Raw genomic sequence first — 114,202 nt, forward strand, 5'->3', positions numbered from 1 at the left:
GGCCGCGCGCCCCCGGATTCCAGGGGTGCGCGGCCCGTTGCTCCCGAAAACGGGGGGTGTCAGTTCTTGCGGTGGCCTATCAGGCGGGGCTTGGATTCCAGGTTCTCCAGGCCGTGCCAGGCCAGGTTCACCAGGTGGGCCGCGACCTCCGCCTTCTGCGGTTTGCGGACGTCCAGCCACCACTGGCCCGTCAGCGCGACCATGCCGACCAGTGCCTGTGCGTACAGCGGGGCCAGTTTCGGTTCGAAGCCGCGGGCCTTGAACTCCAGGCCCAGGATGTCCTCGACCTGGGTGGCGATATCGCTGATCAGGGACGCGAACGTGCCCGTGGACTGCGCGACCGGGGAGTCGCGGACCAGGATGCGGAAGCCGTCCGTGTACGTCTCGATGTAGTCCAGCAGCGCGAACGCCGCCTGTTCGAGAAGTTCGCGCGGGTGGCCCGCGGTCAGCGCGCTCGTCACCATGTCAAGGAGCTGGCGCATCTCGCGGTCGACCACGACGGCGTACAGGCCCTCCTTGCCGCCGAAGTGTTCGTAGACGACCGGCTTGGAGACCCCGGCGCGGGCCGCGATCTCCTCGACGGACGTGCCTTCGAAACCCTTGTCGGCGAAGAGGGTGCGGCCGATGTCCAGCAGCTGTTCGCGGCGCTCCTTGCCGGTCATCCGGACCCGTCGGGTCCGGCGGACGGGGGAGGGCCTGCTCTTCTCGCTGCCTGTGCTGCCGTCGGTCGCCACGTCGTCAATCATGCCGCGTCGGCGGGCGCGGGGTTGCGGCGGGCGTCGATACGGGCCGCATCGGGCCAGCGGACGTCGGACGCCCAGCCCAGCTGCTCGAACCAGCGGATCAGCCTGGCACTTGAGTCGATCTGGCCCTTCATCACCCCGTGGCGTGCGCTCGTCGGGTCCGCGTGGTGCAGGTTGTGCCAGGACTCGCCGCAGGACAGGACCGCCAGCCACCACACGTTCCCGGACCGGTCACGGGACTTGAAGGGGCGCTTGCCGACCGCGTGGCAGATCGAGTTGATCGACCAGGTGACGTGGTGCAGCAGCGCGACCCGTACCAGCGAACCCCAGAAGAACGCGGTCGCCGCACCCCACCAGGACATCGTCACCAGACCGCCGACCAGCGGCGGGATCGCCAGCGAGACGATGGTGAAGGTGAGGAAGTGGCGGGAGATGCCGCGGATCGCCGGGTCCTTGATCAGATCGGGGGCGTACTTCTGCTGCGACGTCCGCTCCTCGTCGAACATCCAGCCGATGTGCGCCCACCACAGCCCCTTCATCAGGGCCGGCAGCGTCTCGCCGAAGCGCCACGGCGAGTGGGGGTCGCCCTCGGCGTCGGAGAAACGGTGGTGCCTGCGGTGGTCGGCCACCCAGCGCACCAGCGGACCTTCGACCGCCAGCGAACCCGCGACGGCCAGGGCGATACGGAGCGGACGCTTCGCCTTGAAGGAGCTGTGCGTGAAGTAGCGGTGGAAGCCGATCGTGATGCCGTGGCAACCGATGTAGTACATCGCGACCAGCAGGCCCAGATCGAGCCAGCTGACACCGCGGCCCCAGGTCAGGGGCACCGCCGCGACCAGGGCCACGAACGGCACCACGATGAACACGAGCAGTGCGATCTGCTCGACCGACCGCTTCTTGTCGCCGCCGAGCGTGGCGGGGGGAAGGACAGGATCGTCGATCACATTGGGGCTGGTGGGCATGGGGAGTCCCCTGTGGGGTGAGAAGTGCGACGGATTGTGCAGGCTACGCATCCGTAACCTACGGCTTGGTAAGTATGGCAGCGAGAAGGCCCGCAGTACGAGAGCTGCGGGGCCGTGGTCGTTTCGCGGACACCCGTAAGGGCTGCGCGGCATGCCGACGACCCGGACACCTATCCTGGGAGAGTCGGACAGCGCGGTCCGCACTCTGCATCCCGGGGTGGCGACGCACCGCTGCACCCCCGGACGCCCCTGACAGACGTGCCCACCCGTCTCCCGCCACCACCCTTCCGGGGAGACGCTTACGCGACGCACCTCCTCAATTCACTGCAAGGAGCCGCACCTGTGAGCAGTGCCGACCAGACCCCCGCCGCCAGCCCCGAGCTGCGTGCCGACATCCGCCGCCTCGGTGATCTGCTGGGCGAGACGCTCGTACGTCAGGAGGGCCAGGAGCTCCTCGACCTCGTCGAGCGGGTCCGCGCCCTGACCCGTACCGACGGAGAGGCCGCCGCCGAGCTGCTGGGCGACACGGACCTGGAGACCGCCGCGCAGCTCGTGCGCGCCTTCTCCACCTACTTCCACCTCGCCAACGTCACCGAGCAGGTCCACCGCGCCCACGAGATGCGCGACCGCCGGGCCGCCGAGGGCGGGCTCCTCGCCCGTACCGCCGACATGCTCAAGGACGCCGACCCGCAGCACCTGCGCGAGACGGTCAAGAACCTCAACGTGCGCCCCGTCTTCACCGCGCATCCCACCGAGGCCGCACGGCGCTCCGTCCTGAACAAGCTCCGCCGCATCGCGGAACTGCTCGAAACCCCCGTCATCGAGGCCGACCGGCGCCGCCTCGACCTGCGGCTCGCCGAGAACATCGACCTCATCTGGCAGACCGATGAGCTGCGCGTGGTCCGGCCCGAGCCCGCAGACGAGGCCCGCAACGCGATCTACTACCTCGACGAACTGCACGCCAACGCCGTCGGCGACGTCCTGGAGGACCTGGCCGCCGAGCTGGAGCGCGTCGGCGTCGAGCTGCCCGCCGGCACCCGCCCGCTCACCTTCGGCACCTGGATCGGCGGCGACCGCGACGGCAACCCCAACGTGACGCCCGCCGTCACCTGGGAAGTGCTGATCCTCCAGCACGAGCACGGCATCACCGACGCACTCGAACTCATCGACTATCTGCGCGGTCTGCTCTCCAACTCCATCCGCTACACCGGTGCCACCGACGAGCTGCTGGACTCGCTCCAGGCCGACCTGGAACGACTCCCCGAGATCAGCCCCCGCTACAAGCGGCTGAACGCCGAGGAGCCCTACCGCCTCAAGGCGACCTGCATCCGGCAGAAGCTCGTCAACACCCGCGAGCGCCTCGCCACCGGTACCCCGCACCGCCCCGGCTGCGACTACCTCGGCACCTCCGAGCTCATCGCCGACCTGGCCCTCATCCAGACCTCGCTGCGCGAGCACAAGGGCGGGCTCTTCGCCGACGGCCGGATGAACCGCACCATCCGTACGCTGTCCGCGTTCGGGCTGCAGCTGGCCACCATGGACGTACGCGAACACGCCGACGCCCACCACCACGCCCTCGGTCAGCTCTTCGACCGGCTCGGCGAGGAGTCCTGGCGCTACGCCGACATGCCGCGCGACTACCGGCAGAAGCTCCTCGCGAAGGAACTGCGCTCCCGGCGCCCGCTCGCCCCGACCCCGGCACCGCTGGACGCCGCGGGCGAGAAGACCCTCGGCGTCTTCCACACCATCAAGGAAGCCTTCGAGCGCTTCGGCCCCGAGGTCATCGAGTCCTACATCATCTCGATGTGCCAGGGCGCCGACGACGTCTTCGCGGCCGCCGTCCTGGCCCGCGAGGCCGGACTGCTCGACCTGCACGGCGGCTGGGCCAAGATCGGCATCGTGCCGCTCCTGGAGACGACCGACGAACTGCGCGCCGCCGACGTCATCCTCGACGAGATGCTCGCCGACCCCTCGTACCGCCGGCTCGTCTCCCTCCGCGGCGACGTGCAGGAGGTCATGCTCGGCTACAGCGACTCCTCCAAGTTCGGCGGCATCACCACCTCGCAGTGGGAGATCCACCGGGCCCAGCGCCGGCTGCGTGACGTCGCGCACCGCTACGGCGTACGCCTGCGCCTCTTCCACGGCCGCGGCGGCACCGTCGGCCGCGGTGGCGGCCCCTCGCACGACGCGATCCTCGCGCAGCCCTGGGGCACGCTGGAGGGCGAGATCAAGGTGACCGAGCAGGGCGAGGTCATCTCCGACAAGTACCTCATCCCCGCGCTCGCCCGGGAGAACCTGGAACTGACCGTCGCGGCCACCCTCCAGGCGTCTGCGCTGCACACCTCGCCCCGTCAGTCCGACGAGTCCCTGGCCCGCTGGGACGCGGCCATGGACACGGTCTCCGACGCCGCGCACGACGCGTACCGCAAGCTCGTCGAGGACCCCGACCTGCCCGCGTACTTCTTCGCGTCCACCCCCGTCGACCAGCTCGCCGAACTCCACCTCGGCTCCCGCCCCTCGCGGCGCCCCGACTCCGGTGCGGGCCTCGACGGACTGCGGGCCATTCCGTGGGTCTTCGGCTGGACCCAGTCACGGCAGATCGTGCCCGGCTGGTACGGAGTCGGCTCCGGGCTCAAGGCACTGCGCGAAGCCGGCCTGGACACGGTCCTGGAAGAGATGCACGGCCAGTGGCACTTCTTCCAGAACTTCATCTCCAACGTCGAGATGACGCTCGCCAAGACGGACCTGCGGATCGCCCGGCACTACGTCGACACGCTCGTGCCGGACGAGCTCAAGCACGTCTTCGCCGACATCGAGGCCGAGCACGCGCTGACCGTGAGCGAGGTCCTGAAGGTCACCGGCGGCACCGAACTGCTCGGCACGAGCCCGGTGCTCCAGCAGACCTTCGCCATCCGTGACGCCTACCTGGACCCGATCTCCTACCTCCAGGTCTCGCTGCTGGCCCGCCAGCGGCAGGCGGCCGAGCGCGGCGAAGAGGCCGACCCGCTGCTCGCACGGGCCCTGCTGCTCACCGTGAACGGTGTCGCCGCGGGCCTCCGTAACACCGGCTGATCCGCTCCGGTGCGGGTGCGGTCCTGTCAGAGGGCGATGAACGTCGCCACCAGCAGGGCCGCGCCCGCGGCCGCGAATCCCCAGGCGACCCGGGGCAGCCGCAGACCGCCCCCGATCAGGAGCGCGGACAGCAACAGCGCACCGCCGAACGGCACCCACGCATGCAGGAATCCAGGTGTCCCGGTGCGGATGGCCTCGCCGGTGCCGGGCTTCATGACCACCGGGAACCGGTTGCCCTTCTCCACGGCGACGGACTTCTCGATCGTCACCCGGGAACGCTGCGGTGAGACCTGATCCGGTACGTACGGCCCGGTGCACGCCGTCTCTCCGCACCTCGTGACCGTCATGGTGCCGTGCTCGCGGCCCTTGGACAGGACGATGTGGTGCGCGGTGTTCCACGACGCCCACGCGCCCGCGACGAGCATCAGCAGGACGACGCAGCCCGCGGCGGCGGTACGGCCGTGGGCCACCAGGCGGTGGGAGGAACTCCGCTTCATGGGGGCAGATCCTTGGGCAGACCCATGCTCTCGGTCAAACTGTGGCCGGAAATGATCCCGTGATCGGCGCCAATGTCAGGAGTTGTACGTGGACTGCGCCCGCTCAAGACCATCCGCGAGCAGCGACTCCACCGCGTCCGCCGCCCGGTCCACCTGGTAGGCGAGGTCCTTGCGCTCCGTGGACGAGAAATCCTTCAGTACGAAATCGGCCACCTGCATCCGGCCCGGCGGCCGGCCGATCCCGAACCTGATGCGGTGGTAGTCGGGACCCATCGACTTCGTCATCGACTTCAGCCCGTTGTGCCCGTTGTCACCGCCGCCCAGCTTCAGCCGCAGCATGCCGAAATCGATGTCCAGCTCGTCGTGCACGGCCACGATGTGATCCGTCGGCACCTTGTAGAAGTCCCGCAGCGCCGTGACGGGCCCGCCCGACAGATTCATGTACGACATCGGCTTCGCCAGGATCACCCGGCGGCTCGCGGGCCCGGGCGGCCCCAACCGGCCCTCGACGACCTGCGCCTGGGCCTTCTGCGCCCGCTTGAACTTTCCGCCGATCCGCTCGGCGAGCAGGTCGGCGACCATGAAGCCGACGTTGTGCCGGTTCGCGGCGTACTCGGGACCGGGGTTACCCAGGCCCACGATGAGCCAGGGGTCGGTGGCATCGGACATCTGCGCTCGGTCTCCTCGCGTACGTCGGCTGATGACAGGCGAACGGGGCGGCGGGCCCGGTAAGGGTCCGCCGCCCCGTCAGTGAAGCAGTGAAGCGGTGAAGCAGTGGCGCTATGGCGCGCCGGGTGGGACTCAGGCCTCGGTGGTGGTGGCCTCGGCGCCCTCGGCGGCCGGCTCCTCGGCCTGCGAGGCGACGATCTGGAGCACGACGGCGTCCTCGTCGCCGGCCAGCACGGATCCGGCGGGCAGCGGGATGTCCTTGGCGAGGATCGAGTCGCCGGCGTCCAGGCCCGCGATGGAGACCGTGACGGACTCGGGGATGTGCGTGGCCTCGGCCTCGACGAGCAGGGTGTTCTGCACGTACTCCAGGAGGTTGCCGCCCGGGGCCAGCTCGCCCTCGACGTGCACGGCGATCTCGACGTTGACCTTCTCGCCGCGCTTCACGGTCAGGAGGTCGACGTGCTCGATGTTGCCCTTGATGGCGTTGCGCTGCACGGCCTTCGGGATGACCAGGGCGTCCTTGCCTTCGATCTCGAGACCGATGAGGACGTTGGCGGTGCGGAGCGCGAGCTGCAGCTCGTGGGCCGGCAGCGTGACGTGGACGGACTCGGCACCGTGGCCGTAGATGACCGCGGGAACCAGGTTGGCACGACGGGTACGGCGGGCGGCGCCCTTGCCGAACTCGGTACGGACCTGAGCGGCGAGCTTGATCTCGGCCATGGTGCACTCCTCGTGAGATGACGAAAGTCGGACGTCACCCGGCCCGTACGACAGGCCGCCTGCTACGAAGAGCGCGTCGATAACGGATCGCCGTACCTATGGGTACGGCCTCCCTCGCCGAGCAACTCGCTGAGTCTACCCGGCGGGGAGGCCGCACCCAAAGTGGATCTTCGGTACCTCTGCGGTACCGCGCTTCCGCTAGTGGTTTTCCTGCTCCTCGAAGAGGCTCGTCACCGAGCCGTCCTCGAACACCTCACGCACCGCGCGCGCGATCGTCGGCGCGATCGACAGCACGGTGATCTTGTCGAGCTCCAGCTCGCCCGGGGTCGGCAGGGTGTCCGTGAAGACGAACTCGCTGACCTTGGAGTTCTTCAGACGGTCCGCGGCAGGACCGGACAGCACACCGTGCGTCGCGGTCACTATGACGTCCTCGGCACCGTGCGCGAACAGGGCGTCGGCGGCGGCGCAGATCGTGCCACCCGTGTCGATCATGTCGTCGACCAGGACACAGACCCGGCCCTTCACATTGCCGACGACCTCGTGGACGCTGACCTGGTTCGGCACGTCCTTGTCGCGGCGCTTGTGGACGATCGCCAGCGGGGCGTCCAGACGGTCGCACCAGCGGTCGGCGACGCGCACACGGCCGGCGTCCGGGGAGACGATCGTCAGCTTCGAGCGGTCGACCTTCGCACCGACGTAGTCGGCGAGGATCGGCAGCGCGAACAGGTGGTCCACCGGGCCGTCGAAGAAGCCCTGGATCTGGTCGGTGTGCAGATCCACGGTCAGGATGCGGTCAGCACCCGCCGTCTTCATCAGGTCGGCGACCAGGCGGGCCGAGATCGGCTCGCGGCCACGGTGCTTCTTGTCCTGGCGGGCGTAGCCGTAGAACGGCACGATCACCGTGATCGAACGGGCCGAGGCGCGCTTCAGCGCGTCCAGCATGATCAGCTGCTCCATGATCCACTTGTTGATCGGAGCCGTGTGGCTCTGGATCAGGAAGCAGTCGGCGCCGCGGGCGGATTCCTGGAAGCGCACGTAGATCTCGCCGTTGGCGAAATCGAAAGCCTTCGTCGGCACGAGACCGACACCCAACTGGTGTGCGACCTCCTCGGCCAGCTCGGGGTGGGCGCGGCCGGAGAAGAACATCAGTTTCTTCTCGCCGGTCGTCTTGATCCCGGTCACAGCACAGTCTCCTCAGACGTGTATCTGGCGCTGCACGCATAGGTCCCGATGTGCAACGAGCCAGCCGAAATGGGTGAGCATCTATCACGGTACGCCGTGTCCGGCGCACCTGTTTCCGGTCAGCTTTCGCCGTCGGTGTCCTCGGTCGCGGCCTGAGCGGCCTGGGCGGCCTGCGCGGCGGCACTTCCCGGACGCTTCCGGGCCACCCAACCCCCGATATTCCGCTGCTGGCCCCGGGCGACGGCCAGCGAACCGGCCGGTACGTCCTTGGTGATGACCGAGCCCGCCGCGGTGTAGACGCCGTCCCCGACCGTGACAGGCGCCACAAACATATTGTCGGAGCCGGTGCGGCAGTGGGAGCCGATGGTGGTGTGGTGCTTGGCCACGCCGTCGTAGTTCACGAAGACGCTGGCGGCACCGATGTTGGTGTGGTCGCCGATGGTCGCGTCACCGACGTAGCTCAGGTGCGGAACCTTCGTGCCCTCGCCGATCGTGGCGTTCTTCATCTCCACGTACGTACCGGCCTTGGCCTTCGCGCCGAGCCTCGTGCCGGGCCGCAGATACGCGAACGGGCCGACCGTCGCACCGGGGCCGACCTCCGCGCCGTCCGCGACCGTGTTGTCCACGCGCGCGCCCGCGTGGACGATCGTGTCCTTGAGCCGGGAGTTCGGGCCGACTTCGGCGTCCTCGGCCAGATGCGTCGTGCCGAACAGTTGGGTGCCTGGGTGCACGATCGCGTCCGGCTCGTACGTCACGGTGGCGTCGATCAGCGTCGAGGCCGGGTCGACGACCGTCACGCCGGCCATCATGGCGCGCTCCAGGAGCCGTTCGTTGAGCAGCCGCCGGGCCTCGGCCAGCTGGACCCGGTTGTTGATGCCGAGGATCTCGCGGTGGTCCGCGGCGACCGAGGCGCCCACGCGGTGTCCGGCCTCGCGCAGGATGGACAGCACGTCGGTGAGGTACTCCTCGCCCTGGCTGTTGTCCGTGCGGACCTTGCCGAGCGCGTCCGTGAGCAGACGCCCGTCGAAGGCGAACACCCCGGAGTTGATCTCCCGGATCGCCCGCTGGGCGGCCGTGGCGTCCTTGTGCTCGACGATCTGGGTGACGGCGCCGCTGGCCGCGTCGCGGACGATGCGGCCGTAGCCGGTGGAGTCCGGGACCTCGGCGGTCAGCACGGTGACGGCGTTGGCGTCGGCGTCGTGCGTGGCGGCGAGCGCGGCAAGGGTCTCGCCGGAGAGCAGCGGGGTGTCGCCGCAGACGACGATCACGGTGCCCTCGACGGTCCCGCCGAGCTCTTCGAGGCCCATCCGGACGGCGTGCCCGGTGCCGTTCTGCTCGGCCTGGAACGCGGTCCGTACGGGGGCGTCGCCCGAGGAGAGATGCGCGGTGACCCGCTCCGCGGCGTGGCCGACGACCACGACGAGGTGCTCGGGAGCGAGCTCACGGGAGGCGGCGACGACATGTCCGACGAGCGAGCGCCCGGAGATCTCGTGCAGGACCTTGGGGGTCTTCGACTTCATGCGGGTGCCCTCACCCGCTGCGAGGACGACGACGGCTGCCGGGCTGGTGGCGCTCACGGATGTGCCCTTCGGCTTCGGGTGGTGGACATCCGCAGGATACCGGGGGTGTGCGTACCGGAAACGAGTGCGGGCCCCGACCGTGAGTGTCGGGGCCCGCAATGTATGGCTCCCCCACCAGGACTCGAACCCGGACAAATAGCACCAAAAGCTACTGTGCTGCCAATTACACCATGGGGGAATAACTCGGACGAACCGGATATTACGTCGGCCGCCCGGATCGGCACCCAACACTATGCCGTACCGAGCGCCCTCGACGCGACGGTGTTGTCCCGCCTGTCCGAGTCACCCGAAAATGAGGTGCGCCCGCCCGTAGGCTGGAAGACATGACCGCAACGGGGGCAGACCAGGAAGCGGCGGGATCGACCACCCGCAGTTACTGGTGGTGGGGGCGGCGGCGAAGCGTCGCCCTGGATGTGGGACTGGCGCTGGTTTCGGCGCTGGAGTGTGCGCTGGAAGGGGTGGTGTTCGCCGACGACACCGGATTGCCGGTGCCGGTCGGCGTGCTGTTCGGGCTGGTGGCGGGGTCGGTGCTGCTGGTGCGCAGACGGTGGCCGATCGCCGTGGTGCTTGTGTCGATCGCGACGACACCGGCCGAGATGGGCTTCCTGATGGCCATCGTCGGCCTGTACACGCTGGCCGCGTCCGAGGTGCCGCGCAGGATCACCGTCGTACTGACGGGGATGTCGCTGGTCGGCACCTTCATCGTCACGTACGTACGGCTGCGCCAGAACGTCACCGAGGGAGCCGATTTCGGCCCGGGTGACTGGTACGTGCCGCTGGTCTCCCTCTTCATGTCACTCGGGCTGACCGCGCCGCCCCTGCTGTTCGGCCTCTATATAGGGGCGCGAAGACGGCTCATGGAGAGCCTGCGGGAGCGCGCGGACTCGCTGGAGCGTGAGCTGTCGCTGCTGGCCGACCGGGCCGAGGAGCGGGCCGAGTGGGCGCGCACGGAGGAGCGGACCCGGATCGCCCGGGAGATGCACGACGTGGTCGCGCACCGGGTGAGTCTGATGGTCGTGCATGCGGCGGCGCTTCAGGCGGTCGCCCCGAAGGACCCGGCGAAGGCCGTACGGAACGCGGCGCTGGTGGGCGACATGGGCCGCCAGGCGCTGACGGAACTGCGCGAGATGCTGGGCGTGCTGCGCAGCGGGGACGCGCTGTCCGCCCCGCCCACGGGCCGGGTCCCCCTCGCTTCGGTTCGGCGGGCGGCTGCCGCGGATGCCGCGGCGGCGGCGGCGGAGGACGGGCCCCGGCTGGACGAGGTGGAGTCGCTCGTCGCGCAGTCCCGGGAGGCGGGGATGACGGTCGAGCTGTCGGTGCAGGGTGAGCTGCGCCCGTATACGCCCGAGGTCGAGCAGACCGCGTACCGGGTGGTGCAGGAGGCCCTGACGAACGTGCACAAGCACGCGGCCGGTGCGAAGACCTGGGTGAGGCTCGCGCATCGCGGTGCGGAGGTCGCCATGCAGGTGGAGAACGGTCCCTCGGACGGTGGCGTGGCCGACGCCGGGCTGCCCAGCGGCGGGAACGGCCTGGTGGGGATGCGGGAACGGGTGCTCGGGCTGGGAGGCGTCTTCGTGTCCGGGCCGACGGACGCGGGCGGCTTCCGGGTGTCGGCGGTGCTGCCGGCCGGACCCGGCGCGTAGGTCAGCCGGAGGTCAGGCGGAGGTCAGGCGGTCCGGCTGGATGCCCGTGACCAGGGTGGCCAGCGCCTGGTCGATGTCCGCGCCGAGATACCAGTCGCCGGTGTGGTCGATGCTGTAGACGCGGCCCTCGATGTCGATCGCGAGCACCGCTTGCCCGTCGCCTTCTTCGCCCAGGGGGCTGATCTCGGTCTCCAGCGCCCGCCCCAGGTCGCCCAGCGTGCGGGCCAGATGCAGACCGCTCAGCGGGTCTATGCGTACGGTGGCGGGCGCGATCTGCCGGCCGGGAGCGGACGCGGTGATGTGCAGGGCACCGAACTCGGCCCACGCCTCGACGGCCGCCGGGAACACGGCGTGCCGGTGACCGGCCGGTGAGGCGTGGGAGCGCAGTGCGTCGGCCCACTCCTCGGCCTGCCGGATGTCCCAGCGCCCCGGCTGCCAGCCCGCCTCGCGGAGGGCGGCGTCGACGGCGACGGGGAAGCGGGTGGTGGCGTGCCGGTCGGGCGGGGCGGAGTGTCCGGTTCGGTCCTGCATCGGGGTGCCGTCAGCCCTTCTCGGCGGTGGTGGCCGCCCCGGTGGTGGTGAGGTCGACGGGACGTACGCCGAAGTGCGCGAGCATCGCCGTGCAGGAGCGGCAGGGTGGGGCGTAGCTGCCGTGGAGCGGGTCGCCGTCCTCGCGGATGCGCCGTGCGGTGATACGGGAGTGCTTCAGTGCGCGCCGGGCCTCTCCGCTGGTCAGCGGTTTGCGCTGGGCCCGTTTGGACCGGCTGTCGTCGGTGGCGGTGAGCTGCCGCGACAGCAGTATGGCTTCGGGGCAGCGGCCGGTGAAGCGTTCGCGCTGTCCGCTGGTGAGTGTGTCCAGGAAGTCCTGTACGAGCGGGTGCAGCACCGGCGGCCGGTCGCCCTTGCCCGCGGTGCAGGTCAGCGTCTCGCCGCGGACGGACAGAGCTGCGGCTACGGCCGGCAGGATGCCGTCGCGGCGGTGGTGCAGTAGCGGTGCGCGGCCGGCTTCGGTGCTGCTCCAGCTGAGCCTTGGGTCCCCGGATGTGACTGTCGGTGCTGCGTTCATGATGCTTGCATCCCTCCCGTGCCGGCAGCGGTAGCTGCAGGTGTGCACGCCCCCGAGTTGCGGTGACAGCCTGCCAAATGTGCTGGGGGCTGGGGAAGCTGGGTCGGTGAAACGTGTCTGCGTGTCGCCCGAAGTGGCTGGACCGTCGCTCGTCCGTCACCCGGCTGTGACGGTTGGTGACCGAAGTGGAGGGGCGAGCCCCCCTGTTGCCCCACCGCATAGGCTGTGGGGAATCACCGGACGCAGCAGGGGGCAACCGCCATGACGACAGGTCGGCTCGGGCAGCAAGCCGCGCCACCGAATGCGGCCTACGCCGGGCAGGTCGTGCATTTCCCGGACCCGGTCCGGGCGTCCCGCCACCCCAGAGGTGTGCGCATGGACGGGAACGGCCATCCGGAACTCACACCGTATGCGCGTGCCGCCGCAGAGATCGCCGATCCGCCCCCGGGCTTCGGTATCGACGAGCTGCGGCTCACCGACTACGTGTCGGCGAACGCCGCTCTGGCGGCGAGCGGCCATGAGCTGTGGGACACGATCCCGCCGGTGGCGACTCCGCACGGCTGGACCTGGCATCACGTGCCGGGCGGCAGGCGGATGGAGCTCGTGCCGGTCGAGGTGAAGGCGCTGCTGCGTCATCACGGCGGCATGGCGACGGCTCCGGTCGACCACAACCGGCGCGGTACGCGGCCCCTGCAGGAGACGCGGCCTCCGCATTTCCGGCTGCCCAAGGGCTCGGTGGCGGTGAGCGAGCAGCAGGTGCTGGGTGTCGAGGAGGACCTCGGTTACCGGCTGCCGGGTGCGTACCGCTCGTTCCTGAAGGCCGCGGGCGGTTCGGCCCCGGTGGGTGCGGCGCTCGACGCGGAGCTCGGTCTCCTGGTCGACCAGCCCTTCTTCACGGTGCGTGAAGAGGCCGCGGTGAACGACCTGATGTACGTCAACAAGTGTCTGCGGGACCACTTCACCAAGGACTACCTGGGCGTCGGTTTCGTCCAGGGCGGCATCCTCACGGTGAAGGTGCGGGGCCATGACACCGGCTCGGTCTGGTTCTGTGCGTACGACGATGCCCGGGACCAGGACGGCTGGAGCGTGCAGGACCGCGTCGACCGGCTGCTGCTGCCCTGCGGTGCGGACTTCGACGCCTTCCTCCAGCGCCTGGCGGGCAACCCGCCTGAGCTGGAGACCGTGGCGAACCTGATGGTGGACGGCGGGTTCGCGCGCGCCGTCCCGGTGGAGGGGTGAGCGCGATGGTGACCTTCGCGCAGGCGCAGGAGCGAGCGGACGAGTGGGTCAACGGCGATGTGCCCGCGTACCAGCACCGTGAGGTGCGGGTGCGCGAGTTCGAGCTGGGCTTCGTGGTGTGGGCCGAGGACCGGGCGGAGGGCCCGGTCTCGGACGGCGGCCGTCAGCGGCTCGTGATCGCCCGCGACAGCGGTGAGGCCACCCTGTGGCCCGGGCTGCCGGTGGGCGAGGTGATCCGGCGGTACGAGGAGGAGTACGGCGCGACCGACGGGGCGCCGGCTGCCCCGGTGCCGCCGCAGCGGATCGATCTGAACCAGACGTCGTTCCTGCTGAGTCCGCCGGGGTGGCTTCAGGAGGCCGCCGACAAGCTGGGGATTCCGGACCGGCGGGCGGAGTCGGGTGACGGTAGAGGTTCGCCTTCGGACGCTACGCCTGCTCCTTCTGTTCCGACTGCTTCTCCTTCTTCTTCCCCTGTTCCCCCTGCTTCTCCGGTGGGTGCGTCTTCTCCCGGGGGTTCGGCGACGCCGTGGCCCGCCGCGGGTGGTCAGGGCGACTACGAGCCCACGGCCGCCGACGGTGTGCCCGCGTCCTCGCCCGGTGCGCCCTCCGGGGCCACACCGTGGGCGGGTACCGATACCAACGCGGACCCCGACGCAGGCGCGGTCGGCCTGCCGGCCACGGTGTTCGCGCCGCCGCTTTCGGGCGCCGACGACGAGGAGACCCCGCCGCCGGTCGTACCGGCCGAGGCTCCCACCGCGCTGATGTCCGGCGGCAGTCAGCTGCCCCGTACCGCCGTTGCCCCGGCCCTCGGTGCGCCCGGCCGGGGTGCGCCCGGTGCCGGTGGACCCGGCCCGGCCGCTCCCGCGCGTCCTGGCGCCGGTGACATCGCGGACGCGGCCACCAGCAAGGCCGTCGTGCCCCCGCGCGGGGCGCGCGGGACGGGCTCGACGACCCCGCCGCCGCCCGGTGCCCCCGGCACCCCCGGCATGCGTCCGGGCGCCACGCCGCCGCCTTCGGGGCCGGGTACGCCCGGTGCGCCCGCGGGTGGTTACGTACCGACCCAGCTCGTCTCGCAGCTCGGCCCGCCCGGTGCGCCCGGTGCGCCTGTCGCTCCCGGTGTTCCGCAGCCTCCCGGGCCTCCTGGTGCGCCCGGTGCGCCCGGTTCGACTCCGCCTCCCGGTGGCGGGATGCATCACGCGGCGACGATGTTCGCCGACGCGAGCCTCGGCGGCCCCCGGCCCCCGGCTCCGCCCGGCCCGCCCGGCGTACCCGGTGCGCACAACGCGCCCCAGCCTCCCGGCCCGCCCGGGCCTCCTGGTGCGCCCGGTGCGCCTGGTTCGACTCCGCCGCCCGGTGGCGGTATGCACCATGCGGCGACGATGTTCGCCGATTCCAGCATCGGCGGTCCCGGCGCACCCCGGCCCCCGGGTCCTCCCGGTCCGCCGCCCGGTGCTCCGCAGCCTCCCGGTCCGCCCGGGATGCCGCAGCACGGCGCCCCCGGTCCCGTACCGCCGAATCCGCACACCCCGCCGCCTCCGGCGTACGGGTATCCGCAGCAGCCGCTCGGCGTGCCGACCGTCGGTCCCGGCTACCAGGCCGTGTTGCGCTTCCGTGCGCCCGACGGCAGCGAGCAGCAGCTGATCCGCCGCTCGGCGCCGGGCACCCCGCACCCCGAGTGGCAGATGCTGCACGAGCTGCGGGCCATGAACGTGCCGCCGCAGCAGGTCATCGAGCTGCACACGGAGCTGGAGTCGTGCGAGCTGCCCGGCGGTTACTGCGCGCGGATGATCCGTGAGACCTGGCCGCAGGTGCGGATCACCAGCGTCGCTCCGTACGGGGCCGATCACGCGAGCCGTCAGCAGGGCATGCAGCATCTGCTGACGCATCAGGGCGAGCTGCACCAGGTCGCCGACGGCCCGGCGCGGCCCGCGCCGGTGCGGGCGCCGCTGCCGCAGATGCAGCCCGCCGTGCCGGTGCCTCCGGAGGCACTCGCGGAGGAGCTGGTGCAGGTCTTCGGGCCGCAGGGCGTGCTCCGCTTCGACCAGCGGGCCGTGTCCCGTCAGGGTGTGCCCGAGATCGTGGGGCGGACGCTGGTGTGGGCGGGTCTGCCCGCCGATTTCGGGCCGTTCTTCTGGGCGCAGCCGGGTCAGCCGGTCGTGCCGACGCTGGCCGAACTGGCCGCACAGCGCCAGGTGCAGGCGGCGCCCGACGCGGGTTCGTACCTCGTGATGGGTTCCGACTTCGGCCGGGCGATCTGTGTCCAGTACGGCACCGCGAACATCGTGGCCGTGCCGGTCGAGGCGGGGCCGGGCGGTCAGTCGGTGGCGCCGCAGTTCGTGAACACCGGGCTGCCGGAGTTCGTGCGCTCGATGGCGTTGCTCGGCCGGATGTGGCGGCTGCGCTTCGGGCTCAACCCGGAGCAGGCGGGCCGCTGGACCGTCGACTTCCAGGCACAGTTGGTGGCCCTCGATCCGGCGGCGCTCGCGTCGCCGGAGAGCTGGTGGTCGGTGCTGCTGGAGCAGATGTGGGACGGACTGCTCTGACCTGTCCCGTTGTGTGAGTGGTGTGGCGGAGGCGCCCGGTACCCGGAAGGGGCCGGGCGCCTCTCCGTTTGCGCCCTGTGATGCCCGTCGCTTCCGTCCTGAATACTGCTGATCGATTCCGACTTCTGTACCAATTGCCGCATCCTTGACGTATTGCTTGGTGGTCGGAGTGTCGGAGAGAGGGCTTCAGGGATGAGTGCTGCACCGGTGTCTGCGCATGGCTTTGTCGGCGTACGGGGGCGTGGCTACCGTCCGGAGCAGGTGGACCGGGCTGTGGCCGAGCTGTCCGCCGAGCGCGACGCGGCGTGGGAGCGGCTCTCCCGGCTGACGGATCTCGCGAAGGAGCTGGCGGCGGAGTCGGCCCGGCTGGCCGAGGCCGTCGCCTCGCTGGCTCCGCAGACGTACGCCTCGCTCGGCGAGCGGGCCCAGCAGATCCTGTCGCTCGCGCAGAGCGAGGCCGACGCCGCGCGCGGGGCCGCCCAGGAGGACGGGCAGGCGCTGCGGGACGCGGCGGACGCGGCGGGGCGGGCGGCCCGGGAGGCGGCCCGTGAGCACTCCGAGACGGTGCGGGCGGCCGGCGAGGCGCACGCCCTGGCGGTGCTGACCGTGGCGCAGGGGTCCGCCGACGAGGCCGTCGCCTCGGCTCGTAAGGAGGCCGCCGAGGTGCGTGGGGCCGCGGACGAGGCGATGGCGGAGACCCGGCGGCGTACGGCGAGTGTGCTGGCCCATCAGGAGCAGGAGCATGCCGAACGGTCGAAGGCGACGGCGGCCGAACTGGCGGCGGACGAGGCCGCGGCGGTCGGGCGCGAGACGGAGCTGGCGGAGCGGACGGAGGCCGTCCTCGCGGAGGCGAGGCGCGCGCTCGCGGAGACCGAGGAGGCCGCCCGGCACGGCCAGGAGGACGCCGAGGCGCGGGCGGGCGAGCTGCTCGCGGAGGCCCGGGTGCGCGAGGAGCGGGTGGTGCGGGAGACGGAGCGGATTCTGCGGGAGCACGAGGAGGGCCGCGAGGAGGTGCAGGCGCACATGGCGCATGTACGCAACTCACTCGCGACGCTCACGGGGCGGGCGGTGTCCGGGCCGGAGGAGGACTAGGGCCTGTCCGGCGGATCAGGGCCGGGGCCACGGCGTCTGGCACTTCCCCGAGCTCTCGGCTTCTTCCCCGAGCTCTCAACTTCGTTCGAGCAGGGGAGACCCCATTGAGCAGGGGAGGCCCCATCCCTCGCGGCGTTGCCCGTGTGAGGTCCTTGGCCCAGATGATCGAGGCGCGGAGGTGGAGGCCGCCGAGGTAGCTCTCAGGGGTCTTGTCATAGCGGGTGGCGATGCCGCGCCACGCCTTCAATTTGTTGATCAGGCGCTCGACCCCTTGTTCGTGTCGGTGAGCTCGCGGCGGACGTCAGCTCCGGTCGGCACGGCTCCGGCGGCCGGTCCCATGCGCCGGAGACCGGGTGTGAGGGCGAGGGTGACCGCAGCAGAAGCGGCGGCCATCACGGTCATGGCGGTCGCGGGTGAGGTGAGTTGCGCGATGCCGCCTGCGGCCGCTGCGGCGACGCCCTGCATGGTGAACATCCCTGAGTGGTGCAGTCCGAAGGCGTGACCCCTTAGTTCGCTCGGGGTCAGGGACATCAGGCGTTCCTGGAGCAGCAGGTTGGCGGAGAAGCCGATCGACCCCAGGGTCACGGCGGCGAGTGCGACGGGCAGTGCCGGGTGCAGGACGAAGATCAGATACGGGGCGGCGAGCAGCAGCAGCAGTGGCGGCGCGCCGAATCTGTCGCGCCAGTGCCGGGGCAGGAAGCGGCCGGTCAGGGTGTCTCCCGCCAGCATGCCCACCGCGGCGGAGGCGAACAGAAGCCCTGCATGGTGTGGTGCGTAGGAGACGAAGAGGGACTCGCAGCCGACGACGAGTCCGTTGGGCACCCACAGGGCGAGGTAGACGCGGCGTCGCGGTTTCGCTGCCCACAGGCGCGCGTTGGTCCGCCAGGTCTCGCTTGCGGACGGACGGCCTTGTGCGCGCGGCGGCCGTCTCGTGAGACCGATGCGGGCGACGGCCGCGGAGACGGCGAAAAGGGCGGCGCCGGTGAGCAGGGCCCCCCGCGGCGCCAGGACGTTGACGAGTACGCCGCCGACGGCGTAACCGCAGATCTGCAGGCTTCCCGCGCACATGTTGAGCACCGAACGGCCGAGCAGATAACCCTCTGCGGGGAGGATCTCGGTGAGCAGTCCGTAGCGCACTCCGCCGCCGACCGAGCCGAGCATGCCCTGCACCGACAGGATTGCGAAGAACGCCCCCATGGACAGGCCGGGCAGGGCCAGGGTAGTGGTGGCCACGGCGAAGAAGAGCGCCAGGCCGACGGTCGCGGCGCGCGGCGGCAGGCGGTCCGTCGCCGACAGCAGGACACTCGCGCCGATCATCTGCGCCAGCAACGGGCCGAACATGCTGAGAGCGGCGAGGAGCGGCGAGCCGGTCGCATCGTAGACGAGCGTCCCCACGGCCATTCTGCTCACCGTCTGGGCCGCCACGTGTGAGGCAAAGGCCGCGAACAGCGGGGTGAACTCCGGGGCCTTGAAAAGCTCTTGGTACGTGCGCATGGTCGCAGTGTCGGCAGGCGGTCGGACGCAGAGGTAATGTTTCGCGAGGAGGCGAAACCATTGGGCTGGTGGGAAGTCAACGCGGATACGCTCGCGAGCAGCCGGTTCGTCGTGTCGCCCCTCTGCGAGACAACAGCGAGCCTGATGGCCCTGGAGAAGGACTCGCCCGCGCATCCGGCCGAGCGCCGCTGGCTGGACAGTCACGGGCCCGCCTACCGGGAGCGGCTGGCCGCCGATCCGGTCACCGCCCTGCTGGTGCCCGTCGCGCTGGGCAGGCACCGGTGGATCGCCGACTTCCTGACGCCGGTGCCTTCCCGCGAGGGCGAGGCACCGGGCGGTGCGGAGTTCTACGACGAGCTCGCACGGATCCGCGAGATGCCGGCCGATACCGCCCGCACCGACCTCGAGATCGCTCACCGCGGACCGCTGCCGGGCCCTTTGCTGCGCCCCGATCTGCCGGAGCGCATCGCCGACCTGCTGGAGTGGGTGTGGCGGGAGATTGTCGCGCCCGACTGGCTGCGGCGGCGACGCGTCATCGAGGCCGATGTGGTCGCGCGTACAGGCCAGTTGAGCAGGGCGGGCTGGGCAGCGGCACTGGACGACATACATCCGGAGATGCAGTGGCTGGGCGGCAACCGGCTGCAGATCAACACCCGCGCCTTCCCGCCCCGGCAACTGCTGGGATCACAGCTGCTGCTCGTGCCGGTCACGCCGCGCAGGGGATGGATCGCCATGGACCGGCCGGACTCCCACGGCGCGGTGCACCGCAACGCCGTGGTGTACCCGTGCTCGGGCACGCTGGCGGAGCCGGAGCGGGCCGCCGCTCCGGAGGCGCTGGCCAGGCTGCTCGGTGCCGGGCGGGCGAGCGTGCTGGTGCTCCTGGACAGCCCGATGAGCACGACGCATCTGGTGGCGATGACGGGCCAGGGTCTTGGCTCGGTGGGCCGCCACCTCAAGGTGCTCCTGGATGCCGGGCTGGTCGGCCGCCGCCGTGCGGGACGGTCCGTGCTCTACTACCGCATGGCTGTCGGCGACGTGCTGGTGCGGGCGCAGGACTCCTAGGGCGCGTACGGTGGCTGGATCAATCTGCGGAAAGCTCACCCTCTGGTGAATTGTGGATCAAGTCTTAGAAGGGGTGCCGGGGTCGTCCGGTTGCCGGATTGTCCTCAAACGCAGGACGGGCTGGGAGCGCCGGGGGCGCTCCCGCCAGAATCCACGGCTCCACCGCCTCGTACTGTCTGCGTTCCTCCGCAGCCGTACGCCGGCCGAGCACCGTCCCCAGCCAGCCCGCCAGGAAGCCGAACGGGATGGAGATGAGCCCGGTCGTGGTGAACGGGAACCAGTTGACGTCGCGGTCGGGGAAGACCGCGCCGGGGGAGCCGGACACCAGGTTGGTGCCGGTCATCAGCACCAGCACGCAGAGGGTGCCGCCGATGAGGGTGCAGAGCAGTCCGGTACGGGTGAAGCGCCGCCAGAACAGGCTGTAGACCAGCGCCGGGGCCAGGGCCGAGGCGCCGATGCAGAACGAGAGCGTCACCATCGCCTGGACGTTCCAGTGCCGGGCGAGCACGGCGAGGACGACGGCGGTGGTGCCCACCCCGACCGCGGCGAGCTGCGCCGCGCCCATTTCGATGCGGCCGGGCACCGGCTCCCCGCTCCGGCCGCGTAGTCCGTGGGCGAACAGGTCGTGGGCAAGGGAGTTCGCGCAGGCCAGGATCATTCCGGCCACCGAGGCGAGCAGCGTCAGGAAGATCGCTGTGGTCATGGTCGTGACGACCAGTGCCCCGATCTCGCCGCCGCCCGCGACGACTCCACTGACCTGGAGGATCGCGCTGTTGCCCTGCGCTCCGGCGGCGGTGATGCGCGTATGGCCGACCAGTGCGGCGGCGCCGAAGCCGATGACGGTGAGCAGCAGGCAGAGGCCGACGACGACGCAGACCGCCCAGGACAGTGACCGGCGGACGGCCTGGGCGCTGCGGACGCTCGCCATCCGCATGGTGATGTGCGGCAGGCACGCGGCGCCGAGCACGACGGTGAGTTCGGAGCTGATCATGTCGAGGTCGTTGCCGCCGAACTGGAGCCCGGAGTGCAGATAGGCGGTTCCCGCGCCGCTGCCCTGCTGGGCGGCGCGGAGCAGGGCGCCGGCGTCCCAGTCGAAGCGGTTCATGATCAGTACGGAGACCAGCAGGCCGGCGCCGAGCAGCACCACGGTCTTGATCATCTGGATGAGGGCGGTTCCCTTCATCCCGCCGATCGCCGCGTAACCGATCATCACGGCGCCGAGCACGATGATGGAGCCGGTGCGGAATCCGGAGCTGTCGAAGCCGAGGATGAAGGCGAGCAGACTGCCGCTGCCCGCGAGCTGCACGACCATCAGGGGCAACAGCGCCGCGAGGGTGACGGCGCAGGCGGCGATGCGGACGGCCCGGCCGGGGGAGCGGCGGGTGAGGACGTCGCCCATGGTGAACCGGCCCGCGTTGCGCAGGGGTTCGGCGAGCAGGAACATCAGCAGGACGAGAGAGAGGGCCGTGCTCAGGGCGAGTACGAGCCCGTCGTGGCCGGTGAGGGCGATGACGCCGGTGGTGCCGAGGACGGTGGCCGCGGAGAGGTAGTCACCTGCGATGGCGAGGCCGTTGCGTACCGGCGAGAGCGAGCGGTAGCCGGTGTAGAACGCGTCGAGGTCGTCGCGGTCGGGGCCGGTCATCACGCAGAGCAGCAGGGTCACGGTGGCCACGGCGATGAACGCCATCAGCGACATCGTCTGCGCGGACTCGTCGAAGCCGTTCATCGGCCCGTTCCTGTTCCGCGGCGCTCGGTGGCCGCTCGGCCGTCCGTACCGCGGGCCCGGTCGCGGAGTCCGGCGCAGAGCGGGTCCACCGTGCGCCGGGCCGTCCACTCGTACACGGCGATGGCGGCCAGCGTCACCGGGAGCTGGCAGAGGCCGAGCAGGAGCCCGGTGGTGAGGCCGCCGTCGCCGACGGGACGGGTCATCAGGGCCGGGGCGAAGCCGGAGAGCAGCAGGAAGAGGGTGAAGTAGCCGAGTGCGGTGAGTGTGGAGGCGCGGCGCAGGACGCGGTACGCGCCGCGCAGCCGGCGCAGATCGCTGTGGTGGCCGGGAGCGGGGACGGGTGCGGCGGGCGGGGTGGGCCACCGGGGCGGCGTGGGTGTCGACGAACTCTGCCAGGGGAGGAGGTACTCGCCGCCCGGGGAGCGGGGCGGCGGCGGGGGACGGCGGTGCGGCCGGAATGGCGCGTACGGGGGGTGCGGCGGACGCTGCGGCGGGTGCTCGTGAGGCATCAGGGTGCTGCTCCTCGCGTGGCTCGGGTCCGGGGAAGGACCGCAAGGCAGGAGCGCGGGTGCGCTGTTGAAGCGCGTACGTTACTCGCGAGTACGGCGGGTGGGCAGGGTTGCGACCGAACTACTCACGGTAACCCTGGAGTTGTCTACTTCTTGAGTGCCGGGGAAGCGCTTTCGGTACCTTCGTCGAGGACCGGGAAGCGGCGTGGGGCCACGAAGACGAGGACGAGCAGGGCGAGTGCCGCGGCACCCGCGGCACCGAGGTAGACGTAGTCGACGGCGGCATCAACCGCCCGTCGCAGATAGTCCGTTGCCGCGGCGGAGAGCGAGCCCGGATCGCCCAGGGCGTGCGAGATCGCGTCCAGGTCGCCGGGCAGCCCGGTGACCGGGGCGTCGGCCAGCCGGGAGGCGAGCACCCCGTTGGCGACGGCGCCGAAGAGCGCGGCGCCCAGGCTCTGGCCGACCTGGCGGCAGAACAGTACGGAGGCCGTCGTCGTACCGCGCTCGGACCAGCCGACCGTGGACTGGACGCCGACGATCAGCGGGAGCTGGAACAGCCCGAGCGCCGCGCCCAGCAGCAGCATGATCAGGGCGGGCTGCCAGGCCGAACCGGGATACGGCAGCAGGGGGAAGGCGAGCAGGATCAGCAGGGTGGCACTCATGCCGATGATCGCGGTGAAGCGAAAGCCGATGCGGTTGTAGACCCGGTTGGAGAAGGCCGCCGAGACCGGCCAGCTCAGCGTCATGACGGAGAGCACGAAACCGGCGGCGATCGGGCCGAGGCCCAGGACCGACTGGGCGTACGTCGGCAGGAAGACGGTGGGCGCCACCATCAGCAGACCCATCGCGCCCAGGGCCAGGTTGACGGAGGCGATGGTGCGCCGCTTCCAGACCCAGCCGGGGATGATCGGGTCGGCGGCGCGCCGCTCGATGACGACGGTCAGCGCCGCGAGGGCGGCGCTCGCGCCCAGCAGCCCGAGCGAGGGTGCGGAGAGCCACGGCCAGGCCACGCCGCCCTGGACGAGCGCGGTCAGCAGGAGAGCGCCGGTCGTGAAGACGGCGAGGGCGCCCGCCCAGTCGATACGGAGACGGGTGCCGGTGCGGGGGCGGGCCGGTTCGTGGAAGTGACGCACGACCAGCCAGAGCGCGACGGCGCCGACCGGCAGGTTGATCAGGAAGATCCAGCGCCAGTCCGCGTACGCCGCGAGCAGCCCGCCGACCGCCGGTCCCGCGACCGCCGATGTGGCCCACACCGTCGACAACTTGGCCTGGATCTTGGGGCGTTCCTTGAGCGGGTACAGGTCGGCCGCGACGGTCTGGACGGTGCCCTGGAGCGCGCCGCCGCCGAGACCCTGGATGACGCGGAAGGCGATCAGGGCCGCCATGTTCCAGGCCAGGGCACAGAGCACCGAGCCGATCAGGAACAGGATGATGCCGGCGACCAGGACCGGCTTGCGGCCGAAGGTGTCGGAGAGCTTCCCGTAGACGGGGAGGGTGACGGTCACGGCCAGCAGATAGCCGGAGAACAGCCAGGAGAAAACGGCGAACCCGCCGAGATCGCCGACGATCTGGGGGACAGCGGTCGAGACGATCGTGCCGTCGATGGCGGCGAGTGCCATGCCGAGCATCAGCGCGGCGACGACGGGCCGCCGGCCGCGGGGCGTGGCGTTATCCGCGCCTGCGTTATCCGCGCCTGCGGTATCCGCGCCGCCCTTGTCCGTGCCGACGCCTATGCCTACGTCCCCGCCTTCCGTGCCGGCCACAGGTTTTCCTTTCCCTATGCATGTATTTCCCGTGACACTGTCTCACCCGCCGCCCACACAGCGGGAGGGGGCGGCCGGGCCGGTTCCGGTTCTGGTCGGCCCCTACCTGGGTCTCATCCCCAGGACGGAAACCCTTAGGGGTAGCTCCGTACTTGTGGCCAGGGGTCGTTCCTCCCGCCGGAGGACGTGGCAGCGGCAGCTCGTTCTTTACCGTGGTCATACACCGCAAGGGCGGCTGACCGCAGAGGACGGGGTGGGGAAAACCCCACCCGAAGACTGCGCTGGGCACCAGCGCGCCGGACCCCCTCCTCCCGCAAGACTCAGAACGTACACAGAGACGACCAGGCATCCACCGGCATAGGAGAAATACCGTGACAACGGCTGTGACCATTACCAGGCACGGGGGCACTGGAGGGCGTACGGCCGTCGCTGCGCGAGCGCGACAGGTCGTCAAGGCGTACGGGGCCGGGGAAACCCGGGTCGTCGCGCTCGACCATGTCGATGTCGACATCGCTCGCGGGCAGTTCACGGCGATCATGGGCCCGTCCGGCTCCGGTAAGTCGACGCTGATGCACTGCCTCGCGGGCCTCGACACAGTGACCTCGGGCGAGATCTACCTCGACGAAACCGAGATCACGAAGCTCAAGGACAAGAAGCTCACTCAGCTCCGCCGGGACCGGATCGGCTTCATCTTCCAGGCGTTCAACCTGCTCCCGACGCTCAATGCGCTGGAGAACATCACGCTGCCGATGGACATCGCGGGCCGCAAGCCCGACGCCGCCTGGCTGCGCCAGGTCGTGGAGACCGTCGGTCTCTCCGACCGGCTGAAGCACCGGCCGACCGAGCTCTCCGGTGGCCAGCAGCAGCGTGTCGCGGTGGCCCGCGCCCTCGCCTCCCAGCCGGACATCATCTTCGGTGACGAGCCGACCGGAAACCTGGACTCGCGGGCCGGCGCCGAGGTGCTGTCCTTCCTGCGCAGGTCCGTCGACGACCTGGGCCAGACCATCGTCATGGTCACCCACGACCCGGTGGCGGCCTCCTACGCGGACCGGGTGCTGTATCTCGCGGACGGTTCCATCGTCGACGAGATGCTGAACCCGACCGCCGACCAGGTCCTCGACCGCATGAAGCACTTCGATGCACGGGGGCGTACGTCGTGACTGTCCTCAAGACCTCGATGCGCAACTTCCTCGCGCACAAGGGACGCATGGCGCTCTCCGCCGTCGCGGTCCTCCTGTCGGTGGCGTTCGTGTGCGGCACGCTCGTCTTCACCGACACCATGAACACCACGTTCGACAAGCTCTTCGCGGCGACCGCCGCCGATGTCACCGTCAGCCCCAAGTCCGCCGCGGACGTCGACGACACCCCGGAGACGGGCAAGCCCGAGTCGCTGCCCGCCTCCGTCGTCGGGCAGGTGGAGAAGGCCGACGGCGTGAAGTCCGCCGAGGGCGTCGTCTCCAGCATGGCCGTCACCGTCGTCGACAGCCACAACAAGAACATGGGCTCCGAGACCGGCGCCCCGACGTTCGCCGGCAACTGGACGCGCAACGACCTGCGTTCCATGGAGATCACCTCCGGTCACGCCCCGCGCGGCCCCACCGAGGTGATGGTCGACGCCGACACCGCGGAGAAGCACCACCTGAAGCTCGGTGACGAGCTGCGCACCATCGCCGTCACCGGCGACATCAAGGCGAAGATCAGCGGCATCGCGTCCTTCACCGTGACCAACCCGGGCGCGGCCGTCGTCTACCTCGACACCGCCACCGCGCAGCAGAAGCTGCTCGGCGGACCCGACCTTTTCACCCACATCGCCATCACCGCCGAACCGGGGGTGAACGACACGGAGTTGAAGAGCGGCGTCGCCACCGCGCTCGGTGACCCGGCCACGTACAAGCTCCAGACCCAGGACGAGGCCGCGGCGGCCAGCAAGGACTCCATGGGCTCCTTCCTCGACGTGATGAAGTACGCGATGCTCGGCTTCGCCGGGATCGCCTTCCTCGTCGGGATCTTCCTGATCGTCAACACCTTCTCGATGCTGGTCGCCCAGCGCACCCGCGAGATCGGTCTGATGCGGGCCATCGGCTCCAGCCGCAAGCAGGTCAACCGGTCGGTGCTCGTCGAAGCGGTGCTCCTCGGGGTCGTCGGTTCGATCCTCGGTGTCGGCGCCGGTATCGGGCTCGCCGTCGGTCTGATGAAGCTCATGGGCGCCATGGGCATGGAGCTGTCCACCAAGGACCTCACCATCGCCTGGACGACCCCGGTGATCGGGCTCGTGCTCGGTGTCGTCGTCACCGTCCTCGCCGCCTACGTCCCCGCCCGCCGGGCCGGCAAGGTCTCGCCGATGGCGGCCCTGCGCGACGCCGGAACCCCGGCGGACGCCAAGTCCGGCTGGATCAGGGCCGGTATCGGTCTGGTCCTCACCGTCGGCGGTGGCGCGGCCCTGTGGGCGACCACGCAGGCCGAGAAGGCGAGCGAGGGTTCGCTGTTCCTGGGGCTCGGTGTGGTCCTGACCCTCATCGGCTTCATCGTGATCGGCCCGCTGCTCGCCGGGATCGTGGTGCGGGCGCTCAGCGTGGTCGTGCTGCGGATGTTCGGCCCGGTCGGCCGGCTCGCGGAGCGCAACGCGCTGCGCAACCCGAGGCGTACCGGAGCGACCGGCGCGGCCCTGATGATCGGCCTGGCCCTGGTGGCCTGCCTCTCGGTCGTCGGTTCGTCCATGGTCGCCTCGGCCACCGACGAGCTCGACAAGTCGGTCGGCGCGGACTTCATCGTCCAGTCGTCCACCCCCGGCCAGCTGATCGTCCCCCAGGCCGCGAAGGCCCTGGAGAGCGCACCCGGTATCGAGCACATCACCCACTACAAGGTCGTCAGCGCGAAGCTGACCGCCCCCGACGGTTCGACGGAGGACGAGGGAGTCGTCGCCGCCGACCCGACGTACAAGGACGACCTGCGGCGCACGACAGTCTCCGGTGATCTGGCCGACGCGTACGGCGAGGACGCCATGTCGGTCGGTGACGCGTACGCCACCCGGCACAAGATCAAGGTCGGGGACGAGATGACGGTCGCGTTCAAGGGCGGTGAGACGGCGAAGCTGAAGGTCGCCGCGATCACCTCGGACGAGACCAACGTCGACAAGGGGGCGATGTACACCCACACCAGGACCGCCGAGAAGTACGTCCCCGCCGACAAGATGCCACAGAACATGATCATGTTCGGCAAGGCGCAGGACGGCAAGGAGAAGGAGGCGTACGCCGCCCTCAAGTCCTCACTCGCCGAGTACCCGCAGTACAAGGTGCAGAACCAGGCGGACTTCAAGCAGGACCTGAAGGACCAGATCGGCCAGCTGCTCAACATCGTGTACGGCCTGCTGGCCCTGGCGATCATCGTCGCGGTGCTCGGTGTGGTGAACACGCTCGCCCTGTCGGTGGTCGAGCGGACCCGTGAGATCGGTCTGATGCGGGCCATCGGCCTCTCGCGCCGTCAGCTGCGCCGCATGATCCGGCTGGAGTCCGTGGTCATCGCCCTCTTCGGCGCCCTGCTCGGCCTCGGCCTGGGCATGGGATGGGGCACCTCGGCCCAGAAGCTGCTGGCCCTGGAGGGTCTCGGCGTCCTGGAGATCCCGTGGCCGACGATCCTCACGGTCTTCGTCGCCTCGGCCTTCGTCGGACTGTTCGCCGCACTGGTTCCCGCTTTCCGGGCGGGCCGGATGAACGTCCTCAACGCGATCGCCACCGACGGGTGACGGTGGCCGTCATAGGATGACGGAGCCGGCCCCGGGACGTTCCTCCAAACGTCCCGGGGCCGGCTCCGTCGTAATGCCCGCGTCCGCCAGTACGCAGCGGTACGCGTCCGGGTGCCCGGGACGGCCCGGCCCCGGCATTCGGCTGACCGGTGACCGCTCCCGGCCACGGCGTGACGCGGTTGCGGGCGCGGCTGTCGTAGGGGAGTCGTAGTCTGGAACCCCGGCCCGTCCTACGTGTCGGGCCATTCGTGTTGCCCCCTGCCGGGGACGGCGCGTCGCCCCTGGCAGCAGCCGGCTGTCAGTACACCCCCGTACCCCGGACGGAAGCCCTTCATGAGCCTGCACGGTCTGCTGGATGTCGTCGTACGTGACCCGGCGCTCTCCGAAGCGGTGAAGGCCGCCACCGACGGCCACCGGATGCATGTCGACCTGGTGGGTCCGTCGGCCGCCCGGCCCTTCGCCGTGGCCGCACTGGCCCGCGAGACCGGCCGGACCGTGCTGGCCGTCACCGCGACCGGCCGCGAGGCGGAGGACCTGGCGGCGGCGCTGCGCACGCTGCTGCCGCCGGACACCATCGCCGAATACCCGTCCTGGGAGACTCTGCCCCACGAACGGCTCTCGCCGCGCTCGGACACCGTGGGCCGCCGCCTCGCCGTGCTGCGCAGGCTGGCGCACCCCAGGCAGGACGACCCGGAGACCGGCCCGGTCAGCGTCATCGTCGCGCCCGTGCGCTCCGTGCTCCAGCCGCAGGTCAAGGGGCTCGGCGACCTGGAGCCTGTGGCGCTGAGCAGCGGACAGACCGCCGATCTGGGCGAGGTCGTCGAGGCGCTCGCGGCCGCCGCGTACTCCCGGGTCGAACTGGTCGAGAAGCGCGGCGAGTTCGCCGTACGCGGTGGAATTCTGGACGTCTTCCCGCCGACCGAGGAGCACCCCCTGCGGGTGGAGTTCTGGGGCGACGACGTCGAGGAGATCCGCTACTTCAAGATCGCTGACCAGCGCTCGCTGGAGGTCGCCGCGCACGGGCTGTGGGCGCCGCCCTGCCGCGAGCTGCTGCTCACGGACGAGGTCCGCAGCCGGGCCGCCGCCCTCGCCGAGGCCCACCCGGAGCTGGGCGAGCTGCTGGGCAGGATCGCCGAGGGGATCGCCGTCGAGGGCATGGAGTCCCTCGCCCCGGTGCTGGTGGACGAGATGGAGCTGCTGATCGACGTCCTGCCGAAGGGCTCGATGGCGGTGGTCTGCGACCCGGAGCGGGTGCGTACGCGGGCGACCGACCTGGTCGCCACCAGCCAGGAGTTCCTCCAGGCGTCCTGGGCGGCCACGGCGGGCGGCGGCGAGGCCCCGATCGATGTCGGCGCGGCCTCGCTCCGGGGCATCGCGGACGTCCGCGACCGGGCCCGCGAGCTCAACATGATGTGGTGGTCGGTCTCCCCGTTCGCCGCCGACGACGAGCTGGACGAGGACACCCTCAAGCTCCGGATGCACGCCCCCGAGGCGTACCGGGGCGACACCGCCCGCGCGCTCGCCGACACCAAGGGCTGGCTCGCGGACGGCTGGCGCACGGTGTACGTCACCGAGGGCCAGGGCCCGGCCTCCCGCACCGTCGAGGTCCTCGGCGGCGAGGGCATCCCCGCCCGCCTCGACCAGGACCTGGCCGAGATCTCGCCGTCCCTCGTCCATGTGTCGTGCGGCGCCATCGACCAGGGCTTCGTCGACCCGGCGCTCAAGCTCGCCGTGCTGACCGAGACCGATCTGACCGGTCAGCGCACGGCCACCAAGGACCTCGGCCGGATGCCGGCCCGCCGCCGCAAGACCATCGACCCGCTGACGCTGGAGACGGGCGACTACATCGTCCACGAGCAGCACGGCGTGGGCCGCTACATCGAGATGGTGCAGCGCACGGTGCAGGCCGCCACCCGCGAGTACCTCCTCGTCGAGTACGCCCCGGCCAAGCGCGGCCAGCCCGGCGACCGGCTGTACATCCCCACCGACCAGCTGGAGCAGGTCACCAAGTACGTGGGCGGCGAGGCCCCGACCCTGCACCGGCTCGGCGGCGCCGACTGGACCAAGACCAAGCAGCGCGCCAAGAAGGCGGTCAAGGAGATCGCCGCCGACCTCATCAAGCTGTACTCGGCGCGGATGGCGGCCCCCGGGCACGCCTTCGGCCCGGACACCCCGTGGCAGCGCGAGCTGGAGGACGCCTTCCCGTACGCGGAGACGCCCGACCAGCTGTCCACGATCGCCGAGGTCAAGGAGGACATGGAGAAGACGGTCCCCATGGACCGGCTGGTCTGCGGCGACGTCGGTTACGGCAAGACGGAGATCGCCGTGCGCGCGGCGTTCAAGGCGGTCCAGGACGGAAAGCAGGTCGCCGTCCTCGTACCGACCACGCTCCTCGTCCAGCAGCACTTCGGTACGTTCACCGAGCGGTACGCCCAGTTCCCGGTCAACGTACGGGCGTTGAGCCGCTTCCAGTCCGACACGGAGTCGAAGTCCACGCTGGAGGGCCTGCGGGAGGGCTCGGTCGACCTCGTCATCGGCACGCACCGCCTCTTCTCCGCCGAGACGAGGTTCAAGGACCTCGGCCTGGTCATCGTGGACGAGGAGCAGCGCTTCGGCGTCGAGCACAAGGAGCAGCTGAAGAAGCTCCGTGCCAACGTCGACGTACTGACCATGTCCGCGACGCCCATCCCCCGTACGCTCGAAATGGCCGTCACCGGCATCCGTGAGATGTCGACGATCACGACGCCGCCGGAGGAGCGCCACCCCGTTCTCACCTTCGTCGGGCCGTACGACGAGAAGCAGATCGGCGCCGCCGTCCGCCGTGAACTGCTGCGCGAGGGCCAGGTCTTCTACATCCACAACCGGGTCGAGTCCATCGACCGTGCCGCGGCACGGCTCCGCGAGATCGTGCCGGAGGCCCGTATCGCCACGGCGCACGGACAGATGGGCGAGAGCGCCCTGGAGCAGGTCGTCGTGGACTTCTGGGAGAAGAAGTTCGACGTACTCGTCTCGACGACGATCGTCGAGTCCGGCATCGACATCTCCAACGCCAACACCCTGATCGTGGAGCGCGGCGACAACTTCGGCCTCTCGCAACTGCACCAGCTCCGCGGACGCGTCGGCCGTGGCAGGGACCGGGGCTACTCCTACTTCCTGTACCCCCCGGAGAAGCCCCTCACGGAGACCGCCCACGAGCGCCTGGCGACCATCGCCCAGCACACCGAAATGGGCGCGGGCATGTACGTGGCCATGAAGGACCTCGAAATCCGCGGCGCCGGAAATCTGCTCGGCGGCGAACAGTCCGGCCATATCGCGGGCGTCGGCTTCGACCTCTACATCCGGATGGTCGGCGAGGCGGTGGCCGACTACCGGGCCGCGGTCGACGGAGGCGTCGAGGAGGAGCCCCCGCTTGAGGTCAAGATCGAGCTCCCGGTAGACGCCCACGTACCGCACGACTACGCCCCCGGCGAGCGGCTCCGCCTCCAGGCGTACCGCTCGATCGCCTCCGCCAACACGGAGGACGACATCAGGGCGGTACGCGAGGAGCTCACCGACCGCTACGGCAAGCTCCCGGAGCCGGTAGAGAACCTGCTCCTGGTCGCCGGCCTGCGCATGCTGGCCCGCGCCTGCGGGGTCGGCGAGATCGTCCTCCAGGGCTCGAACATCCGCTTCGCCCCGGTGGAGCTGCGCGAGTCCCAGGAGCTGCGCCTGAAGCGGCTCCACCCGAAGACGGTCATCAAGCCGACCGCCCACCAGATCCTGGTCCCCCGCCCCACGGCAGGCAGAATCGGCGGCAAGCCGGTGGTCGGCCGCGAACTCCTGGCGTGGACCGGGGAGTTCCTTACGACGATCCTGGGGTCCTGACTCCGTCGGCGAACAGCAGCCCCGCGAGTGAGCGGAAGACCTCCTCGGGGTCACGGGTGCCCAGGGGGCCGGACAGGTTGCCGCTGAGGAGCAGGGTGGCGAAGCCGTGGGCCAGGGACCAGGCGGCGATGCCCGCGTCGGCCCGGCCCTCGGCGGGGAGTGCGCTGACGCCTGCGCGCAGGGAGTCGGCGGCGCGGGCCTTCGCCGCGAGCAGGTCCGGGTCGTCGGGCCGGTGGAGCTCCGGGCGGAACATCACCTGGAAGTGGGCGGGGTGTTCCCTGGCGAACCGTACGTACCGCACGCCCCGCTCGTTCAGAGTCGGCGCCTCGTCCAGGGCGTCCGCGAAGAGTGTGTAGCCCTCGGCGGCGATCGCGGTGAGCAGGCCGGTCCTGTCCTTGAAGTGATGGGCCGGGGCGGCGTGCGAGACGCCCGCCCGGCGGGCCAGGTCGCGCAGGCTCAGGGCGCCGGGGCCGTCCGTCGCGACGACGTCGAGGGCGGCGGTCAGAACGGCCCGCCGCAGGTCGCCGTGGTGGTAGGTGCGCTCGCTGCTCATGGTCAGCACAGTACGCCGAATCTAGTCATTGACAAGTTGGTGGGCGAGGCGCACTCTGGGAATCCGAGGGAATCTAGTCACTGGCAAGATTTCTTGTTCCGTGGAGTTCTGTGGAGTTCTGGGAAGGCGGAGACATGTCCGAAGAGCTGGGCAGTGTGCGTCAGATGTGGCACCTGCTGGAACCCCTGCATGCCGTCCTCTACTACGCACCCGAGGCCCGCGAGGAGGCCGCCGCGCTCGGCTACGCCGTCGACGAGCGCTGGCCGGGCTACTTCGCCTGGCGTGCCGCGCCGCTCGGCGCGGCGGGGGAGCGCCACGTCGTCGGCACCTTCCACAGTTTCAGCCCGGTGATGGTCCGCGAGTACGTCCCGGCCGTCTGGTCCGTCGCCACACCGGAAGCCGTGCTCGCGGCCCGGACGAGGGCGGTCGACCGTACGTACAGAGCACTGCTCGCGGAGTGGATCGACGGTCCGGAGCTCGCCGAGATCGCCGCGCTGGCCCGCCGCGCGGCCGAGGCGGCGGACGTGAAGGGCCGGCCGCTCGCCGAGGCCAACGCCGCACTGCCCTGGCCGGACGCCCCGCACCTGGTGCTGTGGCAGGCCGCGACCGTCCTGCGCGAGCACCGGGGCGACGGGCACATCGCGGCGCTCGTCGCCGCGGGCCTCGACCCGGTCGAGTCGCTGGTCTCCTTCGCGGGTGTCGGCGCGGCGCGCCCCGAGGTGTTCGAGAGCCGGGGATGGAGCGCGGACGAGTGGGCGGCTGCACGTCAACGGCTGGAGGCACGCGGGCTGTTGGGGCCGGACGGCATGGTCACGGAGGCGGGCCGCGCGCTGCGCGCGGAGGTGGAGCGGCGCACCGACGAGGAGGCGGCCGGACTGTGGGCGGCCCTCGGGGAGGAAGGCCGGGTGCGGCTGGTGGAGTTGCTGGGGCCGCTGTGGGTGGCGGTGCTCGGAGCCGGGCTGCTGCCGTCCGAGACGACGCTCGGCATCGGGAAGGTGTGAGCCCGGGGCGGGCCGTACGGGGTCTGCGTGACGTGTGATCCGGGGCCCATCCGGGCGGGTCGCCCGCCTTGAACGTTCTCTGGCGGGGAAGACGTCCGTAGGATTCCCGGGTTCGGCTTTCTCCCCGTCAGGATGGCTCCGCGTGATATCTCCCCGCATGTACCGAGTGGTGCTGCCCGCCCTGAGCGCGGCCGTCGTGCTGTCCCTGGCGGGCTGCGAACCCCAGGGGACGGGGGGCGGGAGCGCGGGTGCGAGCAGTGCGGCGAGCGGCGGCGGGCAGGCGGGCGAGGGCGTCGGAGCCAGCCCCCTGAGCAACCAGGACGGTACGAAGCCGGGGCTCGCACCCCTCACCTCCGAGGACGACAGGGCCGCGGCCCGCAAGCTCATCGGGAACGTGGCCACCAAGGGGCGCGGACCGCGCACCGGTTACGAGCGGGACGAGTTCGGTTACGCCTGGATGGACACCGCGGACGGGGTCCCCCTCGCGCGCAACGGCTGCGACACCCGTAACGACCTCCTCCACCGCGACGGCCAGGGGCTCCGCTTCCGTGGCGGTTCGGACTGTGTCGTCATCGCGATGAAGCTGTACGACCCGTACACCGGGCAGACCCTCGACTGGCGCAAGGAGCGCGCCTCCGAGGTCCAGATCGACCATGTGGTGCCGCTGTCGTACAGCTGGCAGATGGGCGCCGCGCGCTGGCCGGAGAGCAAGCGCAAGCGGCTCGCCAACGACGTACTCAATCTGCTTCCCGTCGAGGGGCGCGCCAACTCGTCCAAGGGCGACTCCGGTCCGGCCTCCTGGCTCCCGCCGAACAAGCGCATCCGCTGTGCGTACGCGGTGCGGTTCGCGCAGGTGGCGCGGAAGTACGAGTTGCCGGTGACCGTCCCGGACAAGGACATGATGCTCGCGCAGTGCGGCGGCTGAGGACTGGATGTCTGCCGGGCGCCGACCGGATCGCTCCGGTCGGCGCCCTCGGTGTGTCAGTGGTCCGGCACGGCGATGGTGAGTTCGCCGAGACGGTCCGGTTCCGCGATCACATCGATCTCCGTGATCCTGCCCTCCGCCATCGTGAAGGCGAGGACGATGCGCAGGCGTCCGTGGGGAGCCATGGCGAGGCCGACCATGCCGTTCACCAGCGCGGGGCCGGTGAAACGGGCCCGGCCCATGGCAGCCATCGCGCCCTTGGCCACGCTGAGCGCGCCGCGGACCTCGATGGGTTCGGGTGTGGGGACGACGGCCCGGTCGGCCCGGAGCACCACGTCGGGGTCGAGGAGGGCGACCAGTGCCTCGAAGTCGCCGCCCCGGGTGGCGGCCAGGAAGGCGTCGACGACCTGGCGCCGGAGGTTCAGGTCCGGTGCGGGCACCGCTGTGCCGCCCCTGACCCGGCGGCGGGCGCGGCTCGCGAGCTGGCGGGCGGCCGTCGGGGAACGGTCGAGCATGGCGCCGAGCTCGTCGAAGGGCACGGCGAACATGTCGTGCAGGACGAAGGACAGCCGCTCGGCCGGTGTCAGCGTGTCGAGGACCACCAGCATGGCCAGCCCGACCGAGTCCGCCAGCAGCGCTTCCTGTTCCGGGTCGTGCCGTGCGTCGCTCCCCTCGGCCTCGGCCGCGCCCGGGGCGTACGCCTCCAGGGGGTCCTCGCAGCGGGTCTCGCGCGAGCGCAGCATGTTGAGGCAGACCCGGGACACCACGGTGGTCAGCCAGCCGGCGAGGTTCTCCACCCCGTCCGTGTCGGCCCGGCTCGCGCGGAGCCAGGTGTCCTGGACGGCGTCATCGGCCTCGCTCGCCGAGCCGAGCATCCGGTAGGCCACCGCTCGCAGTTGAGGCCGGTGCTCCTCGAAACGCTCTGTCAGTGAGGGATTCTCATCCACCGTGTCCATTCCTTCCGCGTGGAGTTCCGGATGCAGTAGATCACCGAAGGCGGCGTCCGGTCCCGGGAAAAATCGGTGGACGCTTTCCGTCCGCTCATTAGCGTGTGGCGCATGAAGCTGATCATCACCACGCTCGCCGCACGCCCCGAACTGGCCGGTCCCATGGCCGAGATGCCGGACACCTGGCCGGAGTTCGTCCTTCAGGACCTGGTGGGCTGGGCGAACTTCCCCCGGATCGCGGTCGAGTTCCCCGAGTACGTACTCGTCGCGACGGACAGCGAGGGCGCCGTCGTCGCCCGCGCCTACAGCGTGCCGTTCGCGCTGGATGCGGCCGGGCGCCGGGAGCTGCCTCCGGGCGGGTGGGACCAGGCGTTGCTGTGGGCGTTCTCGGATCTGCGGCGCGAGCGGACGCCGGACACGGTCAGCGCGATCGAGATCACGGTCGCCAAGGGCCATCTGGGGAAGGGGATATCGGGGCGGATGGTGGCCGCGCTGCGGGAGAACACCGCGCGGCTCGGCTTCCAGGAGCTCGTTGCCCCGGTGCGGCCGAACGCCAAGCACCTGGAGGCGTCCGCCCCGATGGAGGAGTACGCCCGCCGGACGCGGGACGAGGACGGCCTGCCGTGCGACCCGTGGTTGCGCGTCCACGTGCGGGCGGGCGGGGTGATCGAGGCTGTGGCGCCGGTGTCGATGACGGTGAGCGGTTCGCTGGCGCAGTGGCGGAGCTGGACCGGGCTGCCGTTCGACGTGGAGGGGCCGGTGGAGGTGCCGGGTGCTCTGGTGCCGGTGCACTGTTCCGTCGCGCACGGGTACGCGGCGTACGCCGAGCCGAACGTGTGGGTGCGCCACCGGGTGTGAACGGACCGGGTGTGAGCGAACAGCTCGTCCCCCGTACATCGGTGTGTACGGGGGACAAGCCGTTTTGCATACGAGGTCAGAGGGTGGCGGCCCCTTCGCCGCCACCGGTTTGCCGAACTCCGAGAACTCGGCGGTGAGCGGGGTGCGTTCAACGGCCCCAGCTCTCACCCTCACCGCATAACCAGTGAAAACGAGAGCAGGACGCAGCCGGATTCATCACAGCCAGTGATGGTCACGAGCAGCAAGCCCGGGACTTCAGTCCGACTTCAGTCCCGGGTCGTTGACCTCCCACTGGCTCGCATCCCAGTCGAAGCCAGCTGCGGACGGCAGGGCGGCTCGGCGGGCTCCTGGTGCAGGGGATGTACGACGGGCTGACGGACGGCACGGTCGCCCCGAAGTGACGTGAACCACAACGGTTGTGCACAACCCGGGACCGGGTGTCCGTGTCGGTGTATACGCTCACGGCACACGTCCGACATACGCCTTCCAGGAGCGTCACATGCACGGCTACGGCTATCCGCCGGAGCAGCCACCGAAGCGCCGCCCGTCCTCGGCTGTGCTGTCGGCGCTGCGCGTGCTTTTCGTGGCGCTGACCGTGCTGAGCTGCGGACTCCTGGGCTGGGTCGCGATGCTGCGGCTTGCGATCGTGACCCGCAAGGGGCGTGACTGGGGCCTGCTCGTGCTCGTGTTCGCGCTCAACACGGGGCTGTTCGCGTTCATGATCGTCATGCCGGAGGATCCCGAGAAGACGAGCGACGCCGAGGCGTTCATCGGCGTCTCCTGGATATTCGGCGTGATGGTCGGCGTGGTCGCCTATTACCTGTACGCGGAGATACACCACTACGGCCCCGCAGGACCGTACGGCGTCCCCCGTCCGCTCCTGCCGCAGCCGCAGGGACAGTACGGCGGGTATTCCCCACAGCAGCACACCCCGCAGCAGCACACCCCGCCGCCGCCCAACCAACAGCCTCCGGCCCCCGGTTACGGCTACCCGCCCGTCGTGCCCCCGCCCGCGCACACCCCGCCGCCCGCCGCACCCCAGCGCCTCGACCAGGTCCGCGCCGAGCTCGACGAGCTGAGCGACTACCTCCGTAAGGAGGGCGAGGGACGGTGACCGGACGCGTCATCGCCGGGCGGTACGAGCTGGCGACCATCCTCGGCCAGGGCGGCATGGGCCAGGTGTGGACGGCGTACGACCAGCGGCTCGACCGCCGGGTCGCCGTGAAGCTGCTGCGTCCGGACCGGATGGCCGGGCCCACCGGCAGCGATGCCGTCGACGAGCTGCGCCGCCGCTTCGTCCGCGAGTGCCGGGTCACCGCGCAGGTCGACCACCCCGGCCTGGTCACCGTCCACGACGCGGGCAACGACGGCGAGGACCTGTTCCTGGTCATGCAGTACGTCGAGGGCGCCGACCTCGCCGACCATCTCGCCGAACACGATCCGTACCCGTGGCTCTGGGCGGTCGCGGTCGCCGCGCAGCTCTGCGCCGTGCTGTCCGCCGTGCACGCGGTGCCGATCGTCCACCGCGACCTGAAGCCCCGCAATGTGATGGTGCGGCCCGACGGCACCGTCATCGTCCTCGACCTGGGTGTCGCCTCCGTCCTGGACACCGACACGACCCGTCTCACGCACACCGGTTCACCGATCGGTTCCCCGGCCTACATGGCGCCCGAGCAGGCGATGGGCGGCGCCGTCGGCCCGTACACCGACCTCTACGCCCTCGGTGTCCTCCTCCACGAACTCCTCAGCGGGGACGTCCCGTTCGCGGGTTCCACCGCGCTCGGCGTCCTGCACCGCCACCTCTACGAGCCCCCGCTGCCGGTCCGCCACCTCAGATCCGAGGTCCCGGCGCAGCTCGAAGCGCTCGTCCTGCGGCTGCTCGCCAAGGACCCGCAGGCCAGGCCGGCCTCCGCCCAGGAGGTGTACGAGACGCTCGCGCCCCTGCTGCCCGCCCGTGGCACACCGGCCGGACCGCTCGACCCGACCCGGCCCTTCCTGCGACCGCACGCCCCGTGGCCGGACCGGGCCGCCGCCGCCCAGGCCCCCGTGCCCGTACCGCAGCCGTCCGTGCCCGCCGACCGCACCGGCTACCCGGCGCCCGCCCGCCGGGATGTCGCGCGCGCCGTCGACGAGGTGAAACAGCTCCTCGTCGAGGGCCGGATCACCCAGGCCGTGGACATCCTCGGCGGCATCCTCCCGGCCGCCGCGGCCGAACACGGGGAGCACTCACCCGTCGTCCGTATCCTGCGCAAGCAGTACGCGGCCACCCTGATGGACGACGGCCAGTACCGGCGCGCCCTGCCCGAGCTGCGCCGCCTCGCCGACGACCGCACGGCCGAGGCGGGCCCGGCCGACGTCCAGACTCTCCAGTTCCGTTACGACGCGGCGCAGTGCCTGGAGCAGCTGGGCGAGCCCGCCGCCGCACTCGCCGAGTTCCGCGCGGTCCTCCCGTACTACGAGAACACGTACGGGGCCGTCACCGCCGACCCCGGCCGTGCCTTCGACATCCGGCACCGCATCGGCCACCTCCTGCTCGCGGTGGGCGATCACGCGGCGGGGCGCGGGCAGTTGCAGACACTGCTGTACGACGCGGAGCGCGCCTATGGGCCGCACCACCCGCTCCCCGTGGAACTGCGCAGGCAACTGGAGCACCAGCAGGACGTCCGAGGCGGCTAGGGCCTGTCCGGCGGATCATGGCCGGGGCCGCGACGCCTGGCACGGCACCTCGCGGCGTTGCCGAAACGCCCGAATAGCTCCGCTATCAGGACGCTCCGGCGCCTTGCGATGCACCGCACCAGACGCCGCGTCCTATCCGGCCCTGATCCGCCGGACAGGCCCTGACGGAACAGCCCCCGGTGGTCGAACGCGTGCTCCGAAGGGCCCGCGGGCGCGCCGCATCCCCAACTCCTGGCGAATCGTTGGTCGAATCAGTGGCCCCAACCACATCCACTGCCTAACATCGATCACCGCAAGGCTTTGTGCACTGATGCACAAACTCTCCCCGGGAGGCTCCTTTGCACCGCCGCCGTCGCACCGCGCTCGCCGTCTCAGCCGCACTGCTCGTCGGGGTGCCGCTCCTCTCCGCCTGCGGGAGCGAGGCCCATCCGGGCGCCGCGGCCCTGGTCGGCGGGGACCGCATCGAGGTGTCCGCGCTCCAGGCACAGGTGGCGGACGTACGCAGCGCGCAGGAGAGCTCGGCGCAGTCCGCGCAGCTCGTGAAGAGCTCCGGGCAGCTCAGCCGGGCCAAACTGCACGGAATCATCTTCGGGCGGATTCTGGACCGGGCATCGAAGGACGCCGGAGTGACGGTCAGCCGCAAGGAGATCCAGGAGATGCGCCTGGCGGCCGCCGCACAGTCCGGCGGTGACAAGCAGCTCCAGGCGATGATGCTCCAGCAGCGCTGGGTGGCCCCCGGCCAGATCGAGAACGATCTGCGCCGCGAGGTCCAGCTGCCCAAGCTGGCACAGGCGCTCGGCACCGACCTGACCTCCCCCGAGGGCCAGAAGGTCGTCGGGCAGGCGCTTGCCAAGGCGTCGAAGGCGCTCGACATCGACGTCAATCCGCGCTTCGGCGTCTGGGACGACGAGCAGATCCAGCTCGGCAACTACAAGGCCCCGTGGATCACCCAGGTCACCGAGTTCGAGCAGCCGGCTCCCGAGGCCGGTGCCTGACCGGGGCGGGTGCGGGCCGAGGTAGGTTCGGGGGGTGAACGCTGAAGCCCCCGGCGACCCCGGCCGTATCGTCCTGCTCACCGCCAGCCACCGGGTGGCGCCCGGACTGCTGTCCTGGCCCGCATGGCAGACCCTGCACGCGGCGGACCGGGTGCTGTGCAGCGAGGCGCACCATCCGCAACTGCCGTATCTGCGTGAGGCGGGCGTCACGGTCGAGGACGGTGTGCCCTCCGCCCAGGAGCTCGTCGACGACTGCGTGGGCGGCCGGACCGTGGTGGTGCTGGTGGGCGGCGAGGGGAACCAGCCGCTGACCGACGGGCTCGCCCGGCTCGGGGGCTCGGGCCGGGTGCAGATGCCGGACCTGGAGCTGCTGCCCGGTTCGTACGATCTGCCGGGCGCCCGGCTCCTCGACCTCGTCCAGGTCATGGACCGGATCAGGCTCGCCTGCCCGTGGTCCTCGCAGCAGACGCACAAGGGCCTCGCCAAGTACGCCATCGAGGAGGCGTACGAACTCGTCGAGGCGATCGAGGACGGCGACCGGGACGAACTGCGCGAGGAGCTGGGGGACGTCCTGCTCCAGGTCGTCTTCCACGCCCGGATCGCGCAGGAGGATCCCGACGAGCCGTTCGACCTCGACGACGTCGCGGCCGGGCTCGTGGAGAAGCTGATCCACCGCCACCCGCATGTCTTCGGCGACGAGAGCGCCGAGACCCCCGAGGACGTCCACGCGCACTGGCAGCGCACCAAGGCGATCGAGAAGCAGCGCGACTCGGTCACCGAAGGCGTCCCGCTCGGCCAGCCCGGTCTGGCCCTGGCCGCCAAGCTGGCCGGCCGGGTCCGCGGCGCCGGACTCGATGTCGCGCTCCCCGCTGGCGACTCCATCGGGTACGAGCTCCTCGCCCTCGCCGTACAGGCCGAACAGGACGGAACCGACCCGGAGGCCGCCCTGCGCGCGGCGGCCCGCACCTACCGCGACGCGATCCTGGCAGCGGAGGGCAAGGCCCCTTAGTACGGTGGCTCCAGGGCCGGTCGAGGTGTGGGGGACAGGGCGTGAACGGGGAGCTCCCCGCTGCCCGCCGTGGCGCACTGGCCGAAGCTCGGCTTCGCCGACCCGATCGCGCTGGCAGCGCACGGTCGTGATCGGCACGATGGCCGACGAGGCGTACGACGCCCACCGCTTCCGCGCGCCCGCGAGTGCGCGGGTGCTCGGCGGGGTGGAGCCGGTCGAGCTGAGCCGCCATTGGACCGCCGAGGAACTGGCACGGTTCAGGAAGCACGGCGACGACCGCCGGCTGCGTGGCGCACACAGGGGTGGCGGCGGCACGAGCATCACCGAGTACCTCGCAGTCGGCCCCGAGCTCGGTCATCTGTGGCGCCGGGCTCGGCGAGCGCGGGTCCGCAGCCGCGGCCACTACCTGGTGCGTGCGGCGATCGACCTCGCCCGCTGCGGGGCTCGTGGCGGGATCCCGGTCGATGTGCTGCGCAGGGCACACGAATTGTACGTGGGTGGGTGGCCCTATACCCCGGAGGAGTCGTTCGAGGCCGGGCTCGCCTGGGCGACGGAGGTCCGGCTCGGGGTGACCGGGATGCTCGTGATGGGCGGGGCATCGGACACCTGGATGGCCTTCGGTTCGCTGGTCGCCGAGGTCGAGGACCAGGGGCCGGAGGCCGATCTCGTACCGCTGAAGATGTGGCCGTGCGCGCTGGAAGCGGTATGGGGCGACGAGGGCGGGCGGACCCGGGTCATCACCAGGGCCCGTCAGTATCGGCCGCACGAGGCGATGAAGTGGTTCCGCAAAGCCGCCGACAGGGGGTACGAGGACGTCGCCATCACCATCGGCAACCTCTTCCGCGACTGGCGGGAACCGGAAGAGGCGGAGACCTGGTACCGCAGGGCCATGGCCCACGGGGACGCCGGGGCTACGAACAATCTGGCGCTGATCCTCGAGGACCTGGGCGAGCCGACCGAGGAGATCGAGCGGCTCTTCCGGATGGCGGCGGAGGCGGGGGAGATCAGTGCACCGGTCAATCTGGGCTACTCCGCGAAGGCGCGGGGTGACTGGGACGAGGCCCGGCGCTGGTTCGAGGAAGGCCACGCACGGGGCGCTTACTCCGGCGCCTTCGCCCTTGGCCAACTGGAATGGGAACGGGGCAACGCGGCGGCGGCGGAGGAGTGGTTCGGCAAGGCTCTGGAGATGGGGAACCACGCCGCCGAGCAGGCGATCGCGATGCTGAAGTCGGAGGGCGGGGAGGCGGCGGCTAACGTCGAGGCGTGAACGACAGCCCCGCCGAAGTCCCGGCCGCCCCCCGCTCCGAGGCGCCGACGGACAGTCCCGCCGCCCGTGACAGCCCTGCCGAGGCCCCGACCGACGTCCCCGCCGGCTGCCCCGTCGGCCATTCGGCCGGAACTCCCGCGACCCCTGCCGCCCCCGAGCTCTTCACCTGGGAGTTCGCGACCGACCCGTACCCCGCCTACGCCTGGCTGCGCGAGCACAGCCCCGTGCACCGGACGACGCTGCCCAGCGGGGTCGAGGCCTGGCTCGTGACCCGGTACGCGGATGCCAGGCAGGCACTCGCCGACACCCGGCTGTCCAAGAACCCGGCCCACCACGCCGGGTCCGCGCACGCCAAGGGGAGGACTGGTATCCCGGGGGAGCGCAAGGCGGAGCTGATGACGCATCTGCTGAACATCGATCCGCCGGACCACACCCGGCTGCGCCGACTCGTCGCCAAGGCGTTCACCCCGCGCCGGGTCGCCGAGTTCGCACCACGCGTGCAGGAGCTGACGGACCGGCTCATCGACAACTTCGTGGCGGAGGGCAAGGCCGACCTCATCCACGACTTCGCGTTCCCGCTGCCCATCTACGCGATCTGCGACCTGCTCGGCGTCCCGCCGGAGGACCAGGACGACTTCCGCGACTGGGCGGGCATGATGATCCGGCACGGCGGCGGCCCGCGCGGCGGAGTGGCCAGGTCCGTGAAGAAGATGCGCGGCTACCTTGCCGAACTGATCCACCGCAAACGGGAGAATCCGGGTGACGACCTGATTTCGGGTCTGATCCGGACGAGCGACCACGGCGAACACCTCACCGAGAACGAGGCCGCCGCGATGGCGTTCATCCTTCTCTTCGCCGGCTTCGAGACAACGGTCAACCTCATCGGCAACGGCACGTACGCCCTGCTGCGCAACCCCGGCGAGCGCGAACGGCTTCAGCGTTCGCTCGCCGCGGGGGAGACGGACCTCCTCGCCACCGGCCTGGAGGAACTGCTGCGGTACGACGGTCCGGTGGAGCTCGCCACCTGGCGGTACGCGACGGAGCCCGTCACGCTCGGCGGGCAGGAAATCGCCGCCGGGGACCCCGTACTGGTCGTCCTCGCGGCCGCCGACCGGGACCCGGAGCGATTCCGCGATCCGGACACCCTGGACCTTGCGCGGAGTGACAATCAGCACGTGGGATACGGGCACGGCATCCACTACTGCCTGGGAGCACCGCTCGCCCGTCTGGAGGGACAGACCGCGCTGGCAACGCTGCTGAAGCGCCTTCCTGACCTGCGTCTTGCGGTGGAACCTGCCGATTTGCGGTGGCGTGGCGGGCTCATTATGCGCGGACTGCGCACTCTTCCGGTGGAGTTCGCCCCAGGACTGCCGACCGCGCAAGGTGACACTCCGTCAACTCTGTGACTTTCACGTGATCTCCGCTGCATCGACTTGTGACACACGTTCGAGTCCCGCTAGGTTCACCGTTCACCACAGCAGTCACTTGTCAGTCACACGGAAGGCAATCCCATGGGCTCCGCGAACGGCAGACACCGCCGCCCTCGCCAGGCACCCGCCATCGTCGTCGCCGCAGGCGTGACGGGATCGGCCATCGCCATCCCGCTGCTCGGTGCGACCGGTGCGCACGCCGCAGACGCGTCGACCTGGGACCGGGTCGCCGAGTGCGAGAGCGGCGGCATGTGGAGCGCGGACCTGGGCAACGGCTACTACGGCGGCCTGCAGTTCTCCCAGGACACCTGGTCGGCGTACGGCGGCTCGGCGTACGCGCCCCGCGCCGACCTCGCCAGCCGCTCGCAGCAGATATCCGTCGCGGAGAAGGTCCTGGAGGACCAGGGCCCGCAGGCATGGCCGAGCTGCGCGGTGATTTCCGGGCTCGCGCTGGACGGGGCCCTGCCGGGCGTCGACCCGGGCGGCGTACCCTCCGCCGACCCTTCGGACTCGCTGCTCCCGACCGACGACTCGTCCGGCACTCCGTCGGACGACGCGACGGACGGAGCGAAGGACGAAGCGAACAAGAAGGACGAGAGCGATAAGTCCGGCGAGTCGGATACCGCGGGCGAGTCCGACAAGAACGGCGCGACCGGCGACACGGCCGGGTCCGAGGGCTCCGGTGCGACGGCCCCGCCCACCGCCACGCCGTCCCCCGAGGCGTCCGAAGACCCGGCGGGCACGGACCAGGGTGGCGGCAAGCACCGCGGCACGCCGGCCCCCGAGGCGAGCCGGGACGCGGACCAGGGCGACGGGCGCGACTCCGGCCGGCACGCTTCGCGCGGTGACGACCAGGCGCGCGACACGGGTACGGCGAGCCCGGACGGTGACTACACCGTCCGGCCCGGCGACAACCTCTGGGCGATTGCTGACGCACAGAAGGTTCCCGGCGGCTGGACCGAGCTGTACGAGGCCAACAAGGGCGCGCTCGGCTCCGACCCGGACCTCATCCTTCCCGGCCAGACCCTCGATCTGGGGCTGCTGGACGGCGCGGAGGGCTCCAAGCGCAACTGATCCAATTCGGGAAAACACCCCAAAATCAGGGGTAGTTCAGGGGCCTATGTCCACTTATACGTAAGTGAGACATGGGTCTCTTTGCTGCAACTGGCGTGTCGCGTCCGGGTGGTACGTCTGCGCCCCCTCCGACCTGCGGAAACGTTCATTCGTCCAGGGTGACTAGGGCATGAATGGTCGATATGTCCCTCTTTGAATGTCGGGGTTGGCTATGTTTACGGTCAGAACCGCTCGCACCGCGGGCCCCGTCGACCGTCACGCCGAATCCTGCCGTCGGTCGAAGGGAACAGACGCGTAAAGCGCCGTAGGCAGGAGCGGGGGACCCAGGTAAGTGCCGGGCCCGATCGTCGCAAGACGACTCAGGACCGGCTTGGGGTGAAGTCGCGTGCTAGGACGTGCGACCGGGCAACTCACTTGGCCCGAACCCGACAGCTCACCTCGTAGGCGTCGGTGAGGAGAAGCTCCATGCTGTTTTCCAGCAAGGCCAAGCACCGCCGCCCGTCCAAGGCCGTCCGTGTCGCCACGCTCGCCGGTGTCGCCGGTGCCGCAGTCGTCGTCCCGCTGATGGGTGCGACCGGCGCCTCCGCCGCCTCGGTCGCCACGTGGGACGCCGTCGCCCAGTGTGAGTCCGGTGGCAACTGGTCCATCAACACCGGCAACGGCTACTACGGCGGCCTGCAGTTCTCGGAGTCCAGCTGGGCCGCCGCCGGCGGTACGCAGTACGCCTCCCGCGCCGACCTGGCCACCAAGTCGCAGCAGATCGCCGCCGCCGAGAAGCTTCTCGACATGCAGGGCCCGGGTGCCTGGGCCTGCGCCGGTGCCGGCAACCTGACCAATGACGGTGTGGACCCGGGTGTCGACACCGGCTCCACGCAGGACAGCGCCGACGAGCAGCAGGCCCAGCCGGAGCGTCAGGCCGAGCAGCCCACCACGCGCAGCGAGCAGCGCACCGCCCCGAAGACCGAGGCGCCCAAGACCGTCACCACCCCGACCGGCGAGAAGGTCAAGAAGGGTGACGGCGAGTACAAGGTCAAGGCCGGCGACACCCTCAGCAAGATCGCCGAGAAGCGCGACGTCAAGGGCGGCTGGGAGAAGCTGTTCAAGCTGAACGACGACATCGTCAAGGACGCCGACCTGATCTTCCCGGGCCAGCAGCTCCACCTGACGAAGTAGTACCTGGGACTCTCCTCCCCCGGGAGGGTGTCCGGCGGCATCCCTCCCCCTTTGCTCCCGACCCGGTGCGCTCTCCCCCGTGCGTGCCGGGTCGGGGTTTTTCCGCGCCAGTGATTTCGCGCGGTTTTTCCGCTCCGGTGACGTTGATCGTTCAAGTGTTGTAGTTACTGGTCAGTAAATTTCTGGACCTTTGCCCGTGAATGCATACCGTTGGGTCCTTTTTCGTCCCAGGGGACGGGCGCCCGGCTGGCCGATGGGGTCCGGCCGGATAGGCTCGTGTCGCAAGGCCACAGTGACCCTGCACAACCAGTGTCATATCCCAGAAGGAGATGCCTCGTGCCGTCCATCGACGTCGTCGTAGCCAGGGAAATCCTCGACTCCCGGGGCAACCCCACGGTCGAGGTCGAGGTTGGCCTCGACGACGGCAGCACGGGACGTGCTGCTGTTCCGTCCGGCGCCTCCACCGGTGCGTTCGAGGCCATTGAGCTTCGCGACGGAGACCCCAACCGTTACATGGGCAAGGGCGTCGAGAAGGCCGTCCTCGCCGTCATCGAGCAGATCGGCCCGGAGCTCGTCGGGTACGACGCCACCGAGCAGCGCCTCATCGACCAGGCGATGTTCGACCTGGACGCCACCGAGAACAAGGGCTCGCTCGGCGCCAACGCCATCCTCGGCGTCTCGCTGGCCGTGGCGCACGCCGCCTCCGAGGCGTCCGACCTGCCGCTCTTCCGCTACCTCGGCGGCCCGAACGCGCACCTGCTGCCCGTTCCGATGATGAACATCCTGAACGGCGGCTCGCACGCCGACTCCAACGTGGACATCCAGGAGTTCATGATCGCGCCGATCGGTGCGGAGTCCTTCTCCGAGGCCCTGCGCTGGGGCGCGGAGATCTACCACACGCTGAAGAAGGTCCTGAAGACCAAGGGCCTGTCGACCGGTCTCGGTGACGAGGGCGGCTTCGCCCCGAACCTGGAGTCCAACCGCGCCGCGCTGGACCTCATCGTCGAGGCCATCAAGGAGGCCGGTTACGTTCCCGGCCGCGACGTCGGCCTCGCGCTCGACGTCGCCGCGTCCGAGTTCTACAAGGACGGCAAGTACGAGTTCGAGGGCAAGTCCCGCTCGGCCGCCGAGATGACCGAGTACTACGAGGAGCTCGTCTCCGCGTACCCGCTGGTCTCCATCGAGGACCCGCTGTACGAGGACGACTGGGCCGGCTGGAAGGTCATCACCGAGAAGCTCGGCTCCAAGGTGCAGATCGTCGGTGACGACCTGTTCGTCACCAACCCGGAGCGTCTGGCCCGTGGCATCGAGGAGGGCTCCGCGAACGCCCTGCTCGTCAAGGTCAACCAGATCGGTTCGCTGACCGAGACCCTGGACGCCGTCGAGATGGCCCAGCGCAACGGCTTCAAGTGCATGATGTCGCACCGCTCCGGTGAGACCGAGGACGTCACCATCGCCGACCTCGCCGTCGCCGTGAACTGCGGTCAGATCAAGACCGGCGCCCCGGCCCGCTCGGACCGTGTCGCCAAGTACAACCAGCTGCTGCGCATCGAGGAGATCCTCGACGACGCGGCGGTGTACGCGGGCCGCTCGGCGTTCCCGCGGTTTCGCTTTGCGAACTGATAAGCACAGCAAGGGCTGATCGCCGGCTCCCAGGGCTGACCACCGGCCCCTCGCGGGCCGAAGTCACCAGCCTCCGTCCGTCCCCGCACTCGGTCCCGTACCGTGTGCGGGGACCGACGTGTGTAATGGGGAGGCGTGAGAGATGGCCGGGAAGGACCGCGACCAGTTCTCCACCGCGACCAGGCTGCGACTGCTCGGTGAGCAGACCGCGGCCCGCGTCTACCGGTCCCAGAACCGACGCCAGGCCCGCCGCTCGCGGCTCACTGGCCGCGCCGCGTTCCTCGCCCTGGTCGTCTGCTCCCTCGTGGTCGCGCTCGCGTACCCGATGCGGCAGTACGTCTCCCAGCGCGAGGCGATCGCCGACCAGGAGCGCCTGTCGCAGAAGGCACGCCAGCGGACCGAGGAGCTGCGCGACGAGAAGGCGCGGCTCAAGGACGACGCGTACATCCGGCGGCTGGCCCGCGAGCACCTTCATTACGTACGTCCGGGGGAGACCGGTTACACCGTGATCGACCCCGGCGCGGCCGAGGACCGCCGCGGGGAGCCGGGCACGACGGACCGTGCGTGGCACTCGAACCTCTGGGACGGCGTGGACACCGCCGACCGCGACTGACCGGCACCACGCGACCGACCCGCACCACGTGCACCACCCGCACCATCTGAGAAGCACCTTCGAGCAGAACCAAGGCAGGCATGGAAACCCCCCCTCCGCAGACCGAGTCCACCACGCCCACCGACGCGGACATCGCCGCGTTCCAGCAGCAGCTCGGGCGCCCGCCGCGCGGACTGCGCGCCATCGCGCACCGCTGCCCGTGCGGCAACCCGGACGTGGTCGAGACGCAGCCCCGTCTGGAGGACGGCACGCCGTTCCCGACGACCTTCTATCTGACCTGTCCGCGTGCCGCTTCCGCGATCGGCACGCTGGAGGCCAACGGGGTCATGAAGGAGATGACCGAGCGTCTGCAGACGGACCCGGAGCTCGCCGCCGCGTACCGCGCGGCGCACGAGGACTACATCGCGCGCCGCGACGCCATCGAGGTCCTGGAGGGCTTCCCGAGCGCGGGCGGCATGCCGGACCGGGTGAAGTGCCTGCACGTCCTGGTCGGCCACTCGCTGGCGGCCGGCCCCGGGGTGAACCCGCTGGGCGACGAGGCGATCGCGATGCTGCCGGAGTGGTGGGCGAAGGGGCCGTGCGTATCGCCGTGCGGCGCCGACGAGGCCTGACCTCCCGCACCCCCAGCCCCTCCGCCCCGGACCCCGGTCCTCGAACGCCGGAGGGGCTGAAAGATGTCCTCAATCGCCGGACGGGCTTGGTTGTCCGGCGGTTGAAGAGCCGGGGGCCCGGGGGCCGAGCCTCCGACACCACCACCACAGGAGCCCGTATGACCCGCGTTGCCGCCATCGACTGCGGTACCAACTCCATCCGTCTGCTCGTCGCCGACGCCGACCCCGCTACGGGCGAGCTCACCGAGCTCGACCGCCGGATGCAGATCGTGCGTCTCGGTCAGGGCGTCGACCGGACCGGGCGGCTGGACCCCGAGGCGCTGGAGCGCACCTTCGGCGCCTGCCGCGAGTACGCCGCGGTGATCAAGGAGCTGGGGGCCGAGCGGCTTCGCTTCGTCGCCACCTCGGCCTCGCGCGACGCGGAGAACAGCGACGAGTTCGTCCGGGGCGTCCTGGACATCCTGGGCGTCGAGCCCGAGGTCATCACCGGCGACCAGGAGGCGCAGCTCTCCTTCGACGGCGCCACCAAGGAGCTGGCCGGCAGCGACCACCTGGCGAAGCCGTATCTCGTCGTGGACATCGGCGGCGGCTCCACCGAGTTCGTGGTCGGCGACGACGAGGTCCGCGCGGCCAGGTCAGTGGACATGGGCTGCGTACGGATGACCGAACGTCACCTGGTCCAGGACGGCACCGTCGTGGACCCGCCCACCCCCGCCCGGGTCGCCGCGATCCGCGCGGACATCGGCGCCGCCCTGGACCTCGCCGTGGAGACCGTGCCGATCGCGGAGGCCGCCACGCTCGTCGGCCTGGCCGGCACGGTCACCACGGTGGCCGCGATCGCCCTGGAACTGACGGAGTACGACCCCGAGGCGATCCACCACTCCCGGGTCTCCTTCGAACAGGTCCAGAAGATCACCGGGCGGCTGATCGGCTCCACGCACGAGGAGCGCGCCGCGATCCCCGCGATGCACCCGGGACGGGTCGATGTGATCGCCTCGGGGGCGCTGATCCTGCTCGCCGTCATGGAGCGGACCGGAGCCCGTGAAGTCGTGGTCAGCGAGCACGACATTCTGGACGGGATCGCGCTCTCGGTGGCGTAGCCGCAGCCGCCTCTGACGCTCGCTCAAACGCACTCCGGCCTGCACCTCTGAGCCGTTCAGGGGTGCTCGCGAGGCCCCTTCGGGGACCCGCCGCGACGAACTTCGTGAACTTCTTCACAAGGAATTCGGCCCGGTTGGGTGCTGTTCGGCCCATCGGGGGCCGCAACGGCTGCCGGAGGGCCCTCGCGGCGCGGGTGCGGACGGGTTCCGCGCATGTTGCGCGTGGGTGAACCGAAGCCGTGGTTCAGCCCCTCCGAAGCCACAAGGGCCAGCTCACAAGCGGTGAACAACGTTCGCTACGGCACCGTGGTTCCCCTCAGGTGCCATGACCTGGGTCACGTGGGCGGCGGAGTGTAGCAGAGGGGAGCGGATAGCTTGTGAAGGGGCTCACGAGCAGGTGCCCCGAGGGGGGTGGATACTCGATGGCATGAGCACCACGGAGCGTCCCAGGATCCTCGTTGTAGGCGGTGGGTACGTAGGCCTGTACGCAGCTCGTCGCATTCTGAAGAAGATGCGCTACGGGGAGGCGACCGTCACGGTTGTCGACCCTCGCTCGTACATGACGTACCAGCCCTTCCTCCCCGAAGCTGCTGCCGGCAGCATCTCCCCTCGGCATGTCGTCGTCCCGCTGCGACGCGTCCTGCCGAAGGCCGAGGTGCTCACCGGTCGCGTCACCACCATTGACCAGGACCGCAAGGTCGCCACGGTCGCGCCGCTCGTCGGCGAGGCCTACGAGCTGCCCTTCGACTACCTCGTCATCGCGATGGGCGCGGTCTCCCGTACCTTCCCGATCCCCGGCCTCGCCGAGCAGGGCATCGGCATGAAGGGCATCGAGGAGTCGATCGGCCTGCGCAACCACGTCCTCGAGCAGCTGGACAAGGCTGACTCGACGACCGATGAGGACGTCCGCCGCAAGGCGCTCACGTTCGTCTTCGTGGGCGGCGGTTTCGCCGGTGCGGAGACCATCGGTGAGGTCGAGGACATGGCCCGGGACGCGGCGAAGTACTACACGAACGTGAAGCGCGAGGACATGCGCTTCATCCTCGTCGACGCCGCCGACAAGATCCTTCCCGAGGTCGGCCCGAAGCTGGGCGCGTACGGCAAGGAGCACCTCGAGGGCCGCGGTGTGGAGATCTACCTCTCCACCTCCATGGACTCGTGCGTCGACGGTCACGTCGTGCTGAAGAACGGCCTCGAGGTCGACTCCAGCACCATCGTGTGGACGGCCGGCGTGAAGCCGAACCCGGCACTGGCCCGCTTCGGTCTGCCGCTCGGCCCGCGTGGTCACGTCGACACCTCCGAGAAGCTCCAGGTGCAGGGCACCGACTACATCTGGGCCGCGGGCGACAACGCCCAGGTTCCGGACCTGGTCGGCCGCAAGGCCGGCAACCCGAACGCCTGGTGCCCGCCGAACGCCCAGCACGCGCTGCGTCAGGCCAAGGTCCTCGGCGACAACGTCATCTCCGGGATGCGCGGCTTCCCGCAGAGCGACTACAGCCACGCCAACAAGGGTGCGGTCGCCGGTCTCGGCCTGCACAAGGGCGTTGCGATGATCGTCATCGGCAAGGTGAAGATCAAGCTCAAGGGCCGTCTCGCCTGGTACATGCACCGTGGCTACCACGGCATGGCGATGCCGACCTGGAACCGTAAGATCCGGATCTTCGCGGACTGGACGCTTGCGATGTTCCTCAAGCGCGAGGTCGTCTCGCTCGGTGCCATGGAGACTCCGCGCGAGGAGTTCTACGAGGCCGCCAAGCCGGCCCCGGCTCCGGCCGCCGCCAAGTCCGAGGGTGAGAAGGCCAAGGCCTCCTGACCCGGGCCGCATGGTTCCACGCCCGAAGGGGCCGTCCGCCATCCGTGGTGCGGGCGGCCCCTTCGGCGTATCCGGGCCCGCCCGGCTCCCGGTGCCGGGGGGTGCCGGTGGCCGGTACGGCAGCGGATAGATGTGGCATGCAGGTATTTTGCCGTTCCATTGCGTGGTAGCGGGGATGGGTTGCGCTGCCGACACTGTTGACCGAGGTGTACCTCGTCACGGCTCCGAGGTGTCGTGACGTGGTTTTAGGCATGTTTGTGGAAATTTGAGCATGTTGGGAAACACCACCACGGAGGTGTGCGCCATGGCAGACGCCGCATCGCGGCTGACCGCTTTCGCCGAAGAGTTGCTGGGAGAGCCCCTACCGGTCCGCATCCGGGCCTGGGACGGCAGCGAGTCCGGGCCGCCGGGCGCCCCCGTCCTCGTGATCCGCCACCGCCGTGCCCTGCGCCGGCTGCTCTGGAAACCGGGCGAACTGGGCCTCGCCCGCGCCTGGGTGGCCGGTGAGATCGACATCGAAGGAGACCTCTACGAGGTCCTGGACCGGCTGGCCGCTCTGCTCTGGGAGCGCGGCGCCGACGCGAAGGACTCCGTCCACCCCGTCCGCGACCCGAAGGTCCGCGCCTTCGCCCGCGGTCTCGTCCAGGTGGCCGGACCCTGGCCGCCGCCCGCCCCGCCCGTCGAAGAGGTACGCCGCCGCACCGGCCCGCTGCACACCAAGCGACGTGACAAGGAGGCCATCAGCCACCACTACGACGTGGGCAATGACTTCTACGAACTGGTCCTCGGCCCGTCCATGGTCTACTCCTGCGCCTACTGGGAGAAGGGCGGCACCCTGGAGGACGCCCAGCGCGACAAGCTCGACCTGGTCTGCCGCAAGCTCGGGCTCAAGGAGGGCGACCGCCTCCTGGACGTCGGCTGCGGCTGGGGCTCGATGGCCATCCACGCCGCCCGTGAGTACGGCGCCCAGGTCACCGGAGTGACCCTCTCCACCGAACAGGCCGCCTTCGCCCGCAAGCGCATCGCCGAAGAAGGCCTCACCGACCGGATCGAGATCCGGGTCCAGGACTACCGGGACGTCAGGGACGGCCCGTACGACGCGATCTCCTCGATCGGGATGGCCGAACACGTCGGCACGGTCCGCTTCCGTGAGTACGCCGATGCCCTCTACGCGCTTCTCAGGCCCGGCGGCCGGCTGCTGAACCACCAGATCGCCCGCCGCCCCGAGAAGGACGAGTCCGCCTACCGCATCGACGAGTTCATAGACGCGTACGTCTTCCCCGACGGCGAACTGGCCCCGGTCGGCCGGACCATGGCCGCCCTGGAGGAGGCCGGATTCGAGGCCCGGGACGTCGAGGCGATCCGGGAGCACTACGCCCTGACCCTGCGCCGGTGGGTCACCAACCTGGAACGGCACTGGGACGCCGCCGTACGGGCCACCTCGCCCGGCCGGGCGCGGGTCTGGCGGCTCTACATGGCCGCTTCCGCGCTCTCCTTCGAGCGCAACAGGATCGGTGTCAACCAGATCCTCGCGGTGCGCCCGGAGGAGGGCGGGGCCGCCCGTATGCCGCTGCGCGCCCGCGACTGGAGGGCGACGACGGGCTGAGCACGGAAGAGGGGCCGGTGTCCGCAGGTGCGGATACCGGCCCCTCGTGCGCCCCGACGAGCGCTATTCGGTCTTGATCGCCGTCAGCATGTTCAGCTTCGCGGCGCTGCGGGCCGGCCAGAGCGAGGCCAGCACACCCACCAGTCCTGCCAGCGCCAGGAAGAGCGCGAGCCGGTCCCACGGGATGACGAGTGCGTACTGCGGGATGGACGGGGCCAGTGTCTGGCCGATCGCCCAGCCGAGGAACGTACCGAGCCCGACGCCGACCAGTGCGCCGAAGACCGAGATGACCACGGCCTCCAGCCGGATCATGCGCTTCACCCGGCGCTTGTCCAGGCCGATCGCCCGCACCATGCCGATCTCCTGCTGCCGCTCGAACACCGACATCGCCAGGGTGTTGACGACCCCGAGCACCGCGATGATCAGAGCCATCGCCAGCAGGCCGTACATGATGTTCAGCGCCGTGTTGACGAAGCCGCCGAACATGTCCCGGATGTCCTGCCGGTCCATGATGCTCATCGCCGGGTTGTCGCCCAGGGCGTCGACCACGACCTGCTCGTTGGCCTCGCTCGCGCCGCCGTCCATCTTCAGATAGATCTCGCGGATCTCCGGGTGGGTGGTGTGCGCGTCGGCCACCGCCTTCGGCATGAGGATGGGGGAGAGGAACTCGTTGTCCTCGTAGAGGGCGCCGACCTCCAGCTTCCCCTTCTTCTCGTCCTCGTACGTCACGGTGATCGTGTCGCCGGTCTTCCAGCCGTTCGACTTCGCCGTCTTCTCGGAGACCGCGATCCCGCCGTCGGCGAGCGTGTCCAGCGAACCGGACAGGGTGTTGACCGCCAGGACCTTCTGCACGTCCCCGGGGGTGACCCCGGAGGCCGAGTAGCCGGAGCTGCCCGTTTCGAGCCAGACGGCCTGCTGGGGGGAGACCGCCGAGACGCCGTCGGCCTTCTCCAGCGCCTTGAGTGCCGACTCGTCGAGCGAGTCGCCGTTCGCCATCGAGACCATGTAGTCGGCCTTGATGTTGTCCGTCGTCATCCGGTCGACGGCCTGGCCGAGCGTGACGCCCAGCACCGAGATGCCGGTGACGAGGGTCAGCCCGATCGCCAGGGCGGAGGCGGTCGCTCCGGTACGGCGGGGGTTACGGACCGCGTTCTGCGCGGCCAGCTTCCCGGAGACGCCGAACAGCTTCATCAGCAGCGGACGCACCAGGGCGATCACCGGGCGTGACAGCAGCGGGATGAGGATGATGACGCCGATCAGCGCAAGGAAGGCGCCGCCCGCGATGAGCATCTTGCCGTCCTTGCCTGCCGCCGCACCCGCGACGATCCCCGCCGCGCCGAGCAGGGCGAACACCCCGCCGATCGAGTTCCGTACGATCAGCGACTTGGTGGTGGCCACGGCGTGCACGCTGCTCATCGCCGCCACCGGCGGGATCTTCGCGGCCCGGCGGGCGGGCAGCCAGGCGGCCAGCACCGTCACCAGGATGCCGACGCCGAGCGCCGCGGCGATCGCGGTGGGCGAGATCACCAGCGGACCGGCGGGGATCTTGGCGCCGGTCAGGCTCATCGCGGAGCGCAGCCCGACGGCGAGACCGAGGCCGAGCAGGAAGCCGGTCACCGACGCGATCGCGCCGACCACGCCCGCCTCCAGCAGCACCGAACGCTTCACCTGGCGGCGGGAGGCACCGACGGCCCGCATCAGGGCCAGCTCCCTGGTGCGCTGGGCGACCAGCATGGTGAAGGTGTTGGCGATCAGGAAGATGCCGACGAAGAGGGCGATGCCCGCGAAGGCGAGCAGCATCGTGTTGAGGTTGTTGAGCTCCTTCTTGATCTGCGCGGCCTGCTCGTCGGCGAGGGCCTGTCCGGTCTCGGCGTCGGCGAACTTCGGCAGCAGCGGCTTGACCGAGTCCAGCAGCTGCTGGGCGGTGGCACCGGGCGCCGCGGAGATCATGACCTTCTGGAAGACGCCGGGCTTGAGGTAGAGCTTCTGGGAGACCGCGGTGTCGAAGAGCACCAGGCTGCCGCCTGCGTTGACGGCGCCGTCCTCGGTGGTGAACACACCGGAGAGGGTGAACTCCTTCACCGGTCCGTTGGTGGCCACCCGCACCGGGTCACCGACGCGGTAGTCGCCCTTGTCCGCGGAGTCCTTGTCCAGCGCGACCTGGCCGGCCTGTGCGGGGCCCGAGCCGTCGATGAACGTGTACTGGTCGTCCTCGCCGTTCTTGCCGGGGGAGAAGTTGGCCCCGGTGTTGGACCAGCCGTTGCCGATGAGCTTGCCGTCGGCGTCGGCGACGCCCGCGAAGCCGGAGACCCGGCCGGTCGCCTCGTCGACGCCCTCCAGGCCCTGGATCTTCTTCAGGGTGGCGGTGTCGACGCCTTTGAACTCCTCGTCCTGCTGGGAGGCGTAGGTGGTCACGGCGACGGCGACGTTGTCGTAGCTCTTCGCCGACTGCTTGCGGAAGGCGTTGCCGAGGGTGTCGGTGAAGACGAGGGTGCCGGAGACGAAGGCCACGCCGAGCATCACGGCGAGCACGGTCATCAGCAGCCTGGCTTTGTGCGCGAGGACATTGCGCACTGCTGTACGGAACATGTCTGTAGTCCTGGGATGGGTTCCGGAAGGGGGACGGGGGCAGCTGCCGTTACGTCAGCTGGTGCGTCCCTTCGCGTCGAACGCCTTCATCCGGTCGAGGACCCCGTCGGCCGTGGGGTGCATCATCTGGTCGACGATCGCGCCGTCGGCGAGGAAGATCACGCGGTCCGCGTAGGAGGCGGCGACCGGGTCGTGGGTCACCATCACCACGGTCTGGCCGAGCTCGCGCACCGAGTTGCGCAGGAAGCCGAGGACCTCGGCGCCGGAGCGGGAGTCGAGGTTTCCGGTCGGCTCGTCACCGAAGATGATCTCCGGCTGCGAGGCAAGGGCGCGGGCCACTGCGACGCGCTGCTGCTGGCCGCCGGAGAGCTCGGTCGGCCGGTGCTTCAGCCGGTCGGAGAGGCCCACCATGTCGATCACCTTCTGGAGCCACGCGGCGTCGGGCTTGCGGCCCGCGATGTCCATGGGCAGCGTGATGTTCTCCAGTGCCGTCAGGGTCGGCAGCAGGTTGAACGCCTGGAAGATGAAGCCGATCTTGTCCCGGCGGAGCTGGGTGAGCTGCTTGTCCTTGAGGGACCCCAGTTCCGTGTCGCCGATCCGTACGGAACCGCTGCTGAAGCTGTCGAGTCCGGCCACGCAGTGCATCAGCGTGGACTTGCCGGAGCCGGAGGGCCCCATGATCGCGGTGAACTCGCCCTGCGGGAAGTCCACGGTGACCCGGTCCAGGGCGACCACCTGGGTCTCACCCTGGCCGTAGACCTTCGACAGCTCCGTGGCGCGGGCAGCCACCGCGGTGGCGCGGTGAACGGTGGGGGTGGTGGTCACAGGGACACTCCTGGTTCGGGGCTTCGTTCGGGGACTCCTCCATCGTCACCGCCGAATCCCGCCCGGTCGTCAGTCCCCGTGCCCGTTCCTTGGGCCCTCTTGAGTCGCACTGGCAGGGGCCCGGCGTACTCCTGCGGTATGACACCGCCCCTGAGAGCGTCCGCCCTCAGCGGGGCGGGGCGGTCGAGCCGCGCGGTACGAGGCGGGCGCCGTGGCGTCCTGGAATCCGGGGTCCACTTCTACGAGGAGGACACCCGGCTCGCGCGGGTGCCGCCTCAGTACGAGGTGTCGGTCACGGAAGGTGACGAACCAGGGGCGGGATACCGGGTGGCGTTCACTGCGAAAACGTTCCTGCACGATCTCGCGCTCTTCCCCGACCGGCTGGACCCGGCGGCCGGGGTCGACGACATGCTCGTCGATCTGCTGCCCGGTGAGAGCGCGGTGTTCCACGTCACAGGTGCGGTCCTGGAGTGCCCCTCGGCGCTGGGGAGCCGGCCGGTTCTGCGGTGCGTCAACGACACCGTCGCGGGGTGAGGTGGCGGAGCCATGGCGAATGGTGGCGCAACCCTGGCGCGTTGGGCCGTCCGAGTGCGGCGACTTTCCGTCAATCCCGTGCGAGGGGGCATCAGGGCCGCGGTCCGGACCGGGCATGTGGTGAGGGCCCGGGAATGTGCTGACGGCCCCTCAAACAGTCAATAAAATAAGACAACATCGCGCCAGTGTTCGGCTGATCGAGGGATGCCCCCGGATAGGGTCATGTGCCAACGCGGAGCCGCGCGCCATGCCCGGATGGTGGAATGCAGACACGGCGAGCTTAAACCTCGCTGCCCCTCGGGGGCGTGCCGGTTCGAGTCCGGCTCCGGGCACCACCGCGGCCCCTGCCGCGGGGTGCCGTCGCCCGAGGGTGCTTAAAGAATCAACTTCCCCAAAGATCCTCCCCGAGCACTAGGGCGATTGTTTTGCCTACCCATTACTCTTGTGGGAAGGCCACGCAGTGTGGCCACGGAGGAGTGAGATGAGGAGCAGCAACCCGGTCTTCTCGCGACGGGGGTTCAGCCGCGACAACGGCACCGCGGGCTTCAACGCGGCACCGCAGGCCGGGGCCCCCGCGACGGGTACCAACCCGTACGGCGAGGGCACCGCCGCCAACCCGTACGCCACGAACCCCTACGCCCAGCAGGACACCCAGTACGGCGCCCCGCAGGCGCCCGCGCGCTCCGGCGCGATGACGATCGACGACGTCGTCACGCGTACGGCGATGACGCTGGGCACCGTGGTGCTCGGTGCCGTGCTCGCCTGGGTCCTGCTGCCGGTCGACGAGGCCAATATCGGCAAGTCGTACGGCATCGCGATCGGCGCCGCCCTCGTGGCGTTCGTCCTGTCGCTCGTCCAGTCCTTCAAGCGCAAGCCGGTCCCGGCGCTGATCATCTCGTACGCGGCCTTCGAGGGTGTCTTCCTCGGGGTCATCTCGAGCGCGGTCAGCACCTACATCAGTCCCGGTGTGGTCGCGCAGGCGGTGCTGGGCACCATGTGTGTCTTCGCCGGTGTGCTCTTCGCGTACAAGATGCGCTGGATTCGCGTCACGCGCCGTTTCTACGGCTTCGTGATGGCCGCCGCCATGGGCTTCATGCTCCTGATGGTGGTCAACCTGCTGTTCGCCCTCATCGGCGGCGGCGACGGCCTGGGCTTCCGCAGTGGCGGCCTCGGCATCCTGTTCGGTGTTATCGGCATCGTCCTCGGTGCGTGCTTCCTGGCCCTGGACTTCAAGCAGGTCGAGGACGGCATCGCCTTCGGCGCCCCGCGCGAGGAGTCCTGGCTGGCCGCCTTCGGCCTCACCATGACCCTGGTGTGGATCTACCTGGAGATGCTGCGCGTGCTCTCCATCCTGAGCGGCGACGACTAGACCGCAGGGAATCCCGTACGACGGAACGGCCCGCAGGCTCGCCTGCGGGCCGTTCCGTTTCCGTGGGGGCGCGCGTGCCTACCCGAGCTTCCGGGCGGCCCGCCTCAGGTCGTACTCATGGATGATCGCCTTGGCGTGGCCGTAGGCCAGATCGTGTTCGCTCCGCAGCCAGCTGACCTTCTCCTCGAAGCGGAAGAGGGACGGGCCTTCGTCGACCGTGCGGAGCCAGTCGGAGATCTCACGACCGGTGCATTGAGGGATTCGGGAGAGCAGGTTGCGATGGGTTTCTTCGGAGAAGACTTGAGACATCGGCGCCTCCGACGCAGTGCGCGTTGCTGGACCTTCCCGACACCGTGCCTGAGCGTCCGCCCGTTGGCAACCACCGGGGCGGGGCGCGTAGGGTCGCGGAGTGCTTGATACGACTCCGCTGATCACCGCCGTGGACCGGTTCGCCGACCGTCTGCGTTCCGCCCCGCAGAGCCGCCTCCAGCGCGGTGCTGCCGCCGAGGCGCTGGCCGCAGCGAGGGAACTGGCCGTCCGGGCCCAGCTGATCGAGCGGCCCGGCGCGGAGCCGCATGTCATGCCGGACGCAGGGGTGTTCACCGTCGGTGACCAACTCGCTGTCGCGGGACGCGACTTGGCGGTGGCACTGGTAACGGCCCCGTCGGTGGAGCTGGACGAGGCCGTGCGATACGTCGACGAGGCTGCGGCGCGGGCGTTCGTGTAGGGCCCGCGCCAGGGGCGTACTGCGTCTTAGAACGAGGCGATGACGCGGTCGGCCAGAATGTAGACGTTGTCCTTGCCGCAGGCGAAGGTCAGCGCGTAGGCGCCGGAGACTCCGGAACCGCCCAGCAGGACCGGTGTCTCGCCGGCGCGCAGGGAATCGGCCAGGCGCTCGGCCGTCTCCCGGTGGCCCGGGGTCATGCAGAGCGTGGTGCCGTCCGCGAAGACGTACACGTCGAGGGTGCCGAGCGGCCCGGGACGGACGTCCGTCAGCTCGATGGCCGTGTCGGCCAGCTCTTCGAGGCGGCTCACGGTGCGCTCGTGGTCGGTGACCACGGGTGTCTGTGCGGGGATGAAGTCGGGGTGCGAGGGGTGGCGGCGGCGGGCCGCGGCCAGCTCGGGGGAGTCCTCGGGGTACTCGGAGATCTCCGGAAGCTCGGTGATCTCGGCGAGTTCGCGCTCGGCCATCGCCCGGTCGCTGAGCTCCGTCAGCTCCTCCAGGGCCTCGGTCGCTTCGAGGTCCATCGCTTCGAGGCCGGCGAAGTCGGCCTGGCGGGGAAGGAAGAACGGGCCGTCGTCGCCGAGACCGGCCAGCCCGCCCAGCAGGGACGGGGCGTCGGCGGCGTCGCGGGCCTCCTGGGCGGCCCAGAAGGCCCGCGCCTCGGCGAGCTCGCGCTCCCGCTCCTCGGCGAGTGCTTCGGTGACGGCCGCGCGTATCTCCGCGGCGGGGGTCGCTGTGCTGCGGCTCTGCGGTGGCACGGTGGCCCCGTTGAGCCGGCCTGCGGCCAGCTCCGTACGCAGGGCCGCGACCTGCTTGCGCAGCCCGTGAGCGGCGTGCAGAGCAGCGGCGCCGACAGCCGTGGCAGCGGCGGTGGTCAGCAACAGGGCAAATGACATGGCGCTCACTGACGTACTCCCGGTTTCAATCGATCCCCCCGACTTCCTACATCAGCTTGTCCTGTACGTGTACCTGCTGTCAGTGCATTACGTCACGAATTGGACAGGTCTTTGGGCCTGATGTTTAACCCTGTGACTAGCGTGACCTGGGAAAACGACTCTCCCCCGGGACGCAGATCACATCCTGGGGGAGATTCGGTCACGGTCGGGGCTCGGCCCGATTCAAATCGGCCGTTCCGAGGGAGGGGCGGAGCTTGGACCGACCGGCAAATGGGGGGCGGCGTCGCGGGGCTGGGCACGCACACCTGCGGCGTTGTCGTCAATCACCATGACTCCGCCATGCCTCAATCCTCCGCCTTGCAGCTGCACGCACCCAGCCACGCTCCTTCTCCCACCCCCCATTTGCCGGTCGGTCTTAGCTGAGCCGCTCGATGACCATGGCCATGCCCTGGCCGCCGCCCACGCACATGGTCTCCAGACCGAACTGCTTGTCGTGGAACTGCAGGCTGTTGATCAGCGTGCCGGTGATCCGGGCGCCCGTCATACCGAACGGGTGGCCGACGGCGATGGCGCCGCCGTTGACGTTGACCTTGTCCAGCGGCAGGCCGAGGTCGCGGTACGAGGGGATGACCTGGGCGGCGAACGCCTCGTTGATCTCGGCCAGGTCGATGTCGTCGACGGTCAGCCCGGCGCGCTTCAGCGCCTGCTTGCTGGCCTCGACCGGGCCGTAACCCATGATCTCGGGGGACAGGCCGGAGACGCCGGTCGACACGATCCGGGCCAGCGGGGTCAGGCCCAGCTCGCGCGCCTTCGTGTCGGACATGATCACCAGGGCGGCGGCGCCGTCGTTGAGCGGGCAGCAGTTGGCGGCGGTGACCAGGCCGTCGGGGCGGAAGACCGGCTTCAGGCCCTGCACGCCCTCCAGGGTGACGCCCGCGCGCGGGCCGTCGTCCTGCGAGACGACGGTGCCGTCCGGCGTCGTCACCGGGGTGATCTCGCGCTCCCAGAAGCCGTTCTTGATGGCCGCTTCGGCGAGGTTCTGCGACCGTACGCCGAACTCGTCCATCTCCTGGCGGGTGACGCCCTTGACCCGGGCCAGGTTCTCCGCGGTCTGCCCCATCGAGATGTACGCGTCCGGGACGACGCCGTCCTCGCGGGGGTCGTGCCAGGTCGCGCCCTCCTGCTCGGCGCGCGCGGCGGTGCGGGCCTCGGCCTCGGCGAAGAACGGGTTGTGCGTGTCCGGCAGGCTGTCGGAGTTGCCCTTCGCGAAGCGGGACACCATCTCGACACCGGCCGAGATGAACACGTCGCCCTCGCCGGCCTTGATGGCGTGCAGCGCCATGCGGCTGGTCTGCAGCGAGGACGAGCAGTAGCGGGTGACCGTACAGCCGGGAAGGTGGTCCATCCCCATCTGTACGGCGATGATGCGGCCCAGGTTGTTGCCCTGCTCGCCGCCGGGGAGGCCACAGCCGAGCATCAGGTCATCGATGTCCCTGGGGTCCAGCTCGGGGACCTTGGCCAGCGCGGTCTGGATGATGGTGGCGGTCAGGTCGTCCGCGCGCAGGTCCTTGAGGGACCCCTTGAAGGCCCGGCCGATCGGCGAACGGGCGGCAGAGACGATCACGGCTTCGGGCATCACGCGGCTCCATGAGGGCTGGAAGGCAGGCTGGAAGGCTGGACTGCTTTGGAAATTACCCGCACGTATCGCTGAGGTCACCCGGCAGGCCGTGTGATGCGGGCCTCTTTTCTAAGCAACCGCTCAGTCGCTCGGTCACTCAGGCCGCCCGGTCGTTCAGTCGCTCTGCCGCGCTTCCCGGTACGCCGGGCCCGCGCCGGGGTCCGTGTCCGTGTCCGTGTCCGGGCCCGTCTCCGTGTCCGGGTGCGCAGCCGGCTCCGTGGCCGCGGGCAGGCGCCGCCGTCTGCGGTGCTTGAGCAGGGCCCAGGGAGCCCGCGCCCCCGTGACCTCCGTACCGGCCTCCCGTGCCGCCTTGGAGGCCGCCTTGGCCACGGGCAGCATGCCCTCGCGCCGCGCCCCGTCCAGCCGGTCGGTCTCCGGCCACAGGCCCAGCGCCGCGCACAGGGTCGGCAGCATCGCCATCGCCGCCGTGGCGTACCCCTCCGCCGACGGGTGGTAGTTGTCCGGGCCGAACAGTTCACGCGGGTTCGCCGCGAACTCCGGCCCCAGCAGATCGCCCAGCGACACCGTGCGCCCGCCCTGCTCCACGGCACCGATGGTCTGCGCCGCCGCCAGCTGCCGGCTCACCCGCCGGGCCAGCCAGCGCAGCGGCTGGTAGACCGGCTCGATCGTCCCCAGATCGGGGCACGTACCGACGATCACCTCGGCGCCCGCCGTCCGCAGCCTGCGGACGGCGGTGGTCAGACACCGCACCGACTGGGTGGCGGGCATCCGGTGCGTCACATCGTTCGCCCCGATCATGATCACGCAGACATCGGGGACCCGCGCCGGATCGGCCAGCAGCAGTGTGACCTGGCGCTCCAGATCGTCGGACCGTGCCCCCGGCAACGCGACGTTCCTCAGGTCCACCGGCCGTTCGGACACGGCTGCGAGCCCTGAGGCGAGCAGCGCCCCCGGCGTCTGCCCGGCCCTGCGCACCCCCTGGCCGGCCGCCGTCGAATCACCGAGCATGGTGAGCCGCAGCGGTTCGTCGGGGCCGGCGAACGCCACCCCGTACCGCCCGTCCGCACTCGGCGGCACGGGCGCCGTACCCCCGCCCACCTGCCGTTTCGCCAGCTGGACCTCGGCCAGCACCACACCCACCGTCGCGGCTCCGATCAGCCCGATGCTGCCGCCTCCGTAAGCAGCGCCCGCCGCGATCCGCCGTGCCACCCTCGCCCTCGACACAGTCGGGTCCACCTCCTCTTTGCCGTACGCCGTACTGACACCTACCTGCCCCGTGGGAGGCAGCGTCCAATCGCTTCGCCCAATCTCGTGCCCATACGCATACTCTGGCCGGACCATCTCGGAGACCCCGGAGTACACGGTGCAATTCCACGATTCGATGATCAGTCTTGTTGGTAACACCCCGCTGGTGAGGCTGCGCAGTGTGACGGCAGGCATTCAGGCGACGGTCCTGGCCAAGGTCGAGTACTTCAACCCAGGCGGGTCGGTGAAGGACCGCATCGCGCTGCGCATGATCGAGGCGGCCGAGCAGAGCGGAGAGCTCAAGCCCGGCGGCACGATCGTCGAGCCGACCAGCGGCAACACGGGCGTCGGCCTGGCCATCGTCGCCCAGCAGAAGGGCTACCACTGCATCTTCGTCTGCCCGGACAAGGTGTCCACGGACAAGATCAATGTGATGCGCGCGTACGGCGCCGAGGTCGTCGTCTGCCCGACGGCCGTCGACCCCGAGCACCCGGACTCGTACTACAACGTCTCCGACCGGCTGGTCCGTGAGACGCCGGGAGCCTGGAAGCCGGACCAGTACTCCAACCCGAACAACCCGCGCTCCCACTACGAGACCACCGGTCCGGAGCTCTGGGAGCAGACGGACGGCCGCATCACCCACTTCGTGGCGGGCGTCGGCACGGGCGGCACCATCTCCGGCACCGGCCGCTATCTCAAGGAGATCAGCGACGGCGAGGTGTTGGTCATCGGCGCGGACCCGGAGGGTTCGGTCTACTCGGGCGGCTCCGGGCGCCCGTATCTGGTCGAGGGCGTCGGCGAGGACTTCTGGCCCACCGCCTACGACCGCACCGTCACGGACGAGATCGTCGCGGTGTCCGACAAGGACTCCTTCCAGATGACCCGCCGCCTCGCCAAGGAGGAGGGCCTGCTCGTCGGCGGTTCCTGCGGCATGGCAGTCGTCGCGGCCCTGGAGGTCGCGGCACGTCTGGGACCGGACGACGTGGTGGTCGTCCTCCTTCCCGACAGCGGGCGCGGCTATCTGAGCAAGATCTTCAACGACGAGTGGATGGCGGACTACGGCTTCCTGGAGAACACCGGCCCGTCCGCCCGCGTCGGCGCCGTCCTGGACTACAAGGAGGGCCCGCTGCCGCACCTCGTCCACATGCACCCCGATGAGACGGTCGGCGAGGCGATCGAGGTGCTCCGCGAGTACGGCGTCTCCCAGATGCCGATCGTGAAGCCGGGCGCGGGCCACCCGGACGTGATGGCCGCCGAGGTCATCGGCTCCGTCGTCGAGCGCCAGCTCCTGGACGCCCTGTTCACCCAGCGCGCCCAGCTCTCCGACGCCCTGGAGAAGCACATGTCGGCCCCGCTGCCGCAGGTCGGCTCCGGCGAGCCGGTCGAGGACCTGATGGCCGCGCTCAGCGGCGCGGACGGCGCGGACGCGGCGATCGTGCTGGTGGAGGGCAAGCCCAAGGGCGTCGTGAGCAGGCAGGACCTGCTGGCGTTCCTGGCGAAGGACGCGGGCACCAAGTCGTAACGCGGTGTGTCCGAGCTTCGTGAAATCGGTACGAGCGCGTCACGTACGCGCAGCACCCGCTTAACACGGCTCGGGCAGATTGGTGGGTGTCGGCAGGGAAACCCGCCGGCACCCGAGACGGCGACACGGACTACGGAGCGGCTCCCGGACCTCCACCGTCGCCAGGACGCGGCACCCGGCCCTGACCCGGACCGCGTCCCTCGCGGGGACCGTCGTCGTCCCGCCCCCCGGGCAACCGGGGGTGCGGCGGTCCCCGCGACATATCTCGCGGGACAGCGCGTCCAGGACGCCGGCTCCGCGCGTATCGCGCGGGCTCACTCGTCCCAGTCGGAGGCCGTCCGCCGCCCGTCCCGTTCGTCCCTTCCGGAGCGGGCCCAGGGCCGGCCGTGTGCCGCGTTCACCGCGTTGACACCGACGATCCCCAGCCAGGCCACGACCAGTCCGTCGATCCCGGCGTTCGCGACGCCGATCGCGGAGAGCGGGATCGCCAGGACCAGCGAGACGATGCCGAATCCGAACCGCTCGCCGAACCTCCGCACGGCCTGCGGCGAGCGCGCCTCGCGGGCGACGGCCATCTGCTGCTCGGCGAGAAGGCGGCGCACCCGCCGGTCGAGCGTTCCGTCGAGACGGCGCTCGACCTTCTCCAGGAACGAGTCGATGAGCACGGACTCGTACTCCGGGCCCAGTTCGGCGCGGGCCTGCACGGTGGCGTCCAGCTCTTTCCTGAGCTCAGGGTCGCGGGCTTCCATACTTCGTACGCTACGAAGTCGGGGGCGCTCCGGTCAGTGGGGCTACCCCCCCTGTTTCGGCACCCGGACGAGCTGGGGGTAGCGGGCCGCGCGGGCCGGTCTGTATATGGACATGCAGGCCGCTTGCTGGCTGAATGGATTTGCCGGCGCCGGACCGGCGCGGTGATCTCTGGAGGGTCAGCATGAGCGGGAGCAGCCCGGCTGCACGGTTGCAGCGGCTCTTCGAGGGGCATCGGCTCACGCCCACCCAGCGCCGGATCGCCCATTCCATGGTGCGCAGGGCCGGTGACGCGCCGTTTCTGTCCAGTGTGGAGCTGGCCGAGCTGGCCGGGGTCAGTCAGCCCTCCGTCACCCGGTTCGCCGTGGCGCTCGGCTTCGACGGGTATCCCGCGCTGCGCAGGCATCTGCGGGAGGTGGCCCCCGCCGAGACGGCTCCGGGCGCCGAGGACGCGTACAACGAGTACCAGCAGGCCGTCAGGGCCGAGATCGAGAACCTTCAGCATCTGACCGAGCTGCTTGCCGACCCCGGGCCGGTGGAGCGGGCGGGGCAGTTGCTCGCCGGTTCGCGGCCGCTGCCCGTGCTGGGGCTGCGGGCCGCGTCCTCGCAGGCGCGGGGATTCGGCTACTTCGCGGCCAAGGTGCACCCCGATGTCCGGGTGCTCGACGAGGGCGGCAGCGCGCTGCTCGACCGGATCGACGCCGTCCGGCGGGCGGGTGCCACCGCGCTGATGTGCTTCGCGCTGCCGCGTCATCCCAGGGAGGTCGTGGACGGACTCGCGTACGCCCAGGAGCAGGGGCTGACCGTGGTGAGCGTCGCCGACTCGGCGTTCGCCCCGGTGGCCAAGCACAGCGATCTGCTGATTCCGGCCGCTGTCGGGACCGGGCTCGCCTTCGACACCGCGTGCGCGCCGATGCTGCTGGGGCGGGTGCTGCTGGAGGCCATGTGCGACGCCCTGCCGGACGCGCAGGCCCGGCTGGAGGAGTTCGACGCGCGGGCCGCCGCGCGCGGTCTCTTCGTCGAGTAGGTCCGGCGACCACCGGGCGGGGACGCCGCGCCCGGTACGGCGCGGCGTCCCCGGTGAGCGGGTCAGATCTCCAGCTCGGCCTCGATCCGCTTCAGCTGGTGACGGGCCATCGCCAGGTTGGCGCGGCTGGCGTCCAGCACCAGGTAGAGGAACAGGCCGTTGTTGCCACGGGCCTTGAGGAGCCGGATCAGGTGGTACTGGCTGCCCAGCGTGATGAGGATGTCCTCGATCTCGTCCTGGATGCCGAGGTGTTCCATGGTGCGGAGCTTGGCGCGTACGACATCGGTGTTGCCCGCGGCCGCGACCTCCAGGTTGAAGTCCTTGCTGCCGCCGAGCGTTCCCAGAGCCATACCGCTCGTGTAGTCGACGAGGGCGACACCGGTGGTGCCCTCGATGGACGTCATCGCTTCCTTCAGTGACGCTTCGGTGTTCGCCATGGGTGCTCGTTTTCCTTTCCCTGGCCGGTCGGGGTGACCGGAGCCGTTTCGGTGTGAGGGGCGTCTGTCCCGGTGAGGTCGAGGGCGGGGCCGCTACGTGGTGGGGCGGCGCGGCAGGGGGCTGTTCTGTGGGGCGGGTGGCTGCGGGGCGCTCACGGCGCGGGCGGGCGGGCCGGTGCGGGCCAGTGCGGTGTCGATGAGTTCGCCGATACGGGTGCCCGCGCGGCGGCCCTCCAGATGGAGCCGGCCGACGTTGATGCGGTCCTCCGCCAGCAGCGTGAGGACGGCCGAGGTGCCTGCCGCATACGTCGCGATGTAGCCGGTCTGGCCGCGTACCAGGAGTTCGCGGAAGCCGCCCCGGCCGGTGGCGTCGGTCATCCGGATCGCCACGCCGAGTGCGGCGGCGGTCAGGGCGGCCACTCCCTCGGCTTCCACGCCCGGAGTGTCATGGGCCACGACCAGGCCGTCGGTGCTGGCCGCCAGTGCGCCGGAGAGGAGGGGGACGCGGGCCCGTAACCGCTGGAGTTCGTCGAGGACATCCTGTACTTCGGCCTCGGGCACCATCAGTTGTCTCCTCCCGGCACGCTGTCTGAGCGCGCGTATCACAGGGCCTCCAATGCATCTCGGAGCCGGCGCAACAGGGCGACGTCGGGGTCGGCCGTCACCTCGGGCAGGGCGACCCGGCCGGGCGTCGCGGCGGACGGCGCCGCTCCCTGCCTGACCGCTTCGACCAGCCCGGCAGCCGCGAGCCGCCGCAGGTCGACCAGGATGTGGAACGCCGAACGGCCCAGCTCACGGGCGATGTCCGAGGCCGTCCGTACGCCGTCGGCCAGCTCCAGGGCCCCGAGCCGGCGGGGCGGGACGGGCGCGTCCACGGGATGCGCCGTGCGGGTCACCGGTGCGGTGTCGGTCCGCGCCTCGGGCCAGATCCGGTCCAGCAGTTCGCGGCGTCTGAGCGTCTCGCGTTGCACGGCGTCGACGGCGACGGGGCGGACGGGGCCGATCCAGTGCGAGACGCCGTAACGGAATCTGGCCGGGGTCCGGGTCGGGGCGAGGGCGAAGAACGCCGCGTCGTACAGGGCGCCCAGATGGCACAACTCCAGTGCGCCGCCCGGCACATGACCACTGTCCACCAGATAGCGGCCCACCCGCTGCCCCGCACCCGCCTGGGCGACCGCGTCCCACCAGCCCTCGTGGCGCAGCGCCCCGCCCGTGGTCAGCAGGATGTCGATGCCGGGGGTGGCGGGGCTCTCGGCGTGCACCACCTGGCCGTCCGCGAGATAGAGGGTGCCGCGGTCCCGCATCAGGGCGCCGGTGGCGCGCTCGGCCGCCAGGCGCTGGAGCATGGGGGAGGGTGCGGAGCGCCGCACGGTGTCCTGCTCGGGACCGGCGGTGGTGGGGCTCATGCCAGGACCAGCCGCTCCGCCATCTCGCCGAGCCGCAGGCGGGCGAGGGCGAGATTGCCGTCCGCCCGGTCCAGCCACAGATGCAGGAAGACGCTGCTGTCGAAGGCCGTCTCGACGAAGCGGAGTATGTGGTAGCCGGCGCGTGTCGTGATGATGACGTCCTCGACCGGCGGGCCCGGTCTCCTCGTGGCCGCCTCTCCGGGCGGCGGGAGCGCGAACGCGGGCTGCTCGGCCGCCATCCGGGCCACCTCCGCCGTCTCGGCAGCGGTGGTCTCGTGATCGCCGTTGGGCGATTCACCGGCGGTGCCGAGGGCGAGGCCGCTCGTCCAGTCGACCACTGCGGCGCCCCGGGCACCGGGCAGTTTCATGACTTCGAGCAGGCACTCGTCGATTCCGGGCACGCGGACTCCCCTCCCGACGTCGCGTACGGCTGTGACCCTGAGGTTACGCAACGTGCTTGCGCCAGGGGGGAGTTCTGGCATTTTCCATTGGTACATGCGGACGGCCCGTACGCGGCGGGCCGCCCGCTCTCGTCAGCTCTTCTCGCGCGCGGTCATCACCACCTTGTTGACCACCCAGAGGCCGATGCCGATCAGTAGCAGCACCCCGGCCCTGATGTAGACGTCCGCGTCCCGGTCGGCGAGCGGACTGGCCAGGATCAGCGCCGTGATCGCTCCGAGTACGGGCAGAGCCGTCGGCGTACGGAAGTGGTGGTGGTCGACCCGGTCCTTGCGCAGGACGAGGACGGCGATGTTGACCACGGCGAAGACGCACAGCAGGAGGAAGGCCGTCGTGTCGCCGAGGCCCTCGATCTCGCCGGTGGATACGAGGCCGACGGCGAGTACGGAGACGAAGACGATCCCGACCCAGGGGGTGCGGCGCCCGGCGAGGACCCGGCCCATGGCGCGGGGCAGGATGCGTTCGTTGGCCATGCCGTAGCAGAGCCGCGAGGCCATCATGATGTTGATCAGGGCGGAATTGGTGACCGCGAACAGGGCGATCAGGGCGAAGAGTTTCGGCGGGAAATCGATGCCGCCCGCCTTCACCACTTCGAGGAGCGGGCCGCTGGACCCCTCCAGGGTGCGGTAGTCGACCAGGAGGGAGGAGATCAGGGCCACCAGCACATAGATCGTGCCCGTCACGGCGACGCCGATGAAGATGGCGCGCGGGAAGGTGCGGGCCGGGTCCTGGGTCTCCTCGGCCATGTTCACCGAGTCCTCGAAGCCGACGAAGGCGAAGAAGCCGAGCGCGGTTGCGCCGAGCACACCGGTGAACAGTGCGAAGCCGGTGCCGCTCGCCTCGAACTCGGTCAGCCGGGAAGGCTGCCCGTCTCCCGCCAGGACGGCGTACGCGCCGATGGAAAGGATCACCAGCAGACCGGTGACCTCCACGATCGTCAGGACGACATTCGCTTTCACCGATTCGGCGACGCCGCGCAGGTTGATCGCCGCGAGGGCCAGGATGAAGAGGATGGCGACCGGCGTGGGCGGTACGGCGGAGGTGAACTCGCCGAGGTAGTCGCCGCTGAAGGCGCGGGCCGCGGCGCTCGCGGACGAGAGGCCCGAGCACATCACCATGAAGGCGATCACGAAGGTCAGGAACGGGACCTTGAACGCCTTCTGGGTGTAGAGCGCGGCCCCGGCCGCCTTGGGGTACTTGCCGACGAGTTCCACATACGAGGCTGCCGTCAGGATCGCGACGACGAAGCCGATGAGGAACGGCAGCCAGAGCGCTCCGCCGACCTTCCCGGCGACCTTTCCGGTGGTGGCGTAGATGCCGGTGCCGAGGATGTCGCCGATCACGAACAGGATCAGCAGCCTGGGGCCGATGGCTCGCTTGAGCGCGGGTGTTTCCGCTGGGGCGAGTGGTTCAGGTGTGTGCGACGTGGCCACAGAGGCCTCCCCCGGGGTGTGGTGACAGACATGTGCCCGGGCGCGGCGTGGGGCTCACCTGTTGACTACAAGTATTCAGACCTTCAGGATGTGAATAGAAGATTCACAGTCCGAGGAGGCATTGCCATGTCAGGACCCCGCCCCGTACGGGCACCGCGCGGTACCGAACTGAGCACCCTGGGATGGCAGCAGGAAGCCGCCCTCCGCATGCTGCAGAACAACCTCGACCCCGAGGTCGCCGAGCACCCCGACAAGCTCGTCGTCTACGGCGGCACGGGCAAGGCGGCCCGCGACTGGCGTTCGTTCGACGCCATGGTCCGTACGCTGCAGACGCTCAAGCAGGACGAGACGATGCTCGTCCAGTCCGGCCGGCCGGTCGGCGTCATGCAGACCCACGAGTGGGCGCCGCGCGTCCTGATCGCCAACTCCAACCTGGTCGGCGACTGGGCGAACTGGGAGGAATTCCGCCGCCTGGAGTCCCTCGGCCTCACCATGTACGGGCAGATGACCGCCGGGTCCTGGATCTACATCGGTACGCAGGGCATCCTCCAGGGCACGTACGAGACGTTCGCCGCCGTCGCCGCGAAGAAGTTCAACGGCACGCTCGCGGGGACGATCACCCTGACAGCCGGACTCGGCGGCATGGGCGGCGCCCAGCCGCTGGCCGTGACCATGAACGACGGCGTCGCGATCTGTATCGACTGCGACCCGCGCGCCATCGAGCGCCGGATCGAGCACCGCTTCCTGGATGTGAAGGCCGACAACCTGGAGCACGCGCTCCAGCTGGCCGTCGAGGCCCGCGACGCCCGTCGTCCGCTCTCCATCGGCCTGCTCGGCAACGCTGCGGAACTGCTGCCCCGCATGCTTGCCGAAGGTGCCCCGGTCGACATCGTCACCGACCAGACCAGCGCGCACGACCCGCTCGCTTATCTGCCGCTCGGCGTCGACTTCGACGACATGGCCTCGTACGCCGCCGAGAAGCCCGCCGACTTCACCCAGCGGGCGCGGGAGTCGATGGCCACGCACGTCGAGGCGATGGTCGGCTTCATGGACGCGGGCGCCGAGGTCTTCGACTACGGCAACTCGATCCGTGGCGAGGCGCAACTCGCCGGGTACACCCGGGCGTTCGACTTCCCGGGCTTCGTGCCCGCATACATCCGGCCGCTCTTCTGCGAGGGCAAGGGCCCCTTCCGCTGGGCCGCGCTGTCGGGCGAGGCGTCCGACATCCACAAGACGGACAAGGCGATGCTCGAACTCTTCCCGGAGAACGAGTCGCTCCACCGCTGGATCAAGATGGCCGGCGAGCGCGTCCACTTCCAGGGGCTGCCCGCCCGCATCTGCTGGCTCGGCTACGGCGAGCGCGACAAGGCCGGCGAGCGCTTCAACGACATGGTGGCGAGCGGTGAGCTGGCCGCCCCGCTGGCCATCGGGCGCGACCACCTGGACTGCGGCTCGGTCGCCTCGCCGTACCGCGAGACCGAGGCCATGCTCGACGGCTCCGACGCGATCGCCGACTGGCCGCTGCTGAACGCCATGGTCAACGTGGCGTCCGGGGCGTCCTGGGTGTCGATCCACCACGGCGGCGGCGTCGGCATGGGCCGCTCCATCCATGCGGGCCAGGTCACCGTCGCCGACGGCACGAAGCTGGCGGGCGAGAAGATCCGCCGCGTACTGACCAACGACCCGGGCATGGGCGTCATCCGGCACGTCGACGCCGGGTACGACATCGCGGAGTCGGTCGCCGAGGACAAGGGCGTGCGCGTCCCGATGACGGAGGGCGAGTGACCGCCGCCGCGGACAGCCGTTCCACCGGCGCGGAGGCAACCGCCACGCCGGACCCCGCCACGCCGGACCCCGCAACGCCGGACCCCGCCACGCCGCGCCCGGCCACGGCCGGGCCGGCCGGCGGCTCCTCCTTCCACGCGATGTGGCGCGACCTCGCCCCCATCGGACGCAACGCGGACTCCGGCGGATACCGGCGGTACGCCTGGACCGGGGCCGACACGGACTGCCGGGCCTGGTTCCGTACACAGGCCGAGGCCCGCGGCCTCACCCTTGAGGTGGACCGCAACGGCAACCAGTGGGCCTGGCTCGGTGACCCCCTCGCGGGGGACGCCGTCGTCACCGGCTCGCACCTCGACTCCGTGCCGGACGGCGGCGCCTTCGACGGCCCGCTCGGTGTGGTCTCCGCCTTCGCGGCGCTCGACGAGCTCCGCCGCAGGGGAGCGGAGTTCGCCAGGCCCCTGGCCATCACCAACTTCGGTGACGAGGAGGGGGCCCGCTTCGGCCTCGCCTGCGTCGGCTCCCGGCTCGCCGCCGGGCAGCTGACCCGCGAGAACGCCCACCGGCTCCGCGACGGGGACGGCGTGTCCCTGCCGCAGGCCATGGCAGCCGCCGGATACGACCCCGAGGCCATCGGCCCGGACCCCGAACGGCTCGCCCGTATCGGTGCGTTCGTCGAACTGCACGTGGAGCAGGGGCGCGCCCTGGACCTCACCGGCGACCCGGTCGGCATCGCCTCCGCCATCTGGCCGCACGGACGCTGGCGCTTCGACTTCCGGGGCGAGGCCAACCACGCGGGCACCACCCGGCTCGCCGACCGGCGCGACCCGATGCTCACGTACGCCGAGACCGTGCTCGCCGCCCGCCGGGAGGCGGAGCTCGCCGGTGGGCTGGCCACCTTCGGCAAGATCGCCGTCGAGCCGAACGGGGTCAACGCCATCCCCTCCCTCGTGCGCGGCTGGCTCGACTCCCGCGCCGCCGACCAGGCCACCCTGGACACCGTCGTCTCGGGCATCGAGCGCGCCGCCCGCGACCACGCGGAGCGGGCCGGGATCGATCTCGACGTCGTACGGGAATCCGTCACCCCGGTGGTGGAGTTCGAGCACGCCCTGCGGGACGAGATCGCCAAGCTCCTCACCGGGCGCTCCTCCCACGACACGGACCGAGCCGTGCCCGTCCTCGGCACCGGAGCGGGCCACGATGCGGGTATTTTGTCCGCTTCGGTGCCTACCGCCATGCTGTTCGTCCGCAACCCCACCGGCATTTCGCACTCGCCGGCCGAATACGCCGCCGAGGACGACTGCGTGGCCGGTGTGATCGCACTCGCCGACGTACTGGAGGGCCTCGCGTGCCGCTGACAACCGAGCCGACCCCGATGCCCAGCGCACCCGGCTCCGCCACCTACTGGCTCTCCCAGGCCTGGCTCGGCACACATGTCGAGCCGGGCGTCACCCTGGATGTCACCGGCGGGCGGATCACCGGTGTGCGCACCGGCGTCGGGACACCCCCGCCCGGCGCCACGGTGCTGCGCGGCCTGACGCTCCCCGGGCTGGCCAACACCCACTCGCACGCCTTCCACCGGGCCCTGCGCGGCAGCGTCCAGGTGGGCTCCGGCACCTTCTGGACCTGGCGCGAGCTGATGTACCAGACGGCCTCCCGGCTGACCCCCGACACGTACTACGACCTGGCCCGCGCCACGTACGCCGAAATGGCCCTGGCCGGCATCACCTCCGTCGGCGAATTCCACTATCTGCACCACGCGCCGGGCGGCACTCCCTACAGGAACCCGAACGCGATGGGTGAAGCGCTCATCGCCGCCGCCGCCGAGGCCGGAATCCGCATCACCCTGCTGGACACCGCCTACCTCGCCGCCGGATTCGGCGAGAAGCCCGGACCCCACCAGCTCCGCTTCTCCGACACCACCGCCGACGCCTGGGCCGAGCGCGCCTCCCTTCTCAAGGGCGACGACCACACGCTGATCGGCGCCGCCATCCACTCCGTACGCGCCGTGCCGGCCGGGCAGCTCGCCACCGTCGCGCAGTGGGCCGAGGAGCGGGACGCCCCGCTCCATGTCCACCTCTCCGAGCAGACCGCGGAGAACGAGGCCTGCCTCGCCGCCCACGGCCGCACCCCCACCCGGCTGCTCGCCGACCACGGGGTGCTCGGCCGCCGCACCACCGGCATCCACAACACGCACCTCACGGCCGAGGACATCGAGCTGCTGGGCTCCTCGGTCACCGGCACCTGCATGTGCCCCACCACCGAACGCGACCTCGCCGACGGCATCGGTCCCGCCGTCGCCCTCCAGCGCGCGGGCTCCCCGCTCTCGCTGGGCAGCGACAGCCACGCCGTGATCGACCTCTTCGAAGAGGCCCGCGCGATGGAGCTCAACGAGCGTCTGCGCACCCACGTACGCGGCCACTGGACCGCATCGGCCCTGCTCCGGGCGGCCTCCGCCACCGGGCACGCCGCACTCGGCCGGCCGGACGCGGGCATCATCGAACCCGGTGCGCCCGCCGATCTCACCACCGTCGCCCTGGACTCCGTCAGAACAGCGGGACCGCTGCCCCGGCTGGCAGCCGAAGCAGTCGTATTCGCCGCCTCCGCCGCTGATGTGCGGCACACGGTCGTGGCAGGCCGGCACATCGTCCGGGACGGTCACCACACGCGGGTCCAGGACGTGCCCGCAGCACTCGCCTCGGCCATCGCCGCCCTGCACGGCTGATCCAGGACCCCCCGGACCCTCGCGCAAGGAGAAACAGCCTCCTCATGACGACGACCACCGTCATCAACATCGCCAGCCTGGTCACCAACGACCCCTCCCTCGGAAACGGGACCCCCCTAGGCCTGATCCGGGACGCGGCCGTCGTCATCGAAGGCGACCGCGTCGTCTGGACCGGTGAATCAAGCAAAGCACCCGCCACTGACAACGCCGTCGACGCGGGCGGCCGGGCCGTCATTCCGGGCTTCGTGGACTCCCACTCCCATCTGCTCTTCGCGGGCGACCGCACCCAGGAGTTCAACGCCCGGATGTCCGGCCTGCCCTACACCGCGGGCGGCATCAGAACGACCGTCGCCGCGACCCGCGCCGCCTCCGACGACGAGCTCGCCGCCAACGTCTCCCGCTATCTCGCCGAGGCGGCACGCCAGGGCACCACCACCTTCGAGACCAAGTCCGGCTACGGCCTCACCGTCGAGGACGAGGCCCGCGCCCTGCGCATCGCCGCCCGCCACACCGAAGAGGTCACCTACCTGGGCGCCCACGTCGTACCGCCCGACTACGCCGACGACCCGGCCGGCTACGTCGACCTGGTCACCGGGCCGATGCTGGACGCCTGCGCCCCGTACGCCCGTTGGATCGACGTCTTCTGCGAGAAGGGCGCCTTCGACGGCGACCAGGCCCGCGCCATCCTCACCGCGGGCCGCGCCAAGGGGCTGCACCCGCGCATCCACGCCAACCAGCTCGGTCACGGCCCCGGCGTCCAGCTCGCCGTGGAACTCGACGCCGCGTCCGCCGACCACTGCACCCACCTGACCGACGCTGACGTCGACGCGCTGGCCCAGGGCGACACGGTCGCCACGCTCCTGCCGGGCGCCGAGTTCTCCACCCGCGCGACCTGGCCCGACGCCCGCCGCATCCTCGACGCGGGCGCCACCGTCGCACTCTCCACGGACTGCAACCCCGGCTCGTCCTTCACGTCCTCCATGCCCTTCTGCATCGCCCTCGCCGTACGGGACATGGGCATGACGCCGGACGAAGCCCTCTGGTCCGCCACCGCGGGCGGCGCCGCCGCGCTGCGCCGTACGGACATCGGCAGCATCACCCCGGGCGCCCGGGCGGATCTCGTCCTCCTCGACGCCCCGAGCCATGTCCACCTCGCCTACCGGCCGGGGGTCCCGCTGGTCAGCGCGGTCTGGCAGCGCGGAGAGCGCACCCTCTGACCGGTCCGTGACACTGACACGGCCTCACACATGCGGAAGGACCCGCCCGTTGTCGGGCAGGTCCTTCCGCAAGGTTCTCCGGTGCCGGGCCGACAACACCCGGGGCGGCAGCTCATTCCTCCAGGGTCAGGCCCTTCCTGAGCTTGACCAGGGTCCGCGAGAGCAGCCTGGAGACATGCATCTGCGAGATGCCGAGCTCCTCGCCGATCTCAGACTGCGTCATATTGGCGACGAAGCGGAGGGAGAGGATCGTCCGGTCACGCGTAGGCAGCGAGGCGATGAGCGGCTTCAGGGACTCGACGTACTCGATGCCTTCGAGCCCGTTGTCCTCGTAGCCGATCCGGTCGGCCAGCGCACTCTCGTGGTCGTCCTCCTCGGGCTTGGCGTCCAGCGAGCTCGCGGTGTACGCGTTGCTCGCGGCCATGCCCTCGACGACCTCGTCGTTGGTGATGCCGAGGCGCTCGCCGAGCTCCACCACGGTGGGCGCCCTGTCCAGCTGCTGGGCGAGCTCGTCGCCCGCCTTGGCCAGGTCGAGCCGCAGCTCCTGCAGGCGGCGCGGGACGCGCACGGACCAGCTGGTGTCGCGGAAGAAGCGCTTGATCTCGCCGATGATGGTCGGCATCGCGAAGGTCGGGAATTCGACGCCGCGGCTGAGCTCGAAGCGGTCGATCGCCTTGATCAGCCCGATGGTGCCGACCTGGATGATGTCCTCCATCGGTTCGCTGCGGGAGCGGAACCGGGAGGCGGCGAACTTGACGAGAGCCAGGTTCAGTTCGACGAGCGTGTTGCGTACGTACGCGTACTCGTGGGTGCCCTCTTCGAGGGATTCGAGCCGCGCGAAGAGTGTCTTCGACAGCGCCCTGGCGTCCAGAGGCCCCACTTCGGCGTAGGGCGGGATGTCGGGCAGTCCCTCCAGGCCTTCGAGAACCTCCAGCCCCTCGCCGTACTGGGCGGCGGAGACATCGGTGCTGTCGGCGCTTTCGGTGCCGTCGGTCGTGCTGGTGGAGCTGGTGGTGCCGGTCCTGCTGGTGGTGCTGGTGCGCGGGCCGGGTACGGCGATCGCGGCAGGGGAGTCGGTATCGGTCGGTCCCTGAGGACATATCGACGGCGCGTTGTGGGTACGCGCTACGTCGAGCCGGGGTGACATGCTTCTCCTCCATCGTTCTCGGCATATGGCTGCCGATGCCCATACGTGTTCCTGCGGTGAAGCGGCGCCTCCAAAGCCACGAAAATTGGTATCCCTCTACCCTTACCCGGTTCCTGCCGCGACTTACAAGCTCCAAATCTGGCGCTATGTCTGCTTTGTTCAGGTCTTCGGCTACCGCGTGGCGAACGAAACGCGTACTGTTTTACGAACGTCGGCGACAGCTAGGCAGACAGCCGCGCAGTTCTCCGCGCGGACGGTGACGGACGACGAAGAGGAACGGGCATGGACCGCGGGACGGTCGGCAGTGCGAACCGGGGTCGGCTTCACGTCGAGGTCCGGACCGAGGGGCGCAGCGAGGTTGTGACACCGGTGGGTGAGCTCGATCACCACACCGCCGATCTGCTGCGAGAACCTCTGGAGCATGCGGTCGAGCAAGGGCGCGTGCGCCTGGTGGTCGACTGTTCGCGACTCGAATTCTGCGACTCCACCGGGCTGAACGTCCTGCTCGGTGCCCGTCTCAGGTCGGAGGCGGCCGGTGGCGGCGTCCATCTGGCCGGTATGCGTCCCGTCGTGGCGAGAGTCTTCGAGATCACCGGGGCCGCGGCGGTTTTCACCGTCCACGCCTCACTCGAAGACGCTCTCGACTCCTGACCGCGGCAGACGCCCCCACGACCCCGGGCACCCCGAGTGTTGCCCTCGTCACGCGATCGTGTGGACCAAGTGGGTGTTGTCACGATTCGGCCGGGCAGGAGACACCCCGGTGGCGTCCTGACAGCCCGCACACTCTGTATCTGATCAGTATCCGTTCAATGGCGACATGGTGAATCGGTGAGGTGAAGCGCTGATGAGCACCACCCGGCAGCATCCGCCGGGCGACTGCGGCCGCGAGCCGGACGGCGCGGGCGAAGCCTCCGCCGCTCCGGAGGACCGGCAGTGGCGCACGCTCTCACTGGGACAGGCCAGCGGCATCGTGCCGATGGCCCGCGACTTCGCGCGGCAGGCACTGTACGACTGGGGCTGGCTCCCGGCCGCGGGCGCCGACCGGCGTGCCGCCGCCGAGGACGTACTGCTGGTCGTCTCCGAGCTGGTCACCAATGCCTGTCTGCATGCGGAAGGCCCCGAGGAGCTCCGCATCGCGTGCACGCCGAAGGTGCTGCGGGTGGAGGTCGTCGACCGGGGTGCGGGTCAGCCCGCGCCACGCACCCCGCACCGCGCGGGGCGGCCCGGCGGTCACGGAATGTTCATCGTGCAGCGGCTCTGTCTGGACTGGGGTGTCATGCGCACTCCTGACGCGCCGGGCAAGACCGTCTGGGCGGAGCTGGCCGCGCCCGCGTGATTTTCGCCGGGCCGGGCCCGGATTCGTACACCCAAGGAGCGCACCGGATCGGTGCGCTCCTTTGTCTTCCCTCCAAAAGGCCCCAGGCGTACCTTGGGCGCCAAATCTGATACGTCGTCAGCAAAACGCGGCCGTACGGAACGACGCGGCCCGCTCGGCGACTCCCGGCATGAGGGGAACTCGAGGTGTCGAACCAGAAGAGGACAGCTCTCGCTGCGGTGTCCGCGGTGGCGGGGTCGGTGGTGCTGTGGGCGGCACCCGTCGCCCACGCCGAGGTCGTGGACGTCAACTACCAGTGCCAGACGCCGATCGGCCCCAAAGGGGCGGTGTCGCCCATCGATATCAAGGGCGTCAAGAGCGGCTCCGGCTACACGCTCACCATGTCCTTCCAGAAGGGTGTCTCCTCCAGCCCGGTGGAGCTGGGCAAGGGCGCCATGAAGCCGAGCGCGGTGATCGAGCTGGGCGGCGCCGAGAGCGGCAAGGTCCAGGTCGCCGGGGCGGCGAACGCGGCGGCCGTCCCCGCCAACACCCCTATCAAAATCAGCGACTTGTCGGGGACGTACACCCCGAAGAAGTCGGGCAAGGTCACCTTCACCGCCGGGGTGCTCACCATCAAGGCGCTCGGTACGACCACGACCTGCACGCCGAAGAACGACCCCAAGCCCTCGCTCGAACTCGACGTGACGGGCGCGGCGGCCTCGCAGAACGCCCCGGCGGGTGGCAGCGAACTCCCGAAGACCGGCCCGCTCGACTCGGCCGCCGCACTCGGCACGCTCGGCGGCACCGTCCTGCTGACCGGCGCGGCCGGAGTGCTGTGGCTGACCCGGCGGGGACAGCGGGCCACGGGCTGACCCGCACCACCCCCGGACGCACCGCCCGCCCCCGGACGCCACACCGCCGTAAGCACCCGCACCAGGGAGCCGCCCATGTCGCTGTCGACCGGCCACGCCGCACGAGCGGCGCTCGCCGTACTCCTGTGCGCCCTCGCCGTCACTCCGGCGGCCGGCGCCGATCGCCGGGACGCCGGTACGCCGGGCTGGTCCGCCGGGCCCACCGGCGGCGGCGCGCGGCCGAGCGACGACGGCCGGCCGTACTTCTACCTGGAGGGCGCGCCCGGCGCCGTACTGGAGGACCGGCTCTCGGTGGCCAACCCCGGGCGCACCCCGATCACTGTGCGGCTGCGGGGCGCCGACGCGTACAACACCGGGGGCGGCGGCTTCGCCGTGCGGGGGACGAAGCGCTCGACCGGTACGGGTGCCTGGCTGCGGCTCGCCTCGCGCGAGGTGACCGTACCGGCCAGGACCCGCGCCGAGGTCCCCTTCGCCGTCACCGTCCCGTCCGGCGCGACGCCCGGTGACCACCCCGGCGCCGTCCTCGCCGTCAGCGGGGGGCGCGAAGTGGGCGTGCGCGTGCATCTGCGGGTGAGCGGGCCGACCCTGGCGGCGCTCACCGTCGAGGACGTCACCGTGTCCGGGCGGACCATCCGTTACGCCCTCGTCAACCGCGGAAACGCGGCCCTCGTGCCACGCCTGGCCGTCACCGCCGACGGCCTGAGCGGCGCGTTCCCGCGCCGACAGCCCCGCACACTCCCGCTGGAACTCCTGCCCGGACAACGGGTCGAGCTGACCGAACCCTGGCCCGACGCCCCCGGCTTCGACCGGGTCACCGTCCGGCTCAGCGTCACAGCGGCGGGCGGGGCGCGGAGCGAGGCGTCGGCATCGGCTGTGTACGTCCCCTGGGCCCCGCTGACCGGTGGCGCGCTGCTGGTGCTCGTCGCGGTCGGCGCGGGTGCGTACGTCCTGCGGAGACGCGGACACCGCGAGGCACCGGACGACGACCCGCCCGGCCCGCATCCGGACCAGCAACCAGCCACCTCTGACAGGCACTTGGCGAAGGCAGGAGCGCACTCGTGACCGGAAAGACCGGAAGGACCGGACCGGCACCCATGCGGCGGCGCGGCAGCGGACGGACCGCCGTACAACGCCTCGCCCTGCTGCCCGCCTTGCTGTCCGCCCTCCTGCTCCTGCTGCTCCTGCCCGCCCCCGGCGCCTCGGCCGCAGAAGGCGGGCCCGCCGTCACGCTCTCCGCGCAACAGGCGGGCAAGGGCGGCGAGATCACCGTCAAGGGCCGTGGCTGGCGCCCCGGCACCCTGCTGATGATGCTGATCTGCGGGCAGGCCACGCCCGCCAAGGGCGTCATCGGCGGCACCAACTCCTGCGCCAACGCGGACGGCCGCGCCGTCACCACCGACAAGGCGGGCGCCTTCACCAAGGAGATACCGGTCGCCGAGCCGCCCGTGCCCTGCCCGTGCGTGGTGCACGTGGCCACGGTCACCGGTGAACAGGCCACAGCCGACGTGGTGTTCAAGGTTGCGGGGCACCCGACCGCCCCACTGCCCCAGCAGACCGGGGGCGGAAAGCTCGCCGTGCTGGCGACCACCCGGCTGGCGGGCGACAGCGGGCTGCTGACCTGGTTCGGCGCCCCGGCCTCCCGGAAGCTGGTCTTCACCGTCGGCAACCTGGGCTCCGCGCCGGTCAAGGACCCCGTCTTCGAGATCGGCACCGCGCACGGCGTCTACGCCCCGCAGTGGGAGGAGCGGCAGTGGCGCGGCACCGTCGCACCCGGCCGCAAGGCGCAGATCGAGCTGCCGGTCGAACTGGCGGCGGGCGCACACGGCGACTACCAGGTCTCCCTGCGGTACGGGACGAAGGTGCTGGCCGAGCAGCCGTGGCGGGTGGGCCGCCCCTGGGGCGTCACGCTCTTCTGGATTCTGCTGTGCGTCGTCGTACCGGCCGCCGTCTTCCGTATCGGCATGGCGGTCGTCGACAAGGTACGGCCCCGCGCCGCCACCGGCCGTCCGCGCCTCGCGCGGCACCGCCCCCGGCGACGTACCGCAGCCGCCGCGCCCGTGAGCACCACGACCACGGCCTCGCTGCCGTGGTTCACCCCGGATTCCGCACCGTCAGAGAACAGACCCACGACGAAGGGACATTCGTGAGCACGCAACGGAGGATGAGCGCAGCAGGAGTCGCGCTGATGCTCGGCGGGGCGGGGATTCTGCTGGCCGCGAGCCCAGCCCAGGCCGCCGACGTCTCGTACAAGACGGAGTGCATTCCGCCCCCGATTTCCGGACTGCCACCCGTCCAGGGCACCACCAAGGTGCAGCTGACCGCTCCGGCGGAGGCGAAGGTCGGAGACGAGATCGAGGTCGTCTGGAAGACGGTCGAGGCCGCCTCCCAGAACCCCGACGTCCTGGACCTGGACAAGGACACGGTGAAGCCGACCGGCACGATCAAGCTGGGCGGGGCGGCGAGCGGTGAACTGAAGCTCGAAGGCCCCCGGCAGAACCCGCCGATCCCCAAGAACAGCCCCATGGTGCTGCCCGATATGAAGGGCACGCTGAAGCTGGAGAAGGCGGGCGACCTCACGCTGACGCCGGACGCGTACAACATCAACGTGTCCAAGCCGATCTCCACGGACACCAAGTGCGCCCCGAAGGAGGCGGTCCAGCCGGGCGCCACGATCAAGGTGACGGAGGGCGGCGGCGGTACGACAGCGGGCGGCACGACGTCCGGCGGCACCACATCCGGCGGCACCACGGCGGGTGGAACGACAGCGGGAGGCACGACCGCCGGTGGCAGCGATGCCGGTGGTACGGACTCCGGTGGTACGGACTCAGGCGGTACGGACTCCGGTGGTACGGACTCAGGCGGTACGGACTCCGGTGGTACGGACTCCGGCGGCACCGGTGGCGGGACCGACTTCGAGGGCAAGGAGGTGTCCGTCGCGTACGCCTGCAAGACCCCCATCGGGGACAAGAACGCCACCTCCCCGGTGAAGATCAACGCCAAGAAGAGCGGCGGCAGCTACGCCCTCACGGTGAAGTTCAGCAAGTCCGTGATGGACAGCCCCGCCGATATCCCGGCCGACTCGGTGAAACCGTCCATGGAGGTCAAGCTCGGCGGCGCCGACAAGGGCACCGTCCATGTCGAGGGCCCCACGAACAAGGAGCCCATCAAGTCGGGGCAGCCGATCGAGATCCCGGACCTCACGGGCACGTACAAGCCCGGCGAGAGCGGGAAGTCCACGCTCAGCCCGGGTGTCCTCACGGTGATGGCCCTCGGTACGACGACGACCTGCACCCCGCCGGCCGGGGTCGAGGTGTCGCTGGAACTCGACACCGCGGCCCAGCCGGGCGGTGCGTCAGGCGGCTCGTCGTCCGGTGGTACGACAAGTGCAGGCGGTACGGACTCCGGCGGCGGCCTCGCGGCCACCGGGGCCGAGGAGGACGGCGCACTGCGGGCGCTCGGGCTGGTCGCCGGTACGGCGATCCTGCTCGGCGGCGCGGTGTTCACCTTCACCCCGTGGCGCAGGCTGCGCGGACTCCGCTGACACACGGCACACGGCACAACGACGGAGGGCCGCCGCACCGAGATCGGTGCGACGGCCCTCCGTGGGCGCTATGAGTTACGCGCTATGAGCGACGTCAGCGGACGTTGCCCATGAGCTCCTTGACCTTGCCGCGGTACATGAAGATCGCGATACCCGCGACCACCGCGAGGGCGGCCTGAAGGGCAACCACTCCGGTGCCGTTGAGCTCGACACCGGCGATGGACAGCAGACCCGTGGTGCAGTCACCGGCCGTCACGGCCAGGAACCAGACACCCATCATCTGGCTGGCGTACTTGGCCGGAGCCATCTTCGTGGTGACGGAGAGACCGACCGGGGAGAGCGTCAGCTCGGCGACGGTCTGGATGAAGTAGATCGCGACCAGCCACATCGCAGCGGCCTTGTGGCCGTCGCCCGCGATCGTCAGCGGCAGCAGGAAGACGAAGAACGACGCACCGATCAGCACCAGACCGGAACTGAACTTCACGATGGTGCTCGGCTCCTTGCCCCGACGGTTCAGCGCCAGCCAGAAGGCGGCGAAGACCGGGGCCAGCGCCATGATCAGGACCGGGTTGACCGACTGGTACCAGGAGACCGGGAAGTCCCAGCCGAGGACCGAGTTCTCGGCCGAGGACTCGGCGAAGATCGCCAGCGTCGAACCGCCCTGGTCGTAGATCATCCAGAAGATGGCGGCGGCGACGAAGAACCAGATGTAGCCGGACATCTTCGACTGCTCGGCGGTGCTCAGTTCCTTGTCGCGCTTGATGCGCGCCAGGACGATCACCGGAATGACCAGACCGGCGACGGTGATCGGGACCAGGAGCCAGTTGAGCGTGTAGACGCCGGTGACGACCGTGCCGATGTAGAAGACGGCCGCGACGCCCATCCAGATCATGGCCTTGCGCAGGGTCGAAGCGCGCTCGACGGCGTCCAGCGGCTTCGGGACGACGAGGCTGCGCTCGTTCAGGTGACGCGTACCGAGCAGGAACTGCGCGACGCCCAGGCCCATGCCGAGCGCGGCGATCGCGAAGCCCAGGTGCCAGTTGACGTTCTCACCGATGGTGCCGATGACCAGGGGTGCGGCGAAGGCACCCATGTTGATGCCCATGTAGAAGATCGTGAAGCCACCGTCACGGCGCGGGTCGTCCGGGCCGTCGTAGAGGTGGCCGACCATCGTCGAGATGTTGGACTTCAGCAGACCGGAGCCGATCGCCACCAGTCCGAGACCGGCGAAGAAGGTGCCCTCGGACGGCAGCGCCAGCGTCAGGTGGCCGATCATGATGATCCCGCCGGCGATGGCGACGGTCTTGCGCGGACCCCAGACACGGTCACCGAACCAGCCGCCGGGCATGGCGAGCAGGTAGACCAGGGACAGGTAGACCGAGTAGATCGCGGTGGCCGTACCCGCGTCCATGTCGAGCCCATTGGGGGCGATCAGGTAGAGCGGGAGGAGTGCGCGCATTCCGTAATAGCTGAAGCGCTCCCACATCTCCGTCATGAAGAGAGTGGCCAGGCCGCGGGGGTGGCCGAAGAAGGTCTTTCCGCCGGTCGTACTGGCGGAATCCTTCGTCAGGCTGGAAGCCATGGTCGATCCTTGCTGATCGGGACGCGTCGCCTCGTGAGCGATACGCGCCCGGTGGGGGGTGGCCGGTACCGGCGCGGACCTGCCCCACCCCTCCACTCGAAGGGGACTCGCTCAGGCCATCGCTCTCCGTACGGAGTCGATGCCGGAGTCGGGGGAGCCGGCCGCATCGGGATCCACACCCGGCACGCGAGAAGCGCACCGGGACCGGCCCACAGGTCATTCACCTTCAAGGCCGGCGGGTACCGGCCCGCACAGAAAGGTGACCCTTGGCGCTCAAAGCGGCCAAAGGTCCTTCAGTAGTGCATCAGGCGTCGGGACACCATACGACATGACACTGCGGCATATGAAAGGACTTGAGACATGGATCACAGGTGATGTTGGAACCAGACTCCCAGATTCGAAGGTTCAGCGAGTGTTTGCTGCCCAGGTACCGAGGGCTTCACCAGCACCTCACCCCTCGCCCTCCGTGCGGACTACCATCACCCCATGACCCGTGTACTGCTCGCCGAGGACGACGCATCCATCTCGGAGCCGCTGGCCCGCGCACTGCGTCGGGAGGGTTACGAGGTCGAAGTCCGGCAGGACGGTCCGACCGCACTGGACGCCGGACTCCAGGGCGGCATCGATCTCGTCGTGCTCGACCTGGGGCTGCCCGGCATGGACGGCCTCGAAGTCGCCCGCCGACTGCGCGGCGACGGACTCGCCGTACCGATTCTCGTGCTGACCGCCCGCGCCGACGAGGTCGACACCGTGGTCGGTCTCGACGCGGGAGCCGACGACTACGTCACCAAGCCCTTCCGCCTGGCCGAACTGCTGGCCCGGGTCCGCGCCCTGCTGCGGCGCGGCGCCACCGAGCCCGCCGTGCAGCCCGCCACCCACGGCGTCCGGATCGACGTCGAATCGCACCGGGCCTGGATGGGCGACGAGGAACTCCAGCTCACCGCCAAGGAATTCGATCTCCTGCGCGTCCTCGTCCGGGACGCCGGCCGGGTCGTCACCCGCGACCAGCTGATGCGCGAGGTCTGGGACACGACCTGGTGGTCCTCCACCAAGACGCTCGACATGCACATCTCCTGGCTCCGCAAGAAGCTCGGCGACGACGCCGCCAATCCGCGCTACATCGCGACGGTGCGGGGCGTCGGCTTCCGGTTCGAGAAGAGCTGACGTACAGAAACAGTCATGCGCCGTCGATTGATCAACTCCACGCTCGCCGTGGTGCTCGTGGTGATCGCCGTCTTCGGCGTCTCCCTCGTCCTGGTGGAAAGCCGCACCATCAGCGCCAGCGCCCAGGAAAGCGTCGACTCCGAGGCGCTGCGGCTGATCAGCGTCGTCGACAGCCGGCTGCTCGGCGAGGAGCGGATCACCGTGGGGGTGCTGGCCGAACAGGTCGACTCCAGCCGTTACGCACGGGTCGAGATCCCCGGCCGGCCCGCCATCGAGGTCGGCGAGCGCCCCAGCGGCAGCGTCATCCGCAGTACGGCGACGGGGGAGCAGGGCGAGAAGGTCACCGTCGAGTCGTCCGGTTCGGCCGTCACCCGTGAGCTCGGCCGCACCCTGCTGATCATCGGCGCGGTGGCGCTCCTCGCGATCGTCTCCGCGGTGCTCCTCGCCGTACGTCAGGCCAACCGGCTCGCCTCACCGCTGATCGACCTCGCCGAGACGGCGGAACGCCTCGGCTCCGGCGACCCGCGCCCCCGCCACAAGCGGTACGGGGTCCCGGAGCTGGACCGCGTCGCCGACGTCCTGGACTCCTCCGCCGAGCGGATCGCCCGGATGCTGACGGCGGAACGGCGCCTAGCCGCCGACGCCTCGCACCAGCTCCGCACCCCGCTGACCGCGCTCTCCATGCGGATCGAGGAGATCTCCGTCACCGAGGACCTGGGGACGGTGAAGGAGGAGGCCCATATCGCCCTGACGCAGGTCGAGCGGCTGACCGATGTGGTGGAGCGGCTGCTGACGAACTCCCGCGACCCGCGTACCGGCTCCGCCGTCGTCTTCGACCTCGACGAGGTCGTCAAGCAGCAGATCGAGGAGTGGCGCCCCGCCTACCGCAGCGCGGGCCGTGCCGTCGTCTGCTCGGGCAAGCACGGGCTGCGGGCCGTCGGCACGCCCGGCGCGGTGGCGCAGGTGCTCGCCGCGCTGATCGAGAACTCGCTGATGCACGGGGGCGGCACCGTCGCGCTGCGCACCCGCGTCACGGGCAACCAGGTGGTCATCGAGGTGACGGACGAGGGCCCCGGCGTGCCCGCCGACCTCGGTGCGCGGATCTTCGAGCGCACCATCAGCGGCCGCAACTCCACCGGGATCGGCCTCGCCGTCGCCCGGGACCTCGCGGAGGCGGACGGCGGCCGGCTCGAACTGCTTCAGCAGCAGCCCCCGGTGTTCGCCCTCTTCCTCAGCAGGGTGGCCAGGAATCGCAAGGACCCGGACCGCCCGGTGCGCTGACCGCGGGAGCGCCCGCGGTCTCAGTTGCGTACGGGACCGGACTCCACCCGCGAGGCCTGCTCAACCAGCGGAATCGGCGGCGTCCGCGGAATCGGCGGCGTCCGCGGGATCTGCGGCGTCTGAGGCGTCTGCGGCGCGGATTCCCCAGGCGTCAGAAAGCTCTCCGGCTTCAGCGCCGCATCCGGGGCCTCTGTCGCTTCTGCAGCCTCTTTGGCAGGCAGCGCCCTGAACACCCAGGTCCGGTACGACCAGAACCGGAACAGGGTCGCGATCCCGATGCCGACGATCTTGAAGATGTTGTTCTGGAGCGGGGTGTCCCAGCCGAACCAGTACGTCGCCGCGTACAGCACACCGACCTCGATCACCGCTCCCACGGCGCTGAACGCCAGGAAGAGCATCAGCTCCCGCGTCCGGCCGCTCTTGTCGCGGTCCCGGTAGGTCCAGTAACGGAAGCCCACGTAGTTGAAGAGGATGGCCACGCAGGTCGCCATGAGGCCGGCCCGGACCACCGGAATGTCCGTGGTGCGCCAGATCACGTTGGAAACCGCGATGTTGACCAGCACCCCGAATGCGCCGACCGCGCCGAACTTGGCGACCTCCCGGCCCAGCAGATCGATGCGGGCCCGCAATGCGCCACGTTCGTCCATGGTGATCGCTCAGCCCCGTCCGCTCGGTTTCGTCAACCCGGCCATGCTATCCAGCCCTCTCGTGTGATGCCGGTGAGAGCTGTGGAGGGTGGCGATGCTGTGACGTGCGCCGGTTGTCGGACCGCCGCAGGTGCACCGTCCGGGGAGCCCCGGCGCGGCGGATACTCTGGAGGGGTGACGTTCCCGGTAGTCGGCATGGTCGGCGGCGGTCAGCTCGCCCGTATGACCCACGAGGCGGGTATCCCCCTCGGCCTGAAATTCAAGCTCCTCAGTGACACTCCCCAGGACTCGGCCGCCCAGGTGGTGAGCGAAGTCGTCATCGGCGACTATCGCGACCTGGACACGCTCCGAGCCTTCGCGCGCGGCTGCGACGTGATCACCTTCGATCACGAGCACGTCCCGATGGAGCATCTGCGCGCCCTGGAGGCGGACGGCATCCCCGTCCGCCCCGGCCCCGACGCCCTGGTGCACGCCCAGGACAAGGGGGTCATGCGTGCCAAGCTCACCGAGATCGGTGCCCCCTGCCCCCGCCACCGCATCGTGGCGGACCCGGCCGACGCCGCGGCCTTCGCGGCCGAGACCGGCGGCTTCCCCGTGATCCTCAAGACGGTCCGCGGCGGCTACGACGGCAAGGGCGTGTGGGTCGTCCGCTCCGAGAAGGACGCGGCCGAGCCGTTCCGGGCCGGCGTTCCCGTCCTCGCCGAGGAGAAGGTCGACTTCGTACGGGAGCTGGCGGCCAACATCGTCCGCTCGCCGCACGGCCAGGCCGTCGCCTACCCGGTCGTCGAATCGATCCAGGTCGACGGCGTCTGCGACACGGTCATCGCCCCGGCCCCCGAGCTGGACGAGCGACTGGCGGGCGAGGCCCAGCAGCTCGCTCTGCGCATCGCCGCCGAGCTCGGAGTCGTGGGCCACCTCGCCGTCGAGCTGTTCGAGACCCGCAATGACGACGGGACTCCCGGCATTCTCGTCAACGAACTGGCGATGCGCCCGCACAACTCCGGGCACTGGACCCAGGACGGTGCGATCACCTCGCAGTTCGCCAACCACGTGCGGGCCGTCCTGGACCTCCCGCTCGGCGACCCGCGCCCGCGTGCCACGTGGACGGTCATGTGCAACGTCCTCGGCGGGGACTACCCGGACATGTACCAGGCGTATCTGCACTGCATGGCCCGCGACCCGCAGCTCAAGATCCACATGTACGGCAAGGACGTGAAGCCCGGCCGCAAGGTCGGACACGTCAACACCTACGGCGACGACCTGGCGGACGTGCGGGAGCGCGCCCGGCACGCGGCCGACTACCTGCGAGGAACAATCACCGAATGACCTCCCCCGGTACCGCCCCCGTCATTGGCATCGTCATGGGCTCGGACTCCGACTGGCCCGTCATGGAAGCAGCCGCGAAGGCCCTCGACGAGTTCGAGATCCCCTACGAGGTCGATGTCGTCTCCGCCCACCGCATGCCGCGCGAGATGATCGCGTACGGCGAGGAGGCCGCCGACCGCGGTCTCAAGGCGATCATCGCGGGCGCGGGCGGCGCGGCCCACCTGCCCGGCATGCTCGCCTCCGTGACCCCGCTGCCCGTCATCGGTGTCCCCGTCCCGCTGAAGTACCTGGACGGCATGGACAGCCTGCTCTCCATCGTGCAGATGCCCGCCGGAGTCCCGGTCGCCACCGTCTCGGTCGGCGGAGCGCGCAACGCGGGCCTGCTCGCCGCCCGCATCCTCGCCGCCCACGACAGCGAGCTGATGGCCCGGATGAAGGACTTCCAGCAGGAACTGAACGACCAGGCCACGGAGAAGGGGAAACGGCTGCGGGCCAAGGTCGAGGGCTCCGACTCCTTCGGCTTCGGGAAGTAGGGGACCGTGGACTATCTGGACCGGGCCCGGGAACTCCTCGCCGCCCACCCCGTCGTCGACGGCCACAACGATCTGCCGTGGGCCCTGCGCGAACAGGTCGGCTACGACCTGGACGCACGGGACATCGCCACCGACCAGACCGGCACCCTGCACACCGACATCCCCCGGCTGCGCGCCGGCGGCGTCGGCGCACAGTTCTGGTCGGTCTACGTCCGCAGCGACCTCGCCGGTGACGCCGCCGTCAGCGCCACCCTCGAACAGATCGACGTCGTCACCGAGCTGCTGGCCCGCTACCCCGCGGACCTGCGGCGCGCCCTGACCGCCGACGACATGGAGATCGCCCGCGCCGAGGGTCGTATCGCCTCCCTGATGGGCGCCGAGGGCGGCCACTCCATCAACAACTCGCTGGGCACCCTGCGCGCCCTGCACACGCTCGGCGTCCGCTACATGACGCTGACGCACAACGACAACATCGACTGGGCGGACTCGGCGACCGACGTCCCGCGCATCGGTGGCCTGTCGGCGTTCGGCCGCGAGGTCGTACGGGAGATGAACCGCATCGGCATGCTGGTCGACCTCTCCCATGTGGCGGACACGACCATGCGCCAGGCGCTCGCCACCTCCACCGCGCCGGTGATCTTCTCGCACTCCTCGGCCCGCGCGATCTGCGACCACCCGCGCAACATCCCCGACGACGTGCTGGCCCAGCTCCCCGCCAACGGCGGCGTGGCCATGGCGACCTTCGTACCGAAGTTCGTCCTCCCGGCCGCCGTCGCCTGGACGCTGGCCGCCGACCGCAACATGCGTGAGCACGGCCTGCACCACCTGGACACCACCTCGGCGGCCATGCGCGTCCACGCCGACTTCGAGGCGGCCTACCCGCGCCCCGAGGCCACCGTCGCCACGATCGCCGACCACCTCGACCACATGCGCGAGGTCGCCGGGATCAACCACATCGGCATCGGCGGGGACTACGACGGCACGGCCTTCCTCCCGGAGGGCCTGCAGGACGTCTCCGGCTACCCGAACCTGATCGCGGAGCTGCTCAGCCGCGGCTGGTCCGACGTCGACCTCGCCAAGCTGACCTGGCGGAACGCCGTACGGGTGCTGCGCGACGCGGAAGCCGTCGCCCGCGATCTCAGCGCCCACTACGGCCCATCCCACGCCACGATCGGCGAAGTGGACGGGCACACGGTCTGAGACGTCCGGGGTACGGGCCGGGCGCACCCCGGCCCGTACCCCGAACGCAGCGATAGGCAACGAGCGGCAAATCAAGCCCGTCCGGCGATTGAGGACAAAGCGCCCACCGGGCGGCGTGCCCGGCTCCACACCGCCCCGCCCCCCAGACCGCGCTACGCCTTCGGCCGCCCCATGGCCCGGTACTTCCACCCCGCCTCACGCCACACCACAGGATCAAGCGCATTGCGCCCGTCCAGAACGATCCGCCGCGCCGCCACCTCACCCAGCTCCGCCGGGTCCAGCTCACGGAACTCGCGCCACTCCGTCAGGTGCAGCACCACATCCGCGTTGCGCACCGCCTCAAGCGCCGAGTCCGCGTACGCGAGCGTGGGGAACAGCCGCCGGGCGTTGTCCATGCCCTTCGGGTCGTACACCGTGACCTGGCCACCCTGAAGGTGAATCTGCCCGGCCACATTGAGCGCCGGCGAATCCCGTACGTCGTCGGAGTCCGGCTTGAACGTCGCGCCGAGCACCGCCACCCGCTGCCCCAGGAACGAACCACCGCCCACGGCCTCCCGGGCCAGCTCGACCATGTGACCGCGGCGCCGCATGTTGATCGAGTCGACCTCGCGCAGGAAGGTCAGCGCCTGGTCCGCGCCCAGCTCACCGGCGCGGGCCATGAACGCCCGGATGTCCTTGGGCAGGCAGCCGCCGCCGAACCCGATGCCCGCCCGCAGGAACTTCTTCCCGATGCGGTCGTCGTGCCCGATCGCCTCGGCGAGCTTCACCACGTCGCCGTCGGCGGCCTCGCAGACCTCGGCCATGGCGTTGATGAACGAGATCTTGGTCGCGAGGAACGAGTTCGCGGACGTCTTCACCAGCTCGGCGGTCGGGTAGTCCGTCACCACGAACGGCGACCCTTCCCCGACCGGCCCCGCGTACACCTCGCGCAGCAGCTTCTCGGCCCGCTCGCTCTGCACCCCGACGACGATCCGGTCCGGGTGCAGGGTGTCCTGGACGGCGAAGCCCTCCCGCAGGAACTCCGGGTTCCACGCCAGCTCGGCATCGGCGCCCACCGGCGCCAGCTCGGCGAGCCGCGCCGCGAGCCGTGCGGCGGAGCCCACCGGCACGGTGGACTTCCCGACGACGAGGGCCGACCGGGTCAGCTGCGGTGCGAGCGACTCGAAGGCGCTGTCCACGTAGCTCATGTCGGCGGCGTACTCGCCGTGCTTCTGCGGAGTGTTCACGCAGACGAAGTGGACGTCACCAAAGGCACCCACTTCCTCCCAGGAGGTGGTGAACCGCAGCCGGCCGGTGGAACCCTCGATCCCCGCGACATGCTTCTGGAGGATCTCTTCGAGCCCCGGCTCGTACATCGGCACCTTGCCGGCCGAGAGCATCTCGATCTTCTCCGGCACGACGTCGAGCCCCAGGACTTCGAAGCCCAGTTCCGCCATGGCCGCGGCGTGGGTGGCGCCGAGGTAGCCGGTGCCGATCACAGTGATCTTGAGGGCCATCGAGTGCTCCTGGGAGATACGGACGGGCGTGCGGAGCCGAGCATAGTCGGGCCCCGGAACCCCGTATTTCCCCACCCGTCGGCCACCCACCGCAGGCCCTTCCCCTGCATGCCCTCTTTGCCCCACCCCTGTCAGCAAGCTCACGCGCCGTCCGCGTATGCCATTGCGCACCCGGACCACTAAAATCGGGGTTACTTAACGGTAGTTAGCACATTTGGGGAGTGAGAGTCTTGGCGGGTTCGACCGATTTCGACCTGTACCGTCCGGCGGAGGAGCACGACATGCTCCGCGAGACGGTCCGCGCGCTCGCCGAAGCGAAGATCGCCCCGCACGCGGCAGCGGTCGATGAAGAGGCCCGCTTCCCGCAGGAGGCCCTCGACGCACTCGTCGCTTCCGACCTGCACGCCGTCCACGTGCCCGAGGAGTACGGCGGCGCCGGCGCCGACGCGCTCGCCACGGTCATCGTCATCGAGGAAGTGGCCCGTGTCTGCTGCTCCTCCTCCCTCATCCCGGCCGTGAACAAGCTGGGCTCGCTCCCGGTGATCCTCTCCGGCTCCGAGGACCTGAAGAAGAAGTACCTGGGCCCGCTCGCCAAGGGCGACGCGATGTTCTCGTACGCCCTCTCCGAGCCGGACGCCGGTTCGGACGCGGCGGGCATGAAGACCAAGGCCGTCCGCGACGGCGACTTCTGGGTCCTCAACGGTGTGAAGCGCTGGATCACCAACGCGGGCGTCTCCGACTACTACACGGTCATGGCCGTCACCGACCCGACGAAGCGCTCCAAGGGCATCTCGGCGTTCGTCGTCGAGAAGTCGGACGAGGGCGTCTCCTTCGGCGCCCCGGAGCGCAAGCTCGGCATCAAGGGCTCCCCGACCCGCGAGGTCTACCTCGACAACGTGCGCATCCCCGCCGACCGCATGATCGGCGAGGAGGGTACGGGCTTCGCCACGGCGATGAAGACCCTGGACCACACCCGCATCACGATCGCGGCCCAGGCACTCGGCGTCGCGCAGGGCGCCCTCGACTACGCCAAGGGCTACGTCCAGGAGCGCAAGCAGTTCGGCAAGCCGATCGCCGAGTTCCAGGGCGTGCAGTTCATGCTCGCGGACATGGCCATGAAGATCGAGGCCGCCCGCCAGCTGACGTACGCGGCCGCCGCCAAGTCGGAGCGCGGCGACAGCGACCTCACGTTCGCCGGCGCCGCGGCCAAGTGCTTCGCGTCGGACGTCGCGATGGAGGTCACGACGGACGCGGTCCAGCTGCTGGGTGGCTACGGCTACACGCGGGACTACCCGGTGGAGCGCATGATGCGCGACGCGAAGATCACGCAGATCTACGAGGGCACGAACCAGGTCCAGCGCATCGTCATGGCGCGCAACCTGCCGTAACAGGGCTTGGCAGATCAGCAAGGCGGCCCCCGGCTTCAAGCCGGGGGCCGTCCTGCGTGCTCGGACGTATCGCCGGACGCAACGAAGAGTCCGCAAAGGACCAGAGGTCGGGTACGAGGCGCTTCGCCGAGGCCCCGCGCTACCGAACGCCGTCAGGCAAACTCCCCTGGTGGCCATCCACCGACATCCTCCGCTACGACATCACGCAGGCACGCTCCCTCGAACCGGGCGCCGGTGATGTCGGTCAGGCCGTACGACGGGACTCCGGTGTTCACGCTGCCGAGCCCGGCGTCGGTGAGATCGGCGTCGCGCAGGTCGGCACCGCGTAGATCGCATCCGGCCAGAGAGGCCCCGCGCAGCGAAGCCCCGCGCAGGTCGGCGCCGCTGAAGTCGCAGAACTTGAACCAACACCCGTCCAGGGTGGCGTGACGCAGATCGGCCCCGGCGAACGAGCAGCGGGTGAACCGCAGCGACAGCGTGCGAGCGGACGCCAGGTCCTGGCCGCTGAAGTCCCCACCGTTCACGGCTGCATACCTGTGAAGCGCGGCAAGTCGCTGTCTCGCTGTCAGTGGCGTGTTCATGCGCGCCAGCGTGCCAGCCGGACCGGCAGCCGTCGCTCGGATTTCCGGCACGCCCCTCGCCCGGGGACCGGCTCCTTCGGCGTTACGCGTCGTAGCGGGGAAGGCTCTCCGTAGAGATTGTCCACTTGTCGATAGTGACGTCCTCGCCGTACAGGAAGTCCTTGCGAGTGGCGTAGCGCGGGCCGTTCGGCGTGGGGTGGATGTCGCTGAGTACGGCCCCGGCGCCGGTACGCGGATCGAAGATCGCGTAGACCGGAATGCCCAGGAGCGGATAGTCCCGCATCTTGCCCACCCAGTCGTTGTCCGGATTCGACTGGGAAACGACCTCGATCGCGGCGATGAGGGTACGGGGGTCGAACGACCCCTGACCCTCCATGTCGACCACGGCGATCACCATCACGTCAGGGTGCCGCATGATGCCCTCGGCTTCCTCCTCGACATCAGGGGTCCCCGTGTGCGCCAGGATTTCGTCTGGCATGAGTTTCTCCAGGCGACGGCTCACCTGGGCTGCGGTCAACTCATGGGGACGTCCCGGGGACATCATGTCGTGCACGATCCCTTCCTTGGTGATCTCAAGCTTTCCCGGAAGGCTGTCCTGCATCTGCTCGACGGTGTCGCGCATGGCCCGGTACCGCACCGAGTCCCGCTGTACGTCGTCCGGGGCGATGGCCATGGCGTGCGCTCCTCGTCTGTGCCCGTAGGCAAGGGTCGTCACGTTCATGCTAGGCGGCCTCCCTCAGATCGATTCGGCAGTCGCGGCAGTGTCCGGGTTCGGTGGAGCGGAAGGCGCGGTCGCAGCCTTCGCAGTTCTGGAGGGGGACAGCGCGGCGTACGGGGGTGAAGACCGACGCGCCGGGGAGCGGGGGCGGCAGGAGCGCGGTGAGGCGGTGCTTCAGGAGCTTCGTCGGGTGCTTCAGGGGGTGCGGCAGGTCGGCCGTGAGGGTGCGGCGGACCGCGTCCGGGTGCGCATCGCGCTCCAGCCACGTGGCTACGGCGGGGGTCAGCAGCTCGATGTCGCTTTCGGACAGCACCAGTTGGGGAGCGTCGCGTCGGAGGCCGGCGAGGAGCGTGGCGGCGGTGCTGTGCAGCTCCGGGGTGAGCGCACTCGGCCGGGGGAGCGGCGGTGGCGGGGGCTTGGGCGCGGTGGGAGCCGGTACGAGGACGGGGGCCGGTTCGGGTACGGGTGCCGGCCTGGGCGGCGGCGGGGGAGCAGGGGCAGCTGGTGGAGGCGCCGCTGTCGGCGCCAAGGCAGTCACGGCCGCCCGTACCGCCGGTGCTGCTGGTGCCTGCTGGGGGCTGACGCCCGGCTGGTTGTAGGACACCGTACGGGTGACGATCCGGCCGCTCGCCAGGCGACTACGGGTGCGTTGCAGATAGCCGTACGTCTCCAGCTCCCGCAGGGCGGAGGCGATACGGGTCTCGCTCTCCGGGAAGCGGGCCGCGAGGATCTTGATTCCGATCCTGGCCCCGCTGGGCAGCGACTGGATGTGCACGGACAGCCCGATGGCGACGAGCGACAGGTCGCCGTGCTGGGCGAGGTGGTTGCCGATGATCGTGAACAGCCGGGTGTGCGGGATCACGACGTGGATCACGCCGGACGGGTGGGGAGGTCCGGGAACCTCCGCCATGGCACGCGAGAGCGCGCTAATCTGCTGGGTATCCATCGGGAAGCTACTCTTCCTCGTTGGTCAGGCCCTCGATCGGGATTGCGAGTCCCGGCCGGGGGCCGACGTATTTGCGGTTGTGAGCGTGAGCATATGCCCGCCAACCCATCGAAAATCCAGCCGAGTTGGCAAACCTCACCCGTGTGGGTGACGGAGCCTCAGGGGGAGGCGGGTGGGGTTTGGTTGGGTCATTTCCCTGGTTCTTTAAGTCTTTGATGTCGCGGGTGGCCGGGTCGCGGCTCACCGGGTCGTGGATATCCACGACCCGGTGGAGACGGTCACGGTACGAGGGAAATTTCGGCCCAAACCGTCTTGCGGGGCACGGGTCCCGGGGTGACGCCCCAGTGGTCGGCGAGGGCATCGACGATGAGCAGACCGCGCCCGGTCTCCGCGTCATCGGCGGGCGGCTTGGTGGCACCGGGACCGGGAGGCAGGCACTCGCCCCGGGTATCGGAAACCTCGATTCGCAGCAACGAGTCGTTGCGAACGGTGAGTTCCAGACGGAAGTCCCGCCCCGGTACGCGCCCGTGCACCGTGGCGTTGGTGGCCAGCTCGGCAACGATGTGCGCGGCCGACTCCGAGGGCAGCCCCCAGAGGTCGAGATGGGCCACGGTGAGCAGCCGAGCGAGGCGGGCGCCCCGGCGGGTGGGTGACAACAACACGGTGAACGCCCGTGTGGCGACGGGCCGTTGAGGAAGCTCGATTTCTGAATTCACGTCACTCAGCGTGGCCGTGCCTGCGTACCGTGAACAGTGACGAAGCCTTTGCGTACGGTGATTGTCCCGGGCTTGTCCAGTGCTGTCCCGGCTGTCCGGCGTGACGTGCGGGGAACAGAGGCGGTTGAGAACGTACGGCACGTGGGTCGGAAGTGGGGCACGTATGAGCGTGGACGGCGACGGTACGGAGCGCGGCAACGGCGGGGCGGACGAACCCGGTTGGGACGTCGACCCCGACGACGAGTCGGGGGTGGCGGTGGTCGCGGCGGTGGGCCGCCAGATCAAGGCATGGCGCGAGGCGGCGGGCCTACGGGCGGGCGAGTTCGGGGCGGCGATCGGGTACGGGGAGGACCTGGTCTACAAGGTGGAGGGCGGCCGGCGCATCCCCCGCCCGGAGTTCCTGGAGAAGGCGGACGAAGTCCTGGGCGCGGGCGGGAAGCTCGCCGCGATGAAGAAGGACGTCGCGGAGGTCCGGTACCCGAAGAAGGTGCGGGATCTGGCGAAGCTGGAGGCCAAGGTCGTCGAACTGGAGGCGTACCACAACCACAACATCAACGGTCTGTTGCAGACCGAGGAGCATATGCGGGCCCTGTTCGCCTCATGGCTGCCCGCCTACACGCTGGACGAGACGGATCGCGTGGTGTCCGCCCGCATGGCCCGGCGATCCATCTTCAACCGGAACCCCCTCCCTGCGCTCAGTTTCGTCCAGGAGGAGGTGACGCTTCACCGCCCGGTCGGAGGCACAATGGTGTGGCGCCGACAACTCGAACACCTTCTGGAAGTAGGGCGGTTGCGGAATGTGGCGATCCAAGTGATGCCGACCCATCGCGAGGAACATCCCGGGACGGGCGGCCTGATCGAGGTGCTGAAGTTCCCCGACGGCAGTGCGGTGGGGCGTTCCGAAGGCGCGTTCAGTGGCCGTCCGGTCTCCGACCCGAAACAGCTCAGAATTCTTGAGTTGCGCTATGGGATGATCCGGGCCCAGGCCCTCTCACCACGGGAGTCGCTGGCCTTCATCGAGCAAGTGCTGGGAGAGACATGATCGACAATCCCTCTGCCGGGGACGCCTCTGAGCTGGATTGGTTCAAGAGCAGCTACAGCAGCAGCGGCGATGGCAACGACTGCGTCGAGGTCGCGGCTGCACCGGGCACGGTCCACGTCCGCGACTCCAAGCACCTGCCGGGCCCGCAGCTCGGCTTCGCCCCGACGACGTGGGCGGCCTTCGTGGCGCACGCCTCCGGTAACTGACACCGGGCACTCGCTCGCCGGCCCCGCCGAGGTCCGGACGGTTCGTCGTCCGGACCCTTGCGTTGGGGTCAGCGACGTCGGCCGATCGCGAAGGCCAGCACCCAGGCCATTGCCGCCGCGATCACGAGGCCGAGCAGGGAGACCCATTCGGTGTCCCCCTGGCTGCCCCACCAGGCCTTGGCCGGGATGAACGGGTCGGCCTCCATCATGTCGCCGATGGCGGCCATTCCGTTGATGTCGGCGATGATCATCGGCACCGCGTTGGTGTGGCCGAAGAAGACACCGAGCGGCGCGATGATCGCGCCGCTGATCCAGGCACCACCGCTGCGGCGTCCCACCAGCCCGATCAGGGCTCCCACGATCGCTCCGTTGAGGAGGGCGTGGACCATGTACACGATCTGCGCGGTGTCTTTCGTCTGGTCCTCGTACGTGGCCAGGACGATGCCGCTGTAGACCAGCGAGACGACGACCGAGGCGAAGTAGCCGAGGAAGAACGCACCGACCGGGTGGCCGGGCTTCTCCTGCTGTCCGAAGGGCATCGGCTGCTGCGGGTACGGCTGGCCCGGGGGCATCGGCGGCTGCTGCCAGGACTGTATGGGCGGTTGCCCGGGATACGGCTGCTGCGGGGCGCCGTACCCGGGCGGAGACTGAGGCATGGCGGGCGGTTGGTTGTACGGGTTGTACTGCGGCGGCTGGGGCTGGCTCATGGTTCCCCCGAAGAGCGAAGACAGGCAGAAGCAGCCCAAGTTACCAACGGGACGGGCAGGTTCCGACCGGCCGGTGGGCACCTGTGTGGCGTACCTTCCCTGTCCATGACCGACATCGACAAGCTCACCCGCCTGTTCGAGGCGCTGGGCGCCGACGACGCACCTGGCTGGGCCGAATCCGAGGCCGAGGAGAACATTCCTCAGCTGGCCCGCTACCGGTTCCTGCGCATGGTCTGGCAGGACATCGACGCGTGGAGTTCGGCGGCGCCCCACTGGGTCGAGGCGTACCGCAAGAGAGGCCCGGCGAGTGGGGTCGTCGAGCGGGCGTTGGGGCTCGGGCTGACGCCCGGTGAGCTGGGCGAGATGGCACGCGAGGTTGCCAGGGAGACCGCGTTCGGTCTGCTCTACGGACTGGCCGATCCGGCGGACGGCGACCTCCCGCCCGAGGTCGAGGTTCAGCTGCCCAGGTGGCGCCTGGCCGAGCTGTCGCCGCAGGGCGAGCCCACGGGACGCGTCCTGGGTGCGCTCTACGAGGACCTGGGCGAAGTGGAGCCGCCGGGGCCGATCGGAGGCATCGTGTGACCGCGCAACCGAGAACGGGCCCGACACCGCTCGGTGTCGGGCCCGTTGGGCGGTCAGCGCGTCGGCCGGGGTGCCTGGTCGGCACCCCGCCTCATGCGTCAGGCGTGGGAGCCGGCCTTGCGACGGCGTACGACGAACACCGCGCCCGCGCCGATCGCCAGGGCCGCGCCGCTCGCGAGGGCGAGCTGCGACGTCGCGGAGGACGAGCCCGTGGCGGCGAGGCTGCCGCTCACGGGACTGGCCGACGCGCCGCTCTGCGGCTTGAGGTCCGAGGTGGTCGGCTCGGTCGTGGGCTTGGCGTCGTCGACCTTGCCGGGCTTGCTGCCCGCGGCGGCGATCAGGAACTCGTAGCCCTCGAGGTCCGGGTTCCCGCCGCAGGTGCCGTTGTCGTTGAAGTAGTCACCGGCGACGAAGGTGATGCCGTTGCCCGCAGGGGCCGAGGCGTCGATCGTGAGGCGCATCTTGACGTCGGCGTGGGCGCCGGCCTTCAGCGGGCTGATGGCGTCCATGTAGTGCTCGTTGTCGACGGTCTTCCACTTCGAGGACGAGGCGGACGACCACTGCAGGTGCACCAGGTCGTCGATGTCGTTGAGCCCGCTCCGGTCGGTCGCGTGGACGTAGGCGAACGGAAGCACCTCGTCCATCGTCTTGTCGGTGCCGTTGGTCACCCGGAGATTGAAGTTGACCTTCGTGCCGGCGACGACTGTGGACGGCAGACCCGTGACGACCGTGGTGAGCTTGGCCTCGGGGACGCAGTCCTCGTCGTCCTCACCCTCCTCGGCCTCCTCCTCCTTCGCCTTGGCCAGCGCCTCGTCGGCGGCGGTCCTGTCAGCGAGCGCCGCCTCGGTGGCCTTCTGCGCCTGGTCCAGCGCCCGGGCTGCGGCGACCCGCTCGTCGTCACGCGCGTCGAGGGCTTCCACGACCGCGGCATCGGCGGCGGTCTTGGCCTCACCGGCTGCTGCGGCGGCGGCTTCCGCCTCGGTGAGAGTCGTCGCCGCGGCGGTCTTCTCCTCCTCGGTGGCTGTCTCAGGGAGGGCGTCGACCGCCGCCTTGGCGTCGACGACCGCCTGGTCGGCGTCGGTCTTCGCGGTGGCGGCCTCGACCGCCGCGGCCTCGGCGGCCTTGGCTGCCACGGCCAGGGGAGCGGTGTCGGACTGGAGCGCTTCCAGAGCCGCATAGGCGGCACTCTCGGCCGCTACGGCGTCGTCGTACACCGCCTTCGCTGCGGCGGCGGCCAATTCCAGCTCCGCGATGGACGGCTTCTCCTGCGTCTGCGCGGCCGGCTTGTCGTCGGCGAACGCGGGGGTGACCGACAGCAGGAGGACAGGCGTGGTCACTGCGGCGGCAACAGCTGTGGCAAGAATCCGGCGAATCTTCACAAGAGCCCTTCGGGGTCCGAAAAAGAGAAGAAGGGGTCGCAGCGGAATGGGACACGCAGATGCGACTTGAGGTGATCGTATGGCCGGGGCAACGGTCGACCGTCACGAGTTTTTCACCTGTTCCGGCCAACTCCACAACACCGGGACAGACAGAAAAGACGAAAGGGTGCAGTTGCTTTCACTGACTGTGCTTTTGCTGTGAGGAAGGCCACATGACCCGGCAACGCAGCAAGGGGCCCGGACGGAAAACCGAAACCGTCCGGGCCCCTCTGCCGATTGCACGGTCAGTCAGTCGCCGGTGACGGTGACCTTCTCGTCGTTGTTGAGTTCCTGCACCAGCTGCTTGACCTTGGCCTTGTCCCAGACCAGGTTGCCGTTGACGCTGCCCGAGATCGGGATGTTCATCGACGTGCCTTCGCCGCCCGTGACGCCCTTCATCGCGAAGAACATCTGGCTCAGGGACCAGAGCGACATGTCCTTGTCGACGATCAGTGTGTCCAGGCCCGCGCCCATCGTCGGGTACAGCTTGAACGGGTTGAGGATCGTCGACGGGGTCGCCGTCTGGCTCGCCAGCGCCGCGAGGAACTTCTGCTGGTTCTTCGTACGGTCCAGGTCACTGCCCGCGAACGCGTACCGGGTGCGGACGAAGGCGAGGGACTGCTCGCCGTTCAGTGTCTGCTTGCCGGCCTGGAAGTCGGCGCCCGAATTCTTGTCCTTGAACGCCTTCGGGATGTCCAGCTCCACTCCGCCGATCGCGTCCACGATCTGGGCGAAGCCACCGAAGCCGATCTCGACGTAGTGGTCGATGTGCAGGCCGGTGTTGAACTCGACGGTGCGGACCAGCAGTTCGGGGCCGTCTTCCGCGTAGGCGGCGTTCAGCTTCACCGTACGGCCGGTGCCCTTGTACGACTTGCCGGACTCGGAGCCGACGAACGACGGTATTTCGACGTTCGAGTCACGCGGCAGGGAGACCAGCGTCGGGCCGTTGGAACCGTCGTGCAGGATCATCATCGAGTCGGTCCGCTTGCCTTCGGCGGAACCGGTGTGGAGCTTCTTCTTGTCCTCGGCCGTCATGCCCTCACGGCTGTCGGAACCGACGATCAGGTAGTTCGTCCCGTCGCCCTCGGACGGCCGCTCGATGACCTTCGAGAGGTCCACCTCGCGCTTGAGCTTCGAGTCGGCCCAGAAGTACGTGGAGACCGAGACCGCGAGCACCACGACCACCAGGGTCAGCGCGCCCACCTTGATCCGGCGGCGCCAGTCGGGAGCCGGGCGGCCCTGGACGTAACCGCCGTCGCCGTAGCCGCGGCCGTCGCCCCCGCCGTTTCCGCCGCCGCCCTGGCCGCCGCCGTTTCCGCCGCCGTAGACCTGGCCCGTGTTGTACCCGCTGTCGTAGCCGGGGTTGTTCGAGTAGCGGTCGTCGTAGCCCTGGCCCTGCGGGGGGACCTGGGGCGCCTGCTGCGGCGCGGGGCGCCGCTGGATGTGCGGCATGGCGCGGGCGCCCTCCGGCTGGGGGCTGGAGCTTCCCCGGCCGTAGCGGTTGCGGTCGCCGGTCCGTCCTTCGGGCCAATCATTCATGCGGACCAGTGTGCAGGCCAGGCCCACGGCTCTTACAGGGGGTGAGCGAAATCGGTCCAGGGCTGTTGCGAAGCTGATGCATTCTGCGGTACGCAACCCCGCGCATAAGGTGGAGGGCATGACAGATCAGGCCCCGCGCCCGGAGGGCGAGATTCCGGGCAAGCCGACCGCGGCTTCACGGACGACTCTCAGCCACATCATGACCGGCAACGACACCAATCTCCTCGGTACGGTGCACGGCGGCGTGATCATGAAACTGGTCGACGACGCGGCGGGCGCCGTGGCCGGCCGGCACTCCGGCGGGCCCGCCGTGACCGCGTCGATGGACGAGATGGTCTTCCTGGAGCCGGTCCGCGTCGGTGACCTTGTTCACGTCCGCGCCCAGGTGAACTGGACCGGCCGCTCCTCGATGGAGGTCGGCGTCCGTGTCATGGCCGAGCGCTGGAACGAGTCGACCCCCGCCCAGCAGGTCGGCAGCGCGTACCTCGTGTTCGCGGCTGTCGACGCGGACGGCAAGCCGCGCACCGTACCGCCGGTGATCCCCGAGACGGAGCGCGACAAGCGGCGTTACCAGGAGGCCCAGATCCGCCGTACGCACCGGCTGGCCAGGCGGCGCGCGATCAAGGAACTGCGCGAGAAGCGCGTGGCCGACGGCATCGAAGACTGAGTCGGAGCCGCCCACCTCACGGGCAGAGCACCTCGTCGCCCGTCACCGCCCCGGATCCGCCCTGCTGCGGGCTCTCCACCTTCACGCGCTGCACCTTGCGGTAGTCGGACCCGGCGGTCACCTTCATCGTCGCCCCCTGGCCCTTCACCGCCTTCAGCTCGCACCCCGGCAACGCGGCGGCCAGGGACTTCGCCGAGCGGTCCCAGCGGGGGTCGTACGTCACCAGGGTCCGCTTCAGATCCCGCAGGTCACCGTTGAGCGGGGCGCGCGTCGTGGTGAAGCCCGTACCGCGCAGTGCCGCGTCGACGTCCTTGCCGAGCCCGTCCTTCGGGGTGCCGTTGTAGACCTGCACCCGGATCTGCGGCGGCGACACGTCGACGAGCGTCGCCTTGGGCTGCTGTGGCCGCACGGGCGCGAGCGGCTTGTCCTCTCGCAGTGCCTGGAACAGCTTCTTCGACTTCTTCGCGTCCCACTTCACCATGGAGCCGATGCCCTTGACCCGGAACGAGGTGTTCTCGATCGGTACGGAGGTGAATTCGGACGAGGCAGGGGTGAAGCCCCGCATCGCCTTGCCGAGCGCCAGCATCTGCTCCGTACCGAAGCCCTTGTCGGCGCGGACCGAGCTCAGCATCGACGAGACGACCTGCTGGAACTTCACGGGGTTCATCAGCACGCCGCTGCTCGTGGCCTGCTTGATCAGCGCGGCCATGAACTTCTGCTGGCGCTGCATCCGCCCCAGGTCGGCCGCGCCGTCGATGTGCCGGGAGCGTACGTACTGGAGCGCCTCGCCCCCGTCAAGGTCATGCGTGCCGGCCGGGAGGTCGAGGCCCGTGTACGAGTCCTTCATCGGCCGGGCGGTGCAGATCTTCACCCCGCCCACGGTGTCGACCGTCTTCATGAAGCTGGTGAAGTCGGCCTCCAGATAGTGGTCGATCTTCACGCCGGTCATGCGCTCGACGGTCCGGACGGTGAGGTTCGCCCCGCCCTCCGCGTAGGCGGCGTTCAGCTTCACCGGGTGGCCTTTGTGGTGCTTCCCGGTCGTCGCGTCCGTATGCCCGGGCATCTCCGCGTAACTGTCGCGCGGCAGGCTCACGACGCTGGCCCGGCCCTTGTCGGCCGAGAGGTGCACCAGCATGATCGTGTCGGTGCAGTGGCAGGGAACGCCGCCGAGCTTGTACTTCTTCTTCTCCGCGGCGGTGATCTTGTCCCGGCCGTCCGTGCCGACGAGCAGGAGATTCAGGCCGTGGCCTCCCCGGGGCCGGTTCTTCATGTCCTTGAACGCGTCGACGCGGTCGATCCCGGTCTCCAGGCTGCTCACCACCGCGTGACCGATGCCACCGGCGCCGAGCACCAGGACGGAGATGCCGGTGGCCACGCGCATGCCCCACCGGGGCCGCTCGTCCTGCTTACGGGAGCGTGGTGCCGCCTGCTGCTTTCTGGGCCTGCGCTGCGGGGGAGCGGTGCGGGGGTGCGGTGGACGGGGCGAGCGGTGAGGCGTGGGCACGGGGGGATACCTCCGCGGTGCAAGGGGGACCGTTCGCACGGTAGGCCCATACGATCTGCATTCCGGGTTGCGACCCGGCGGCACGCGACCGTGTCCCTCGTTCGCGGTAACGTGGCGGCCGAACAGCGCCGCCCCCGGGGTCTGACCCCCGGCGCCCCCGAGGACTCCCTGAGGACCACATGTCTGCCGCGCAGTACCCCGCCGTGTCCGTGATAATGCCGGTGCTCAATGAGGAGCGTCACCTCCGGAACTCGGTCCGGCACATCCTGGAGCAGGAGTACGCCGGTGAGATGGAGGTGGTGATCGCGCTCGGCCCCTCGACGGACCGCACCGACGAGATCGCCGCCGAGCTCGCACGGGAGGACTCCCGGGTCCACACCGTCCCCAATCCCACCGGTCGCACCCCCGCGGCGCTCAACGCTGCGATCAAGGCGTCCCGGCACCCCATCGTGGTGCGGGTCGACGGCCACGGCATGCTCTCGCCGAACTACATCGCGACCGCTGTCCGCCTCCTGGAGGAGACGGGCGCGCAGAACGTCGGCGGCATCATGCACGCCGAGGGCGAGAACGCCTGGGAGGACGCCGTCGCCGCCGCGATGACGTCGAAGATCGGCGTCGGCAACGCGGCCTTCCACACGGGTGGCCAGGCGGGACCGGCCGAGACCGTCTTTCTCGGGGTGTTCCGCCGTGAGGCCCTGGAGAAGGCCGATGGCTACAACGTGGAGTTCATCCGCGCCCAGGACTGGGAGCTGAACTTCCGCATTCGCGAGGCGGGCGGCCTGATCTGGTTCTCGCCCGAGCTGAAGGTCCAGTACCGCCCCCGCCCGTCGGTGCGGGCGCTGGCCAAGCAGTACAAGGACTACGGCCGCTGGCGCCACGTCGTCGCCCGCTACCACGCCGGCTCGATCAACCTGCGCTACCTGGCCCCGCCGACCGCCGTCTGCGCCATAGCGGCGGGCCTCGTGGTCGGGGCGGCTGTCACCCCGTGGGCCCTCCTCGTGCCCGCCGGATACATCGCCGCCATCGTCGCCGGGTCGCTGCCCGCGGGGAAGGGCCTGCCGCTCAGGGCGCGTGCCCAGATCCCCGTCGCACTGGCCACCATGCACATGTGCTGGGGGTACGGCTTCCTGACGAGCCCGCGTTCGCTGGCGAAGAAGGTCATCGCGTCCCGCCGCCCGGCGGCCGACCAGATGACCGTCTGACCCGCGTCGGTACGAAAGAGGAGGCCACCCGGTGATCCGGGTGGCCTCCTCTCGTAACGGCATCAGAGCGTCACAGCCTCACGGCTTCACCGTCACGGCGTGCGGTAGGGCCAGTAGACGTCCATGCAGGCGCCCTCGTCAGCCGCGTTCTCCGCCTCCGTACCGTCCAGCGGGTCGCTGTTGTCGTCCAGCGCCTTCGGATAGGTGTTACCCGTCCGCCAGTCCGAACCGACGGTCAGCGTCACGGAATCGGCCTCGACCGACACCTTCACCGCGGAATCCGGCAGCCCCAGCGCCTTGCTGAGGGACAGTGCGTCCACCTTGCCCTGCGCGCCCGCGGCCTTCGGATACGTCACCTGGGTGGTCAGCGCCGATCCGGGTTCCGACGCCGACTGCGCCTTGGTGAAGCCCTTCGTCCGGAGCAGCTCCGTGATCGTGCCGGCCCGGCCCTGGGTCGCCCCGGCGCCGTCCGCACCGGTGCCGTTGACGACGGTCACGTCGAGGGCGTCGGCAGCGACCGGATCGGGAGCGTCGGCCGCCTCCTGCTTGGCCTGCTCCTTCTTGCGCTTCTCGGCCTCCGCGTCGCGGCCCTTCTTGTCGAGCGGCCGGTCGTCGCGCAGCAACGACCAGAGCTTTTCCGCCGCACCAGGCTTCGGCAGCACCCGATTCTCGGGGTCTTCCGGGTCGGGAATGCGCGGCATGGTCAGCATGTTGAGGCGGTCCAGCGGCACGTTCTTGAGCTGCATGCCGAGGTCGAACAGCTTCTTGACCGTGCCGATCTCCTCGGACACCTGGAGCGACTCGGTGGCCGTCTCCGCGAGGTTCATCAGCCGCCCGGTGTCCGTGAAGGCGTTCTGACTCTTCAGCTCACGGATCACCGCGTTCATGTACATGTGCTGGGCCTTGGCCCGCCCGAAGTCGCTCTCGAAGGCATGGCGGGTGCGGAGCCACTGGAGGGCCTGCTTGCCCTTGATCTTGTGCCGTCCCTCCTTCAGCCGCAGACCTGAGCCGCCCGGAACCCTGGGCTTGGGGACGTCGTAGACGTCGTCCTTCACACAGACCCAGGCGCCGCCGATCGCGTCGGCCATGTCGACCACACCGGCGAAGTCGACCATCATCCAGTGGTCGATGTAGATGCCGGTCAGCTTCTCCCAGGTGTCGAGCGTGCAGCCGGCGCCGCCGCGGCCCAGCGTCTCGTTGATGAGGGCGTTCTTGGCCGGGAACTCCTCGCCGCTCTTCGGGTCCACGCAGGCGGGCATGTCGACCCGGGTGTCGCGCGGGATGCTGACCACCGAGGCGTTCTTGCGGTCCGCGGACACGTGCAGAAGCATCTGGACATCGGCGAGCGGCTTGGCTCCGACGGACTTCTTCGAGCCGCCCAGCTTGAGGTTCTCCTTCGAGTTACGGTCGTCCGAACCGATCATCAGGATGTTGAGCGGGGTCTGGCCCGCCGCGTTCGGTTCGGTCTTCTTGGCCGCACTGTTGCCCGCGCTCCGCTTGCCCTTGCGGAGCTGGCTGTTGAGGTGCTCGTAATAGAAGTAACCGGCGGCGCCGGTGGCGAGTATGAGCAGGGCGAGAACGGACGAGACCCAGCGGAGTATGCGGCGTTTCCCGCGTTTGGCCGACCGCCTGGAGCGGCGGTTGGGCCCGCCGCGCCGATGCCCGCCCTCCGGCGGGGCCGGCGGCCTGCCGTCGTCGCCCCTGCCGTCGCCTCTGCCCCGGCGCCCCCCGCCCCGGGTACCGCTCCGGCCTTCGCCGTCCTCGCTCCGATGGAAGTCGTCTCCCCTGTCGGGTTGACGGTCGTGCCGGACGCGCGACCGCGTCCCCTCCCCAGGCGTACTGCTCCGTCCCACCAGGCCCCCCTGCTCAGACTTTCCGTATGGCGCGCTGACGCAAGGTCACTTGGCGCACTCCGCCTTGTCGGCGCTAGCCCTTTGAATGTTGTCCGGCGCCTTTGCCGGACCGGTGACGGGAATGCCCGCACCCTTGAAGTCGGCCCCCAGGGTGAGCACCATCGCCTGAAGTCCCTCGGCGTCGGTGGTGCCCTGTTTCATCGCTGTGGCGGGCAGTCCCATCAGCTCTGCGAGCTTGCGGGCCTGGTCCGCCTGATTCGGCGCGTACTCCAGCGTCGTCCTGCTGATCTTCGCCGGGGCGTTCGCCTTGTTCGTGGATTTGAGTACGCCCTGCTCGTTCTGGAGCCAGGTGACGGTGGCGCCCGCCGCGCCCGCGACATCGCCGCCGTTGAGGACGTCGACGCGCACATCGGCCGCCTCGGCCTGCGGCCCCTGGAGCAGCGCCGCCTGCTTGCTCCTGGCGGCCTTCTCCTGCTGCTTCTCCTGCTTCTTCACCTCGGTCAGCGAGGTGTCGTTGCGCATCATCGAGAACAGCTGCTCACCCTTCTGCGGAGCCACGACCACGGTGATCGGCTCCGGCTCGTCCGGGTTGTCGATCACGGGCATGGTGACGAAGGTGATGTTCTTGGTGTCGACCTTGCCGAGCACCTTGGCGAGGTCCATCAGCTTCTTGACCGATCCGATGCCGGAGTCGACCGTGAGTGCCTTGGTCGCCGTGTCCGCGAGCTTGTAGAGCTTCGAGGCGCTCGTGAGCGTGTCGTCCGACTTCATCTGCCGGATCATCGAGCCGAGGAACTGCTGCTGGATCTTGATCCGGTCGAGGTCGCTCTGATTGCCGAAGCTGTGCCGGGTACGGACGAAGGCCAGGGCCTGCTCGCCCTGGATCGTGGACACTCCGGCCGGCAGGTCGAGGTGGGAGTCGGGGTCCTTGACCGGCTTGGCCAGACAGACCTTCACGCCTCCGACGGCGGTGGAGAGTTCCTTGACGGCGTTGAAGTCCACCATCATGAAGTGGTTCACCGATATACCGGTTATCTCCTTGACCGTACGCATGGTGCAGCCGGGGTCGCGGCCCTCCTGGCCGAGGCTGACGTTGAAGCGGGCGTTCTCCGTGCCCGGAATGACTTCCTTCGAGCCGTCCGGCTGCGTCGTCTCGCAGTCCGGGATGTCCGTCATCAGGTCGCGGGGGATGCTCATCGCCGTCGCGTTGGTGCGGTCCGCGGAGACGTGGAAGAGGATGTTGGTGTCGGCGTGACCGGTACTGCCCTTGTCGCCGTACCCCTCGTTGCCCTTACCCGTCCGCTTGTCCGTCCCGATGATCAGGATGTTGAGCGGACCGTCGGAGGTGACGCTCTTGCTGCCCGCGTCGCCCACGTCGATGGTGTCGAGATTGCTGTTGAACTTCTGGTAGAGCGCGTACGCACCGGTGGAGCCCGCGACGATCACGAAGGCCATCACCCCGCCCGTCCACAGCAGCGCCTTCTTCTTGCGGGACTTCGGGGGCTTGCGCTTACGGCGGCCGACGGGCGCGCCGGCGGTTTCGGGGGTGCGGCCGTTCTCGGCCGGGCGGCGCCCGCGCTGACGGGGCACCCGTGGCTCCGCGTCGGAGTGCCTGCGGGAGCCGTCGCGCGGGTCACCGGTGGGGGAGCCGCTTCTGCGGCCGACACCGGGGCCGCCCGCCGGACGCGGTCCGGAGTGGTCCAGTCGCAGCTCGTAATCACCGGTCTGCGGGTTGAGTACCCACTGGTCTGCGGGGTCGGTTTCGTCCGTCCGCCCACGGCTATGCGCATCCACGGTTGCTTGGGTCCTCCGTCGGTGCCACGCGAGGCGCCTCCCCCGAAAAGGCGCTCGGTCCTTCGCTGAAGCAGTGCGCGACCTGAGGGTCGGGAGCACCGGATCGCGTCACACTATCCGGCCACTTAGCCGTCCAGGGACGGTCGTGACACATTGCACGCCCCTTACAACCGGGCATACTTCCCATTCCTCGCCGATTGTCGTCGGAGGCTTGGGAATTGCTTTACTGCTTACACAGGTCATCCGCAGCATTCGAGCCCGAAAAGGTCGGTGCGGGGCTCGGATTCGTGGAGCCCGAATCGTCCGGCTTTCCGTCGGATGGGTCGTTCTCGGTGGGGTCGATGTCCGGTGATTCGGACGATTTGATTTCGTCGGCCGGCGCCACCGCTACGGATGCGTCCTCACGCAGCTGCTTGAACAGGCGGCCCGCGTCCGGCTCGATGAGCTCGTCCCGGTTGGGGTTCGCCCGGTACGGCTGCCGGGGCACGGTCAGGAACTGCACCTTGTCGGTCGGTACGTTCCGCATTCCGCGCACCAGGTCGTACAGATCCCGGAGCGAGTCGAGCCCCGGGTCGGTGGTCAGCGACTTCGTGGCCGCGTCGAGGACCGGATAGAGGCGCGTGGGGTTGAGCAGGACGCCATTGCTCTGCATCTTGTTGACCAAAGCGCCCAGGAACTTCTGCTGGCGGTCCATTCGTTCCGTATCGCTGCCGTTCCCGATGGATTTACGGGCGCGTACGTATCCGAGCGCCGCCTCGCCATCGAGTTTCTGGCGCCCCGCCGGGAGTTCCAGATGGGCGTCCGCGTCCTTGATGGGCTCCTTGAGGCAGACCTCGACACCGTCCACGGCGTCGACCATGTCCTTGAAGCCGTTGAAGTCGACGACCATGTGGTGGTCGACCCGGATGCCGGTCATCCGCTCCACGGTACGGATCGTGCAGGCCGTGCCGCCGACCTCGAAGGCCCAGTTGAACTGGGCGAACCGCTCGGCGGTGGCCTTCTTGTCGGCCGTGTGGCACGTGGGGATGTCCACCATCAGGTCGCGCGGGATGGACACGGCGGTGGCGCTCCGCCGGTCGGCGGCGAGGTGCAGCAGGATCGTGGTGTCCGAACGCTGACTGCCGCCGTCGTCGCGGCCGTACTTGCGGTTGTCACCGGACCGGCTGTCGGAGCCGATGAGCAGGATGTTCTGCGCGTCCACCGCGATCGGCGTGGGCCGTTCCTTCTCGTACGCCCTGAGTTCGGCGGCGGCGCTCGTATCGGTCTTGATGTTCCCGTCGAGCTTCCTGTACAGCCACCAGCCGGCCCCGGCGGCGACCAGGACGACCAACGAGGCGGCGAGGGCCGTCCACCGGAGCCAGTGGCGCTTGTATCCCGTGGGGAGCCCGCCCTTGGGTCGCTCGGACCAGGTCTGCACGGCGCCGTCACCGGCCGCGTTCTCGGTCTCAGGCCCGCTCTTCGGATCCGCTGCGGGCGCGGGCGGTCCGTCCTGCGGGGTGGTGGCCCCGGACCCGTCCTGCGCCCCCGCCTGCGGCGCGTCCTCGGCCTGGTGGCCCGGCTGATCCGGGTCGGCCGGCGTGCCAGCACTGTCCGTCACGTCTGCGTCCATCCTTCACGGTCGGCGGCGCGATGGGCCGCCGGTCGCAGGAGTAGACGGCTGAACCTCACGCTTGGTTGTGTAACTCGGGAGACTGGTCTGTACCGCCGATCATGTACCGCAGTTGACGCTCAGCCCTGGGGGCTCGGCTCGCCATGGGCCGTACAGGTGACCTTCAGGGCGCTTGTCATACCGCGGTGTTGGTGACGCGCTCGCTCTCGACGCGCTTCGCGAGGCCCTCCTCGTCCAGCTGCCCGAGGTGACGGCACAGCACCACGGAGGCCCCGGCGGCCAGCGGCGCGAAGAGCCCGGCGACGAGTCCGTCCCAGGTGTCGTACGTACGCCCCGACAGCAGCCGCGATCCGGACGCCAGCCCCAGCCCTGCGGCATCCTCACGGGCCCGGGCGACCAGTTGTGCTCCCGTCAGCTCCACGCCGCCCACGACCAGCGCGAGCGCCTCCGGGTCCACGGGCGCGTACGGGGCGAAGCGGTCGCCCTGGCTCGGTACTTCCACCGCGTAGTCCGCGAACCCCTCGGGAGCCTGCGGGAAACGGCCACCCAGCGGACGCAGGGCCAGCGCGACCCGCTCGCCGCGGCAGGCACGCGCACGGTCCAGGGTGTCCGGACCGGTGACGACGAGGTCGGCCGACGCCGGGTCGCCCTGGACGTCGGCCACGACACCGACGGACGAACAGGCGAGCAGCCAGACGGCGGACTGCCAGTGCGCGGGCAGCAACAGGGCGACCCGGTCGCCCGGTTCCACGGCCAGATCACCCTGGAGCAGATTGGCGGTCTTCGCCACCCAATTGGCGAAGGTGGCCACCGACAGTTCGACGCGCTCTCCGGTGGCGTCGTCGTAGAAAGTGATCAGAGGGCGGGCCGGGTCCGCGGCGAGCGCGGATCGCAGCAGGTCGGCGGGGGCGCGGTCGCTGGAGTTCATCCGCACAAGGGTACGCGGGCCGGGGCGGCCGGGGCGGGGGTGCCGGGCGTCGCGTACACCGGTTCGGCAGACGAGGCGTCAGGAGCCTTCGTACGCCCCGGTGGCCGGAGTTGCCCCTGTATGCCAAGGATCATTTGTATGAGTGCTCTTCTTGCAACCTCCATCGGCGTCACCTGCGCGGCGGCCCTCACCCTTCCGCTCGCCGCGCCCGCTCCCGCCGCCCCCGTCGTCCGTACATCCGCGACCCAGGCCGCACCCGTCCCCACACCCGTCCCCGCACTCGTCCCCGCCGAAGCAACCGAGTCGGCCGAGCCCTCCGCCGCCGAACTGCCGGGCTCGACCCAGTCCCTGCCCCTGTCGCCGCTCACTCCCGCGCCCACCCGGGCCACCGGCACACCCACCGGTCCCACCGCCTCCACCGGACAGGGGCTGCGGCAGCGGGACGTCCGCCCGTTCTCGCTCGTCGGCGTCGTCTGGGACGACGCGGACGCCGAACTCCACGGCACCGTCCAGATCCGTACCCGCGCCACCGGCACCACCAAGTGGTCCGGTTGGCAGTCCCTCGAGACCCACAACGGCGACCACGCCGCCGACGCGGGCAGCCCCGAGCGCGAATCGGGCACCGTGCGCGGCTCCACCAGCCCCCTCTGGGTCGGCGACTCGGACGGCGTCGAGGTACACGTACATTCCGAGAGCGCCGGGCCGCGAAGCGGCGCCGACGGCACCGCGCCCCTCCCGGCGGGCCTCCAGGTGGAACTCGTCGACCCGGGCGACGACCCGGAGCAGCCGCGCGCCGACGGCACCCCGGCCGCCGGCGCCCCGTCGGCGGGCACCGCGACGCCCGCCACCGCCGCCCAGCCCGGCGCGCTCCCGGAGTCCGTGGCCGCGGCCGAGAGTTCCGCGGTCAACGCCGACCTCGCCCCGCTGGGTGCCGCCGAGATCTCCGCCCTGAGCAAGGCCGAGTCGGAGGAACAGGCGGTCGTCGGAGCGGGTGCCAAGCCCTTCGTGGGACCGCGTCCGCGCATCGTCACCCGCAAGGGCTGGGGCGCCGACGAGAGCCTGCGCGAGCGCACCTTCGCCTACACAACGACCGTCAAAGCCGCCTTCGTCCATCACAGCGCCACCGGCAACAACTACACCTGCGCCCAGGCGCCGTCCGTCCTGCGCAGTATCTACCGCTACCACGTCAAGAGCAGCGGCTGGCGCGACTTCGGCTACAACTTCGCCGTCGACAGGTGCGGAAACATCTACGAAGGACGCGCCGGGGGCGTGTCGAAGGCGGTCCTCGGGGCCCACACCCTAGGTTTCAACACGAACAGCATGGGCGTCGCGGTACTCGGGACGTTCGGCTCGACGAACCCGCCCGCCGCCGCGGTCACCGCGATTGCCAAGCTCACCGCCTGGAAGCTCGGTCTGTTCGGCCGCAACCCCAAGGGCAAGGTCACGCTCGTCTCCGGCGGCAGCGGCAAGTACGCAAAGGGTGCGAAGGTCAAACTCAACGTCATCTCCGGGCACCGCGACGGGTTCGCAACCGAATGCCCCGGAATCCGTCTCTACAGGAAGCTCGGCACGGCCCGGTCCACCTCCGCGCGCCTGCAGGGCCGCTGACCGGGGTCGATCCCCGGGTCTGCATACACTGGCCAGCCGAAACGAGGCCCGGCCCCAGCAGGAAGCAGAGACAGTGCTGTGACAGAGGCAAAAGAAGCGATCCTCCTGGTCGGCGGCAAGGGCACCCGGCTGCGTCCGCTCACGGTGCACACCCCGAAGCCGATGGTGCCCGCGGCGGGTGTCCCGTTCCTCACCCACCAGCTGGCACGCGCCAGGGCGGCGGGTGTGGAGCACATCGTGCTCGCGACGTCGTACCTGGCGGAGGTTTTCGAACCGTACTTCGGCGACGGTTCCTCGCTCGGCCTCTCCATCGAGTACGTCACCGAGCGCGAACCGCTCGGTACCGGGGGCGCCATCCGCAATGTGGCCCCCCGGCTCACCTCGGGGCCGGACGAGCCGGTGCTCATCTTCAACGGCGACATCCTCACCGGCCTCGACATCCGCGCGCTGGTCACCTCGCACGCCACGTCCGGGGCCGACGTCTCCCTGCACCTGACCCGGGTCGAGGACCCGCGCGCCTTCGGCCTCGTGCCGACGGACGGTACGGGCAGGGTCACCGCCTTCCTTGAGAAGCCGCAGACGCCCGAGGAGATTGTCACCGACCAGATCAACGCGGGGGCGTACATCTTCCGCCGGTCGGTCATCGACACCATCCCGGACGACCGCCCCGTCTCCGTGGAACGCGAGACCTTCCCCGGACTCCTCGCCTCGGGCGCCCACCTCCAGGGCATGGTCGACTCCACGTACTGGCTGGACCTCGGGACCCCGCAGGCGTTCGTACGCGGCTCCGCCGACCTCGTCCTCGGCCGCGCCCCGTCCCCGGCGGTCCCGGTCCCGGGCCGCTGCGGCGACCGCCTGGTCCTGCCCACCGCATCCGTCGCCCCCGACGCCAAACTCACCGGAGGTACGGTCATCGGCGACCGCGCGGTGATCGGCGAAGGTGCCAGGATCGACGGGTCCACGGTGCTGGCCGACGCGGTCGTGGAACCCTACGCGGTGATCACGGACTCCCTGGTCGGAGAGGGCGCCCGAATCGGCAGCCGTACGGTGCTGGCGGGCGCGGTCATCGGCGACGGGGCCCGTGTCGGCGCCGACAACGAACTGCGCGACGGAGTCCGCATCTGGTGCGGCGCGACCCTCCCGGACGCCTCGGTCCGCTTCTCGTCCGACCAGTGAACGACCGGCCCCCACGTGCCGGCCGGCCTTACCCTCGATAGGCACCCACCGACTTTCGAGGACCTCACCCGTGGCAGGACGTTTCGTACCCCGCACCCACCGAGCGGCGCTTCCGCACCAGGCGACGCCGTCGGCCGCGGACGCTCCGGTGGTGTCGGAGGCCGTCACACGGGACTGGACCCCGCCGGGGCCGCTGGACCTGCGGCTCGTCCTCGGCCCGCTGCGCCGGGGCCCGGCGGACCCCACGTTCCGGGCGCTTCCCGACGGGTCGTTCTGGCGGGCCACCCGTACCCCGGCCGGCCCCGGAACGCTCCGCCTCACCGCCCGCGACGGCCGCATCGAGGCATCCGCCTGGGGCCCCGGCGCGCAGTGGCTCCTTGACCAGCTCCCGGAACTGCTGGGCGATACGGACGATCCGGACGCCTTCCGTCCGCGCCACCGCCTGCTCGCCCTGTCCCGGCACCGCCGCCCCGGCCTGCGTCTTCTGCGTACCGGCCTGGTCCTCGAATCCCTGATCCCGTCGATCCTGGAACAGAAGGTCACCACCGACGAGGCGTACCGCGCCTGGCGCCTCCTGCTCCGCGCCCACGGCACCCGGGCCCCCGGCCCTGCGGGCCCCCGCTTCGCCGCACTCCAGCTGTACGTGATGCCGGATGCCCGGACCTGGTCCCTGATCCCGTCCTGGGAGTGGCACCGCGCGGGAGTCGACGCCAAACGCTCGGCGACGATCCTGCGCGCGGTCCGGGTGGCGCGCCGCCTGGAAGAGGCGGCGGCCATGGACCTGCCCGAGGCCACCGCCCGCCTGGAACTGATCCCCGGCATCGGCCCCTGGACCTCGGCCGAAACTCTTCAGCGCTCGAACGGAGCCCCCGACGCGGTCTCCGTCGGCGACTTCC

Annotated in this window: 98 protein-coding genes, 2 tRNA genes, 1 pseudogene and 1 riboswitch (1 of these 102 cut by a window edge); of the genes and pseudogenes, 56 read left to right on the plus strand and 45 right to left on the minus strand. The window is 70.2% G+C overall.

Annotated features, from left to right (window positions below; translation table 11 throughout):
- Window positions 1–59: 59 nt before the first annotated feature.
- Both ACFT7S_RS24925 and ACFT7S_RS24930 read right to left on the minus strand, forming a co-directional pair.
- Window positions 60–746 (minus strand): TetR family transcriptional regulator, encoded by a 687-nt coding sequence (locus ACFT7S_RS24925; protein ID WP_382735407.1) that lies wholly within the window; start codon window positions 744–746, stop codon window positions 60–62.
- Entirely contained in the window at window positions 743–1,705 is a 963-nt protein-coding gene (locus tag ACFT7S_RS24930) for an acyl-CoA desaturase (protein ID WP_382735409.1), read from the minus strand. Before ACFT7S_RS24930 ends, ACFT7S_RS24925 begins: the two co-directional genes overlap by 4 nt.
- Window positions 1,706–2,047: 342 nt before the next feature.
- Here ACFT7S_RS24930 and ppc point away from each other — a divergent pair, with 342 nt between their 5' ends.
- Complete coding sequence (gene ppc, locus ACFT7S_RS24935) at window positions 2,048–4,777, plus strand: phosphoenolpyruvate carboxylase (RefSeq protein ID WP_382735411.1); 2,730 nt, start codon at window positions 2,048–2,050, stop codon at window positions 4,775–4,777.
- A 26-nt stretch (window positions 4,778–4,803) separates the two neighbouring features.
- On the opposite strand, the gene ACFT7S_RS24940 is transcribed toward ppc, so the two are convergent.
- The 6 genes from ACFT7S_RS24940 to ACFT7S_RS24965 form a co-directional block, all read right to left on the minus strand.
- Window positions 4,804–5,274 (minus strand): hypothetical protein, encoded by a 471-nt coding sequence (locus tag ACFT7S_RS24940; RefSeq protein WP_382735412.1) that lies wholly within the window; start codon window positions 5,272–5,274, stop codon window positions 4,804–4,806.
- A 75-nt stretch (window positions 5,275–5,349) separates the two neighbouring features.
- Complete coding sequence (gene pth, locus ACFT7S_RS24945) at window positions 5,350–5,943, minus strand: aminoacyl-tRNA hydrolase (RefSeq protein ID WP_382735414.1); 594 nt, start codon at window positions 5,941–5,943, stop codon at window positions 5,350–5,352.
- Between the two features lie 132 nt (window positions 5,944–6,075).
- Window positions 6,076–6,663, minus strand: coding sequence for a 50S ribosomal protein L25/general stress protein Ctc (locus ACFT7S_RS24950; protein ID WP_382735416.1), 588 nt, complete (start codon window positions 6,661–6,663; stop codon window positions 6,076–6,078).
- 198 nt (window positions 6,664–6,861) lie between these two features.
- Window positions 6,862–7,845 (minus strand): ribose-phosphate diphosphokinase, encoded by a 984-nt coding sequence (locus ACFT7S_RS24955; protein WP_362843893.1) that lies wholly within the window; start codon window positions 7,843–7,845, stop codon window positions 6,862–6,864.
- A 119-nt stretch (window positions 7,846–7,964) separates the two neighbouring features.
- A complete protein-coding gene (gene glmU / locus ACFT7S_RS24960; RefSeq protein WP_382735419.1) occupies window positions 7,965–9,422 on the minus strand; it encodes a bifunctional UDP-N-acetylglucosamine diphosphorylase/glucosamine-1-phosphate N-acetyltransferase GlmU in 1,458 nt (485 codons plus the stop codon).
- Between the two features lie 106 nt (window positions 9,423–9,528).
- Window positions 9,529–9,603 (minus strand) — tRNA-Gln (locus ACFT7S_RS24965).
- A 145-nt stretch (window positions 9,604–9,748) separates the two neighbouring features.
- Between ACFT7S_RS24965 and ACFT7S_RS24970 the strand changes: the two genes are divergently transcribed.
- Entirely contained in the window at window positions 9,749–11,068 is a 1,320-nt protein-coding gene (locus ACFT7S_RS24970; RefSeq protein ID WP_382735420.1) for a sensor histidine kinase, read from the plus strand.
- Window positions 11,069–11,080: 12 nt separating this feature from the next.
- Here ACFT7S_RS24970 and ACFT7S_RS24975 read toward each other — a convergent pair whose 3' ends face one another.
- Together ACFT7S_RS24975 and ACFT7S_RS24980 are read right to left on the minus strand one after the other, a co-directional pair.
- Window positions 11,081–11,599, minus strand: a complete 519-nt coding sequence (locus ACFT7S_RS24975; RefSeq protein ID WP_382735422.1) for an SUKH-3 domain-containing protein — start codon at window positions 11,597–11,599, stop codon at window positions 11,081–11,083.
- A 10-nt stretch (window positions 11,600–11,609) separates the two neighbouring features.
- Complete coding sequence (locus ACFT7S_RS24980; protein ID WP_382735424.1) at window positions 11,610–12,134, minus strand: YwqJ-related putative deaminase; 525 nt, start codon at window positions 12,132–12,134, stop codon at window positions 11,610–11,612.
- A 261-nt stretch (window positions 12,135–12,395) separates the two neighbouring features.
- On the opposite strand from ACFT7S_RS24980, the gene ACFT7S_RS24985 reads away from it, so the two are divergent.
- The 3 genes from ACFT7S_RS24985 (at window position 12,396) to ACFT7S_RS24995 (ending at window position 17,008) form a co-directional block, all read left to right on the plus strand.
- Window positions 12,396–13,373 carry an SMI1/KNR4 family protein gene (locus ACFT7S_RS24985; protein ID WP_382735426.1) on the plus strand — a complete coding sequence of 326 codons (978 nt, stop codon included), beginning with the start codon at window positions 12,396–12,398 and terminating at the stop codon, window positions 13,371–13,373.
- A gap of 5 nt (window positions 13,374–13,378) precedes the next feature.
- Window positions 13,379–15,916 (plus strand): SUKH-4 family immunity protein, encoded by a 2,538-nt coding sequence (locus ACFT7S_RS24990; protein ID WP_382735602.1) that lies wholly within the window; start codon window positions 13,379–13,381, stop codon window positions 15,914–15,916.
- 192 nt (window positions 15,917–16,108) lie between these two features.
- On the plus strand, window positions 16,109–17,008 hold the full coding sequence (locus ACFT7S_RS24995; protein ID WP_382735428.1) for a cellulose-binding protein: 900 nt from the start codon (window positions 16,109–16,111) through the stop codon (window positions 17,006–17,008).
- Between the two features lie 139 nt (window positions 17,009–17,147).
- Here ACFT7S_RS24995 and ACFT7S_RS25000 read toward each other — a convergent pair.
- A pseudogene (locus tag ACFT7S_RS25000) lies at window positions 17,148–17,279 on the minus strand (IS5/IS1182 family transposase); the annotation flags it as partial.
- Window positions 17,264–18,502, minus strand: a complete 1,239-nt coding sequence (locus ACFT7S_RS25005) for an MFS transporter (protein ID WP_382735430.1) — start codon at window positions 18,500–18,502, stop codon at window positions 17,264–17,266. The pseudogene ACFT7S_RS25000 and the gene ACFT7S_RS25005, both read right to left, overlap by 16 nt.
- A gap of 60 nt (window positions 18,503–18,562) precedes the next feature.
- On the opposite strand from ACFT7S_RS25005, the gene ACFT7S_RS25010 reads away from it, so the two are divergent.
- The gene (locus ACFT7S_RS25010; RefSeq protein WP_382735432.1) at window positions 18,563–19,564 is read left to right on the plus strand and encodes an ArsR/SmtB family transcription factor; all 1,002 of its coding nucleotides are present in this window, start codon (window positions 18,563–18,565) and stop codon (window positions 19,562–19,564) included.
- A 64-nt stretch (window positions 19,565–19,628) separates the two neighbouring features.
- On the opposite strand, the gene ACFT7S_RS25015 is transcribed toward ACFT7S_RS25010, so the two are convergent.
- The 3 genes from ACFT7S_RS25015 to ACFT7S_RS25025 all read right to left on the minus strand — a co-directional run bounded on the left by ACFT7S_RS25015 (window position 19,629) and on the right by ACFT7S_RS25025 (window position 23,562).
- Window positions 19,629–21,290, minus strand: a complete 1,662-nt coding sequence (locus ACFT7S_RS25015; RefSeq protein ID WP_382735434.1) for a cation acetate symporter — start codon at window positions 21,288–21,290, stop codon at window positions 19,629–19,631.
- Window positions 21,287–21,799: a DUF485 domain-containing protein gene (locus ACFT7S_RS25020; RefSeq protein ID WP_382735436.1), complete on the minus strand. Its 513-nt coding sequence runs from the start codon at window positions 21,797–21,799 to the stop codon at window positions 21,287–21,289. Before ACFT7S_RS25020 ends, ACFT7S_RS25015 begins: the two co-directional genes overlap by 4 nt.
- Before the next feature lie 146 nt (window positions 21,800–21,945).
- Entirely contained in the window at window positions 21,946–23,562 is a 1,617-nt protein-coding gene (locus tag ACFT7S_RS25025) for an MFS transporter (protein WP_382735438.1), read from the minus strand.
- Window positions 23,563–23,933: 371 nt separating this feature from the next.
- Between ACFT7S_RS25025 and ACFT7S_RS25030 the strand changes: the two genes are divergently transcribed.
- The 3 genes from ACFT7S_RS25030 to mfd all read left to right on the plus strand — a co-directional run bounded on the left by ACFT7S_RS25030 (window position 23,934) and on the right by mfd (window position 31,168).
- A complete protein-coding gene (locus ACFT7S_RS25030; RefSeq protein WP_382735441.1) occupies window positions 23,934–24,722 on the plus strand; it encodes an ABC transporter ATP-binding protein in 789 nt (262 codons plus the stop codon).
- Window positions 24,719–27,304 carry an ABC transporter permease gene (locus ACFT7S_RS25035; protein ID WP_382735443.1) on the plus strand — a complete coding sequence of 862 codons (2,586 nt, stop codon included), beginning with the start codon at window positions 24,719–24,721 and terminating at the stop codon, window positions 27,302–27,304. The genes ACFT7S_RS25030 and ACFT7S_RS25035 overlap by 4 nt, the downstream gene beginning before the upstream one ends.
- Window positions 27,305–27,637: 333 nt before the next feature.
- Window positions 27,638–31,168 (plus strand): transcription-repair coupling factor, encoded by a 3,531-nt coding sequence (mfd, locus tag ACFT7S_RS25040; protein ID WP_382735444.1) that lies wholly within the window; start codon window positions 27,638–27,640, stop codon window positions 31,166–31,168.
- On the opposite strand, the gene ACFT7S_RS25045 is transcribed toward mfd, so the two are convergent.
- Window positions 31,146–31,721: a TetR/AcrR family transcriptional regulator gene (locus ACFT7S_RS25045; protein WP_382735447.1), complete on the minus strand. Its 576-nt coding sequence runs from the start codon at window positions 31,719–31,721 to the stop codon at window positions 31,146–31,148. The two genes, mfd and ACFT7S_RS25045, sit on opposite strands and share 23 nt — an antisense overlap.
- 134 nt (window positions 31,722–31,855) lie before the next feature.
- On the opposite strand from ACFT7S_RS25045, the gene ACFT7S_RS25050 reads away from it, so the two are divergent.
- Complete coding sequence (locus ACFT7S_RS25050; protein WP_382735449.1) at window positions 31,856–32,722, plus strand: hypothetical protein; 867 nt, start codon at window positions 31,856–31,858, stop codon at window positions 32,720–32,722.
- Window positions 32,723–32,879: 157 nt separating this feature from the next.
- Complete coding sequence (locus ACFT7S_RS25055; protein ID WP_382735603.1) at window positions 32,880–33,647, plus strand: HNH endonuclease family protein; 768 nt, start codon at window positions 32,880–32,882, stop codon at window positions 33,645–33,647.
- Between the two features lie 56 nt (window positions 33,648–33,703).
- Here ACFT7S_RS25055 and ACFT7S_RS25060 read toward each other — a convergent pair whose 3' ends face one another.
- A complete protein-coding gene (locus ACFT7S_RS25060) occupies window positions 33,704–34,603 on the minus strand; it encodes a sigma-70 family RNA polymerase sigma factor (RefSeq protein WP_382735451.1) in 900 nt (299 codons plus the stop codon).
- A 102-nt stretch (window positions 34,604–34,705) separates the two neighbouring features.
- Here ACFT7S_RS25060 and ACFT7S_RS25065 point away from each other — a divergent pair, with 102 nt between their 5' ends.
- From ACFT7S_RS25065 to ACFT7S_RS25135, 15 genes are all read left to right on the plus strand, one after another.
- Window positions 34,706–35,452, plus strand: a complete 747-nt coding sequence (locus ACFT7S_RS25065) for an N-acetyltransferase (protein WP_382735453.1) — start codon at window positions 34,706–34,708, stop codon at window positions 35,450–35,452.
- A gap of 499 nt (window positions 35,453–35,951) precedes the next feature.
- Window positions 35,952–36,566 (plus strand): hypothetical protein, encoded by a 615-nt coding sequence (locus ACFT7S_RS25070; protein ID WP_382735455.1) that lies wholly within the window; start codon window positions 35,952–35,954, stop codon window positions 36,564–36,566.
- Window positions 36,563–38,128, plus strand: a complete 1,566-nt coding sequence (locus tag ACFT7S_RS25075) for a protein kinase (protein WP_382735457.1) — start codon at window positions 36,563–36,565, stop codon at window positions 38,126–38,128. Before ACFT7S_RS25070 ends, ACFT7S_RS25075 begins: the two co-directional genes overlap by 4 nt.
- 338 nt (window positions 38,129–38,466) lie before the next feature.
- Complete coding sequence (locus tag ACFT7S_RS25080) at window positions 38,467–39,123, plus strand: SurA N-terminal domain-containing protein (RefSeq protein WP_382735459.1); 657 nt, start codon at window positions 38,467–38,469, stop codon at window positions 39,121–39,123.
- Window positions 39,124–39,157: 34 nt separating this feature from the next.
- Complete coding sequence (locus ACFT7S_RS25085) at window positions 39,158–40,132, plus strand: nucleoside triphosphate pyrophosphohydrolase (protein ID WP_382735461.1); 975 nt, start codon at window positions 39,158–39,160, stop codon at window positions 40,130–40,132.
- A gap of 127 nt (window positions 40,133–40,259) precedes the next feature.
- Window positions 40,260–41,399 carry a tetratricopeptide repeat protein gene (locus ACFT7S_RS25090; RefSeq protein ID WP_382735463.1) on the plus strand — a complete coding sequence of 380 codons (1,140 nt, stop codon included), beginning with the start codon at window positions 40,260–40,262 and terminating at the stop codon, window positions 41,397–41,399.
- Window positions 41,396–42,805, plus strand: a complete 1,410-nt coding sequence (locus ACFT7S_RS25095; protein ID WP_382735465.1) for a cytochrome P450 — start codon at window positions 41,396–41,398, stop codon at window positions 42,803–42,805. Before ACFT7S_RS25090 ends, ACFT7S_RS25095 begins: the two co-directional genes overlap by 4 nt.
- Window positions 42,806–42,910: 105 nt before the next feature.
- Window positions 42,911–43,903 carry a transglycosylase family protein gene (locus ACFT7S_RS25100; RefSeq protein WP_382735467.1) on the plus strand — a complete coding sequence of 331 codons (993 nt, stop codon included), beginning with the start codon at window positions 42,911–42,913 and terminating at the stop codon, window positions 43,901–43,903.
- A gap of 290 nt (window positions 43,904–44,193) precedes the next feature.
- A riboswitch (cyclic di-AMP (ydaO/yuaA leader) is annotated at window positions 44,194–44,365 on the plus strand.
- Window positions 44,366–44,368: 3 nt separating this feature from the next.
- Entirely contained in the window at window positions 44,369–45,076 is a 708-nt protein-coding gene (locus ACFT7S_RS25105; protein WP_382735469.1) for a transglycosylase family protein, read from the plus strand.
- A 336-nt stretch (window positions 45,077–45,412) separates the two neighbouring features.
- Complete coding sequence (eno, locus tag ACFT7S_RS25110) at window positions 45,413–46,699, plus strand: phosphopyruvate hydratase (RefSeq protein WP_382735471.1); 1,287 nt, start codon at window positions 45,413–45,415, stop codon at window positions 46,697–46,699.
- A 142-nt stretch (window positions 46,700–46,841) separates the two neighbouring features.
- A complete protein-coding gene (locus ACFT7S_RS25115; protein WP_382735473.1) occupies window positions 46,842–47,312 on the plus strand; it encodes a septum formation initiator family protein in 471 nt (156 codons plus the stop codon).
- 80 nt (window positions 47,313–47,392) lie between these two features.
- Window positions 47,393–47,923: a DUF501 domain-containing protein gene (locus tag ACFT7S_RS25120; protein WP_382735475.1), complete on the plus strand. Its 531-nt coding sequence runs from the start codon at window positions 47,393–47,395 to the stop codon at window positions 47,921–47,923.
- Window positions 47,924–48,081: 158 nt separating this feature from the next.
- Complete coding sequence (locus ACFT7S_RS25125) at window positions 48,082–49,023, plus strand: exopolyphosphatase (protein ID WP_382735476.1); 942 nt, start codon at window positions 48,082–48,084, stop codon at window positions 49,021–49,023.
- 427 nt (window positions 49,024–49,450) lie between these two features.
- Window positions 49,451–50,836, plus strand: coding sequence for an NAD(P)/FAD-dependent oxidoreductase (locus ACFT7S_RS25130; protein ID WP_382735478.1), 1,386 nt, complete (start codon window positions 49,451–49,453; stop codon window positions 50,834–50,836).
- A 304-nt stretch (window positions 50,837–51,140) separates the two neighbouring features.
- Entirely contained in the window at window positions 51,141–52,442 is a 1,302-nt protein-coding gene (locus ACFT7S_RS25135) for a class I SAM-dependent methyltransferase (RefSeq protein WP_382735480.1), read from the plus strand.
- Window positions 52,443–52,505: 63 nt separating this feature from the next.
- Here the strand turns inward: ACFT7S_RS25135 and ACFT7S_RS25140 are convergent, their stop codons facing one another.
- Together ACFT7S_RS25140 and ACFT7S_RS25145 are read right to left on the minus strand one after the other, a co-directional pair.
- Window positions 52,506–55,031 (minus strand): ABC transporter permease, encoded by a 2,526-nt coding sequence (locus tag ACFT7S_RS25140; protein WP_382735482.1) that lies wholly within the window; start codon window positions 55,029–55,031, stop codon window positions 52,506–52,508.
- Between the two features lie 54 nt (window positions 55,032–55,085).
- Window positions 55,086–55,856, minus strand: a complete 771-nt coding sequence (locus ACFT7S_RS25145) for an ABC transporter ATP-binding protein (protein WP_382735484.1) — start codon at window positions 55,854–55,856, stop codon at window positions 55,086–55,088.
- A 138-nt stretch (window positions 55,857–55,994) separates the two neighbouring features.
- On the opposite strand from ACFT7S_RS25145, the gene ACFT7S_RS25150 reads away from it, so the two are divergent.
- From ACFT7S_RS25150 to ACFT7S_RS25160, 3 genes are all read left to right on the plus strand, one after another.
- Window positions 55,995–56,390, plus strand: a complete 396-nt coding sequence (locus ACFT7S_RS25150; RefSeq protein ID WP_382735486.1) for a hypothetical protein — start codon at window positions 55,995–55,997, stop codon at window positions 56,388–56,390.
- A gap of 249 nt (window positions 56,391–56,639) precedes the next feature.
- Window positions 56,640–56,725 (plus strand) — tRNA-Leu (locus ACFT7S_RS25155).
- 146 nt (window positions 56,726–56,871) lie between these two features.
- On the plus strand, window positions 56,872–57,759 hold the full coding sequence (locus tag ACFT7S_RS25160) for a Bax inhibitor-1/YccA family protein (RefSeq protein ID WP_382735488.1): 888 nt from the start codon (window positions 56,872–56,874) through the stop codon (window positions 57,757–57,759).
- A 78-nt stretch (window positions 57,760–57,837) separates the two neighbouring features.
- Here the strand turns inward: ACFT7S_RS25160 and ACFT7S_RS25165 are convergent, their stop codons facing one another.
- Entirely contained in the window at window positions 57,838–58,068 is a 231-nt protein-coding gene (locus ACFT7S_RS25165) for a DUF4287 domain-containing protein (protein WP_328910564.1), read from the minus strand.
- 100 nt (window positions 58,069–58,168) lie between these two features.
- Here ACFT7S_RS25165 and ACFT7S_RS25170 point away from each other — a divergent pair, with 100 nt between their 5' ends.
- Complete coding sequence (locus tag ACFT7S_RS25170) at window positions 58,169–58,486, plus strand: hypothetical protein (protein ID WP_382735490.1); 318 nt, start codon at window positions 58,169–58,171, stop codon at window positions 58,484–58,486.
- A gap of 26 nt (window positions 58,487–58,512) precedes the next feature.
- Here the strand turns inward: ACFT7S_RS25170 and ACFT7S_RS25175 are convergent, their stop codons facing one another.
- From ACFT7S_RS25175 to ACFT7S_RS25185, 3 genes are all read right to left on the minus strand, one after another.
- Complete coding sequence (locus tag ACFT7S_RS25175) at window positions 58,513–59,379, minus strand: hypothetical protein (protein ID WP_382735605.1); 867 nt, start codon at window positions 59,377–59,379, stop codon at window positions 58,513–58,515.
- A 415-nt stretch (window positions 59,380–59,794) separates the two neighbouring features.
- Window positions 59,795–61,015, minus strand: a complete 1,221-nt coding sequence (locus tag ACFT7S_RS25180) for an acetyl-CoA C-acetyltransferase (protein ID WP_382735492.1) — start codon at window positions 61,013–61,015, stop codon at window positions 59,795–59,797.
- Between the two features lie 156 nt (window positions 61,016–61,171).
- Window positions 61,172–62,227 carry an SGNH/GDSL hydrolase family protein gene (locus tag ACFT7S_RS25185; protein ID WP_382735607.1) on the minus strand — a complete coding sequence of 352 codons (1,056 nt, stop codon included), beginning with the start codon at window positions 62,225–62,227 and terminating at the stop codon, window positions 61,172–61,174.
- Between the two features lie 154 nt (window positions 62,228–62,381).
- Between ACFT7S_RS25185 and ACFT7S_RS25190 the strand changes: the two genes are divergently transcribed.
- Complete coding sequence (locus ACFT7S_RS25190) at window positions 62,382–63,785, plus strand: cystathionine beta-synthase (RefSeq protein WP_382735494.1); 1,404 nt, start codon at window positions 62,382–62,384, stop codon at window positions 63,783–63,785.
- A 314-nt stretch (window positions 63,786–64,099) separates the two neighbouring features.
- On the opposite strand, the gene ACFT7S_RS25195 is transcribed toward ACFT7S_RS25190, so the two are convergent.
- Complete coding sequence (locus ACFT7S_RS25195; RefSeq protein ID WP_382735496.1) at window positions 64,100–64,534, minus strand: hypothetical protein; 435 nt, start codon at window positions 64,532–64,534, stop codon at window positions 64,100–64,102.
- A 209-nt stretch (window positions 64,535–64,743) separates the two neighbouring features.
- Here ACFT7S_RS25195 and ACFT7S_RS25200 point away from each other — a divergent pair, with 209 nt between their 5' ends.
- On the plus strand, window positions 64,744–65,559 hold the full coding sequence (locus ACFT7S_RS25200) for a MurR/RpiR family transcriptional regulator (RefSeq protein WP_382735609.1): 816 nt from the start codon (window positions 64,744–64,746) through the stop codon (window positions 65,557–65,559).
- Window positions 65,560–65,621: 62 nt separating this feature from the next.
- Here ACFT7S_RS25200 and ACFT7S_RS25205 read toward each other — a convergent pair whose 3' ends face one another.
- The 5 genes from ACFT7S_RS25205 to ACFT7S_RS25225 all read right to left on the minus strand — a co-directional run bounded on the left by ACFT7S_RS25205 (window position 65,622) and on the right by ACFT7S_RS25225 (window position 69,294).
- Entirely contained in the window at window positions 65,622–65,996 is a 375-nt protein-coding gene (locus ACFT7S_RS25205) for a hypothetical protein (protein ID WP_382735498.1), read from the minus strand.
- A 93-nt stretch (window positions 65,997–66,089) separates the two neighbouring features.
- The gene (locus ACFT7S_RS25210) at window positions 66,090–66,560 is read right to left on the minus strand and encodes a roadblock/LC7 domain-containing protein (RefSeq protein ID WP_382735500.1); all 471 of its coding nucleotides are present in this window, start codon (window positions 66,558–66,560) and stop codon (window positions 66,090–66,092) included.
- 38 nt (window positions 66,561–66,598) lie between these two features.
- Window positions 66,599–67,402 carry a winged helix-turn-helix domain-containing protein gene (locus tag ACFT7S_RS25215; protein ID WP_382735502.1) on the minus strand — a complete coding sequence of 268 codons (804 nt, stop codon included), beginning with the start codon at window positions 67,400–67,402 and terminating at the stop codon, window positions 66,599–66,601.
- On the minus strand, window positions 67,399–67,803 hold the full coding sequence (locus tag ACFT7S_RS25220) for a hypothetical protein (protein ID WP_382735504.1): 405 nt from the start codon (window positions 67,801–67,803) through the stop codon (window positions 67,399–67,401). Before ACFT7S_RS25220 ends, ACFT7S_RS25215 begins: the two co-directional genes overlap by 4 nt.
- A 132-nt stretch (window positions 67,804–67,935) precedes the next feature.
- The gene (locus tag ACFT7S_RS25225) at window positions 67,936–69,294 is read right to left on the minus strand and encodes an APC family permease (RefSeq protein ID WP_382735506.1); all 1,359 of its coding nucleotides are present in this window, start codon (window positions 69,292–69,294) and stop codon (window positions 67,936–67,938) included.
- A gap of 126 nt (window positions 69,295–69,420) precedes the next feature.
- On the opposite strand from ACFT7S_RS25225, the gene hutU reads away from it, so the two are divergent.
- The 4 genes from hutU to hutI all read left to right on the plus strand — a co-directional run bounded on the left by hutU (window position 69,421) and on the right by hutI (window position 75,018).
- Window positions 69,421–71,079 (plus strand): urocanate hydratase, encoded by a 1,659-nt coding sequence (gene hutU, locus ACFT7S_RS25230; protein WP_382735508.1) that lies wholly within the window; start codon window positions 69,421–69,423, stop codon window positions 71,077–71,079.
- 140 nt (window positions 71,080–71,219) lie between these two features.
- On the plus strand, window positions 71,220–72,434 hold the full coding sequence (locus tag ACFT7S_RS25235) for an allantoate amidohydrolase (protein WP_382735611.1): 1,215 nt from the start codon (window positions 71,220–71,222) through the stop codon (window positions 72,432–72,434).
- Window positions 72,435–72,451: 17 nt separating this feature from the next.
- Window positions 72,452–73,801, plus strand: coding sequence for a formimidoylglutamate deiminase (locus ACFT7S_RS25240; RefSeq protein ID WP_382735613.1), 1,350 nt, complete (start codon window positions 72,452–72,454; stop codon window positions 73,799–73,801).
- Between the two features lie 44 nt (window positions 73,802–73,845).
- Window positions 73,846–75,018 carry an imidazolonepropionase gene (gene hutI, locus ACFT7S_RS25245; RefSeq protein ID WP_382735510.1) on the plus strand — a complete coding sequence of 391 codons (1,173 nt, stop codon included), beginning with the start codon at window positions 73,846–73,848 and terminating at the stop codon, window positions 75,016–75,018.
- A gap of 112 nt (window positions 75,019–75,130) precedes the next feature.
- Here hutI and ACFT7S_RS25250 read toward each other — a convergent pair whose 3' ends face one another.
- Entirely contained in the window at window positions 75,131–76,165 is a 1,035-nt protein-coding gene (locus ACFT7S_RS25250) for an RNA polymerase sigma factor SigF (RefSeq protein WP_382735512.1), read from the minus strand.
- Between the two features lie 282 nt (window positions 76,166–76,447).
- Here ACFT7S_RS25250 and ACFT7S_RS25255 point away from each other — a divergent pair, with 282 nt between their 5' ends.
- The 6 genes from ACFT7S_RS25255 (at window position 76,448) to ACFT7S_RS25280 (ending at window position 81,893) form a co-directional block, all read left to right on the plus strand.
- Window positions 76,448–76,816: an STAS domain-containing protein gene (locus ACFT7S_RS25255; protein WP_382735514.1), complete on the plus strand. Its 369-nt coding sequence runs from the start codon at window positions 76,448–76,450 to the stop codon at window positions 76,814–76,816.
- A gap of 193 nt (window positions 76,817–77,009) precedes the next feature.
- Window positions 77,010–77,501, plus strand: coding sequence for an ATP-binding protein (locus tag ACFT7S_RS25260; RefSeq protein WP_382735516.1), 492 nt, complete (start codon window positions 77,010–77,012; stop codon window positions 77,499–77,501).
- A gap of 185 nt (window positions 77,502–77,686) precedes the next feature.
- The gene (locus ACFT7S_RS25265; protein ID WP_382735517.1) at window positions 77,687–78,352 is read left to right on the plus strand and encodes a peptidase; all 666 of its coding nucleotides are present in this window, start codon (window positions 77,687–77,689) and stop codon (window positions 78,350–78,352) included.
- Between the two features lie 75 nt (window positions 78,353–78,427).
- Window positions 78,428–79,414: a hypothetical protein gene (locus tag ACFT7S_RS25270; RefSeq protein ID WP_382735518.1), complete on the plus strand. Its 987-nt coding sequence runs from the start codon at window positions 78,428–78,430 to the stop codon at window positions 79,412–79,414.
- Between the two features lie 32 nt (window positions 79,415–79,446).
- Window positions 79,447–80,499 (plus strand): hypothetical protein, encoded by a 1,053-nt coding sequence (locus ACFT7S_RS25275; protein ID WP_382735615.1) that lies wholly within the window; start codon window positions 79,447–79,449, stop codon window positions 80,497–80,499.
- Between the two features lie 14 nt (window positions 80,500–80,513).
- The gene (locus ACFT7S_RS25280) at window positions 80,514–81,893 is read left to right on the plus strand and encodes a hypothetical protein (protein WP_382735520.1); all 1,380 of its coding nucleotides are present in this window, start codon (window positions 80,514–80,516) and stop codon (window positions 81,891–81,893) included.
- A gap of 94 nt (window positions 81,894–81,987) precedes the next feature.
- Here the strand turns inward: ACFT7S_RS25280 and ACFT7S_RS25285 are convergent, their stop codons facing one another.
- Window positions 81,988–83,475 (minus strand): oligopeptide:H+ symporter, encoded by a 1,488-nt coding sequence (locus ACFT7S_RS25285; RefSeq protein WP_382735522.1) that lies wholly within the window; start codon window positions 83,473–83,475, stop codon window positions 81,988–81,990.
- A gap of 486 nt (window positions 83,476–83,961) precedes the next feature.
- Here ACFT7S_RS25285 and ACFT7S_RS25290 point away from each other — a divergent pair, with 486 nt between their 5' ends.
- On the plus strand, window positions 83,962–84,639 hold the full coding sequence (locus ACFT7S_RS25290) for a response regulator transcription factor (protein WP_328910540.1): 678 nt from the start codon (window positions 83,962–83,964) through the stop codon (window positions 84,637–84,639).
- Window positions 84,640–84,654: 15 nt separating this feature from the next.
- Complete coding sequence (locus ACFT7S_RS25295; RefSeq protein ID WP_382735524.1) at window positions 84,655–85,920, plus strand: ATP-binding protein; 1,266 nt, start codon at window positions 84,655–84,657, stop codon at window positions 85,918–85,920.
- Window positions 85,921–85,940: 20 nt separating this feature from the next.
- On the opposite strand, the gene ACFT7S_RS25300 is transcribed toward ACFT7S_RS25295, so the two are convergent.
- Window positions 85,941–86,567, minus strand: coding sequence for a GtrA family protein (locus ACFT7S_RS25300; RefSeq protein ID WP_382735526.1), 627 nt, complete (start codon window positions 86,565–86,567; stop codon window positions 85,941–85,943).
- 174 nt (window positions 86,568–86,741) lie between these two features.
- Between ACFT7S_RS25300 and ACFT7S_RS25305 the strand changes: the two genes are divergently transcribed.
- From ACFT7S_RS25305 to ACFT7S_RS25315, 3 genes are read left to right on the plus strand one after another with little or no spacing between them, the layout of a single operon-like run.
- Window positions 86,742–87,893: a 5-(carboxyamino)imidazole ribonucleotide synthase gene (locus ACFT7S_RS25305; protein WP_382735528.1), complete on the plus strand. Its 1,152-nt coding sequence runs from the start codon at window positions 86,742–86,744 to the stop codon at window positions 87,891–87,893.
- Window positions 87,890–88,426 carry a 5-(carboxyamino)imidazole ribonucleotide mutase gene (gene purE / locus ACFT7S_RS25310; RefSeq protein ID WP_382735530.1) on the plus strand — a complete coding sequence of 179 codons (537 nt, stop codon included), beginning with the start codon at window positions 87,890–87,892 and terminating at the stop codon, window positions 88,424–88,426. The genes ACFT7S_RS25305 and purE overlap by 4 nt, the downstream gene beginning before the upstream one ends.
- Window positions 88,427–88,432: 6 nt before the next feature.
- Window positions 88,433–89,626: a dipeptidase gene (locus tag ACFT7S_RS25315; RefSeq protein ID WP_382735532.1), complete on the plus strand. Its 1,194-nt coding sequence runs from the start codon at window positions 88,433–88,435 to the stop codon at window positions 89,624–89,626.
- Between the two features lie 152 nt (window positions 89,627–89,778).
- Here ACFT7S_RS25315 and ACFT7S_RS25320 read toward each other — a convergent pair whose 3' ends face one another.
- Complete coding sequence (locus ACFT7S_RS25320) at window positions 89,779–91,122, minus strand: UDP-glucose dehydrogenase family protein (RefSeq protein WP_382735533.1); 1,344 nt, start codon at window positions 91,120–91,122, stop codon at window positions 89,779–89,781.
- 230 nt (window positions 91,123–91,352) lie between these two features.
- Between ACFT7S_RS25320 and ACFT7S_RS25325 the strand changes: the two genes are divergently transcribed.
- Window positions 91,353–92,510, plus strand: coding sequence for an acyl-CoA dehydrogenase (locus tag ACFT7S_RS25325; protein ID WP_382735535.1), 1,158 nt, complete (start codon window positions 91,353–91,355; stop codon window positions 92,508–92,510).
- Between the two features lie 152 nt (window positions 92,511–92,662).
- Here the strand turns inward: ACFT7S_RS25325 and ACFT7S_RS25330 are convergent, their stop codons facing one another.
- The 4 genes from ACFT7S_RS25330 to ACFT7S_RS25345 all read right to left on the minus strand — a co-directional run bounded on the left by ACFT7S_RS25330 (window position 92,663) and on the right by ACFT7S_RS25345 (window position 95,471).
- Window positions 92,663–93,034, minus strand: a complete 372-nt coding sequence (locus tag ACFT7S_RS25330; protein WP_382735537.1) for a pentapeptide repeat-containing protein — start codon at window positions 93,032–93,034, stop codon at window positions 92,663–92,665.
- A gap of 139 nt (window positions 93,035–93,173) precedes the next feature.
- Complete coding sequence (locus ACFT7S_RS25335) at window positions 93,174–93,764, minus strand: Uma2 family endonuclease (protein ID WP_382735617.1); 591 nt, start codon at window positions 93,762–93,764, stop codon at window positions 93,174–93,176.
- A 49-nt stretch (window positions 93,765–93,813) separates the two neighbouring features.
- Window positions 93,814–94,755 carry a hypothetical protein gene (locus ACFT7S_RS25340; protein ID WP_382735538.1) on the minus strand — a complete coding sequence of 314 codons (942 nt, stop codon included), beginning with the start codon at window positions 94,753–94,755 and terminating at the stop codon, window positions 93,814–93,816.
- Between the two features lie 278 nt (window positions 94,756–95,033).
- On the minus strand, window positions 95,034–95,471 hold the full coding sequence (locus ACFT7S_RS25345; protein WP_382735540.1) for an ATP-binding protein: 438 nt from the start codon (window positions 95,469–95,471) through the stop codon (window positions 95,034–95,036).
- Between the two features lie 163 nt (window positions 95,472–95,634).
- On the opposite strand from ACFT7S_RS25345, the gene ACFT7S_RS25350 reads away from it, so the two are divergent.
- The gene (locus tag ACFT7S_RS25350; protein ID WP_382735542.1) at window positions 95,635–96,513 is read left to right on the plus strand and encodes a helix-turn-helix domain-containing protein; all 879 of its coding nucleotides are present in this window, start codon (window positions 95,635–95,637) and stop codon (window positions 96,511–96,513) included.
- A complete protein-coding gene (locus ACFT7S_RS25355) occupies window positions 96,510–96,719 on the plus strand; it encodes a DUF397 domain-containing protein (RefSeq protein WP_382735544.1) in 210 nt (69 codons plus the stop codon). Before ACFT7S_RS25350 ends, ACFT7S_RS25355 begins: the two co-directional genes overlap by 4 nt.
- A 68-nt stretch (window positions 96,720–96,787) precedes the next feature.
- Here ACFT7S_RS25355 and ACFT7S_RS25360 read toward each other — a convergent pair whose 3' ends face one another.
- A complete protein-coding gene (locus tag ACFT7S_RS25360) occupies window positions 96,788–97,426 on the minus strand; it encodes a hypothetical protein (protein WP_382735546.1) in 639 nt (212 codons plus the stop codon).
- Between the two features lie 105 nt (window positions 97,427–97,531).
- Here ACFT7S_RS25360 and ACFT7S_RS25365 point away from each other — a divergent pair, with 105 nt between their 5' ends.
- Complete coding sequence (locus tag ACFT7S_RS25365) at window positions 97,532–98,008, plus strand: hypothetical protein (RefSeq protein WP_382735547.1); 477 nt, start codon at window positions 97,532–97,534, stop codon at window positions 98,006–98,008.
- Between the two features lie 98 nt (window positions 98,009–98,106).
- On the opposite strand, the gene ACFT7S_RS25370 is transcribed toward ACFT7S_RS25365, so the two are convergent.
- Window positions 98,107–99,387 (minus strand): LAETG motif-containing sortase-dependent surface protein, encoded by a 1,281-nt coding sequence (locus ACFT7S_RS25370; RefSeq protein WP_382735549.1) that lies wholly within the window; start codon window positions 99,385–99,387, stop codon window positions 98,107–98,109.
- Window positions 99,388–99,675: 288 nt separating this feature from the next.
- Window positions 99,676–100,965, minus strand: coding sequence for an LCP family protein (locus ACFT7S_RS25375; protein ID WP_382735551.1), 1,290 nt, complete (start codon window positions 100,963–100,965; stop codon window positions 99,676–99,678).
- Between the two features lie 118 nt (window positions 100,966–101,083).
- On the opposite strand from ACFT7S_RS25375, the gene ACFT7S_RS25380 reads away from it, so the two are divergent.
- The gene (locus ACFT7S_RS25380; RefSeq protein WP_382735553.1) at window positions 101,084–101,632 is read left to right on the plus strand and encodes an acyl-CoA thioesterase; all 549 of its coding nucleotides are present in this window, start codon (window positions 101,084–101,086) and stop codon (window positions 101,630–101,632) included.
- 16 nt (window positions 101,633–101,648) lie between these two features.
- Here the strand turns inward: ACFT7S_RS25380 and ACFT7S_RS25385 are convergent, their stop codons facing one another.
- Entirely contained in the window at window positions 101,649–103,013 is a 1,365-nt protein-coding gene (locus ACFT7S_RS25385) for an LCP family protein (protein WP_382735619.1), read from the minus strand.
- Window positions 103,014–103,315: 302 nt separating this feature from the next.
- On the opposite strand from ACFT7S_RS25385, the gene ACFT7S_RS25390 reads away from it, so the two are divergent.
- Complete coding sequence (locus tag ACFT7S_RS25390) at window positions 103,316–104,338, plus strand: glycosyltransferase family 2 protein (protein WP_382735554.1); 1,023 nt, start codon at window positions 103,316–103,318, stop codon at window positions 104,336–104,338.
- Between the two features lie 92 nt (window positions 104,339–104,430).
- On the opposite strand, the gene ACFT7S_RS25395 is transcribed toward ACFT7S_RS25390, so the two are convergent.
- From ACFT7S_RS25395 to ACFT7S_RS25410, 4 genes are all read right to left on the minus strand, one after another.
- The gene (locus ACFT7S_RS25395) at window positions 104,431–106,191 is read right to left on the minus strand and encodes an LCP family protein (RefSeq protein ID WP_382735556.1); all 1,761 of its coding nucleotides are present in this window, start codon (window positions 106,189–106,191) and stop codon (window positions 104,431–104,433) included.
- A gap of 45 nt (window positions 106,192–106,236) precedes the next feature.
- Window positions 106,237–107,985, minus strand: a complete 1,749-nt coding sequence (locus ACFT7S_RS25400; protein ID WP_382735558.1) for an LCP family protein — start codon at window positions 107,983–107,985, stop codon at window positions 106,237–106,239.
- Between the two features lie 223 nt (window positions 107,986–108,208).
- A complete protein-coding gene (locus ACFT7S_RS25405) occupies window positions 108,209–109,594 on the minus strand; it encodes an LCP family protein (RefSeq protein ID WP_382735560.1) in 1,386 nt (461 codons plus the stop codon).
- Window positions 109,595–109,769: 175 nt separating this feature from the next.
- Window positions 109,770–110,522, minus strand: coding sequence for a TIGR03089 family protein (locus ACFT7S_RS25410; protein WP_382735562.1), 753 nt, complete (start codon window positions 110,520–110,522; stop codon window positions 109,770–109,772).
- Between the two features lie 138 nt (window positions 110,523–110,660).
- On the opposite strand from ACFT7S_RS25410, the gene ACFT7S_RS25415 reads away from it, so the two are divergent.
- The 3 genes from ACFT7S_RS25415 to ACFT7S_RS25425 all read left to right on the plus strand — a co-directional run.
- On the plus strand, window positions 110,661–112,130 hold the full coding sequence (locus ACFT7S_RS25415) for an N-acetylmuramoyl-L-alanine amidase (protein WP_382735564.1): 1,470 nt from the start codon (window positions 110,661–110,663) through the stop codon (window positions 112,128–112,130).
- 78 nt (window positions 112,131–112,208) lie between these two features.
- Window positions 112,209–113,306, plus strand: a complete 1,098-nt coding sequence (locus ACFT7S_RS25420) for a sugar phosphate nucleotidyltransferase (RefSeq protein WP_382735566.1) — start codon at window positions 112,209–112,211, stop codon at window positions 113,304–113,306.
- A 70-nt stretch (window positions 113,307–113,376) separates the two neighbouring features.
- Window positions 113,377–114,202, plus strand: partial view of a DNA-3-methyladenine glycosylase family protein gene (locus ACFT7S_RS25425; protein WP_382735568.1) — the 5' portion only. 185 nt of this gene lie beyond the right edge of the window; the window shows 826 of its 1,011 coding nt (coding positions 1–826); its start codon is at window positions 113,377–113,379; its stop codon lies beyond the right edge, outside the window.

The organism is Streptomyces sp. NPDC057136 (assembly GCF_042670885.1).
In the GTDB taxonomy this organism is placed as follows: Bacteria; Actinomycetota; Actinomycetes; order Streptomycetales; family Streptomycetaceae; genus Streptomyces.

Bases quoted from the DNA above. Each gene is read 5' to 3' on its own strand.
- ACFT7S_RS24925 (WP_382735407.1), bottom strand. From the start codon at position 746: ATGATTGACGACGTGGCGACCGACGGCAGCACAGGCAGCGAGAAGAGC.
- ACFT7S_RS24930 (WP_382735409.1), bottom strand. From the start codon at position 1,705: ATGCCCACCAGCCCCAATGTGATCGACGATCCTGTCCTTCCCCCCGCC.
- ACFT7S_RS24940 (WP_382735412.1), bottom strand. From the start codon at position 5,274: ATGAAGCGGAGTTCCTCCCACCGCCTGGTGGCCCACGGCCGTACCGCC.
- pth (WP_382735414.1), bottom strand. From the start codon at position 5,943: ATGTCCGATGCCACCGACCCCTGGCTCATCGTGGGCCTGGGTAACCCC.
- ACFT7S_RS24950 (WP_382735416.1), bottom strand. From the start codon at position 6,663: ATGGCCGAGATCAAGCTCGCCGCTCAGGTCCGTACCGAGTTCGGCAAG.
- ACFT7S_RS24970 (WP_382735420.1), top strand. From the start codon at position 9,749: ATGACCGCAACGGGGGCAGACCAGGAAGCGGCGGGATCGACCACCCGC.
- ACFT7S_RS24975 (WP_382735422.1), bottom strand. From the start codon at position 11,599: ATGCAGGACCGAACCGGACACTCCGCCCCGCCCGACCGGCACGCCACC.
- ACFT7S_RS24980 (WP_382735424.1), bottom strand. From the start codon at position 12,134: ATGAACGCAGCACCGACAGTCACATCCGGGGACCCAAGGCTCAGCTGG.
- ACFT7S_RS24985 (WP_382735426.1), top strand. From the start codon at position 12,396: ATGACGACAGGTCGGCTCGGGCAGCAAGCCGCGCCACCGAATGCGGCC.
- ACFT7S_RS24990 (WP_382735602.1), top strand. From the start codon at position 13,379: ATGGTGACCTTCGCGCAGGCGCAGGAGCGAGCGGACGAGTGGGTCAAC.
- ACFT7S_RS24995 (WP_382735428.1), top strand. From the start codon at position 16,109: ATGAGTGCTGCACCGGTGTCTGCGCATGGCTTTGTCGGCGTACGGGGG.
- ACFT7S_RS25005 (WP_382735430.1), bottom strand. From the start codon at position 18,502: ATGCGCACGTACCAAGAGCTTTTCAAGGCCCCGGAGTTCACCCCGCTG.
- ACFT7S_RS25015 (WP_382735434.1), bottom strand. From the start codon at position 21,290: ATGAACGGCTTCGACGAGTCCGCGCAGACGATGTCGCTGATGGCGTTC.
- ACFT7S_RS25020 (WP_382735436.1), bottom strand. From the start codon at position 21,799: ATGCCTCACGAGCACCCGCCGCAGCGTCCGCCGCACCCCCCGTACGCG.
- mfd (WP_382735444.1), top strand. From the start codon at position 27,638: ATGAGCCTGCACGGTCTGCTGGATGTCGTCGTACGTGACCCGGCGCTC.
- ACFT7S_RS25045 (WP_382735447.1), bottom strand. From the start codon at position 31,721: ATGAGCAGCGAGCGCACCTACCACCACGGCGACCTGCGGCGGGCCGTT.
- ACFT7S_RS25050 (WP_382735449.1), top strand. From the start codon at position 31,856: ATGTCCGAAGAGCTGGGCAGTGTGCGTCAGATGTGGCACCTGCTGGAA.
- ACFT7S_RS25055 (WP_382735603.1), top strand. From the start codon at position 32,880: ATGTACCGAGTGGTGCTGCCCGCCCTGAGCGCGGCCGTCGTGCTGTCC.
- ACFT7S_RS25060 (WP_382735451.1), bottom strand. From the start codon at position 34,603: ATGGACACGGTGGATGAGAATCCCTCACTGACAGAGCGTTTCGAGGAG.
- ACFT7S_RS25065 (WP_382735453.1), top strand. From the start codon at position 34,706: ATGAAGCTGATCATCACCACGCTCGCCGCACGCCCCGAACTGGCCGGT.
- ACFT7S_RS25070 (WP_382735455.1), top strand. From the start codon at position 35,952: ATGCACGGCTACGGCTATCCGCCGGAGCAGCCACCGAAGCGCCGCCCG.
- ACFT7S_RS25100 (WP_382735467.1), top strand. From the start codon at position 42,911: ATGGGCTCCGCGAACGGCAGACACCGCCGCCCTCGCCAGGCACCCGCC.
- ACFT7S_RS25105 (WP_382735469.1), top strand. From the start codon at position 44,369: ATGCTGTTTTCCAGCAAGGCCAAGCACCGCCGCCCGTCCAAGGCCGTC.
- ACFT7S_RS25115 (WP_382735473.1), top strand. From the start codon at position 46,842: ATGGCCGGGAAGGACCGCGACCAGTTCTCCACCGCGACCAGGCTGCGA.
- ACFT7S_RS25120 (WP_382735475.1), top strand. From the start codon at position 47,393: ATGGAAACCCCCCCTCCGCAGACCGAGTCCACCACGCCCACCGACGCG.
- ACFT7S_RS25125 (WP_382735476.1), top strand. From the start codon at position 48,082: ATGACCCGCGTTGCCGCCATCGACTGCGGTACCAACTCCATCCGTCTG.
- ACFT7S_RS25130 (WP_382735478.1), top strand. From the start codon at position 49,451: ATGAGCACCACGGAGCGTCCCAGGATCCTCGTTGTAGGCGGTGGGTAC.
- ACFT7S_RS25135 (WP_382735480.1), top strand. From the start codon at position 51,141: ATGGCAGACGCCGCATCGCGGCTGACCGCTTTCGCCGAAGAGTTGCTG.
- ACFT7S_RS25140 (WP_382735482.1), bottom strand. From the start codon at position 55,031: ATGTTCCGTACAGCAGTGCGCAATGTCCTCGCGCACAAAGCCAGGCTG.
- ACFT7S_RS25150 (WP_382735486.1), top strand. From the start codon at position 55,995: ATGACACCGCCCCTGAGAGCGTCCGCCCTCAGCGGGGCGGGGCGGTCG.
- ACFT7S_RS25160 (WP_382735488.1), top strand. From the start codon at position 56,872: ATGAGGAGCAGCAACCCGGTCTTCTCGCGACGGGGGTTCAGCCGCGAC.
- ACFT7S_RS25165 (WP_328910564.1), bottom strand. From the start codon at position 58,068: ATGTCTCAAGTCTTCTCCGAAGAAACCCATCGCAACCTGCTCTCCCGA.
- ACFT7S_RS25175 (WP_382735605.1), bottom strand. From the start codon at position 59,379: ATGTCATTTGCCCTGTTGCTGACCACCGCCGCTGCCACGGCTGTCGGC.
- ACFT7S_RS25180 (WP_382735492.1), bottom strand. From the start codon at position 61,015: ATGCCCGAAGCCGTGATCGTCTCTGCCGCCCGTTCGCCGATCGGCCGG.
- ACFT7S_RS25195 (WP_382735496.1), bottom strand. From the start codon at position 64,534: ATGGAAGCCCGCGACCCTGAGCTCAGGAAAGAGCTGGACGCCACCGTG.
- ACFT7S_RS25205 (WP_382735498.1), bottom strand. From the start codon at position 65,996: ATGGCGAACACCGAAGCGTCACTGAAGGAAGCGATGACGTCCATCGAG.
- ACFT7S_RS25210 (WP_382735500.1), bottom strand. From the start codon at position 66,560: ATGGTGCCCGAGGCCGAAGTACAGGATGTCCTCGACGAACTCCAGCGG.
- ACFT7S_RS25215 (WP_382735502.1), bottom strand. From the start codon at position 67,402: ATGAGCCCCACCACCGCCGGTCCCGAGCAGGACACCGTGCGGCGCTCC.
- hutU (WP_382735508.1), top strand. From the start codon at position 69,421: ATGTCAGGACCCCGCCCCGTACGGGCACCGCGCGGTACCGAACTGAGC.
- ACFT7S_RS25235 (WP_382735611.1), top strand. From the start codon at position 71,220: ATGTGGCGCGACCTCGCCCCCATCGGACGCAACGCGGACTCCGGCGGA.
- ACFT7S_RS25240 (WP_382735613.1), top strand. From the start codon at position 72,452: ATGCCCAGCGCACCCGGCTCCGCCACCTACTGGCTCTCCCAGGCCTGG.
- hutI (WP_382735510.1), top strand. From the start codon at position 73,846: ATGACGACGACCACCGTCATCAACATCGCCAGCCTGGTCACCAACGAC.
- ACFT7S_RS25250 (WP_382735512.1), bottom strand. From the start codon at position 76,165: ATGTCACCCCGGCTCGACGTAGCGCGTACCCACAACGCGCCGTCGATA.
- ACFT7S_RS25255 (WP_382735514.1), top strand. From the start codon at position 76,448: ATGGACCGCGGGACGGTCGGCAGTGCGAACCGGGGTCGGCTTCACGTC.
- ACFT7S_RS25260 (WP_382735516.1), top strand. From the start codon at position 77,010: ATGAGCACCACCCGGCAGCATCCGCCGGGCGACTGCGGCCGCGAGCCG.
- ACFT7S_RS25270 (WP_382735518.1), top strand. From the start codon at position 78,428: ATGTCGCTGTCGACCGGCCACGCCGCACGAGCGGCGCTCGCCGTACTC.
- ACFT7S_RS25275 (WP_382735615.1), top strand. From the start codon at position 79,447: ATGCGGCGGCGCGGCAGCGGACGGACCGCCGTACAACGCCTCGCCCTG.
- ACFT7S_RS25280 (WP_382735520.1), top strand. From the start codon at position 80,514: ATGAGCGCAGCAGGAGTCGCGCTGATGCTCGGCGGGGCGGGGATTCTG.
- ACFT7S_RS25285 (WP_382735522.1), bottom strand. From the start codon at position 83,475: ATGGCTTCCAGCCTGACGAAGGATTCCGCCAGTACGACCGGCGGAAAG.
- ACFT7S_RS25290 (WP_328910540.1), top strand. From the start codon at position 83,962: ATGACCCGTGTACTGCTCGCCGAGGACGACGCATCCATCTCGGAGCCG.
- ACFT7S_RS25295 (WP_382735524.1), top strand. From the start codon at position 84,655: ATGCGCCGTCGATTGATCAACTCCACGCTCGCCGTGGTGCTCGTGGTG.
- ACFT7S_RS25300 (WP_382735526.1), bottom strand. From the start codon at position 86,567: ATGGACGAACGTGGCGCATTGCGGGCCCGCATCGATCTGCTGGGCCGG.
- purE (WP_382735530.1), top strand. From the start codon at position 87,890: ATGACCTCCCCCGGTACCGCCCCCGTCATTGGCATCGTCATGGGCTCG.
- ACFT7S_RS25320 (WP_382735533.1), bottom strand. From the start codon at position 91,122: ATGGCCCTCAAGATCACTGTGATCGGCACCGGCTACCTCGGCGCCACC.
- ACFT7S_RS25335 (WP_382735617.1), bottom strand. From the start codon at position 93,764: ATGGCCATCGCCCCGGACGACGTACAGCGGGACTCGGTGCGGTACCGG.
- ACFT7S_RS25340 (WP_382735538.1), bottom strand. From the start codon at position 94,755: ATGGATACCCAGCAGATTAGCGCGCTCTCGCGTGCCATGGCGGAGGTT.
- ACFT7S_RS25350 (WP_382735542.1), top strand. From the start codon at position 95,635: ATGAGCGTGGACGGCGACGGTACGGAGCGCGGCAACGGCGGGGCGGAC.
- ACFT7S_RS25355 (WP_382735544.1), top strand. From the start codon at position 96,510: ATGATCGACAATCCCTCTGCCGGGGACGCCTCTGAGCTGGATTGGTTC.
- ACFT7S_RS25360 (WP_382735546.1), bottom strand. From the start codon at position 97,426: ATGAGCCAGCCCCAGCCGCCGCAGTACAACCCGTACAACCAACCGCCC.
- ACFT7S_RS25365 (WP_382735547.1), top strand. From the start codon at position 97,532: ATGACCGACATCGACAAGCTCACCCGCCTGTTCGAGGCGCTGGGCGCC.
- ACFT7S_RS25375 (WP_382735551.1), bottom strand. From the start codon at position 100,965: ATGAATGATTGGCCCGAAGGACGGACCGGCGACCGCAACCGCTACGGC.
- ACFT7S_RS25380 (WP_382735553.1), top strand. From the start codon at position 101,084: ATGACAGATCAGGCCCCGCGCCCGGAGGGCGAGATTCCGGGCAAGCCG.
- ACFT7S_RS25385 (WP_382735619.1), bottom strand. From the start codon at position 103,013: ATGCGCGTGGCCACCGGCATCTCCGTCCTGGTGCTCGGCGCCGGTGGC.
- ACFT7S_RS25390 (WP_382735554.1), top strand. From the start codon at position 103,316: ATGTCTGCCGCGCAGTACCCCGCCGTGTCCGTGATAATGCCGGTGCTC.
- ACFT7S_RS25405 (WP_382735560.1), bottom strand. From the start codon at position 109,594: ATGGACGCAGACGTGACGGACAGTGCTGGCACGCCGGCCGACCCGGAT.
- ACFT7S_RS25410 (WP_382735562.1), bottom strand. From the start codon at position 110,522: ATGAACTCCAGCGACCGCGCCCCCGCCGACCTGCTGCGATCCGCGCTC.
- ACFT7S_RS25415 (WP_382735564.1), top strand. From the start codon at position 110,661: ATGAGTGCTCTTCTTGCAACCTCCATCGGCGTCACCTGCGCGGCGGCC.